This window comes from Glaciecola sp. XM2 (assembly GCF_018595715.1).
Classification (GTDB): Bacteria; Pseudomonadota; Gammaproteobacteria; order Enterobacterales; family Alteromonadaceae; genus Glaciecola.
The window spans coordinates 402,898-513,849 of record NZ_JAHEOJ010000014.1; the positions used below are offsets into that span (position 1 = coordinate 402,898).

Here is a 110,952-nt window from a genome sequence, read left to right on the forward strand (position 1 = left end):
ATGTCATAAGCAATGTCCAGGTTGCCAATGCGGATAGCTTCATCAAATTTGTCTTTATTGACAGCAAAGGCATCGATATCAGAGGCCATAAAAAAGTGTTTACTGTTGTCTAAAGCATCTAAATACCGCTGAAACATTTTTTCAGACAAGGCATCATCAATTTTGACTTTCTTGTAATGCGCTCGGGTAAATAAGTCAGATATTCTTTTGGCAGCGATAGAGTGCTGCTTCTCTTGATTTAGCTCAGGTAAAGTAAAGACTTCGCTAGTAGGTTCAGCCTGTAAAGCCCCTATGCAAAGTAATGCAGAAACTGCTAAAACACTGACTCGTACTGAAAATTGCTTCATCTGACTTCTCTGCATCTATATTACCTTTTTAAAACGCCTATTCGATAAGTGCACGTAACTGTTGTTGTTGCACTTTGACCGTCATACCTGAATTAAGTTGCACAAACACACCGTCTTTACCGACCTCTGTCACCGTTGCGGGCATGGGCTGTTTGCCGACTTTCACCGATACTTTCAAGCCTACTTTTAACCCATCTTCAGTCAATGGAGCAACCTGCATCTTAGTTTGCGCCGGTGCGTTTGGTTTACGTTGTGTGTTTGAACGCTTGTTTGATGTGCTATCAATGCTTTTGCCACGAGATGCTTTTCGCGCTTGCGGCTTGCGGGCGGGCTTTTGCTGCTCTCGTTTTTCAGCTGCTTTTGCTTTGCTTTCTTTGAGCTGCTCTTGGGCATGCTGTGCATGTTCAGCTTCGACTATATCGCCAAGCTCGCCAAATAAGTCAACGCGCTGATTACCCTCTTTAACTGATGATAGGTACTTCCATCCACTTGTATAATGGCGCAAAGACATTCTCAGAAGGCGTTTACTAAAGTTTTCACTTTCGCCCAGTTCAGTTGCAAGATCTTGGAATATGCCTATTTTAAGGGGTTTTACTTCCCCGTTGAGGACGAAGCACTTAGGAAATCGCTCAGCCAAATACGCCAAGGCCTCTTTTACGTTCGTCAATTTTTGTTGTTCCATCAATTAGTCTTTTATCGCTGTGTTATCGCCATCTAAGTTGGCATTATTCCAAGTATTGAACAGATGATCCACCCAATCGAGCAAATCGTCAACCTCAATATCACCTAAATGCTGGTCTCGATGCCAGTACTCCCATGTATCTGAAAGCAATTTCTCTAACTTATCTGTTTCAATATCCTCGTCTGCACGGTCATACACCATGTGCAAAATTTCATTGAGTTGATCACTCGCAAGACTAGGGTCATCGTGCCAGTCATCCATATCTTCAGGTGTACTGAGCACCATATGAATATCAACGACGTGCTTCAAGATACACTGCTCAGTTGCATCACATGATAATGCTCAACAAAACATGCAACGAGTTGTTCTAAGCCTTTTTGATCGTCTTCATCAAAACGACTAAAAATTGGGCTATCGATATCTAACACCCCTATTAACTCATCATTTATCACGATTGGAATAACGATTTCTGAGTTAGAGGCTGCGTCACAAGCAATGTGACCGGCAAAATCATGCACGTCATCTACGCGTTGAGTCGTTCTTGATAGTGCGGCCGTCCCACACACTCCTTTGCCCATGGCAATTCGAATACAGGCTACTTGCCCTTGAAAGGGGCCTAATACCAACTCCCCCTCTTTATATAAATAAAAACCTGCCCAGTTGACGTTGGCTAATTGATTAAACAGCAAGGCACTTAAGTTTGCCATGTTTGCAATTAAATCCTTTTCCCCATGAATAATGGAGCCTGCCTGCTGGACGAGGGTATGATAGAGCGCTTGTTTGTCGGTCATATTGTGTTTACTTAAATAACTCTTGCTTAACGTTTAGTGTGGCTGACTGTAAAAAGTTCAAAGACGACTTCTACTTGAGTGCGTATCGTATTTTCACCGGGCAACGAGGGCGAACCATCAGAAGCGGTGGCCATTAGCATGCGTCCTCGGCTTTCAAACATATGTTCAGGCGGGTTGGTCCCATCGCTCATAAACATAACATGCCCTACTTCCATATCCATTACCTTGGCCATCTCTTTTGCTTTTTCACGTGCATCTTTGAGGGCTTCATTAGTCAGTTCGCGCTTGATTTTTTCAATATTGGTATTAATCAGTTCAAGCTGACTAATTTGCTGAGGCTTGAGCGCAGATACCTGTTCAATCAGAGCGTCAAAAGCATCAATGTCGTGATGCGTGAAATACACCGTACGACGATAAACAAAGCCCCGTTGGGTGCGTTGTTGCTCTTTATTTTCAAACCATGGATACACCGTGACATCCATCGAGCGAATGTTTTCTTCTTTTACACTCAATGCAAGTAACATCTTGGTTGCATCTAGTACATCGTCGTCAACCTTTTGCTTAATACCGACTAAATCTTCACCGCGACGCTCGAATGTGAAATGCATCTTAAATGCATCTGGGGTCACTTGATGCGTTGCTTCGCCTGTCACGGCGATGGTTCTCACAGCCTGCGCTGATGCTGTATTGGCTATTACTAAAAGCGCAATAAAGCCTACTAATTTTATATGAAACATCATGTTCCCCTATTTTTTAAACACGCTAATAAGGCTTCGCATATCGGGTTTAGTTTAAATATAATTCAATATCTCACTAAATTCATCTATAACGCCCACTGGCTGATGCTCTAAAAGCGATTCTGATGAGTGCACGCCGTAAGAGACACCTAAACGGGGCATGCCGATATTTTGCGCCATCTGCATGTCGTAAACCGTATCGCCCACCATCAACACCGACTCAGGTGGTACCTGCCACGCATCAATTAACTGTATCAACATGTCAGAGGAAGGTTTTGATTCTGCCTCATCTGCACATCTCGATGCTGAAAAGTAATGTTTGGTGTCGCTGTGAGACCAGGCCCTTTCCAGTCCGCGTCTCGCTTTACCGGTGGCCACCCCAAGCACATGTGATTCCTTGAGACTGTTGAGAGTGTCAATAGCCCCGTCAAATAATGGACTGGGTGTTTGATCTTGCTCTATAAAAATTTGTTTGTAGTGAGAAGCCACGACTTCAGCGCGCTCTAAGTCAATAGCAAACAGTTGAGCAATTGCGGGACGTAAGCTGATCCCAATAATGTGCTCTACCGCCTCACTACTTGGCACAGGTAAACCCGTCTTAATAGCGGCGAGTTGCATACATGAGACAATTTTTGCCGCAGAATCCATGACTGTGCCATCCCAGTCGAAAATAATATGGCTATAGCGCATCAAAACGTTCCTCTATTAACATGCTTAACTTGTCGTCATAAGGAGCAAAAAACGATACCTGCTCTTCCGTTCTCGGATGAATAAAGCGTATTTTTGATGCGTGAAGAAACAATCGTTTGCAACCGAGTCCTTTAATACGTTTATCAAACTCAGGGTCGCCATACTTAGGATCGCAGGCAATTGGATGCCCCGCATGTAAACAGTGCACCCGAATTTGATGAGTGCGGCCAGTAATTGGCTTGGCCTCTACTAAGGTACTGTGAGTATAGGTTTGAAGCACACGATAGTGGGTTTCGCTAGGTTTACCTTCATCGCTTACCTGCACCATGCGCTCTCCACTTTGAAGGGTGTTTTTATACAGTGGCGCTTTTACCTTTCCTCGGTTTTTTGGCCAAGTGCCGCTCACCAATGCGTGGTAAATTTTATCGACTTGATTATTGCGTAACTGTTCGTGCAAATGACGAAGGGCTGAGCGCTTCTTTGCAATCAGCAAACAGCCTGAAGTGTCCCTATCTAAACGATGCACCAGCTCGAGAAAAGGCGCGTTAGGACGTAAAATACGCAAACCTTCAATCACACCGTAATGCAAACCACTGCCGCCATGCACTGCTACGCCAGAGGGCTTGTTAAGCACAATGAGTCGTTCGTCCTCATACAATATCGCGGATTCTAAGTATGCGACTTGCTGCGCAGAGACATCTACCGCCGCTGGCGCTTCAAGGCGCACAGGTGGAATACGAATCTCATCGTTAGCTTGTAGTTTGTACTCGGGCTTAACCCGCTTTTTATTCACGCGAATTTCACCTTTTCGCAAAATCCGGTAAATTTTGCTTTTAGGCACACCTTTTAGCACTCGCATGAGATAATTGTCGATGCGCTGATGTTGCTCATCTTCTTCTATGCGAACAAATTGCACTTTATCGTAGGAAGTTGTCATAAGACCTTGCAATACTTGTAAATTTTCTCGACATTTCGATATCTAGCGTTAAGTTTCTGTGATAGTATCACGTCTTGTGTGATTTGGTTGCTCGATATGTGGGCAAACGCCCTAAGACCAAGTGAAAAGACTTGGCGCAATCAAATAGCAAATTCGCTGAATTATTAAAGACGCGAGTACATTGCACATAATTTTTTTTAGATGTTTAAATGATGGTTATCGCACAAGCGAAGCATTACAGCTAGTCATTTAAGCCAATACCATGACGTCATACTTGACCGAATAGCAAACAGATTTACCTCCGGGGTATTAGAAGTTACCGCTGGAGAAGATAAAACGAAATGAATCATTGTCACTCACAAAACAAAATGTTTTGTACAATTTGATGCCGTATTTAGCACAATCGCGAGATTCTGCTGTGTATTTGTTTGCTGCTAGGTCTGGTAAATAACAGAGCTAGACAATATGAAACGTATGTTAATCAACGCTACTCAGCAAGAAGAGTTGCGTGTTGCCTTAGTAGATGGCCAAAAACTCTACGACCTCGATATAGAAAGTCCCGGACACGAACAAAAGAAAGCAAATATCTACAAGGGCACCATCACTCGCGTTGAGCCCAGCCTAGAAGCCGCCTTTGTTGATTATGGCGCTGACCGCCACGGTTTCCTTCCTCTTAAAGAAATTGCTAAAACCTACTTCCCCAAAGGCTACAAGTTTGAAGGTCGCCCGAATATTAAAGAAGTTATTCGTGAAGGCACAGAAGTTATCGTGCAAATCGATAAAGAAGAGCGCGGCCAAAAAGGCGCAGCCCTCACCACCTTCATCTCGTTAGCGGGAAGCTACCTCGTACTTATGCCAAACAACCCTAGAGCCGGCGGTATTTCGCGTCGCATAGAGGGTGATGAGCGCACCGATTTAAAATCCGCCATGAGTGAGCTAGAAGTGCCAAACGGCATGGGCCTCATTGTACGAACCGCTGGTGTTGGTAAATCAGCGGCAGAATTAAAGTGGGACTTAAGCGTTCTACTTCATTACTGGGAAAAAATCTCAGAAGCGGCTGAATCTAAGCCCGCCCCCTTCCTTATTCACCAAGAAAGTAATGTGATTGTCAGAGCAATACGTGACTATTTGCGCCGTGACATTGGTGAAATACTTATCGATAGCCCTGCCATATACGAGCAGGCTTTGCAGCATATCGAAGTTGTCAGACCAGACTTTGTAAGCCGCGTTAAACAGTATCAAGGCAGTGTACCGCTGTTTTCGCATTACCAAATCGAAAGCCAGATTGAGTCTGCGTTTCAACGTGAAGTGCGTCTACCCTCTGGTGGCTCAATTGTGATTGACCCTACAGAAGCGCTTATTTCTATTGATATTAACTCCGCTCGTGCAACTAAAGGCGGTGATATTGAAGAAACCGCCTTTAATACGAATTTAGAAGCGGCAGACGAAATAGCCAGACAGTTACGCTTGCGTGATGCCGGTGGTTTGGTCGTTATCGATTTTATCGATATGACCCCAGTTAAGCACCAGCGTGAAGTTGAAAACCGCATGAAAGCAGCGGTAGAAAGCGACAGAGCCCGCATTCAGCTTGGCAAAATCTCTCGCTTTGGTTTACTTGAAATGTCGCGTCAACGTTTGCGCCCTTCGTTAGGCGAATCTGCACATAACGTTTGTCCTCGTTGTGATGGTCACGGCACGATACGTGGTAATGAATCCCTAGCACTTTCGGTACTGCGTATCATTGAAGAAGAGTGCATAAAAGACAATACCGGGCAAATCGAAGCACAGCTTCCTGTCGCGGTAGCCACTTACTTGCTCAATGAAAAGCGCAGCGACATCGCCGCTTTAGAGGTGAATCATAAAGTTAACTTATTGATTATTCCTAATCCAAACTTAGACACTCCTCGCTATCAAATTCTTCGCAGAAAGAGCGCAGAAATTGTGAACGATATCAGTTATAACGTTGAACTGGTAAAAGAGCCAGAAAGCGCTGCCGACACCAAATCAACACAAACCGTTAAGCGTGAAGAGCCTGTTCTTCAAGGTATGAGTGCACCTTCACAAGCGCCTGCCGCTGCACCCGCTCCCGCTTCAACTGAAACGGTAAAACAGCCAGGACTCGTCAGTAAACTCGGCAAATGGTTATCTGGCTTATTTGCTACAGAGCCTACTCCGCCACCGAAGAAAACGCATCCTCAGCGCAAACGTTCGTCTTCGCGTAACAATAAGCGTCGTACCGGCGGTCCTCGTAATAGACAAGATCGCAATGAAAATGCTGAAGCCGATGGCAAAAATACAGATGCAAATGCAGATAGAGGCGAGCGCAATAAACCGCGCAATAAACGTGGCGGTCAAAACAGAAACGCCGACAAGCGTGACAAAGCCAATGTCGAGAACGTAGAAAAGACGCAGCAAGAGACTCAGGCAAAACCAGAGTCAGCTGACGCACCTAAAAAAGAAGCGCGCAAAAAAGCGCCTACTCAACGTCGCAGTCGTCGACCAGCAAGACAAAGTGTTAGGGTTTCAGATGACGCCAAAGCCAGTGAAGTTGCAGAGCAAGGCGCGGTTGTAGCACCAGTCGCTCCGGTCAGCACTCCTGAAGTCGCGCCTGAGGCAGCTATTGAAAAGGCACCTGCAGTCGCAGCAGACGTCAATACACAGCCAAGCGACGTAGCTCCTATTGAAGCAAAAGCAGTTGAGCCTGTAGCCGATGCCAAAGCAGATCAAGCGCCGGTTGAAGCGCCATCAAATACTGAAGAGCCTGCAAGTGTTGAAGCTAGCGCTGAAGCACCTGAAGTTACCAAGCCAAAGCGCGGCCGTCCTAGACGCTCAACTAAAGCAGCAAAAGCTGAAGTTGCAGCAGACAAAGACAGTGCAGCAACAGCAGAATCAGAGCCTAAGCAACCGGAGCTTGCGTTTGACGCCCACGACACGCCATCTGACGTGGCAGCTCAGGCTGAAACAATAGCGACTGAACCGACGGATAATAAACCGGTTGAAAGTGAACCGGTGGAAAGTAAACCCGCTGAAGCACAATCAGCACAAACAACTGAAAGTGCATCATCAGCCTCTTCGGTAATGCGAGCGTCTAGTCAAACGATTAAAGCGCCGCTAGCACGCTTCTCTCATCCGATGGCGAATCCAAAATCCGTGGATATGCCTGAGCCTCGCACATATTCAGCAATGAGTGACGACGCTCGCGGAAAATTTGCGACAGCCGGAACCCCCGCTGTTATATCGAATGCATCGTCTAAATCAAGTGCGCCGAGTGCAACCCCACCAAGCAGTTAATAGTGCCTTGGTGCGGTGTGCATCGCAGTGAAACAAAAAACGCCAGTATGATACTGGCGTTTTTTTAGTTTATGGTCCCTGAAAGCTGAACGCTTGGATCACCACATGAGATCATCAGGAATATCATAATCTGCATACCAATCGTCATCGGCATCTGCTTGCGCTCTGTTTTCTGAGGCTGTGTTAGCAATATAAATAACGGCTTGTGGCATTCTCGTTTGAATTTTATCGGCAACCGGCAACGGCACTAGCTCATATTCGTTGTCTTGATAAGACACAATAGCAAGTTTGGCAGCAGTGACATCTTTGTGGGTCCGCTCACTGACATACAAGCGTTTAACCTTGTTATTGTCGGTAAAATTGAGCACCACATCCCCATTATTTTTTGGCTGCGCATTCACCTTGATAAGGTTAATCACTTGCGCTTTGATCTCTTTTTGCTGCTTGAGTTCGCGTTGCTGCGCTGCTAACTCACGATCTTTTTGCTGCTTAGCTATCCTTGCTTGCTCAGCTGCAGTTTTAGCGGCATCTTCAATCACGGCCTTTTTATTTTGCTGTTTGGCTTTTACTTGTTTATGACGCTCTTTTTTGGCCTTTTGTGCCTGCTTTTTGTCGGCCAAGCCAGCTTTGAGTAATTGATCTTGTAATGAACTCATAAAATACCGTTACTTTTTCTTTGCCTTCGCTTTAGGTTTAGACTTTGGCTTACGTTTATCGTCCGCTACCCATTTACCCGTATCGTACCAAGCCGACCAACCCGTGGCTTTTTTGTCTTTATCTTCCGACATAACATACTGTTGCTTGGTTTTTCGACTGTATCTCACTACCGTTGGATTTCCGTCTGGATCGGTATCTGGAGCATCAGCAAGGTAATAAAACTTAGGTGAAATTCTATCTCTAAATTGCTTTAACTCTTTAACTAACGGTGCTCTTGTCTCGCGCGACTTTGGAAATGTCGAAGCGGCAAGGAAAATACCAGAAGCGCCATCTCTTAAAACAAAGTGAGCGTCAGAGTTTTCACACACAAGTTCGGGTAAAAACACCGGATCTTCTTTCGGTGGCGCAGCTTCGCCATTTTTAAGGAGTTTACGTGTGTTTTTACACTCTTCGTTGGTACATCCAAAGTATTTTCCAAATCTACCGTTCTTAAGCTCCATATCGCTTTGACATTTATCACACTCGATAATCGGCCCGTCGTATCCTTTCAGCTTAAACGTGCCCTTTTCAATCTCATAACCTGTGCAGCTAGGCGTATTCCCGCAAATATGTAACTTGCGATGCTCATCCACCAAGTAACTGTCCATTGCCGTCTCACAAACTGGACACCGTCTTTTTGCTCTAAGCGCTTCAGTTTCTAACTCATCTTCATCAGTGACTTTTACCACTTCATCGCCAGGCGTGAGATTCATAGTTTGCGTGCAGCGCTCTTTGGGCGGCAGGTTGTAACCGCTGCATCCAAGAAACACGCCGCTGCTCGCTGTGCGCACATTCATATGACGTGAGCACGTGGGACAGTCAATCTGAATGGGTACTGCTTGATTCGGTTGCATGCCCCCATCGTCTTCGCTTAATTCCGCTTTATGTAATTGTTCAGAGAATTCTTCATAAAATCCATCTAAAACACGCTTCCACTCAAGCGAGCCATGAGCAATATCATCCAAGCGCTGCTCCATTTTAGCGGTGAAGTCATAGCTGATAAGGTCTTGGAAATTTGCTACTAAACGGTCATTAACAATCTCACCCATTTTTTCGGCATAAAAACGTTTATTCTCAAGACGAACGTAGCCCCTATCTTGTATAGTGCCAATGATATTTGCGTAAGTAGATGGGCGACCAATTCCGCGCTTTTCGAGTTCTTTTACCAACGAGGCTTCATTAAAGCGAGCAATGGGTTTGGTAAAATGTTGTTTAGGCTCTAACTGTTTTAACTTAAGGACATCGCCGGTTTTTACATTGGGTAATTCACCGTCGTTATCGTCTTTGCGCTTCATTTGGCTTAGAACACTCGTCCAACCATCGAATACTAACACCCGGCCTTTTACTGTCAGTTCATAATCGCCGGCAGCCACTTTGATCGTGGTAGCGTCATATTTGGCGTTGGTCATTTGGCAGGCAACAAACTGACGCCAGATCAGCTCGTACAAGCGCTGTGCGTCTCTTTCCATCTCACCTAGACTGGCAGCCTTAATCTTGACGTTTGACGGGCGTATGGCTTCGTGAGCCTCTTGTGCGCCATCTTTGCTGCCATACTTGATCGGTGCATTGGGCAAATATTTATCGCCAAAGTCTTTGCGAATAAATTCGCGACAATTCTCAACCGCCTCACTGCTTAAATTGGTTGAGTCGGTACGCATGTAAGTAATGTGGCCCGCTTCGTATAAGCGTTGTGCCATGGTCATGGTCTTTTTCACACCAAAACCTAAGCGAGTGCTGGCTGCCTGTTGAAGCGTCGAGGTAATAAACGGTGCCGAAGGTTTACTTTGTGTCGGCTTAGAATCCCTACTCACCACTTTATAGTCTGCAGACTGCAGTTGCGCTAGGGCTTTATCGGTGTCAGCTTTATTGGTGGGTTTAAAATTTGCACCTTGATACTTTTGCACCATCATGCGTAAGTCTTGGGAGGCTTGGGTGCTTAAATCTGCGTGCACATCCCAGAACTCTTCGGGTACAAACGCTTTTATTTCACGCTCTCGCTCAACTACCAAGCGCACAGCAACAGACTGAACCCTGCCTGCGGAAAGGCCACGGGCCACTTTCTTCCACAACAAAGGTGACAGCATGAATCCTACGACTCTATCTAAGAATCGTCTTGCTTGCTGGGCATTGACGCGAGCGATGTTGACATCACTAGGATGTGAAAACGCTTCCTTTATTGCCGATTGGGTAATTTCGTTAAACACGACGCGCTGAAAGTGCTTATCTTTGCCTTTGAGAAGCTCTTGGAGGTGCCAAGCAATGGCTTCCCCTTCTCTATCCAAATCCGTCGCGAGGTAAATAGTATCGGCGTCTTTCGCCAGCTTTTTAAGTTCGTTGACGACCTTTTCTTTACCGAGTAAGACCTGATAGTGCGCTTCCCAGTTTTGTTTTGGGTCAACCCCCATGCGGTCAACGAGTTTGTTGTACTCATACTCTTTCAGGTAACGCTCTTTTTTGGCCTCAGACCAAGTATTAAGTTCTTTGGCTGGCTTTTTAGGTTCAATATTGCCAAGTGACTTAGTAGGAAGATCGCGTACATGTCCAACGCTAGATTTTACAATAAAATCCTTACCTAGATATTTATTAATCGTTTTTGCTTTTGCGGGTGACTCGACGATAACTAATGATTTAGCCATTAAATAAGAAAACCTTTTATTTTATAGCCGCTTATATGTATTTAATAACGGCTATTATGGTGTCGTGTGTTATTTCTCTTTTTTAACATATATCTACAAAGTGAATAGAAAACAAGTTGATATATATAATTATCTGCGCACATATGGGTAAAGTGTTTGTTTTTATTAATGTTTTCTTATAATCACCATTGGCAAATAAAAAATACTCCGTATAATCTTGCTCACCTGGCACCCGATTGATGCATAGATGTCGCAGTGTCATCCACTAACATATGCCACGGAGAGTACGTGATGAAGTGTGTAGAAGCAAATTTTGATGGATTGGTAGGCCCGACTCACAACTATGCCGGTTTATCGGTGGGTAACGTCGCGTCAAAGTCTAATGCTAATGCGGTCAGCAACCCAAAACAAGCCGCCCTCCAAGGACTAGCAAAAATGAAGTCTCTTGCAGATATGGGAATGCTGCAAGGCGTATTAGCACCTCAAGAAAGGCCTGATATTTATTCATTACGCCGTTTGGGTTTTACTGGTGACGATGCCAATGTTATGCGTGAAGCATACAAACAAGCACCGCATATTTTTTTAGCCTCTTCTTCTGCATCAAGCATGTGGACAGCAAACGCTGCAACCGTATCGCCTAGCGCCGATACCGCCGATAATAAAGTGCATTTCACACCCGCAAATTTAACCAATAAGTATCATCGTTCACTCGAACCTGTTACCACGGGTAACATTTTAAAAGCGGTGTTTAATGATGAACGTCATTTTGCGCACCATATGCATCTGCCTGATAACGACCATTTTGGCGATGAAGGGGCAGCCAATCATACGCGCCTTTGCCATGAATATGGTGAGCCTGGTGTCGAGTTGTTTGTATACGGCAAGCATGCTTTTGATGATAATCAGCCTAAGCCAAGCAAATTTCCTGCTCGTCAAACCATTGAAGCCAGCCAAGCGGTGGCGCGCCTACATCAATTAAACAATACGCGCACCGTGTTTGCCCAACAAAACCCTCAGGTGATTGACGATGGCGTCTTTCATAATGACGTTATTGCCGTGGGTAATCGCAATGTGTTGTTTTATCATCAAGATGCGTTTTTAGACACCGAGCGTCTAAAAACAGACGTGCTTGCAGGCCTTGATGAGCGTCCTTTTCATTTTATTGAAGTGCCCCGCGATAGCGTCTCGGTGCAAGATGCGGTTAAAAGTTATGTATTTAATACACAGCTAATCAACTTACCGAATGACGAAATGGTGATTATTGCACCGATGGAGTGTCAGCAAAATCCAGCGGTTTATAGCTATTTACAGCAACTCACCCAAGACAACAACCCCATTACAAACGTACATTACTTTGACGTTAAACAGAGCATGCAAAATGGCGGTGGACCTGCATGCTTGCGACTTAGAGTAGCCTTAAGTGAGCAAGAGCAAGGTGGGGTTAATAAAGCGTGCTGGATGAACGAACGAAGTTATACCGCGCTTCAGGCTTGGGTAAACAAACACTATCGTGATCGCATTCACGCGGATGATTTGGCTGATCCACAATTACTCATTGAATCTCGCAATGCACTTGACGAGCTCACCCAGATACTTAATTTGGGCAGTGTCTATCGTTTTCAAAAGGCATAAAAAAAACCTGCACTAGGCAGGCTTTTTATCCGTTTCTTACCTTATAGGGTGTTTGCACAATTCCCCGAAGAACCAAACGGGTTAGATGGCGGTGGTGACGTTTCTTGCGTTAAATCGTCGCTTGCGACACCTAGGCTATATTCTTGCAGCTCAGATGATTCGGTACCCGAAGATTGCCCAAAGACACCAATAACGGTTTGTACCCAGCCACCAAATTGTCTTGCATAGCGAAGTTCAATCGTGGCTTGGCCGTTAGCATCGGTGCGCGCAACGTTGTTGCTGAAGTTTACCGTTGCAATGTTACCTGGAGTCAGTTGCCCATCTCCATTGGTATCTTCACCGGCATCTAGACGACCGTTACCGTTAGTATCTTCGTTTTGACATACCGCGGTAGTAATCGCTACGTATACACGTGCTGTTGCATCCCACTGCCAAAATCCTTTTCTATACGCATCCACTAATGGCGGCGTCGATGATGCGGTTAACGCAGCATTGGCAATTGGTCGCCCGGCGGCATCTGTTACGAAAATAGCAAAGTCTTTTCTGTAAGACGCTTGGTCAGGTACATTAATTTCGTTACCCGTACCAATTGAGATGTCGAATGCTCTATCCCCCACCGTCAAGCTCGTGATAGCCGTTACGCCGTCACTTTCTGCTTCAATGGTGACACCATCTTCTGAACTCACTGCGTTAGAGCTATAAACAGTCGATGCAATACCGTTACTATCGGTGGTAGCGGTGTTTGGCGAAATACTGCCGCCGGTTGAATCAGCGAATAATCTGAAGTTCACCGTTTTACCTTTTACTAGGTTACCAACAGCATCACGTACTACTGCGGTTACGGTTGCGGTTTGTCCTTCTGGACCGATTAAATCAGGTGTCGCATCAACGAAAATACTGTCTACATCAGATGCCACAAACTCCAATGAAGCGCGCGCTGTTACTTGGTTTCCGCTTCCGTCAGTACCGATAGCTGAAATTGACGCTGGACCAGCAAAGGCAGAGTTAATGACAACGGTGGCCAAACCTTGGGCGTTAGTTGTCGCTACGTTTCCACCACCAGGAGCGGTAACGGTGCCGCGGGATGTGGTTACTTGAACGCTACCATTTGCAAAGGGCTGGTTGTTTTTAAACCAACGTAAGGTTAGCGTTTGATTGGTGTTTAGGGCTAGGCCTTCTGTCGGCAAGTTTGTGAAACTAAAATCATCTTGTTGGATGTTCACCGAAAAGCTCGCACTCGCATTAAGAGCTGTCGCAGTAATAGTCGCAGTACCTGATTGAGTAGCGGTAAAGTTAACCGTCACCTGACCATTGGCATTGGTTACTGGCGCGCTTTGATCTAGGGTACCAATATCGGTGGTCAAGGTAAGCGCTTGACCCGCAATCCCTTGGCCATCTGAATCTGATAAAACAAAGGTGATAGGTGCGGAGTCATTCAGAATGACAGAAGATGCACCGTTAATGTTCACTTCCGTTCCTACTACGCGCACCGTTATCGATTCTGATAATTGACCTGAAGTCGCCGTGATCATGATCTCACGGTTTTCTTGATTGTTTTGTGTTGTTAGTAACGCTCTAGAAGTGCCGTCTGCGCCAGAAACTGAATTGACAACAGTAATCGAGGCGTTTTGATCTGCAGAAAATGTTACCGGAACATCGGCTAGCAAAATATTTTGTTCGCTTTTAACCACTGCAATCAGTTCGATTTCATCAGAGCCGCTAGAGGCAAGTTGAATCGAGCTGGCAAACAATTCAAGCGAGAAAGGAGATTGTTGTGAAGCACCCGACGATTCAAACCCAGCGGAAATCACAGGGCCATCAACGACGCTCGCCGTTACACGACCGCTGCCACTTAATTCACCTACAAGCATTTCGATTTCTGCAACGCCGCTAGCATCTGTAAGTGCAGTACCGGTGTCGTTGCTAAAAACTACAAGGTTTGCGGTACTAAGCGTAAAACTGACCACTTCGCCCACCACTGGAGAGCCGCCTGAATCAGTGAGAGTCGCTCGTACCGTTAAAGGACCACCCTCGGTCACTTGATTCGATACCGTACCGTCTGCACCTACAAGCTCAATCGCTAAGACTTGTGAGGTTGTCGTAGGTGGCGTGGTCGGTGTGGTCGGTGTATTCGTGCCGCCATCAGTGCGCTCAAGCGAGCCTCCACCGCCGCAAGCGGCAAGAAGCCATGTAAATGTTAATAGCCAAAATATCCGGGATACTTGTTTCATGTTGCTACCTTGTATTCATTAAATTGACTCAGTGGCGCCTATGAGCCCTGACAGTCGCGATTAAAAATCGGTTTAGTATTTGCTTTAACCTTGCTAATCTTCTGTCCCATGGACAAATAATTAGAACTAAAAGGTCGTCTCATGTCGCAAGACAATAAAAAAACGCATCTAACCTTAAAAATCTTTATCGGCATGATCGCCGGAATCGTTATAGGTGCTTTTCTACAAATGTCATTTGATGATAGCGGAGATCGCGTTTTCAATATATTTGGAATGGCGTTTTCTACGTATGGATTTTTCGTTGATGGTATATTTACCATAGGCGGAACGATTTTCATCAACAGCCTTAAAATGCTCGTGGTGCCCTTGGTATTCGTGTCTTTGGTGTGTGGTGTAAGCAGTTTATCTGACCCCTCAAAGCTCGGTCGCCTTGGTGGAAAGTCTGTCGGATTATACGTAATGACCACCTGCATCGCAGTCACATTTGCGTTAATAATGGCGCTATTAATTAAACCGGGCGAAGGCTTTATTATTGAAACCACCGCAGAATTTAGCGCAAATCAGGCGCCGAGTTTGGCGCAAGTCATTATCGATATGTTCCCATCTAACCCTATAAATGCGATGGCCGAAGGCAACATGTTGCAAATCATTGTGTTTGCCGTGCTCTTTGGTATTGCAATGGCAAAATGCGGTGAAGTGGGCTTAAAAGTACAAAAAGCATTCGAGATGGTTAACGACGTCATCATGAAGATTGTGCTGATTATCATGGAGCTTGCGCCTTACGGTGTTTTCTTCTTAATGGCAAAACTCGCAGCCACAACAGATCTCGCCGCGTTTGGAAGCATTTTAAGTTATTTCCTCTTAGTATTTTTCTTGCTCATTGCACACGCGTTAATCGTTTATCCAACGCTACTGGTGGTGCTAGCTCGACTCAATCCTTTGCGTTTATTGGTAAAAATGAAAGACACCGCTATTTTTGCCTTTAGCTCATCGAGCAGTAGTGCAACCTTGCCTATCACCTTATCAACCGCTCAGCGCAAATTAGGCGTTGATCGTTCTGTCGCATCTTTCACTATCCCGCTAGGCGCCACCATCAATATGGATGGCACAGCAATCATGCAAGGTGTGGCAACAGTTTTTATTGCACAAGTATATGGCGTTGACTTATCGACCACCGATTTACTCATGGTAGTACTGACCGCAACGCTGGCATCGATTGGCACCGCTGGTGTCCCAGGCGTTGGTTTGATTATGCTAGCGATGGTACTGCAACAGGTGAATCTGCCGGTGGAAGGAATCGCTTTGATTATTGGTATAGATCGTCTACTTGATATGACGCGTACCGTGGTCAATGTAACTGGAGATTGCACGGTGGCGACGATTGTCGCAAAATCTGAGGGCGTGTTGGATATTGATACTTACAACGCCGACCCATTCTCTGATGAAATGAAAGCGGCATCGGCATTTGATGATCCTACAGCTAAATCTGACAGTTCTGCCTAGTGCAAATGCGCGGCGGGCATAACGCTCGCCGCTTTATTAGCAGGATATAAGGTGGCTAATACGGTGATAATTAAGGCAACACAATAGGTGATAACAACGTCGGATAATTGCAGTTGTGAAGGAATGGCGCTGGTAAAGTATACGCCAGCATCAAACAACTGGATGCCCGTTACTGCCTCAATCGCGTTAATCATATCTGGTAGATATGCCCCCAACAAACACCCAATGACACTGCCAATCGTTGCTCCAACAAGACCGCTATGCAAACCCTTTAACACAAAAATCTGACGTATTTGTGAGGCAGTTGCCCCCATAGTTTTGAGGATGGCGATTTCCCTGCTCTTTTCTTTTACCGACATCACCAACGACGACACAATATTAAAGCTCGCGACACTGATCACCAGTATAAGCACGATATAGACAACCGTGCGCACTAGCTGTATGTCTTGATACAAATGCCCATGGGTACGCATCCAATCTGACATTAACACCGCTTGATTAAAGCTCCAACCATAGCCTTGTATGGTTTGACGAGCTAAAAACGGATCAAACAAATGGATTTCAATATGCGTTGTGCCAAATTGTAAATCTAACAGTGCCGATAAGGTATCGCTTGACGTGATCCCAATAAAATTATCAATTTCCCCACCTAGATTAACCTCCCCGACAATGGTCAGCCATTGACTCACCGAAGTTTGAAAGCTTAGGTCTTGGGTGACTTTGGGCAGCATCAGTTGAATGCTATCACCGACTTGGGCATCTAAAGTCTCCATTAATGTTTTACCCAGCACGATGCCGTTTGGAGTATCAGATATCAACGCATAGTCAAAACTGTTAGCAAATTTGTGCGTGAAATAGTCTTCATCTGCACCAAGCAGCTCCACAGACTTAATCTGACGGCCTTTTTGTAGTAGTCCTGAAGCTTTATTGAGCATAAACACATGTTCAATGCGAGGGTCTTGTTTTAGAGCATTTATAAAGACTGGATCTTCGGCAATACCTACCCCTGATGCTGTGATTAACTCACCATGTGGTACCACGTTTAACAGATTGTCTCTTAACTCTTTCTCAAAACCATTCATGACCGAAAGTAAGAGGATCAGTACAGCACAGCCTAAACTTATGCCGAAGGTAGAAGACTTAGATACAAACGCTATGTAGCCATCTTGCTGTTTAGAACGCCTGAATCGACTGGCTACCATGGTATTGAAGGTATTAAACATTATGGATTTTGTATCTCAAGCTGGCCACGGTTAAGCACTAAAGTGCGCCCTAGCTTGCTCGCTAGCGACTGATCGTGGGTAACAATAATAAAAGCGGTGCTTAGGGTTTTGTTGATGTCTTTTATGAGTTCAAATATATGCTTTGAATTTTCGTCATCTAGGTTCCCTGTTGGCTCATCGGCCATGATCACCTTAGGCGAATTGACCAGTGCTCGGGCAATCGCTACGCGCTGACGCTCACCGCCAGACATTTGTGAAGGCTTATGATTGATACGGTGTGACAGGCCCACTTTATCCAATAAAGAAGCCGCTTTTGCTAGCGCCGACGCTTTATCGACACCCGCAATTAATAGGGGCATCGCCACATTTTCTTGTGCGGAAAACTCAGGTAATAAATGATGAAATTGATATACGAAGCCAAGGTGCTTATTGCGAAACTCAGCTTGTTTTTTCGCATTTAAAGACGTTAAGCTTTCTTCACGAAAAAACACCTCGCCAGAATCGGCAGAGTCTAAGGTGCCTAGTATGTGTAGCAAAGTGCTTTTGCCAGAACCAGAGCTGCCGAGTATTGCTAAGGTCTCACCCTCCTGCAACTCAAGACTGACATTTTGCAAAATGTTTATTTGAGATTCAGCCTCATGATAAGACTTAACGATAGCCTGACAGCGTAGAACGGGCGAAGACATAACCAACCTAAGATAACGATAACTAGGGGTAGTTTACACTTAAGAGATTGAATACCCAATCAAAAGATCAGGAAGAAATGGCGGAGTGGACGGGACTCGAACCCGCGACCCCCGGCGTGACAGGCCGGTATTCTAACCAACTGAACTACCACTCCACATGGTAGGTTTTACATAAGATGGCGGAGTGGACGGGACTCGAACCCGCGACCCCCGGCGTGACAGGCCGGTATTCTAACCAACTGAACTACCACTCCGCATAATATGCTTTGTGTTTAAATGGCGGAGTGGACGGGACTCGAACCCGCGACCCCCGGCGTGACAGGCCGGTATTCTAACCAACTGAACTACCACTCCGCATCTTAAACACTGCACTTGATAGTGACAAATAATGTTCACCAACCTCAAGCGCGGCGCAGATAATACGGTGCACACATGTGATAGTCAACTGCTTTTTTACAAGATTGTGTGGCTTGTTCAATTAACCAACAATTCTCAAATTATGCATTGCCTGTTGGCGAATCGACTGCGCTTGTTTTTTTCTTAAAGGATATTTTGCCAAGCAATCCACCCATTTTCTTAAGCAAATGATTACCTGGACGGCGGCGGCGATCGAATATCAACAAAATGACAATAACACCAATGAACAGCAGAGCACCGTTGATTGCCAATACCATTATAATCAGCTCTTTTTGTGCTTGCTCTTTGGCGGCTAACTCAGCGAGCCGTGCAGCTTCTTCAGCCGCTTTTTGCTGGGCTAATATTTCTTCTGGCGTTAATTCAACGACCACTTCTTCAATCACTGGCGGCTCTGTTCTAAAGCTATATTGAGGGACTTTAAGAACAATATCTCGGCCACTGAGTGTTTGCGCAAACACCGTCATGTCCACCGAATAGATCCCATAACCTGAATTGATAACTTTCAATTCTCGCTGGTAGTCACCCATTTCAGTAATAGAAACCCTTTCAACCTCGCCCTCTGGCCCGCGAAGTGCTGCCTCAAGGAGCACGCTCGATGGCACAATATATTCATTGTCTGTTTCTACAAAAATACGGTGAAAACCTTCTTCGGTGAGGTCTTCAACATGGCTGATTGTCATCGGTGTTGCCAACACCATGACTTTGTCAGTCATCAACTCTCGGCTAAAAAGTGGGGTGCGAATATTAAAAATTGGCTGCCATTCACCGTTAGCAATCTCTAAATTAAATTCCCCTGTAAATATGCCGTCCCCTGCTGATTCATCAAAGCCCATACCGTTGTCTTTAAAGCGTGCAACGGTTTTGGTACCCAATCCAAAATTCTCCAAATCAGGGATATTGGTACTGGTAAAATCAATCGATAACACTACAATATCTCTAAATTCTCTAAAATTTATTTCTTCATTTGCATTGAGTAAAACGGCTGTTTGCTTAATCGTCTCACCCGAAAACACCACCTTCGGAATGGGTTCGGCATTGAGGGTAAGGTCGGCAATCACCATGACTTTGCTTCCCTCAAGGATATTACCAAGGGCTTGCCAAGGGCCTGGCATTGGCTCGGTAAGCTCAATCATGTCGTAGGTATCAGTTTCAAACCATCTATAGCTGTCGTCAACAGCGTCGTTATCAAGATATAGCTTACTGCCGTCCGGGCGCACTAACACGATGGGCTGTGCACCAAACTCGCGAAAGAAGACTAGCGTGACCTTTTCGATATCATCGTCAATGCGAAAACGGTTATTGAGCAAAGTAATGCTGTTTTGGTACTCGTTACCAATGGGAATGATTTTATCGACAATACTGCGGTCGGTTGGTGCGTCTTGCGCTTTGGCAGCAATTATCACTATCACGCATAAAAACGCCGCCCAAAACCAATTGAGCGCGCGTAGTGGTGATTTATTCCGACGTCTGGCGCCAGAGTGCTTTGTTAGATTTTTTTTCAATGCCGTCTAAATAAAGTTCATGCTTTTGTAATTCATCGGCATCTGCACTAATAATCTTTAAGTTTGCTTGCTTATTAATCCTAATAATACTGGTATCAGCAGAGTCGTTTCCATTTTCGTCATTGTGGGCTAAGCCAAGAGCGGTCTGCCCACCTGTCATATACAGATACACGTCGGCCAAAATTTCACTGTCGAGCAGTGCGCCGTGAAAGGTTCGATGGCTATTATCGACATGATAGGCCCGACACAGGGCATCCAAACTATTCTTTTTACCCGGACGAATCTTTCTGGCAAGGTCTAGGGTGTCTAGCACCTGACAAATCTCTGCGGTAACAGGCAGGTTCATGCCCGCAAGCTTAAATTCGTGATCCATAAACCCCACGTCAAACGGTGCGTTATGAATGACTAGCTCAGCGCCTTTAATGTACTCGATAAAATCATGTGCGATTTCGGTAAACTTAGGTTTATCCACCAAAAACTCATTGGTGATGCCGTGCACATTGATGGCTTCTTGCTCAATTTCGCGAAGCGGATTGATATAAACATGATAATTATTCCCTGTGAGTTTACGGTCTATCATCTCCACACAGCCGATTTCAATGATTCTATGCCCGTCTAAGGGATTTATTCCGGTGGTTTCCGTATCGAGTACTATCTGACGCATTTAGTTTTCCTTTTTGTCGCTGGGGTAAGTATACTTCGCCACATTATTGCTGAACACCTCGAATTTTGGGAAAGCCTAAAAATAATGAAAAAAGTGATTTTGTATACCGACGGCTCATGTTTAGGTAACCCAGGCCCGGGTGGCTATGGCGCATTATTGATGTTCAACAAACATCGTAAAACACTGTCAAAGGGCTTTAAGCATACAACCAACAATCGTATGGAGCTCATGGCCCCTATCGAAGCGTTAAACGCACTAAGCGAACCTTGCTCTATCGATTTATACACCGACAGCCAATATGTAAAAAACGGCATCAATCAGTGGATATCAACGTGGAAACGCAACAACTGGCTTACATCGGCAAAAAAGCCAGTTAAAAATGTCGACTTGTGGAAGGCGCTAGACGAGGCGTGTAGCAAACACAAAATTAGATGGCACTGGGTGAAAGGTCACTCTGGACAGGCAGAAAATGAACTGGTAGATGACTTAGCACGCGAGGCGGCTACATCTGATGCTAAGGCTGAAGATGTTGGATTTGAGGAAACGCTATGAAAACTGCCATTGTTCTTCACCCGGGACGTGAAAAATCATTAAACAGGCGTCATCCATGGATATTTGAAGGTGCTGTTGCCAAACTTGTAGGGCAACCCCACAAAGGCGCGACGGTAGATGTTATTAGCGATGATGGCACATGGTTAGCAAAGGCGGCTTACTCACCTGAATCTCAAATACGCGCACGCGTATGGAGTTTTGAACAAAATGAAGTTATAGACGATGTGTTTTTCAAGCGCAAAATCCAAGAAGCGTTAAACGTTCGTCAGCAGTGGCTTGGGGCGTCTAACACTAATGCCTATCGCGTCATCGCCTCAGAGTCAGATGGGCTACCGGGGATTACCGTTGACAAATACGCCGATATCTTAGTTATGCAGTTACTTAGTGCTGGCGCGGAAAAACACAAATCCAAAATCGTAAATGCACTAAGCACAATCTTTGCTGATCACGTCATTCATGAGCGCAGCGATGTCGAAGTTAGGAGAAAGGAGGGTTTAGAACCCTTGGTACAAACCCATGTGGGCGAACTGCCGGCAAGTGTAACGATTGAAGAAAATGGCTTAAATATTGAGGTGGATTTAGTTGCGGGCCATAAAACAGGGTTTTATCTAGATCAACGCAAAAACCGGATGATTGCTGGCGCCCTTTGCAAGAACAAACGCGTCCTGAACTGCTTTAGCTACACTGGCACGTTTTCGTTATATGCACTGCAAGGTGGCGCGCAATCGGTGGTTAATGTCGATGTATCACAAAGCGCATTGGCAACCTCACAGCGCAATATTGAACTTAACTTTTCAAGCGAAGAGCAAAGCAAGGTTTCCCACATTAAAGAAGATGTGTTTGAGCTACTAAGAACATACAAAGAGCGCGGTGAAAAATTTGACGTTATTGTCATGGACCCGCCAAAATTTGTTGAAAACAAGCGGCATTTAGAGCGTGCGGCTCGCGGATATAAGGATATAAATCGCCTCGCATGTGAACTATTGTCACCACAAGGCACCTTACTCACCTTTAGTTGTTCTGGCTTGGTTAGCCAAGATTTGTTTAATAAAATTATTGCAGACGCTGCGTTAGACGCCAACACGCAGCTGAATTATTTACAAAGACTCGAACAGGACAGCGACCATATGATCGCCAGTAGTTTTCCAGAGGGAGCTTACTTAAAAGGTCTAGTGTGCATTAAGCGCAACTAGACTTATTTCATTTCGCTAATTTCAACGCCAATAAGACACGCATTGTCGCCGCTCGCATCGCATCTGACGACTTTCGCTTTTGCTTCTAATGAAGGGATTTGGTCATTGCTAGAATCGATAGTTATGTCGAGTAAAGTGCCTAGTTCAAGACTTGATAGTTCAACTTCTAATGACATACCTGTTGCGCTGATGTCTCGACATACGGCCGCAAATGGGGTGGCAGATGGATTATCTGAAAGTGAAACCTCGCATGGCGAATTTACCATCATTCTATAAAAATTTCGCTTATCATCATATCCCAACATAGTGCTACTCCTATAACTTAAAAATGTCGAGTGGTATTTATAGGGAGTTGCGCAGGCACTGTCAACTGTTTATTAACAATTGCTTTGCATTAGAACGGTACGAAAATTCATACCTTTATTCTTTGATATTTGCACAATATGATCGCGCTGAAGCTTAGCTTATTGATTTATTTAGCCTTGTGCAATTCGGTTCATGATGCGCTTTAGCGAAATCGGAAATTTAGTACCTACCTGTTGTGCAAATAAAGATACGCGAAGCTCTTCAATCATCCAGCGGATATCCTCTATATCACGCACATCCATATGTTTGTTTTTGTAATCTGTCATCAACCCATCGTAAGCATCCTGTGCTTTATCGATTTCTAACTGATTAATCCGGTCGCGATTAGGATCTACCTTAACTTTTTCTGCTCTGTACACCAACGCCCGAAGATATCTATTCCAGTCATCCAAACGCCCTACTCCCAGATCATATACAAACCCTTTAAACACCAACTGATTTACATGTCCCTGAAGGTGTTTTACTTGATTGATCATATTAAGGGGAATATTGCCCTTGGTGTGCTTATTAACCTGATTAGCAAGGGCTAGGCCAGACTCTACTTGTTTGGCAATGCTCAAAGCTTGGTCGTTGATGTGCGCCCTGACTAACTCACATATCTGTTTGAACGTAGCCTCGTCACGCACCTTAAGCGGATCGTACTGCGCTGTGACGAGCGCATCAATGCTGGCAAGGATAATGTCATCAATCAACGGCTTAATTTGACCAAAAGGATTGAAATAGAGACTTAGCTTAGCCTTGTTAGGGAGCTTTTCTTGCAAATACTTCACCGGTGATGGCACATTCTTTTTAATGAGCTCGTAAAGGCCACGCTTATGCTTAATGGCTGCTTCTACGGGGTTATCGATTAACGATACGTTGACTTGGTTTTTCTCATGCACTAAAGCAACATAGGCTTTGACTTCATAACCGGCTTGTTTTTGCGTAAACTGCTCAGGCAGCGCACCAAAATCCCATGCGTTCACATCTTTGACTTCAAGCTCTGGGGTTGCAACGGTGTCTAGACTCTGTTTCAACTCACCTTTCAACTGCATTTTTAAAGCATTAAGTGACTTACCTTGTGCTTTTATTTTGCGAGACGCATCTTCTATCACAAAATTACACTGCAAATGACTTTCAACGGCGTTGGGGTCAAAATCTTCTGGATTAACCTTTACCCCAGACATTCTAAATAGCTTCAATGATAGAGCATCAACAATGGCAACAGGCGCACCACTGCTGTCAACCATGCTGATATCGGCTAATACTGCCTTGGCATAATCTGGCGCGGGCACAAAATTACGACGCAGGCGTTTAGGTAAGGACTTAATCAAACTCGTAATCAACTCGTGGCGCATGCCTGGAACTAACCAGTCAAAACCCACCTCGTGCACTTGATTGAGCAGGGGTATGGGAATATGCACAGCAAGCCCGTCAAGGGCCTGGTTGGGCTCAAAATGGTAGCTTATCGGTAGGTGCAGATTGCCCTGATGCCACATGTCAGGATAATCATTGGCACCTACTTCAGAGGGATCTCTTTTAAGAAGCACCTCGTGATCAAACTTGAACTTATTAGCCTGAGCATGCTGATGTTTTGACCACCATTTCTTAAAGCTTGCCTCATTGTTGATATCCTGAGGCAATCTTTCATCGTAAAACAAACAAAGTGTTTCTTCATCGGCAAGCAAATCTCGACGTCTTGCCTTTTTTTCCAGTAATTCGACTTCTTGGATTTGCGCTTGATTATGGCTGAGAAAGGCATAATTAAGCTTGGTTTGACCGTTCACCAACGCTTCACGAATAAACAGTTCTCGGCTCACCACTTTATCAATATTGCTATAATTTACGAGGCGGCGCGTAACAATTGGCAAACCATAAAGCGTCATTGTCATATATGCCATGACCGCACCGCGATTCTTACTCCAATGTGGCTCTGCATAGCTGAACTTCGCTAAATCTGTACACATAGGCTCTAACCACTGCACGTCAATTTTTGCTACCTGACGGGCAAACAAGCGAGAGGTTTCTACCATTTCTGCCGCCATGATCCATTTAGGAGAGGTTTTAAAAACGTTGGAGCCTGGAAAAATCATAAATTGCGTATTGCGACTACCCAAATACTGGCGATTGTTATCTTTCATACCCAACTGCGACAATAAACCACATGCTAAGGCCGTGTGAATCCCTTGATAGTCTGCTGGGGTAGAGTTCAACGAGAGCTTAATGGCACTGAGAGACTGCTTAATTTGACTAACGATATCCTGCCATTCACGCATGCGTTGAAAGTGAATGAAATGTGTTTTACACCATTTTCTAAGCTGATTTTGAGACAGTGATTTTTGCTGAGTTTTAAACGCTTCCCACAAATTTAAAAGACTTATAAAGTCTGATGATTTATCTGCAAACTCACTATGCGCCTCATCTGCTTGCTGTTGCTTTTCTTGTGGTCGCTCACGTGGGTCTTGCACACTAAGGCCTGCGGTAATCACCAGCACTTCATAGACTGCGTCTAGCTCCCCTGCTTTTAAAAGCATGCGCGCATAGCGCGGGTCAAGCGGCAACGGCGCCATTGAACGGCCAATTTGCGTTAGGCGTAAGCGCCCTGCCTTACTTGATACTGCGCCGAGCTCCTCGAGCAGTTTGATACCATCATTGATATTTTTATCGTCGGGCGCCTGAACAAAGCCAAAGCGATGAATCTCCCCAAGGCCCAATGCCAACATTTGAATGATGACGCTAGATAAATGTGTGCGCACAATCTCAGGGTCGGTAAACTCACTACGCGACAAATAGTCATCTTCTGAATACAAGCGAATACAAATACCATCAGACACTCGCCCACAGCGACCAGCGCGCTGATTTGCCGATGCCTGAGATATTGCCTCAATCGGCAACCTTTGCACTTTGCTACGATACGAGTATCGAGATATTCTGGCGACGCCGGTATCAATGACATATTTAATACCCGGTACCGTTAACGAAGTTTCTGCAACGTTGGTAGACAAAACAATGCGGCGACCATGATGGGATGAAAATATGCGGTTTTGTTCAGAAGCCGATAGGCGTGCATAAAGCGGTACAATTTCAGTATTACGATATTGGCGCTTGCTCAATGCATCTTGTGCATCTCGTATATCACGCTCGCCGCTCAGAAAAACCAATATATCGCCTGGCTTTTCACGCATCAGTTCGTCAACCGCGTCGATTAATAGCTCACTGTCATCAAAGTCCTCTTTGCTGACGTCTTTACCATAATACTCCACCGGGTCTTTGTAACGAATTTCAACAGGATATGTTCTGCCGCTCACCTCTATGATGGGCGCATTATTGAAATGTTTAGAAAAACGCTCTGGGTCGATGGTTGCTGACGTGATAATGAGTTTTAAATCGGGGCGTTTAGGTAATAACTGTTTTAAATACCCCAACAGGAAATCAATATTCAGGCTACGCTCGTGCGCCTCGTCAATAATGATAGTGTCGTATTGATTGAGAAAACGGTCCTGCTGTATTTCGGCCAGCATAATACCGTCGGTCATCAGTTTGACCAGACTATTACTACTGACTTGGTCGCTAAACCTGACCTTAAAACCAACGGTTTGACCCAGTTCACTACCAAGTTCATCGGCAATGCGACTGGCCACACTGCGCGCAGCAAGCCTTCGTGGTTGTGTATGGCCTATGTAGCCGCTGATGCCACGACCTAACTCCAAACACATCTTTGGAATTTGCGTGGTTTTCCCCGAACCGGTTTCACCGGCAATAATGACCACTTGATGCTTGGCAATTAATGCTTTGATGTCTTCTTTTTTGTCAGCAACAGGTAATTGAGGGTACTGTATAACGGGCACAGACGCTTTGCGCTGCTCATATTCTAGTTGCGAGCGCTGAATATCGAGCAACAACGACTCAAATGCCAGCTGTCGCTTGTTATCATCGTCGATACGCTGAAGTTCTTTTTCCTTGCGCATAAACTTAAAGCGATGCTTTTGCATGCATGTGGGTAAAGCTTTTTTTAAATCAAATGACATCAGGTTCTTGGTGTTTGCAATGTAAGAATGGACAAACTAAAGCAGGATGCTGTGTGTTTGCTGTGTTGTTTATACCTTTTGAATGAGTGTGGCGATCAAAAACAAAGAGCACCTATGAATGAGTGCTCTGTAATGCAACACAAAGGTTTTTTGCATCTTGTGATTCATGTGCGACAAACGCGCTGAACGACACAAAGGTGCACAAAAGTGAGGCTGAGACAGACGTTGTTAGGCTGTGCTTCATCGCTAAATCCTTGCAAAAGTCAGTTGCTCTAAGTCGGCAGTTTTTTCACTTGGAGCGTCTTGTTTTTTCAGCGATACCATAATTCTATTTGTAATGAATGTCTAATCTCTTACAAGAAAATCAGCGTTATCTACGCGATGCTATCGCCTGCCACTTATTTAACTCGAGCTGCGGCACGACAGAAGAAAGCACCTGATGTTTAAAGTCTTCGAAATTGGTGAACTCGAAGTTAGATGACTCTGCAAGCTCGTTGTATACCAAACGTAATTTACGCATTGAAAAAAAAGGCATGGCGCCCATACCCATAGCGCCGCGTGCCGGCGAATATTGATAAGCCTGCATCAATGCTGCTTCACCAAAATTTGTCTCTTTCATAACCAAGTCTCCGTATTTACCTGAGTAAGTTTACTGCTTTTTAGCCGAAATCTTTTAGGTCAAACGCTAATAAAAAATAACTTCTTATGCTTTTTTAGTAGTTGAATTCTTGCATGGCTGACCACCAAAACGCTTGAGAAACGCGTCAAGAGATTGACACCCGTCGGGGTAGTAAAAACAATCTAAACAACCCTAAATTGTGTGCAAATTGGAATAAAACGAAATTTCATCGACTTAGCTTTTTGTGGCAGGTCGAGGCTTACCGTCCTACCGCTTGTTTTATCTGGGATAAAGCATTGCTACGCTCACTTTCAGTCGGTACACTCGTCATAGTTATCACATCCGAAAAGGAACCTTGTAGCTATGCCCGCAAGTATTCTCTGGCACGACTACGAAACTTGGGGCGTTGACCCTAAACGAGATTTCCCTGTCCAGTTTGCCGCGCTACGAACAGATTTGGATCTCAACATCATTGCTAAACCCGTTAACTATTTCTGCCAGATCCCAAATGATTACCTGCCCCATCCACAAGCATGTTTAGTCACTGGCATCACGCCTCAACAAAGTTTGCGTGACGGGCATATAGAAGCTGAGTTTGCCGCAAAGGTTATGACACAGCTCACACAACCTGAAACGTGCAGCGCCGGTTACAACAGCATTAAATTTGATGAGGAAGTCACGCGGAATATGTTTTACCGTAACTTTTTCCCCGTATATGAACGCGAATACCAAAATGGTAATAGTCGATGGGACATCATTGACCTCGTCAGAGCGGCCTACGCGTTAAGACCTGAAGGGATTGAATGGCCGCATTATGATGATGGTAAGCCCTGCTTTAAACTAGAAGAGCTCAGTCAAGCCAATGGCTTAGAGCATGAGTCTGCGCATGATGCCTTAAGTGATGTGTATGCCACTATTGCACTGGCGAAACTGATAAAAGAAAAACAACCCAAACTATATGAGTATTATTGGGGCTTAAGACAAAAGCATGAAGTAGCAAAACATATCGACATCGTAAAACAAACGCCGTTCTTGCATATTTCTGGCTATATTTCTTCACTGCAAGGATGTTGCAGTTGGTTTATGCCCATTGCTCAACATAGCAGCAACCGAAATGCGTTAATTGCAATTGACCTAAACAAAGATATTACCCCATTGACCGATATGACAATTGATGCGCTAAATGAACCAGGGGTAATTGACGAGTTTTACCAAACCAAACAAGTACCTGTCTCTCAGATTGCGACCAATAAAGTGCCGTTTGTGGCTAATGCAAAAACTTTATCGCCCGAAAACGCAACGCGACTCGGGATTGATAGAGAACGGTGTTTATCAAACTATGACTTGCTAAAGCAAGTGCCTGATTTAACGCAAAAGTGCCGATTATTTGCCGAGCGCAGTTTACAGGTTTCTGAGTCTCCCGACATCGACGCGCAACTCTATACTAGAGCTTTCCCTTCGCCTGCCGATAGCCAATGGATGAAAGGCGTAATTGAATGCGCGCCACAAGCATTGAGCGGGTTTTATGGCAAGACCGACAACCCACTTTTGGCCAAGCAACTATTTCGCTATATTGGTCGTAATTATCCGTCTATGATGGATGAAGCAGAGCTTGTGAAGTGGCAGGCGCACCGGCGTGAAAGGTTTATGTATGGTAGTGACAACAAATATTTGTCCCTTGAGACCTTTCAACAACAGATACAAACATTGGCGGTACAGCATCAACAAGATGTGCAAAAGCTTAGACTTCTTAAACAGTTAGAGGCCTATGCTAGCCAAATGTAGAACGATAACTGAGGCAGTATATAGAGCGTTATGAAAGGTATTGTGTTTAATTTAGACTCACAGTCACAGCAGCTTCGTATGGAAGTTGACCCGCTGTTATGTGACACCGATCTTACTATTGAGCAAATCTCTCATCACATTGACGCCAGTGAGTTTAAAGACGTTGCGGTAAGTAAAACCGCTATAAACGCCGTCATCAGTGCCATTGCCCAAGCGAAAGCAGATGGGAATATGGACACAATTGATATGCTCATCAGTGAGTCTGACACGTCCCCCATTGAGGTCGAAATAGACAAAGATTTGATGTCAGCGTCCATTTCCGTTGTGCTGACTGAAGATGTGCACTTACCTACTTTTGCAGAGGTCGTCGCCATCCTTGCTGAACATAAAATCACCCGTGGGATCAGTAAAAAGCGAATTCAGAACATACTCAATACCGCCAAAGAAAATGACCCCGGCAAAAAATATACTGAAGTTGTTGCCATTGGCTTACCACCGCGAGCGGGCAAACCCTCTCGCATACTGCCTTTAGTTCCCAACGCCTTAGATCGTGTTTTACAGCCCCAACAAATTGATGGACAAAAGGTAGATATGAGAAATCTTGGCGACATCTTATGCGTGGATGCAAACCAAGAGATTGCAAAACGATTGCCCCCTACCGATGGTCGCCCCGGGTATACGGTCACTAACAAAACCCTCAACCCAATGAAAGGTGAATGGGTAGCGATTAAACTCGGTGAAAATACCCACATTTCGCCCAACGACGAAAATTCTATTTTAGCCTCACTCTCAGGGCAGCCAAAGTTCCAAGACGATAAGATGTCGGTAGACGACACGTTTATAAGTAAAGGTGTGAATGTTAAAACCGGGAACGTTGATTATAAAGGCGCGGTGATTGTTAACGGTGACGTCACAGAGAATATGCGTATCATCGCCACCGGCGATGTAACCATTAATGGCTTTGTAGAGTCTGCCTATATCAAATCCGGCGGCGACATCATTGTGACACAAGGCGCAACGGGGAAAATGAACGACGAAGACTGTCGTTTGAGCGCAAAAGGAAGCATCTTCCTTCAGCACGGCCAAGGGCTAGACATCACCGTAGAACAGACCCTCAACGTAAAGCGTCAACTCGCGTACTCAAGAGTAAATTGCAAAGGCGACATCGTTATAGGCGACCTAGAGCAACCCATGGGTAATATCTTCGCTAGTAAAATAGTGTGCGCGGGCACAGTTAAAGCGGGTAGCGTTGGCGCAGTATCGGGCAGCTCTTTAGAGTTCGATTTTTCTGAAGGCTTTAATTTGTTGAATGAACACCTTGAAATTGTCACCGATTTACTCGACTCGTTAGCGTCTGTTAATGCTGACCATGAAATAAAACTCAGTAAGCTAAACCAGAAAAAAATTCCTGAAGCGCTCAAACGCAAAATGGCAAAGCTTGATACTACAATTGATAAAGAAAGAAATATTTTGAATTATCTGCGTAAGCTTGAGGGTGATTTAGACAGCGCAAAAACTGAGTATGAAAAAAATATACGTGTGGTTGCAAATAAAGAGCTATTTCCAGGGGTAGTGGTAAAGCTTAATAAACGTACCTATAAAGCGAGCAAGGAAACGCTCAAATCTCGCATTGTATTTAATAATGGTGACTGGGAATATCAACCGATTATTGAGCGTAAATAGGCCCGACGTATATCGAGCCTAAGGCAATATGCATGTTGCTAGAGCACTTCTACTGCCAATGCAGTAGCTTCACCACCGCCAATACACAGTGCGGCAACCCCTTTACTCAGTCCACGTTGACGAAGAGCGTGAAGCAAGGTAACCACAATACGCGCACCTGATGCACCAATTGGGTGTCCGAGCGCGCAAGCGCCGCCTTTCACATTCACTTTATCTGCATCTAAATTAAGCTTGTTAACCGCCAGCATAGTGACCATGGCAAACGCTTCGTTTATTTCAAACAAATCCACATCGTCGGCTGACCAGCCAGCTTTATCCAAAACTTTTTCAATGGCACCTACAGGAGCGACGGTAAACTCTTCAGGTTTCATCGCGTTAGTAGCATGCGCAACCACTCGTGCTAGTGGCTTAAGTCCGGCTTCTAACGCTTTACCTTCTGACATAAGAAGCAGTGCTGCCGCGCCATCTGAAATAGAACTCGAATTGGCCGCCGTCACCGTGCCGTCTTTTTTAAATGCAGGACGCAAACCTGGGATTTTATCAATACGGGCATTACCAGGTCCTTCATCGGTATCGACAATAATATCGCCTTTACGAGTACTGACCATCACCGGCGTAATTTCGTCAACGAACATGCCCTCGGCAATAGCATTTTGTGCCTTGGTCAAAGATGCAATAGCAAATTCGTCCATTTGTTCGCGGGTAATATGTTCTTCGTCGGCAGTATCTTGCGCAAAACAGCCCATTGCTTTTGAATCGTAGGCGTTTTCTAAGCCATCGAGCATCATATGGTCAAAGGTTTGACCGTGGCCCATACGATAGCCCTCGCGTGCTTTACTTAACAAGTAGGGCGCGCGAGACATAGATTCCATACCACCCGCTACTACTGCGCTTGCGCTACCAGCCTTAATCAAATCATGCGCGAGCATGATTGCCTTCATACCAGAACCACATACCTTATTGATAGTAGTCGCGCCTACCGACAACGGTAAATCTGCACCTAAGGTTGCTTGGCGCGCAGGCGCTTGCCCTAACCCAGCCGGTAGTACACAACCCATGATCACTTCATCGATAGTGGCTTTATCTACATCACTTATTGCCGCTTTTATCGCGCTTACACCTAGCACTGGCGACGCCACTGAAGATAGCGCTCCCATAAAGCCGCCCATTGGGGTTCTTTTGGCGGCAACGATTACGACTGATTCATTCATTTTACATTCCTATTATCTAAGCATATTCATGACAACATCTTTGTCAGTTTAACCTGAATTGTTTTATCAATATAAATGAAGATAGGTTTGAGATCCTCATCTTGTTTATGCGCATTTTATTTTCACATTACGTTTACGTTAACTTGACTTTACGTAAACGTAAAGTGCATTATTGCATTTAATGGGTCAATCAGTAGCAAGCGTATGTTAAACAAGCCAGATTCTAAAACTCAGACGTACTCCATAGGTGAATTATCAAAGTATTTTGATATCACCGCACGCTCTATTCGTTTTTACGAAGAGCAAAATTTATTGGAGCCTGTCCGCAACGGTCAAACGCGTATCTATCATGCAAAAGATAAAGTGCGTCTAAAGCTTATTTTACGCGGCAAACGTTTAGGCTTTTCGCTTGCAGAAATACGCACCCTGTTTGAACTTTACGATGTTAACCCAAATTCCGCAGCGCAGTTACAAACGATGCTGCAGTTAACGGAACAAAAGCGCGCTGTGCTTGAACAACAACTTAACGACATTCAAATGTTAATGAATGAGTTAGATGATGTTGAAGCACGGTGTAAAGAAGAACTTAACGACTTAACAAGAGGTGTTGCATGATCAACGCGCCCTACCCGACGCTTAATTTTGGCCTTGGCGAAGATATCGATATGCTTCGTGAACATGTGTATAACTTCGCGCAAAACGAAATTGCGCCCCTTGCCGAAAAAGCAGATGAAGCAAACAGTTTCCCAAATGAACTATGGCCGAAACTTGGCGATATGGGATTGCTTGGTGTTACCGTCAGTGAAGAGTTTGGCGGCTCTAACATGGGTTACTTAGCCCATACCGTAGCAATGGAAGAAATTAGTCGCGCTAGCGCAGGTATTGGCTTAAGTTACGGCGCACACTCAAATCTTTGTGTGAACCAGTTGGCTAAAAATGGTAATCAAGCTCAAAAAGAACGTTACCTGCCTAAGTTAGTTTCAGGTGAACACATTGGTGCACTTGCAATGTCTGAGCCTAACGCCGGTTCAGACGTGGTAAGCATGAAACTGCGTGCCGACAAACACGGCGACAAATACGTGCTCAATGGCAATAAAATGTGGATCACCAACGGCCCTGATGCCCACGTATTTATCATTTATGCCAAGACCGATGTAAACGCTGGCTCTAAAGGGATCACTGCCTTTATCGTTGAAAAAGACACCCCTGGATTCAGTCAGGCGCAAAAGCTAGATAAGCTTGGTATGCGTTCATCAAATACCTGCGAATTAGTATTTGAAGACTGTGAAATCCCCAGTGAGAATATTGTTGGGCGTGAAGGCGGCGGCGTACAGGTGCTGATGAGCGGTCTTGATTACGAGCGTTTGGTGCTCTCTGGCGGGCCATTAGGCATTATGCAAGCGGCGATGGACGCAGTTGTTCCTTACATCCACGACAGAACACAGTTTGGTAAATCTATCGGTGAATTTCAGCTTGTACAAGGCAAGGTTGCCGACATGTACACACAAATGAATGCCGCACGCGCGTACGTGTATGCCGTTGCTCGCTCATGTGATCGCGGAGAAACAACACGCAAAGATGCCGCTGGTGCGATTTTGTATTCAGCTGAGCTTGCAACCAAGATGGCGTTAGATGCGATACAGCTGCTCGGTGGCAACGGATATATCAATGAATACCCCACCGGCAGATTATTGCGCGATGCAAAGCTATATGAGATAGGTGCGGGCACGTCAGAAATTCGCCGTATGCTCATTGGCCGAGAATTGTTTAACGAATCTAAATAGACACACTAGGGCTACTGAGCACTGACTCATCAGTCGGCGTTGAGTACCATTTGGTCATGAATTTCATCACAAGCAGTCTGGCTCATTGCGAACTGCCTGTGAACATCATTACCACGTTATAGCAACAACGACGCGATATCGCTGAAAAGTTATCGCAAGGCGTAATGTTTGACTATATTGGTGGGTAATATTGTTTATTTTCAACTCATTTTGGAGTCATTGTGCCGGTCATAAAGAGCTCAATCAATCCTAACAGCGAAGACTTTGCGCAAAATAAAGCGCACATGCAATCGCAAGTCGACGACCTTTATCAATTAGTGGAAAAGCTAATGCTCGGCGGCGGACAAGCCAGTCGTGATAGGCACACTTCCCGTGGTAAGTTGCTTCCTAGAGAGCGCATCGAAACCTTGCTCGACCCTAACACGGCGTTTTTAGAGCTAGGTCAACTAGCAGCCCACGAGGTTTACGAAGACTACGTGCCGTGTGCAGGTGTGGTAGCCGGTATTGGTCAAGTAGGCGGTACGCTGTGCATGATTGTGGCAAATGATGCCACCGTTAAAGGCGGAACGTATTACCCACTGACGGTCAAAAAGCATCTGCGGGCGCAAACCATTGCCGAGCAAAACCACCTTCCTTGCGTGTACTTGGTCGATTCAGGTGGGGCAAACTTACCTCGACAAGATGAGGTGTTCCCCGATAAAGAGCATTTTGGTCGCATATTTTTTAATCAGGCCAACATGTCGGCAAAAAATATTCCTCAAATTGCCGTGGTCATGGGTTCTTGCACAGCAGGCGGTGCATATGTACCCGCGATGGCCGACGAATCGATTATTGTAAAAGAGCAAGGCACTATATTTTTAGGGGGCCCACCGTTGGTCCAAGCCGCTACGGGTGAAATTGTCACAGCCGAAGAACTCGGTGGCGGTGACGTGCACTGCCGCACATCTGGCGTAGTTGACCATTTAGCCAAAAACGATACCCATGCCTTACAAATAGCAAAAGACGCTGTTGCCAGACTCAATAGAAAAAGCACTGACAATGTAAAGCGTAAAACACCTCAGCCGCCGCTGTACGATGAGCGCGAAATCTATGGCGTAATACCCAAAGATAGCCGCCAACCGTATGACGTTCGTGAGGTCATTGCACGCGTTGTAGATGGCAGTGAATTTGACGAATTTAAAAAGCTGTATGGTGAAACCTTAGTGTGTGGCTTTGCCCATATTGACGGCTATCCTGTTGGTATATTGGCAAACAACGGCATTTTGTTTTCTGAATCAGCTCAAAAAGGCGCGCACTTTATAGAGCTTTGCTGCCAACGCAAAATTCCATTGGTATTTTTACAAAACATTACAGGCTTTATGGTCGGTAAGCAGTATGAAGCTGGCGGTATTGCCAAACATGGCGCAAAAATGGTAACCGCGGTTGCCTGTGCCAAGGTACCCAAAATTACCGTTCTCATTGGTGGTAGTTTTGGTGCAGGGAACTACGGTATGTGCGGGCGTGCATACGACCCGCGCTTTTTGTTCATGTGGCCTAACGCTAGAATTTCGGTAATGGGCGGTGAGCAAGCTGCCGGTGTACTTGTACAAGTTAAAAAGTCCCAAGCTGAGCGCGCAGGCGAGACATTTACCGACGAGCAGGCCAATACTATTAAGCAACCCGTGGTTGATACTTACGAGAAGCAAGGTCACCCCTACTACGCCTCTGCACGCCTGTGGGATGATGGCGTAATTGATCCTGCAGACACACGTAAGGTCTTATCACTTAGCCTTGCTGCAGCCCTTAACGCACCTATTGAAGATACGCAGTTTGGCGTATTTAGAATGTAAATCGTGATTTAACGACGGATACTAATAAAAGATATGCACAACGTAGAATTAGAGATTGATAAGCAGGGAGTTGCCCGCGTAACCCTTAATCGTCCAGACGTACATAATGCGTTTGATGAAAATACCATCGCGCAATTAATCGAAATTTTTGACAGTGTCGATCAAAATGACGATGTACGCGTGATGATCTTGCAAGCAAAAGGTAAATCGTTTAGCGCCGGTGCGGATTTAAACTGGATGCAAAAAATGGCGACTTATGCGTACGAGCAAAACAAGCAAGACGCAGGTGAGTTAGCCAAAATGCTGAACAAGCTATACTCCCTTAGCAAGCCAACTATTGCTCGCGTGCAAGGGGCCGCTTTTGGCGGCGCTGTGGGCTTGGTAGCCTGCTGTGATATGGCCATTGGCTCGCGCTTGAGTAAATTTTGCTTAAGTGAAGTCAAGTTGGGCCTCATTCCAGCGACCATCTCACCTTATGTTATTCAAGCGATTGGTTTAAGAGAAGCAAAGCGCTTGTTTATGACCGCTGAAGTGATTTCCTCTCGACGAGCACGACGTCTTGGCTTGCTTAACGAAACGGTCAGCGAAGAAGACCTCGATACCACCATCGACACCATCATTAAAGCATTGCTGAAAAATGGACCGACTGCAGTAAGCCAAGCAAAGGCATTGGCGTCTTATGTGAGCACAAGGCCCATAGACACCGAGTTAATTGACTACACCACCGAACAAATTGCACAAATTCGCGTGTCACAAGAGGGCCAAGAAGGATTAAACGCCTTTTTAAATAAACGCAAACCCAATTGGATAGCTGATAATGATTAATAAAATCTTAATTGCCAATCGTGGTGAAATAGCCTGCCGCGTGATCCGCACTGCGAAAAAAATGGGAATACGCACCGTCGCGGTCTACTCCGAAGCAGATGCACACTCACAGCATGTTAAAATGGCAGATGAGGGCGTGCTACTTGGCCCAGCGCCAGCAAGTGATAGTTATCTCAAAGCTGATCTCATTTTAGAATTAGCCAAGAGTCTTAATGTAGACGCCATCCACCCGGGCTATGGCTTTTTGTCTGAGAATGCTGAATTTTCAAAGGCGTGCGCCGACAACAATATTGCGTTCATCGGCCCAAGTCCAGACGCCATAAGCGCAATGGGCTCAAAGTCTGCTGCTAAATCTATCATGGAAAAGGCCGGCGTGCCGCTTGTTCCTGGCTATCATGGCGACAATCAAGACCCTGAATTTTTGCATCAACAGGCTCGCGACATGGGCTATCCGGTATTGCTAAAAGCAGCAGCAGGCGGCGGTGGTAAGGGAATGCGTCAAGTATGGAGTGATGATGAGTTCCACGCTGCTCTAAACGCTGCAAAACGCGAAGCTCAAGCAAGTTTTGGTGATCAACACATGTTGATAGAAAAGTACCTCACCGAGCCTCGTCACGTTGAAATTCAAGTGTTTTGCGACAATCACGGTAATGGGGTTTATTTGTTTGAACGAGACTGCAGCGTTCAGCGTCGTCACCAAAAAATCATTGAAGAAGCGCCGGCGCCGAATATGCCACAAAGCATTCGCGAGCAAATGGGTGAGTCTGCGCTAAAAGCGGCGCACGCGATATCCTACAGCGGAGCTGGAACCGTTGAGTTTTTATTTGACAGTGACGGGCAATTTTACTTCATGGAAATGAATACTCGCCTGCAGGTAGAACACCCAGTCACGGAAATGATTACGGGCGAGGACCTTGTCGCATGGCAAATTCAAGTGGCTAATAACTTGCCACTGCCCAAGCAACAACACGAACTGACCTTAAGCGGTCATGCGTTTGAAGCCCGCGTGTACGCAGAAGACCCAGACAATGACTTTTTGCCTGCCACTGGTACCTTACATTACTTAAACCCGCCAACGGGCGAAGATATCCGTGTGGATACCGGCGTAGTGCAAGGTGATGAAGTATCCATCTACTATGACCCGATGATTGCCAAACTGATTGTACACGGCAATGACCGTCAACAAGCTTTAGCAAAGCTGGTGAGTGCACTTCACGATTACCATATTGTTGGGGTGACCACGAATATTGACTACCTGTTACGCGTCGCCCAAAGCGAGCCTTTTATTCAAGCGCAATTAACCACGGATTTTGTAGACCGTCATAATGACCTCCTCGCTGCGAGCAATATTCAAACCTCGGCTTCGCATCAGGCACTCATTGCGTTTATCATGTTACAAAGCAATCAATCAACACCGGCTAACGCTACGGCGTTCTCAGACCTAAGCGGGTTTCGGGTAAATCATCCGCAGCAAACACAAGTTAGCTTTGCCATAGGCGAGCAGGAATTCAACCTAAATGCACAGCGTGTTGGTCCTAATGCATGGTCTATAAAAATAGGCGATGAGCAACATGTGTGTAAAGGTAGTCTTAACGATTCAAGCGCCAGCGTTCAAGTGAATATGCACAACATACACAGCCGCTATGTTTTTGCTGAAAACGAACTCAATATCTTTACTGGCAGTGGGCTTATCAAAGTCACGCTACCAATACATGATTTTGACGATGATGAACATGCCCAGACCGCCGGTGCCATTGCTGCGCCGATGAACGGAACGGTCGTCGATATTTTAGTGCACAGCGGTCAAACAGTTGCCAAAGGCGATGCCATTGCCATTGTCGAGGCAATGAAAATGGAACACAGCCTCAAAGCCCCGTTTGATGCCACGGTTGTAGAATGTTTCTTCAAAGCAGGTGACAGAGTAGACGGTGGTGCTACCCTTCTTGAACTTGCTCCTCTAGAAAGTGAGTAAATGCTATGAGCTTTATATTAGACGTACCCAGCACCGCGAGTATAGTGGAAGTTGGGCCTAGAGACGGTCTGCAAAATGAAAAAACGCCACTGACCGTAGAGGATAAAGTCGCGTTGATTGATGCCTTATCCAGTACGGGGCTTAAGCGAATTGAAGCCGGTAGTTTTGTATCACCTCAATGGGTGCCGCAAATGGCGAATTCTGATCAAGTACTTGATCAAATAACCCGCAAAAACGATGTTATCTACAGTGCGCTTACGCCAAACATGCGCGGTTTTGAAGGCGCGTTAGCCGCTAATGCAAACGAAGTGGCTATATTTGGCGCGGCATCTGAGTCTTTTTCACAAAAGAACATCAATTGCAGTATCGATGAGAGTTTGCAGCGCTTTACTCCTGTTATCGAAGCCGCAAAAGCAGCGGGTATTAAGGTGCGAGGATATGTTTCATGCGTATTAGGCTGTCCGTATGAGGGCGAAATTGCGCCACAGGCAGTGCTTGACGTGAGCGAAACCCTCTTATCGATGGGCTGTTACGAAATATCCATAGGCGACACCATCGGCGTGGGAACACCCAAAAAGACCGCACAGTTATTAAACTTGTTGCTTAGCAGAATTTCTGCCCAGCGCATTGCGATGCACATGCACGACACCTATGGACAAGCCCTTGCCAACGTTCTGGTTGGGTTGCAAAATGGCATTAGTAGTTTTGACAGCTCAGTTGCTGGTCTTGGCGGTTGCCCATACGCAAAAGGTGCATCGGGCAATTTAGCGAGCGAAGACTTAATCTACATGCTTGCAAATATGGATATTGATACCGGCGTTGATTTTCAAAAGCTCGTACACATTGGCAATGATATCAGCGCAAAACTGCAGCGTGCCAATGCGAGTAAAAGTGGAACGGCCCTATCCAACTAGGGTTGTAATAGCTATAGGTAGCTTTATTCTAAAAAAATGATTTGCTTCGATATCACTAACGAAGCAAATTACTCATGAGCGCGCTAACAAAATACGCTGTATCTCAACACTCTATGTATTTTGCGCTAACAGTAAGACAGTCACCAGTATCCTCACTACAAATCTGCCCCAAACCATCAACTATCCTACAACCAGACAGGTTAACCCAAACACCTGCTGGCGCAATCAGAGTTCCACCGTTGGAAGCGTCCACACCAACGACGTCGACAAGGTCTCCATCACCACCTTGCCCGCCAACTACTTCAATAAGCGCTAATAATTCCGATGCTTTATTTCATCTTGTGCGTTGTTGTATCGTTTTTCAAAGAATTCGAAAAAGCCAATGAAAACGCATCTAGTTTTTAGATTTGTATCTCATTAGTTAATACCTCCAGTCAATAGCATCAGTCTTACTTTTCTTTCTTAAGCAAAAATGACCCTAGCGCACCCGCGGTCATTGCCAGTAACATAAGGCTCAGACTCAACTGAGACGAATACGCGCTTATCAACGAATACATACTTCCTAAGACTATTATTGCCCCGCCCACGATGGTATTAGCGCTCGCAACAAACTCGGTGCGATGCTGCTCAGTGGCAATGTCCACGCCATATATCTTACGACCAGTACGAACGCCTTCGTGGCCAATACTTAAGATAAAATATAAAGCAGCAATAAAGCCAATGTTGGTATCAAACGACGATAGGTAGGCAGGCGTGAAAAGTAATGTAAGGCCAGCGAAAGTAGCAACACTGACGCCAATACGCATGCACCAAAGCGCACTTACATCAGCTAGCCAACCCCATAAATATGAAGACACAAAACTCGCTAGGGCTTGCGCAACAATAAAGTATGCTAGCGCACCTGCTAGGTTACCGTCGTAAGATAAAATAAATAGCGGCGCGACTAGCGCGGTGTGGGCCAAAAGGCTTCTGACCAAGACAAACTTTACCAACACCTTGTCGATATAGAGGCCTTTTTGTACCTGACGCTCAGAAGTATCCACTTCTGTTTTAACAGGGCGCATCAAATACATGCATAAAAGCTTACTCAACAAAGCAACACTGGCGACGATGATCAACTGATTCGCATTAATTTTGCTATCGCCCACAAAAGCAATCAGCGCCACGCCTATGCTAATCAAGCTCGACAAGGTTGAAGCACCACCAATTAAACGCCCCCTGTTGCCTTTATCAATATGCTTACCTTGGATATCCTTCATCGTCAAAGACGAGAGCGCTCTAGAGAGGCTCATACACACTAAGCCAAACAAAATCCCCACGCCTGCTGATGTGCCCTCAAGGCTTAATCCACAGGCAACCATGGTAATACCGCCAATAAATTGCACAAACATGCTTAATTGCCAGGCTCTGTCACGTCGGGTGTGATTGCGCAAGACATAGGCATATGCCATTTGTGGTAACAAAGCACCTGACTCTCTTATGGGCACCAATAGCTGCGACATCCACCCTGGTGCACCTGCAGATGTCAGTAATACCGGAAGCGTGGTTTTTGCAGACAACAATACATCACTTAATTTATTGGCAATTAATATCACGCCAAGACGTGTACTTATCTTCATGACACAAGGCTAATCTGAGAGAATTTAATTAAAGAGAATATGTCGAAGCTATATAAATAGTAATAGATAAACGTTAGGATCCTTATTGAATATCGATAATATTTCTATGCGCAAACCCATAAAAGGATCGAAATGAGCATATTTGCCGAGTATTTAGCCGACCCAAACATTGAAAAAGGCCTTATCAGTATTGGCTTGATAATAGGCGTTGGGCTCATAAAATCCTTGCTCAGGCGCACCATTATAAATAGAAGTAAGCGCAAAAAGCTGGGCTATCGTTCTACCGTTAACACTATGCGCAATACACTCAACATTAGTTTAGTGTTTATTTTAGTGTTGCTGTGGGCCACTGAAATCCAGTCCTTTGCGTTTTCTATTGCCGCTTTTATGTTCGCCATTGTGTTTGCGACCAAAGAGTATCTGCAATGTTACTTAGGCTATTTTTATTACGTCAGTGCTCGTCCATTTCGCATTGGTGACTGGATTCAAATTAATGAAGGCGTCGGTGAAGTGATCGCAGCCGACTGGACGAAACTTACTTTGTTAGAAGTTGATCTTCATTCTAATAGCTATACCGGCAAACACTTATTTATTCCTAACCATCAAATACTGTTAAAACCCGTTCGCAACCTCAACTTTTTGCGTCGCTACACCTTAAGTAGCTTTACGTTGACCTGTGAGCCCACAATTGATGTCTTCCCGGTGGTTGAAGAGCTTAGAAAGGAAGCTATTGAGTTTTGCAAGGATTTCATCGATGTCGCAGAGCGCTACAAAGGCGTAATTGAGAAACGACTGGATGTTGAATTTATCCCAACGGAGCCGCATTTTTCAGTGGATACAAACCAGTTTGCGAAAGTGTGCATTGCTGTTGATATTTTTTGTCCAATTGAGCAAAGCATTGAACTGCGTCAGCAGATCACCAAAGCATTTTTCAAAATTTGGCACGAAAAAGTCTCTCAAACGCCATCGATTGACCGCAGACGGGTCGAGAGAACTGAGGTACTAAGCTAATTCAAAGCAAAGAATTTGCTAACAGCAGATATTATAAAATCATTCCCCACTCTTTTAATGTGTCATTAATCGTATGGGCAACAAGCTTAGGATGCTCAAGCGGGAACATGTGAGCCCCCTGCCCAACCTCTTTATGCTGTATGGTGGGGTTTGCTTTGAGAAATCGATTTCTAAGTCTTGGTACACAAACATCGGTATACCGCGCGGTGATTAGGCTTGCAGGGCACTCTAGCTGTCCATAATAGTCAGGGAGATTATGTGGAATAGTGCGAAAGATATTCGCTTCAATATCGCGCTGGAAAATAAGTCTGCGCTCGTTCTCCTTTAGGTGCGTCACGCTGTCGATATAATCCTCAATACAGCGCTTATCCATGTTTTTAAACAAGGCTCTAGCAGAGAAGTAAGCCACTAAATCCTCGTCTTTGTGCCATCGCTCCTTTCTGATGCTGGTCTTTTTAGCCGGGGTGACTTTATTGATGAGGGTGTTTTTTTTCGCAAAACGAAATACATGTCGTGCTAACCCAGTAATCAAGGGGGGATCTAACATGATTAAACCACAAAACAAATCAGGTCTTTTACAGCAAGCAATATACGAAATCACACCACCAAAAGAATGACCAATGGCAACCACTGGCCCCTTACTTGCGCTCTCTACATAATCAATGAGCTCAGCAACCGGGTTATGCCAGTTGTCATCAATAGGGTATTTAGGGTTGTGTGAAAACTTATCTAGTGCGAACACATCCACACTATCGTGCAAATAAGAGAATAATTGACGATAACTACCCGACGGGAAGCCATTTGCATGGGCAAAATGTACAACTAATTTGCTGTCAGACATTATGATTGCTCCTGCTGCTGAAGCTCAGATGGCGCACAGCCGTACCAACGCTTAAAGGCACGCCGAAAATTTGCACTGTCTGAATAGCCAAGAAGGCCAGCCACTTTATTCACGGGGTAACCATAAGCGAGTAAATACTCCCGTGCTTTTTTCGCTTGAAATTGTTCGACCACATCTTTGAAACTCGTATTTTCTTTATTTAATTCACGATGCAGCGTACGCGGACTGACATGAAGTGCATTGGCCACCGTTTGCAGATTTGGGTATTCACTGCTGTTCGCCATAATAATTTGCCTAACGCGGCCAGCGACGCTCATGTTCTGAGATAACTGCTGCTTTTCGAGCTCACATATTTGACGAGCTTGAGCAAGACTTGTTGGATCAGTATCTTCTATCGGATAATCTGCCCACTTTAGATCAAACGCCAAACCACTAAACCCATGGTTGAACTCAATCTTAGCTGGCGAAAAGATTTGATATTTATGGTGATGTTCAGGCTCATCAAAATCGAAGAACAAGCGTTTAAGCTGAATGTATGGGTGGCGTTGTTTTAACGATAAAAATAAATTCAACATCGCCATACTCACCGCCTCAATCATAAAACGGTGTAATTCATCCTGCCAATGTGCGTCGTTTGCCAGCACCACCAGCTCATTTTCTTCTTCGTACACTGAGATTTCGATAAACGGAATCCGAATAACTAAATATGACTGCACAAATTTAATCATTTGACGTATGTTTTTGCAGTTCAAAATGCCAAGGCCAAAGGCGCCGTGATGCGCAATATGCAAACGCTGCCCCACCAATAACCCAAGATGCTGCAACTCGGTCTTACGCAACACCTCCCTCACCAATGCGTCAAATTGCTCGGTGCTAATATTCGCCCCGGGCTGTAATAGCTTGTTTTTATTCAGGTTGTGCTCTTTGAGCCAACCATCTAGAGGCACAGAGTGATCGTTTAGCACAGAAAATAAATGGCCAAAATAAAAAACGGGGATTTGCTTAACTGACATACAACTGCTTAGCGGCAAAAATGATAATTGTTCAACACAGTATGTTAAAAAATACGATTTGGCAATAAATGACTGTTAGTTGTCATTTTCTGCACTCACTCCCTTGGATACTTGATGTCATTCTAAGCTCATCAAAACAGGAGTTGTAAAAATGTTTCACTACTTAAAGTTTTTTCATTATTTTCTCACCATCATTATCGGTTGTGTTTGCCTCTTATTTGCCGGGCACTTTATCTGGCTAGGGTTTCTCACCTTTGTTGGGATTTATGTGCTTGGGGATGCATTTTTAGGCGACGATTTGACAACACCAACGCTTAAACACACAAAAATATTAGACCTGCTGTTATATAGTGCACTACCAGTGTCCATATTGATATTCACTATCTGCATGTGGCTAGTCACCCCATTCGAATGGTACGGCATTGCGCAGTTATCAAGCCTCGTTGGCTATGACTTTATCGCCGCAAAAGAAGCGACCACGTGGTGGCAACTAGTTATCGCTGTATTGTTTTGTGGTTTCTTACTCAGTGGCGCTGGCACGGTAGTTGGGCACGAACTGGTCCACCGTCTATACAGCAAAACAGCAGTAACCACTGGTCGTTGGCTGATGTCAATGAGCTTTGACGCTAACTTCTCTATTGAGCATGTATTTAACCACCATGCAAAAGTAGCAACCGCTGACGACCCAGTGACCGCACCTCGTGGCAGACATGTCTACTCGCACATCGTTAGAGCTATCATAGGCACCAATCAATCTGCCTGGGCGATAGAGAAAAAGCGGTTGAGCCGCAAAAACCTGCCTATTATCAGTATTCACAATCAATATCTACGTGGGTGGTTGATGTCAGTCATGTGGATGTTAATTGCGGTGGCGATTGCCAGTTGGCAAGGATTAATTTTCTTTATCGCGATTGGCATTGCCGCTAAGGTGATATTAGAAATTGTAAACTACATGGAGCACTATGGACTTGTTCGTGACCCCAAACAAAGGGTCGAGCCCAAGCATTCATGGAATTCAAATCGTAAAATAAGCTGTTGGGCTATGTTTAACCTTCCCCGCCATAGCCATCACCATGCGCAAGGTGCAGTGCCCTTTAATAAGCTTCAACCGATGGAGGATGCTCCAGTGATGATCAGTGGCTATATCTCTACCATTGCTGTGGTATTGATACCGCCGCTATGGTTTAAGTTAATGCAGCCTAAACTGGAGCACTGGGACGCTCACTTTGCCAATGAACAGGAGCTTGAGATCTTAAGACAGCAAGCCCAAAATCAGCCTCGCAACATCATTCAAGCGCTTATCTACTAACAACTACCGCGCGCTAACGTCTTTACTGACGTTAGCGCCCCCCCTCCGCTTACATAAAATTAATTTGCAATCCCAAGGACTAATGCGCGACAATCAACTCATCGTACCTCTTGTTTAGATGGTTTTATGGATATAGATGCTTTACTGAGCCTTGCGGCTACTCACCGAGATTACAACGATATAGAAGTCACCATCCCTAAAGAATGGTCTCAGGGAAGAACGGTATACGGTGGCTTATCTGCCGCAATGCTATATGCATCTACCAAACATTATGTAGAGCCTGATAGATTACTTAGATCCATGACGACCAACTTTGTTGGACCATTAATGTCACAAACACCTTTTAGCATCACTGTTGAGATGGTGCGAGAGGGTAAAAACGTCTCTCAGCTTCAAGCTCGCGCTGTGCAGGACGGAAAAAATGCAGTAGTGGTGCAAATGTGCTTTGCAAAAGCCAGAGTGTCTAAGTCTGGGGTAGTGAACAACGAGCAACATATGCTAGACGCACCCAAAAAAGGAAACTTCATTCCTCAGGTGCCTAAAATCACGCCTAAATTTTTAAAACATTTTCAGTTAGAAGTGCAAAGCGGTGGTCTTCCCTTCACGGGTAAGAAAGATGCTAAATACTATGGATGGATGCGCTTTAAAAAGCCACCTGCTGAGATTACCGACGCGCACATTGTATCGCTTATCGATGCATGGCCACCTACATTACTACAGCAATTGCGCTGGCCAGCACCTGCGAGTACGGTTTCTTGGAATTTGGAATTTATTCACCCGCACCGCGAACTGTTGCCAACGGATTGGTTTGCATACAAGGCGGATACACGACAAGCAGCCGATGGGTATGGTCATACCGAGGCAACGATTTGGGATGCGCATGGCGAAGTCATTGCTTTGTCTCGCCAAACAGTTGCGGTGTTTGATTAAAACGACCGCCCCTCATCAATTTTGTCCAGAGGCTAAGCTGCCTCTGTCGACTGCTTGTCGAACAACTTTAGCGTGTCGTGGCACTCCTCTGTCACCGTATCAAACATATTAAACAATGCCTCTGCAGTAATATCTAAGCTTTGATAAAGAAAGCTAGGCACATGTCGTTCAATGTTGTAATAATCTGGATACGTTAAAACGAGGGACAACTCATACGCGAGCTGCATAATTTGACTTTCCATAGTAACAGATGGCGCATCGTCATGATGCTGCATAGCGACTGTTGAAACGATAGAATCTGGGAGTAACCATCTTTGCAGCAAAGATGCGGATATTTCTGCAAACGTAAAGCCAAGGGCTTCTTGTTGACTTTGTTTAGGCTTAACGGATGTGCCAAAGCGCTCACAATCTCGCACAAGATTAGGTGTCACACGCAGCACCGCCAAAAGCCCAACGTTGTTGAGCAATCCACTGGTTACCACACGATGAACATCTCGCTCACCACACATTCTTGCAATATGCTTACCCATGAACGCACAGGCTAGGCTCTGCATCCAATATTTTTCTACATCAATGGACTGAGACTGTTCTTTATTCAGCATGTTAGCGACGCTGAATACGAGGGCGTAATCATAAACTGCGCGAACGCCGATGACTTGTATGGCCCTATCAATGGTTTCAATTTTGCGCGAAAAGCGATAAATAGAACTGTTTGCAAGTTTGAGTATTTGCGCGGTTAGACCTGGATCTAACATCACAATGCTGGAAATATCTTGCACGCTAGCTTTACCTGAATCAGACAGGCGCTTGATTTGAGTTGCGGTCTCTGGGATGGCAAACAACTCAGCTGCTTTTTGTGAGTACTCTAATGCGTTCATAAAAGCCTTTTTATGTGACAAGAAAGTACCAAGTACTTTCTTTAATTACGATTGTGCAGAAATTCTGCTACCGCCGCTTTAAACTGCTCTGCAGACAAACGTTTCCCTTGTTCTGCGTCATGTATCAAAGCAAGCATCCATTCATTTGCAGGCGCCGAAATGTCCAACTGGTGTGCCTTATCCACGACCTTGCCGTTAATGAAGTCCACTTCAGTCTTGCGCCCTTGATCAAGATCCCACCACATAGACAGCTTCACTTTAGGGTCGACCGCAATCATTTTTTGCGCGACTAAAGCAAAGATACTATTAGGCAGTCTTAATACCTTTGGTATCCACTTATTCGGCAAATTTGCGATTTTCGGTAGTTTTATTTTCTGTTTTGTCGTCACCAGCAGCAGTTCATCCATCAACAGGCTAATGAATTGGCGGTATAGGCGCGTTTGTAACATTTCTTTGACCGGTATGTCGGCCATGGCATTAACCGCATTACTTAAATTTAGCTGCATTTTTGCCCATTGCAAGGCGGTCATATGGTAGGTGATGCTTACGGGTAATAAGTCGCTATTTAATTGTCTAGCTAACCACTTCGTTGTTTCTTCAGCGCTGGCCACTACCTCTAAGGTCATATTCCCTTGGGAGCCACGATGAAACGTTCCCTTACCATCATTGACGACATTAAAAGGGACCATTGCTCTTATCACCTGATTGTGGGGGAAAGCATTTTCAACTACGTTATGATTACCTACGCCATTTTGGCAACAAATAATCAGCGTATTTTTCGTTACCAAGTCTCGAATATCAGACATCGCCTCGTTCAACGCGGTGCATTTAACCGTAATCCATAATACATCTGCCTTAAGCGCCTTGGCGTGCGCCTGTTGCACGTCAAACAGCTCGGGTATGGGAGAAACACTTTGCTTATGACCTAAATAATCAGCCAGTTCAAAATGCGTATTAAGTTGCTTTAAAAAAGTAGGCCGGCCAATGAGGCTAACCTTTTGTTGCGCTAGCACTAGATTCCCACCAACATAGCAACCAATGAGGCCTGCCCCAAAGACAATGTGATGTGCATTATGATGTGGTAAGGTAGCGCTCAAGAGTATTCTCCTGTTATAAGCCCCGCAGCATTGCTGCCGTTGATAGTTGAAATAAAACATCCCATGAGCACACCCCCTGTTATTCTTGTTATTGGATTTGTCTGGCCTGAGATCACTGCGACCGCGGCCAGTCAAAACATTATAAGCTATATGAAGACATTAACAGCCGCTCAATACCCTGTGCATTTTGCGAGTGCCGCTAGCGCGAGCGATTTAACAACCGATCTTAACCAATGGGCAGTGCAAACCCATGCCATTGAGTTAAATAATGATAGTTTTGACCGCTGGATAACGCAACTGCAACCCGACATTGTCATTTTCGACCGATTTCTGACAGAAGAACAGTTTGGATGGCGAGTCGCTCGTGCGTTACCCGATGCGCTGCGAGTACTTGACTGCGAAGACCTTCATTTTTTAAGGCAAGCGCGTCATCGTTACTATAAAGCCAGTGGATATCAACCTAAACATGCACAGTATCTCAGCTCAGAATTCATTATAGCCCCAGAGCAATCAAGCTATCTGCACAATGAGATAACGGCACGAGAATTAGCGAGTATCTATCGCTGTGACTTAACCCTTACGTTATCGTCTTTTGAAGCGCAGTTATTGACGTCACATTTTGCCGTAAGGCCACAGCAAGTCAGGTGCATTCCTTTTATTGTAGATGATACGCCTTTATTACAGCCAAGCGAGCGTGAGGGTTTCGTGAGCATAGGAAACTTTCGTCACGCGCCCAATATAGATGCGGTGAATATTTTAATTCACCATATTTGGCCGAAAATTCGAAAACAGCTCCCTGATGCTAACTGCTATGTGTATGGCGCGTATATGCCCCCTAAAATAAAAGCTCAGCATCAGCCTCAAAATGGATTACACATGCAAGGCTATGCTGAAAATCACATCAACGTGTTATCCCATGCTTGCGTGTTACTAGCGCCTTTGCAGTTTGGTGCCGGTGTTAAAGGCAAACTTGTCGATGCCTTGCGCTGCTCTCTACCTAGCGTCACTACCCCCATCGGGGTTGAAGGCATAGACCATGAAACGTGGCCTGGCGCGGTGACCGATAATGAAGAAAGTTTTGTCAAGGCAGCGGTTGATTTTTATCAGTCACAAGGGCCGACGATTGACGACTGTGAAGCGATTATTACGCGCAACTTCGACTCTGCGCGTAACGCTCAAAAGTTATTGGATGGACTAAGCGATGCGTTTGAGAATAGATCCAAGCATCGCACTGAAAACTTTATGCAGCAAATGGTGATGCACCACAGCTTACAGAGTCATAAATATATGAGTCAATGGATTGCCGCAAAAAACGCGAATATCAACAAAGAATAAGCTTAACCGATGGCCTGTATGCGCTGAATCAGTGCTTTCATGCCATCCTTGCGCCCTTCGCTAAAGTAACTACTTAAGCCTAAGTCTGCTAAATACGCCTCAAAGTCAAACTCGTTCGCCTGTATCGGCACTGCAAGACCTAGGTTTTGATGATGCTTGAGCAACAGTACCGTCATTAAGCCACGCACAACCTTGCTGTCAGAATATCCGCGAAGGTGTCCATCGTTATGCCTAGGCTGTTTATCTAGCCACACGCTCGCTTCACAGCCCTCAACACGATTGAGATCGTGTCTTTGAGCCTCACAAAGTAGTGGTAATTGCTTGGAGAGCAATAACAGCTGACGATGAGTTTCAGCCCATGATGTAGCGCCAAAAAGCGCCTGTTCCCAAGCACCATGCGGTTCTTCTATAGGCGCAGATTGCTCTGAGGCCACTTGATGCTCGAAGGTGCTACCTTCAGGCGTTATAATCTCATTGACTGCATCAACAAACCGCTCAAGCTCTGAGGCCGTGTTATAACACCCAATAGACACTCGCAAACACGCATCAATGCCCAAGCTATCCAATAATGGCATCGCGCAATGCTGGCCGAAGCGAAGCGCAAAGCCTTTTTGATACAGCATGAGCGCTGCACTGTGGTTATCGAGACTATCAAAACGGAAACTTAACACCGATATGCTGTTATCAATATTGCCATAAACCGTTATACCATCGATGTTCGCCATCTTGTGGGATAGCCACGTATATAATGCATGCTCGTGCGCGACGATCTGCTCTAATTGATGACCGAAGTATTGGGCCGCCGAGAAAAGCCCAATTGCACCCATAATATTAGGTGTACCGGCTTCAAACTTCAGCGGCGGTGCTTCGGTGGTATAACTTTCATAAGTGACATGATTCACCATTTCACCGCCTAGCTTAGTCGCCTCTAGCTTTTCAAGATGCTCATACTTACCCCACATCACGCCAATGCCCGTCGGGCCATACATTTTATGCCCACTGAACACATAAAAATCACAGCCTAGCTTTTGCACATCAACTTGCATATGCGCGATGGCTTGTGTCCCATCGATGACCGAAAGCGCACTAACCTCTCGCGCTTTGCGACAAATCGCGTCAATGGGGTAGATATTGCCCAAAACATTAGAGGCATGAGCGCAGGCAATAAGCGCAACGTCATCATTGATGATACTGAGCCATTCGGTGAGTGTTTCCTCTGTAAAACGACCATTAGGGCCAAGCTCAAGGATGCGAATCGATAGGTTTAGACGAGCCGCTAGTTTTTGCCAGGGCAAGATATTGGCATGATGCTCACTTGCGCAGAGCAACAATACATTGCCCGATAGCATGCTCGGCTGTATGCCGTTAGCAATCATGTTGAGACTTTCTGTTGCGCCAGAGGTAAACACCACTTCATCACTGACCTTAGCATGTATTAATTTAGCGATGGATGCACGGCTTTGCTCAAAGAGCCCCGTCGCCTCATTAGCAAGAGGGTAAGCCGAACGGTGTACGCTTGCATTTTGGTCGCGAGCAAAGGTGTTTACGGTATCAATAACCGCCCCTAAGCGCTGCGTTGTCGCAGCACTATCTAAATATGTGATGCTTTGTGAGTGAAAAAACGGAAAGTCGTCTCGAAACATATTCGCTATATATTCATATCTACTAAAATTCGCAAACATTATAGCTTATCGCAGTGGGTGAACACATGACTTGCCACGAATTTCAAAAAACTTTGTATGTGTCGCCACTATGTAAATATCAATTTGTTATACTCATGCCAATAGTCATCGAGGAATCTTTGAAAGGGATGAAGGGTTGAGCGCATTACAAATCATCAGCGTGGTCTTGTATGTAGGTATTGTAGCCTATGTGATCAGTAAAACACCGTTAAAACAAATGCTACAAGATAAGGGATTTCAACATCGCTTGTTTGGCTCGATGACATGTGTTTTTGTATTGTGGCTATTTCGGGTCAGCATCTACGATGGCTTAGTCATGCACTTTTTGTGGCTCACAGCCCTTACCTTAGTGCTTGGCTTTAGGTGGGCAATCATTGCCGCCACGGTTGTATTGATAGGCAGTACCATTATAGGACAAGAACCCTTAGCGATGTTTGGTGTCAATGGCCTATTAGGAGTGCTGTTGCCAGTCGCGTTTACCTATATGGTGTTTATGCTGACCTTTCATAAGCTTCCCCGCCATCTGTTCACTTATATCTTTCTGTGCGCTTTCTTTCCCGGTGCCATCACAATGGCCTTAAAAATGCTGAGCTTAAGTGCTTATTTTTACGCTGACGGAATGTACGCTTGGAATGTAATTGAATACAACTATGCGCAAATGACCATATTAATGATGTTTCCTGAGGCCTTCTTTAACGGCATGACCATGACGTGTTTGATAGTTTATAAACCAGAGCTGGTATATACCTTTGAGGATAAGTTTTATCTTGACGGGAAGTAGTATGAGCGCCTGCGAATGCAAGCGCTCACGCGCTAAGGCTTAGTTGTCGTCTAACAAAATATCGAAAATATCAGATAGTTCTTGCTTGCCCTGACGCAGCTCATCAAGACTCAAACCTGATAGCTCGTGGGGAAAAACTAACCAATCGCTGCTTTCATGAACAAAATAATCAGGAATCAACGTTGTTTTATTGTTAGCAGGTTTATACCAAGGCGTTGCGATACGTATATCTTGTGGCGTGTTTAATCTCATTAACGAATGCACTTGATTGATTAAGGCCTCTACGCTGCGGCCCGAGTCAAATACATCGTCTACAATTAAAAGCTTGTCATTGGCGTTGGCATTTTCAATCAAGTAGTGCAAACCATGTACTTTGATTTCTTTAGACTGCTGATTGATCCCATAGTAGGAGGATGTGCGCACCGCAATATGATCAGTAGGCGCATTCTTGTATTCAAAAAATTCTTGTACCGCAATGCCTATTGGAGCACCACCACGCCAAATCCCCACAATAAAGTCGGGGCGAAAGCCGTCTTTAAAAGCCATAGAAGCTACGCGAAATGAGTCGCGAAGCAGGTCTGCGGAATTGATGAATACTTTATTCACGAGAATATCTACTACCTGTTAGTTACCAATACTTTGGCGCAAAGTATAACGGTTATTCACTTCTGAGGCTATCGGCAGGCTTAATTGAAGCCGCTTTAAATGCTGGATAGAGCGATACGAGCGCACAAACGGCGACGCTGCTGATGGAAATAATCGCAATTTGATGCCACTGCACATCCACAGGCAATCCCGCACCATTCTCACCAAACGCCAAACCGGTATTAAACCAAGACAAGACCGTGTTGAGTTGATACGCGCACAATAAACCCAGTACAACGCCAGCACCCACCCCTTTTAAGCCATTAAAAACCCCATTGAGTAGGAATATTCTTAAAATATCGATGCGCAATAAACCTTGGGTTTGCAAAATCGCTATATCAGAGCGCTTCTCAGAAACCACCATTACCAATGCAGACACCACATTAAAGGCGGCAACGGCAATCACCAACAGTAGCATAAGCACCATCATGTTCTTTTCCATTTTTACCGCATCAAACAAGGCCCCTTGTCGCTCTCGCCAAGTTCTAAAAGCATAGTCATTTGCCTCTAAATATTCCGCGAAAGGCGCAAACTCAAAAGCATCCTTTAAGTACAATCGTGTGTCTGAGATTTGTTCAGGTTTGCTGCGTAATAGACGTGCCACATCGTCAATATGCATCAGAATAACTTTATCATCCATTTCAGAATTAACGCTAAAGATACCCGCTATGGTAACTAATCGCTGACTCGGCACTTTACCTAAAGGCGTATATACGCTCAGCTCTGTACTAATTACGCGTAACCTTTGCCCGATGCGTACATTTAATTGGCTAGCAAGAATTTGACTTATCACTGCGTTATAACTGCCCGAAGAAAGCGACATGTAGTCGCCCTGCACCATATTTTGGGAAATGATCGACTGCGACTGCTCTTGAGCAGCATCAACACCTTGCAATATCAGCCCTTTGAGCTTACTGCGCGACTGCACCACGACCTCACGCTCAGTATAAGGTACTTGCACTATGGTTTGTGATTGAAGATTATCTGGGAGTGAGACACCCTGGTTTTGCTCCACCACAATGTGCGGCAAGATGCCTAAAATACGTGTTTTCAGCTGGCCTTCTAGTCCATTCATGACCGATAGCACAATAATAAGCGCAGCAATACCCAAAGCGATCCCAATCACGGAAAAGCGATTAATAAACGCAACGAAGCTTTGATGACCCCCAGCGCGGGAATAACGCCAAGCAATAAACTGAGAAACAGACATAAATAATGATAAAATCCTTTAACTGCGCTAAGTTTACTATCAATTGACTTACTTTGTGTGAGAAAATTACGATTGATATGTGGGTATCCATGCAAGTCGACATAAGAACAATAACTCCTAACGAGATACAACATGAATGCATTGACAGACAAACTTGAACAATTTAACGCGTTTTACTTAATTGCCCATCCATTAAGAGTCAACGTTGAACCTGCAAGTGATGAACAAATCGCTCAATCTCTTGATCAGTTCGAAGAGTCGATGCCCTACGCATTTAGGATTTCATCGGAAATGTCAGAAATCGAAGCCCAAGCTCTGCGCCCCTTTCGCAATATGGGGGAGAAGTTTGACGAACTTGTGAACTATTTACAGCTGCAAGCCCGTAAAATGGACCTGATGATGTCATATATCTTGTTGCAACAAGATACCCCAGAACTTCGACGCACGGCCATTAAATTTGGAGGCGGAGGTGTTGTACTGCCGAGTCAAACCGACGTTGAGCTTGGTAGTCACGTGATACTAAAGCTATTTTTAGAAACAGAAGCCGCCGCCATTTACTGTATGGCTCAAGCGGTAGAATCACAGACTATGGAAGACGGATTTGCGATAAGTTATGCCTATACCCATATTCGCGAGCAAGACCAAGAGTTACTGGTTCGTGCCAGTCTGCATCTGCAAACCGCTCAGCTAAGAAAGAGTCAATCAAACTAATTTCATAATGTGAGAACCCCTTAATACATGTCTTTATTTGAACCGCGTCTTGCCAAAACAAGGCGAGACGATGCTAATGTTGTTGATCATATTCGTTGGAGTAATCTGCATGGCGCAAGCAAAAGCCTTGCGTTAGCCCAAGCGGCAGTGGACCATACAGGTCCGCTGGTGATTGTCACTCCCGACACTTCTCATGCCATCCAGCTGGAAAAAGAAATTCGTTTTTTCAGCCATGGCCAAGATCTTGAAATACACTTGTTCCCAGATTGGGAGACGCTGCCCTATGACGCATTTTCGCCCCATCAAGATATCGTCTCAAAACGTCTAGAAACGCTATATTTGTTAAGTAAAAAGCGCGCGGGTGTGTTCCTTATTCCTATAAATACATTTTTGCAACGCCAAGCGCCGGTAGAATATGTTGGCCAACATTTACTGTATTTGAATAAGGGGCAACAGCTCGACCCTAGTGAGTTTCGCCGCACGCTCGAAAAAGCCGGCTATCTGCATGTTTCGCAAGTAATGTCGCACAGTGAGTTTAGTGTACGTGGCAGTATCATTGACTTGTTTCCAATGGGCAGCGAACAGCCTTTTAGAATTGACTTGTTTGATGACGAAATTGATTCAATTCGTTTCTTTGAAACCTCTACTCAGCGCAGTCTTGAAGAAATCGATGCTATTCGCCTGTTACCCGCACGCGAATTTCCAACAGATAAAGAGGCGATCACCCTTTTTAGAACGCAGTTTTTAGAGCGTTTTGAAAATGCGAATAATGCTGACCAAGAGTCGGTGTTTTATCAAGTTAGTCGAGGCACCATGCCTGGCGGGGTTGAATACTACTTTCCGCTGTTTTTCGAAAAAACCGCAACCATCTTCGATTATTTGCATAACGATACCTTGTTTGTCATCGATGAACATCTTAGCGAAGCGAGTGATAAATTTTGGCGCGATTTACATAATCGATATGAGCAATATCAGTTTAACTTAGCGCGTCCTCTGTTATCTCCACAAACCCTTTATCAAAGTACTGCCGAAATCCTCAGCGCCCTTAAAGCATGGCCAAGGATGACGTTAAGCAGCAAAACGGGTTCTCCTAGCAAAGGCTTTGCAGACTTCAAATGCGCTGAAATAGAGAATGTTGGCATCGATACCCGCGCAACCAATCCTTATCAAGCGATTCAAGCAGAAGTAAAAAAAGCGCAAAGTAGTAACACACCCGTATTGTTTATTGCTGAATCAACAGGCCACAAAGAAGCGTTACTCGACATCCTCGCAAAGGCCAAAATCAAGCCTAAATCAGTCACGCAATTCGACCCAAGCGCACTTAAGCAAGCGGGCGTATCTTTGATGATAGGCTCGTTAGAAGATAGCTTTATTTGCAGTGACAAAGCCTCTGCCTTAGTTGTGGTTACCGAAAAGCAATTACTTGGACACAAACAAGCGCGCCGCAAGCTCGTGAAACGAGGGCAATCTGTTGATGAAAGCGCCATCATACGCAACTTAGCAGAGCTGTCTGAAGGCTCGCCGGTTGTTCACTATGAGCACGGTGTTGGGCGTTTTTTAGGTCTGCAAACCTTAGACGCCGGTGCAGTAACCACCGAATATCTGTGTATCGAATACGCGAAAAGCGCAAAATTATACGTCCCGGTATCATCGCTTCACCTAATCAGCCGCTACAGCGGAGGTGAGGCCGAACATGCACCGCTGCATAACTTAGGCAATGACACATGGAGCAAGGCTAAGAAAAAGGCCGCTGAAAAAGTACGTGACGTGGCAGCGCAGCTGTTAGATATTTACGCCAAACGCGCCGCCAAACCAGGCTTTGCTTACCCAATCGATTGGCAAGAGTACAAGACCTTTGCCGACAGCTTTGGGCATACTGAAACTGACGACCAAGCACGAGCAATCAACGCGGTCATTCAAGACATGGGCTCACCTAATGCCATGGACCGATTAGTCTGTGGTGACGTTGGCTTTGGTAAAACAGAAGTAGCAATGCGGGCGGCATACATAGCAGCCGCACATGGTAAGCAAGTCGCCATTTTAGTGCCCACGACCCTGCTCGCACAGCAACACTATGAAAACTTTAAAAATCGTTTTTCACAATTCCCGTTTACCATTGAGGTAATGTCGCGGTTTGTCAGCGCAAAAGACCAAAAGCTTACCGCTCAAAGAATTGAAAACGGCACAGCAGATATTATCGTCGGCACACATAAACTCCTCCAGAGCGACATCAAGTTTAAAGATTTAGGTCTGGTGATTATTGATGAGGAGCATCGCTTCGGGGTACGGCAAAAAGAAAAGTTCAAAGCCCTTAGAGCAGATGTCGATATTTTAACGCTTACCGCCACGCCCATTCCTAGAACCTTGAATATGGCGATGAGCGGTATGCGCGATCTGTCGATAATAGCCACTGCCCCTGCCAAGCGATTACCGGTGAAGACCTTTGTGCAAAGGCATCACGACGATATCATTCGCGAAGCAATTATGCGGGAAATTTTACGCGGTGGTCAGGTGTACTACTTACACAATGAAGTCAAAACCATTGAGAAAACCGCCGCCGAAATAGAAGAGTTTGTTCCCGAAGCACGCATAGCCATTGGCCACGGTCAAATGCGCGAGCGCGAGCTAGAAGCGGTAATGAATGACTTTTACCATCAACGTTACAACGTACTGGTGTGCTCAACTATTATCGAAACGGGTATTGATGTCGCCAGTGCCAATACTATTATCATCAATCGTGCTGACCATTTAGGTATGGCGCAGCTACATCAGCTTCGGGGTCGGGTTGGACGATCACATCATCAAGCCTATGCATACTTACTTACGCCACACCCTAAGCGTATGACTAAAGATTCTGTTAAGCGTTTAGAGGCCATCGCATCGCTTGAAGATTTAGGTGCGGGCTTTGCCCTAGCAACGCATGATCTCGAAATAAGAGGGGCGGGTGAACTGCTCGGTGACGACCAGTCAGGGCAAATTAATGCCGTCGGCTTTACCTTGTACATGGAAATGCTCGAACGCGCCGTAGAAGCACTCAAAGAAGGCAAGGAAGTGAGCCTAACCGAAGCGCTTGAACAACAAACAGAAATTGAACTGCGTATCCCTGCCCTGATACCCGATGACTATATCGCCGACGTCAATACACGCCTGTCACTTTATAAAAAGTTGGCTGGCTGCAAGAACGATGACGACATTGACGACTTCCAAATAGAACTCATCGACCGTTTTGGTTTGTTACCAGACCCGGCTAAGCATTTGGTCAAACAAGCGCATTTAAAACTGACTGCACAAACCCTAGGGATCAGTAAAATAGAGTTTAGTGAAACCGGCGGTGTGATTGAGTTTACTCAAGAAACCAAGGTTGACCCAGGTTATCTGATTGGCTTAATACAGTCTAAACCAAAGCAGTATAAGTTTGATGGTCCACAACGCTTACGCGTGATTCATAAAACTACTGCTAACGCACAGCGCATAGAATTGGTACACTCACTGTTAGAGAATTTTGTAAAGGAAAGCAATGCTTAAGCTATCGATTGCCTCTGCTAAATTGACCGCTGCCATAGTATTAGTGGCAAGCTTTATAACTCATGGCCCTGCGTTTGCTCAACAAGAGAGTGAATGGTGGTTTGATGTTGAGTTTATTGCCTTTAAGCGCGATTTACCGGCTAACCAGCCTGAAGATTTTACCCAAGCGAACTATGAATTTTCTGCCAGCCAAGCATATGATTTATTTACATTGGCGCTGTTAAAGCAAAGTAACCCGCTGTTTCGGATGACCGCCAACCTCCCTAAATGTTCGCCTATTGAGCAACCGCCCGTATTACAGGCGGGTATTGACTTAACGGAATATCAACTTCCTCCCTTGCCTGCAAGCGCTGATGAAGCACTTACGATAGCAGCAGAGCCGCTGTTAAGTGTGCAACAAGCACAAGAACTTGAACTCTTTATCAATCAATATGCGATTTGGGACAACTATGTATTTGCTGGGCCTATCGACGTATTTTGCATCGATCACGTTGAATATAACGATATATATAAAACACCCACAAATTTATTTGCCAGCTACGATTACGCGGCGGATTATCATGGGTTATTGTCTATTGAAGAGCGCTACTTAAGTGACTATGCAAAAAGTCTATTTAGACAGCGAGGCATACAAGGCCTGCTCTATACCACATGGCGTCAACCGGTGGTATTTGGTGAACAAAACGCCGAATTTTACAGGGTTTTTGCAGGCGAGAAGTTTCAAAGTGAAACACTGTCCCCTGAAGAGAGCCAAGCGCTCAATGTGGTCGATGAAACAGCGTCATCAGAACTTGAGCAAAGCGACCAAACCATTGAAAAGCTAAAGGCTATGCGAGATGCGATAGCAGCTAGACAATTACTGCCTGTGAATAACGATGAACAAACTGAAACACAGCCCGACGCCATCGATGAATTAGATAATGTATGGGAGCTTGATGGCATCTTTAAGGTCTACCTAGAATATGTAAATCGTGTGCCATACCTGCATATTGACAGTGAATTTAAACATTATCGACTCTCTTTAGATACCCAAGGCGAACAGCAAATTCAAAGCTTTCCATTGAAGCAACGTCGACGCATCATTAGTAAGCAAGTGCATTACTTTGACCACCCTGCTTTCGGCATCATTATTCGTCTTGAGCGTTTTGAAAGACCTGCAGAGCCAGCAGATCAAGAAATCATCCTAGAGGCAGATGAATGAAAATTTATACCAAGCAAGGTGACACAGGCAAAACTCAGGTTTACGCCCAAGACGTCATGAAACTCGATAAAGATGACGCATTACTTGAATGCTATGGCACGCTGGATGAATTAAATGCTAACTTAGGCGTGGCTCACGCACTCATCACAGTGCATGCTGACTCAGCAGACTTATCAGCCTATGCAGCACAGCTTCAAAACATTCAGCAACGCTTGTTTTCTATTGGCTTTGCGATTTCAAACAACGAAGCACTCAACATACAAATGGTCGAAGATTTAGAAAGCAGTATTGACCAAATGCAGGGGCAGCTACCTACCCAAACCAAGTTCATCCTGCCAGGGGGGCATTTAGTCGCCGCGCAGTTGCATGTCGCTAGAACCGTTGCAAGACGCGCAGAGCGTCGATGCGTGAGCCTTTCAAAGCTTTACGATGTCAATCCTCTTGTCATTACCTATGTAAACCGTCTATCAGACTATTTGTTTGTATTAGCCCGCTACTGCAATCAAGGATTTAAGCACCCCGATATTGAGATCTAACGTATGAAAATTATAAAAATAATAATCGTGACCACCCTCGTGCTCATTTCGTTAGCAGCGTTAAGTTTGTACCTCTTCCTTAATAGCCACTTACCGGATTTAGACGGTGAAAGAAGCTCATCGTTTGTCTACTCACAAGCAACACTGGCAAGAGATGCATTAGGTAGTGCTATCGTCCACGCACAAACACAACACGAGGCGGCATACTTGCTCGGCTTTGCCCATGCCCAAGATAGACTCTTTCAGATGGATTTGCTGCGCCGTAATTCGGCTGGTGAATTGTCGGAGCTTGTCGGTGAACGCGCCATTTCAACCGACGAACGAGCACGTTTCTTTCAGTTTAGAAAGCGAGCAGAAAAGATATTTGAAAACTTACCTAGCGATCACAAACGTCTACTCACTTACTACACTAATGGTGTGAACACTTTTATTGAAGAGCACGGCGCAAATGGTTTTGAATACACCTTATTAGGCGCACAGGTTACCCCTTGGCGCGAGGAAGATTCATTATTAGTCAACTATTCTATGTATATGGATTTACAGCGTGCACAAGTGGACCGCGACTTTGAAAACACCGCCATTAAAAAGCTGTTTGGTCAAAGCATGCTCGACTTCTTGTATCAAAACAGCACGTATCAAGCCGCCATTGACGAAAGCTTTTTGCCATTGGAAGATGTAGCCATTCCTTCTCTTGACGTCTTGTGGTCACCCGAGCGTCAAAGCGATGCGTCAGCGTTGACCGCAAAAACATTCTGGCAACCTGAGATTAAAGAGCCGCAAGATATTGGCAGTAATAACTGGGCGGTGTCCGGTAATCTTACCGATTCAACAAGTGCGATGATGAGCAGTGATATGCACCTTAGCCTTGGAGTACCGGCAATTTGGTATCGTGCACAGCTCAACTACAAGCAAGATGAACAAGACATAGCCATTACCGGCGTCTCACTACCTGGCACACCATTGGTGGTTGCGGGCACTAATGGCCATATCGCCTGGGGCTTTACCAATTCTAATGTGGATAATGTAGATTGGATACGCCTTGCTCAAGACACTCCTACACACACCGTCGAGGAGACCATTGCTCTGCCAAACGGCGAAACGCATGTGTACACCTTTGAAATGAGTGAACTAGGGCCTGTTCGCGAGCTAGCAGGTGAAAAGTACGCGCTGAAATGGGTTGCCTTAGAAGCCTACGGTGCCAACATGCAATCGGCAGAAATGGCTGGCGTGACGAATGTGCAACAAGCGCTTGAACTTGCAAAAAGTATTGCCATTCCTGTTCAAAACATGGTGGTCGCAGACGCTCAAGGTAATATCGCATGGCAGTTAACCGGCGCAATTACGGCGCGCACGACGCCTAGCCTTAGCGCCATCGATGAAACCGACGTCGATACGGCGATGTGGGCACAGCAAGAAAGTGCGCCTGCATTCGTGCTTAACCCTGATAATGACCGCGTATGGAGTGCAAATGCACGGGTGGTTAGTGCCGACGATTTCCCTCGATATGGTGACGGAGGTTATGCCCTTGGTGCCCGACAAGAACAAATCGTAGATGCCCTATTTGCACAAAATCAGTTTGATGAAAAAGCATTTAACGATTTACAGTTAGATAATAAAGCCCTGTTCTTATCTCGCTGGCATACCCTACTAACGGACGCCTTACAAAACGATCCGCAAAAATACGCCACTGACCTAGAGCACCTAAACAATTGGCAAGCGTGTGCCTGTGCTGAATCAATTGGCTACACTTTGGTCAGGCGTTTTCGCTCACAAGTGATTAATCAATTAATGGCCCCGGTAGATGAGCAGCTGGCAACCTTCGACATGAATTTACGTCAAGGCTTAAGAGGCATTGAACCGGGGATTTGGCAATTGTTACTAGAACAGCCAGCCCACTGGCTACCTCAAGGATATACCGACTACCCTTCGTTTTTGATGGGCGCGTACGATGATACCCTTAGCACCTTAATTGAACGTCATGATGCAAATCCACGCACGTTAGAAGGACTTCAATGGGGCAAAGTCAACGCGCTACAAATTACCCATCCATTTGCGAGTTCTTTGGGGCCGTTAGCTTCATTTGTCAATATGCCCGTTGTCGCGGGTTATGGCGATAGTTTTATGCCAGCGGTGCAAGGAAGCGGTTTTGGTGCTTCCCAGCGCTTAATTGTTCGCCCCGGGAATTTGGATAAGGCTGTCCTGACCGTGCCTGGAGGGCAATCCATGCATCCAATGTCAGCGTTTTTTGAAGCGGGCTTTAGTGAGTACGCCAACGGTGAGTTAACGCCTTTGCTGCCGCAAGCGATACAACACACTATCGTGTTTAACCCTGCCAAATAAATGCGTATCTACTGAGACTGCATGACCTGTTGCCACTGCTGCTTAGCATTGGCAACGGCGGTTTGCTCATCTAGACCGGCGCTTTTGAGCTCATTGGCAATACTTGAAATAAGGGTATCGCGTTTTTCGACCAAGTCGCGAGACGCTTGGTGCATGTTTTCAAACGCCGGATACTTCGCATATACTGCGTCCACATCTGAAAAAGCAAAGAACGCTTGCTCAAAGTCTCGTTGATAATTAGTCTTCATGCCTTGAAATTCAAGAAAAACTAAGCCTTGTTCCCCCTTTATTAACTTGCGCTCTGAGGCAAGTAAATCAACCTCATCGGCGGCAACGAGCAGACGTGATTGCCAGTCTTTTAATGCGACGGTATCGCCGTTAGCACTCGCATCTGCAAGGGCGTTTTTAACATCCTCAGCACTTAAAAGCTCAGACAAAGACAGTAACGGTTGAGGTTCAATAATGTTTACTGCCTCAGAGGCGGTCGATGGCTGCTCATCTACTTGATCGCCTTCATTGGGCGTACAAGCAATAATAAAAATGCAAAAAGCGCTTGTCAAAAACAAGCGCTTTTTATGGTGATTAACAGTGTACATCAAAACCTTTACTTCGTTGGCGGCACGTTCTCAACGCGACTTTTAAGTTTCTGACCCGGTCTAAAGGTCACTACGCGACGCGCCTTAATGGGAATATCTTCGCCGGTTTTAGGATTACGTCCTGGCCGCTCATTTTTAGTGCGTAAATCAAAATTACCAAAGCCAGACAACTTAACCTGCTCTCCTGCCTCAAGGCACTCTTTGATCTCTTCAAAAAAGAGTTCAACGAGGTCTTTCGCATCTTTCTTGTTAATGCCTAATTTTTCGAACAAATGTTCAGCCATATCCGCTTTGGTTAATGCCATTTGATTAGTCTCTTAATGTTGCACCAAATTGATCTTGTAAATGAGTAATTACTGTATCGACAGATTTTTGTATTTCTACATCTTCCAGAGTCTTTTCAGTGCTTTGTAGCCAAACTGAAATTGCCAAGCTCTTATATCCAGGTTCAATACCCTGCCCTTGGTATATATCAAACAAGTTTAAGTCAACTAATTCAGATATTCCAATTTTTTCAATACTTTTTAATAGTTTACCTGTTTGGACCGACTCTTTTACACTAATTGCGACGTCTCTACGATTAATCGGATATTTCGAAATTACCCCTGCAAGCGGCAATATCCGTGCATTTAGTGCGGTTATTTGCACCTCAAATCCAAAGACCTTACCCGATAAACCCAAAGCCTTTTGATGCTTAGGATGAATCGCTCCAATTGAGCCAATTACACTGCCATTTGATAAAATCGCAGCACTTTGGCCAGGATGATACGCATCTTGAGCAAAGGTAGCGTCGTCATCAAGCTCGTTAAACGGCACAAACTCAAACATGTCAGATTGACCATTTATCGCAATTAATTGCTCACACATCGCTTTGGCATCAAAAAAGTCCAGCGGCCTGTTGGCAATGCCCCAATGCTCATCGTGAGAGTTACCGCATAGCACTCCACCAATCATTGGCACTTGCAATACACCGGTCTTTTCTTGTTGACTTGGAGTGAATATTAAACCGCTTTCAAACAATTTTATATTAGACTGTTGTCGCTTCTGATTATAAGAAAGCGCACTTAACAAACCCGGTAACAAACTCACGCGCATGACCGACATATCGCTAGAAATGGGGTGCGGTAATGCAAGCCCTTCTAGATTAGGAAATAACAGCGTCTGCTTTTTAGGATCAACAAACGAATAGGTAATCGCTTCGAGATAACCTTGCTCCATTAACACCGTTTTCAATTGGCGCGTCGATACTTCACTTTCTGGGTGAGCATTGATTTGCAAATGCGCTAACGGTGCTTTGTTTTCGATGTTGTTGTAGCCATATATTCTCGCTACTTCTTCAATTAAGTCTTCTTCAATGGCAATATCAAAACGGTAGGATGGTGCTTCTACAGTATATGTCGTCTGTGTGGCATCTACCTGCATACCCAAACGCGTTAGCATGTCGCTCACACGCACCGAATCAATTTCTTTGCCCAGTACTCGTGTAATACGAGGGTGACGTAGGGTAATCTTATTTCGTACAGGTAAATGCTCTTGAGAGACCGCTTCAACGACAGGACCGGCTTTACCCCCTACAATGTCTAGCAGTAAGGCGGTAGCACGTTCCATCGCAGCATGCTGTAAAGCAGGGTCAACTCCACGCTCATAGCGATGCGATGCGTCTGTGTGCAGCGCATATTGTCTCGACTTACCCAAGATATCATCAGGGTTAAAAAAAGCGGCTTCTAAAAAGATGTTTTTAGAGTCGGGCGTAACGCCTGAATGAAGACCACCAAAAATGCCTGCAAGCGCAAGTGCATTTTTCTCATCTGCAATGACAAGGGTATCTGTATTGATCGTTATGTCATTGCCATCGAGCAAGGTGATTTGCTCACCGCTCTTAGCAAAACGTACTGTGATATCGCCGTTTAAAGTATCGTTGTCAAAGGCATGCATCGGATGCCCCATCTCAAGTAATACAAAATTAGTGACGTCAACCACAGGGTCGATGCTTCTTACGCCGCTACGACGTAATTTTTCTTTCAGCCACAGCGGGCTTTGTGCATTAACATTAACGCCTTCAATGACCCGGCCTAAATAACGTGGACACGCATCTGGCGCATCAAGGTTGATACCTCTAACGCTATCAATCGTCGGTGAAGTCGATTCAATCACCGGCTCGCATACGTCTAGCTGGTTAAGTACCCCTAGCTCACGGGCAACACCCTTTAATCCTAGGCAGTCAGCACGGTTTGGCGTTAAATCAATTTCAATGGTGTGATCGTCTAATTGCAGATATTCACGAATATCTTGACCCACTGGCGCGTCTTGCGGCAACTCTAGAATACCGGAATGGTCTTCGCCCATACCAAGCTCAGAAAAGCTACACAGCATACCAAACGATGGTTGCCCGCGTAGTTTTGCTTTTTTGATTTTAAAATCACCGGGTAATACCGCGCCGACCTTTGCCACGGCAACTTTTAGGCCTTGACGACAGTTTGGTGCGCCGCAGACAATGTCGAGCAGCTCATCTTCACCCACATTGACCTTAGTCACTTGTAACTTATCGGCGTCGGGATGCTGTGTGCAAGTCACTACCTCGCCAACCACCACACCTGAAAACGCGCCCGCAACCGGCTCAACGCCATCTACCTCAAGCCCGGCCATGCTGAGCTGCTCGCAAAGTGCATTTGTATCTAAAGCTGGGTTAACCCACTCTCTTAACCAAGATTCACTGAATTTCATGTTTAACTCTAATTAATTAAATTGCTTGAGGAAACGAATATCGTTCTCGAAAAAGGCACGTAGGTCATTTACGCCATAGCGGAGCATCGTAAGACGCTCAACGCCCATACCAAAGGCAAAGCCAGTATAGGTTTCTGGGTCGATGTTTACGGCCCTCAGCACATTAGGGTGAACCATGCCACAGCCAAGCACCTCAAGCCATTGACCATTTTTGCCCATCACATCCACTTCAGCAGAAGGCTCTGTGAACGGAAAATAAGAAGGACGGAAACGGACTTTTAAATCTTCCTCAAAAAAGTGATGTAAAAAGTCATGTAGCACCCCTTTAAGCTCTGCAAAACTCACATCAGTATCGACCATCAACCCTTCGACTTGGTGGAACATCGGCGTGTGGGTCTGATCGTAGTCATTACGGTATACGCGGCCAGGCGAGATAATACGAAGGGGCGGCTTTTGAGCTTCCATCGTGCGAATTTGCACGCCTGATGTCTGCGTACGAAGCATCACATCGGGATTAAAATAAAAGGTATCGTGGTCGGCGCGAGCGGGATGGTTTTTTGGAATATTTAACGCATCGAAGTTATGAAAACCATCTTCCACTTCTGGACCAGTTTTGACAGAAAAGCCAATATCTGCAAAATACTGCTCAATGCGCGCAATCGTGCGACTCACTGGATGCAGAGTCCCTGCGGGTAAACGGCGACCAGGTAGGGTTACGTCCACCGACTCTTCTGCTAATTTAGCGTTTAGCTCAGCTTCTTTAAGACCTTGGATTTTACCGTTGATCAGACCTTGAATTTGCTGTTTCACCTGGTTAATTTTTTGCCCAGCTGCAGGACGCTCTTCTGCAGATAACTGCCCTAAGCCCTTCATCAAGTCGGTTACTTTACCCTTTTTTCCCATAAACTCTACGCGCACAGCGTCAAGTTCTGCTGGAGTATTCGCAGCGGCGACGGCATTTTCCGCTTCGCTTATTATGGCGTCTAAGTCCATCCTGTCCTCTTATTCTTGGCCCGTTTACGGCTCAATTAATCATCGTTAATGCTTATAAAGCGCGCATTTTACATGGTTTTAAATGGTTTTTGGTGACAAATTTCTCGATGTACTTGAATTTCTGCTTTTTTCTTTTAAATCTACCTGTTTTTTGGCCCATTTAGCGAAGTATTTAGAGCATTAACCCCGACTCTCGGTGAATCGGGTTTTCAATCGCATCCGTTAGCACTTTGGTGTTTGGAGATACGATGCTTAAAAAACGTTTTGCTCGGGTAATTGCCGTATACGTAAGCTCTTTGGTGACCACCGCGTTGACTTTATCGGGTAAGATTAAACAAGCGTGCTCAAATTCCGAGCCTTGGGACTTATGCACGGTCATTGCAAATACCGTTTCTAACGACTGCAAGCGGCTCACAGAGAACCAACGCACACTTGTATCATCTTTGTCGCTTGGAAACGCCACCCTGGGCACAAACGCAGGTCCGGTGCTAGTTTGTACCCAGCGCTTTATTACTATTCCCACATCGCCGTTTTTTAAGCCCAAATTGTAGTCGTTGCGGGTCATTAAAACGGGGCGTCCCTGATAAAAGCTTCCCTCCTGCTTGAGGGTGTCTTTATCAATCAACGCACTTTCAATGAGTTGATTGATGGCTTGCACCCCATATGGTCCCTGACGCATGGCACAAAGGACCTGAAAACGCTCAAAGCAGGTGAGCACTTGTTTAGCAAAATCATTCCATTGTTGCTCTGGCGTATCCTCATCAAAGCGGCCTTGCGCGCTTTTAAGTAACGACAAGTAAGCGCTGTACCCAACAGGGCTTGGATGCGGTCCATGTTGCTCAGCGGCGTCTATGGAGCCATCTTTGATAAACCGCTCGACAGTGCCGCTTTTCGCATGCTCGATAATCGCTTGTGATGAAATGTCATCAATCAACCATATCGCATCGGCTAAGGTATTGTCTTTAAACCGCTTTAAAAGCGCATGATCTGGTTTGCCATGATTAACCATTTGGGCTAATTGCCCAATGCCGCTGTTGGCATCAAACCTAAAGCTATGCGTTAGCATCGCAACATTTTGCGCCAGTACAGGCACCTCCTCTTGCCCACTTGCCCCAGCAAGCTCGATGCCCGTTACGCTATGCAACCATGCGCGGGTGGCTTGATTGTATTGCGCATCGTCCGCATCTTTCGCTAGTTGACCTAGTACCGCACCGGCGTCAACCGAAGCAAGCTGATCTTTGTCCCCTAGTAAGATCAAGCGGGTTTGATGCTTAAGCGCTTGCACCACCGAGGCCATCAAACTCACGTCGACCATCGATGCCTCGTCAATCACCAAAACGTCTATGATTAACGGATTGCGTTGGTTATGAACAAATTGTCGGGTATTAGGTCGACTGCCAAGTAGCCGATGTAGCGTCGTAACCTCACTAGGAATGTCGTGTTCGGTCACATTACCGGGTAACTCGTTGTACGGTAGCTTCGCCACAGAGTCTCTGATTGACTGACTTAAACGCGCAGCGGCTTTACCGGTGGGTGCTCCAAGCGCAATACGCAATTTCTCGCCGTTCGTTTCGCTCGCGATACTCTGCAATGCCGCCAGCAAACGCAGTACGGTTGAGGTTTTGCCGGTACCTGGGCCACCCGTTACGATTGCAAAGCGGCTGCGAGCACCAATTGCACAGGCGAGCATTTGCGAGCTCGACAGTGACATATCATCATCTTTAAACAACACTTCAAGGGCTTGCCTTAAAAGGGTGGATGCTCTATCACTTGCATCAGTGAAGGCCATTAACGGGGCTACGCGTAACGTAACAGCCTGAGCAATTCGCTCCTCGTACTGATAAAATCGCAATAAGTAAAGGCGCTGCCCTTTTAATGCAAGTGGCGCTGTATCCTGACCACTAACGGTGACGGTTTTACATTGACTAAGCGCTGAAATACAAGCCTCAACGTGGGTCTGCGAGAGAATGGATGCGAGGCTGACAAGTGTTTTAGGCGCATTATCTGGAATCGGCAGGTAATCATCGGGCGCACTGAATACTTTACCTAAATCAATGCACACGTGACCATCACTTAAATGCAATGAACACACCGCGGCCATGAGCACCGTGAACGGGTCAACATCAAAGCCGCGTTCTTGCCCTATTGCACAAAGGCCCTTAGCAAATGCGAAGTCAACGGCTCTAATTGCGCCGGCCTTTCGCCACTCACTCAGTAACGCAATTGTACTTTGTGCGTCTGATAAATATGCGTGTGTCATACCACATCCTCAGCGGTCAAAGACATAGCGCGACTTGTGAAAATCTCGTCAATCGCTTCAATAACCTCTAACGAAGGCTTAGTAGTAAACACGCCCTGGGTTTCACTCGCATACCCGCGCAAGAAATAGTAGACACAGCCGCCAACATGTTGCTCGTAATCATAATCAGGCAAGCGCTGCTTCAATAGTCGGTGCAAGGCAACAAGATATATCACAAACTGCAGGTCGTAACGGTGCGCTAGTATCGCAAGTTCCATGTTCTCCAGGGTATATGCGCTATCATCATCACCTAGATGATTAGACTTATAATCGAGCACATAATACTGTCCGTTTGCTTCAAAGGTTAAATCAATAAAGCCTTTAAAAATTCCCGACATGATTGTCTGGGCGGCATCATTGCGTCGACCAAAGCCGTCAACTGTAGCTCTCGGCGCACCTTTAAGGGTCTTGTTACGCACAATTTGGTCAATTTTGTGTAGGTCGGCTTTATGGGTACTAAACCAAAACTCCATTTCAGCAATCACCAAAGTAAGCTCACTTAAACACCCTTTTGCTGGGGCTTCATCGGCATGTGTAGCGAGCGTAAAGGGCTGGGTAATGACGCCCATCATCCACTCAAACACAATATCGTTGTATTGTTGCCAACCGGCACTTTCAATTTGAGCAGAAACGTGGTCTTTTAACAGGTGTGGCGAACTTGCCACCTTGCTAAAGCCCGTCTTACAGGCCCATTCAAGAATATTATGCAAAAACGTGCCCGGCATCGCGCCGCGGTGAAAGGTATGCACATTAAGCACGTCTTGCGCTAGCGTATGTGCTAATGTGGGCGGCGCATTTACATCTGTTAGTTCAGCATTATCTTGCAGTTGTTCTTGTACTCGTGGGTCAATATTGGTTGACTCGTTGTGCGTTTCATTTGCTGATGCATTGCTTAAATGTGTGGTCGCGTGATCGTATTGAATACTCGAATAACTATAGGTATTCCACATTTGCTCTACTTTTCTGGTGCTCGTGCGAGCATGCCCTATCTCAGACCGCGTCGGCGCGCGATAGCTGGCATCACTTGGTTGCGGTAGTGGGCATACGTCAATACTGGCAGGGGCGCCTTGCACAAGCGACTGAAGCGCCTTAGATGGGTCATCGCTGTGTGCTGAGGCATTAAGCAAATAAGCCAACCCACTTTTTTGCCATTCAGTATTATTCGCGCACCCTACCCACGTCATATATTTCGCGCGGGTTAATGCAACATACAACTTTCTGATATCTTCTTGCGCGAGCTCTTCTTGCAAGGCTTGTTTTGCCTCGCTAGGGTCAAAAGATACCTTAAGCTCACCCTCTTTATGGTAAGTAAAGAAATTTTGATGTTTTGGCACGTTAGACGCGGCACTGGCGTAAGGCAAAAATACTAAGGGATACTGTAAGCCTTTAGATTTGTGTACGGTGACGATTTTAATCAAGTCGTTATCGCTTTCTAAACGAGGCTTATTAAAGTCAACCTCATCTTGTTCTGGCGCATATAAGGCTTGCTCAAAATACGATAACAAACTCTCAATACCATCAAGGGTAATACTCGCTTGCTGCAGCACCTCGCCTATATGCAATAGGTCAGTGATAATTCTCTCACCATCACGTTGCGACAATAGCTGCGAGTGTACGTTGAAATCTAACATTAGTTTGCGCAGCGCCGGCAGCACGCCGTTGTATGTCCATATTATGCGATACGCTGAAAAGCGCTGAACCATTTGATCTATAAGGGTTTCGTCGTTAAGCATCTGCTGCAGTTCAACAACGCTTCTATTAATGCTCTGCGTCCCTAGTGCTCTGCGAATAAGCGACACCTGACTGGGTTGTGCCATGGCTTTTAACCAATACAATATTTCCTTAGCCACTGGCGTGGACAATACGCTACCTCGCGTCGATAAATATACTGAGTTGAGGTTTTTGGCCATCAGAGCTTGCTTAACCGCAGCGGCTTCATTTTTGTTGTTTACCAATACTGCAATATCTCGCGGTGATACGGTGCGCCTCTGCTCTGGCCTTTGTGCGTCGCAAAAATATGTCTGCCCGTCGAGAGCACCTTGTAACAGTTCAGCAATTTGAGTGGCGCAGGCATTGGCCATATCGTTGCGCCACTGCTGCGCATTATGAGGGGCAAGTTTGCCATTATCTTTATAATTGACATGCTCCCAAAAAACCAGACTTGTCTCGCGCTTGCCTTCAATAACAAAACGACTCGACAAGCCATTGGCATTCACAGGATAAAAAGGAATGGGGTTACTCTGACCATCGCTGAACCTAAATGCGCCTTTTTCAAGGGCATCGCCGCATTCAAATAAATAGTTTACCGCCTCGACCATCTGCGCAGTCGACCGGTAATTTGTGGCAAGGGTGTATTTTGCGTCACCTACTGCGTTGGCCGCCTTCAGGTAGGTATAAATATCTCCGCCTCTAAAGCTGTAAATCGCTTGTTTGGGATCGCCAATCATCAACAAACTTGTTTGATAATCAGCGTCTTGCCGTAGATAAATTTTGTCAAAAATACCAAATTGAACTTGGTCTGTATCTTGAAATTCATCAATCAACGCGACTGGGAACTGCCTGGCGATAGTATTAGCAAGCGTTTGATTTATACTCTGCCCCTCACCGTCGCCCTTAGATAATGCATCATGTAAATAAGACAGCAAACCATCAAAACTCAATTCTCCTCGACCTTGTTCATACGCCAACACCGACTTAGCGATGCTCTGTGCGGCATGTTCATAAAGCACATGTGGGGTTTGCCTCTCGAGTGCTTGCAGTTTAAATAGCTTGTCCATTTGCGCACAAATACCCAACTCGTTTACCTTGCCGTCTAGCAAAGCAGCAAAGTGATGTGTTTGTAGCTTTCTTAAACCACTAGGCGCGTCGGAGTCGTTAAATCGAGGAGGATACACCTCATTAAATACATCCCACTGTCGCAATAGCGATAGGGCCAGCGCAAACGGCTTAGCAATGGTGGTTTTGTTGAGTTTAAGCGTAACTGCGGTCTGCGTAACAAAGTCTTCTAGTTCATCAAGTAATACTGACCAGTTTTGCTGCAAAACATCATCTCTGAGCGCACAAAACTCGTCAATATGCGCCCATCGATTAACGCTTTGAGGCATATTCTTTACGTGCGTTAGACTATTGGCGATATTTGCGACTAGGCGCCCAGGCGAACCAAACGCATTAACGCTCTGACGCAAACGTTCTCCACTAAGAGGATAAACATGCTCACGCCAATAGTCTTTTGCGGCCATTTCCAACACCGGTTGTCGATTGGTCTCAAGTTGAAGCTTGAACAAGCTCCCGCTATCAAAGGCATGCTCAGATAACATACGATTACACCAAGCATGAATGGTTAAAATAGCAGCTTCATCCATTAACTCTAGGGCATCTAAAAGACGCTTGCGGCAACCTGAGTATTCTTGTGCTGTATAACTTTGCTTGAGCGTTTCTAAGAGGCTAACATCTTCACCCGCTGGAATTTGCGGCTCAGGTGCGAATACTTCTGCGGCCAGGCTTAAATTTAGTCGAATGCGATCAACAAGCTCTTTGGTAGCAGCGTCGGTAAAGGTCACCACCAAAATTTGCTTGGGCAGCAGCCCTTGAGACAATACGCTGTCGGACTTTGTGCCGTGACCAAGCACTAACCGTACATACAAAAATGCAATGGTGTAGGTTTTACCGGTTCCAGCACTCGCTTCAATCAACGCATTTTGCGAAAGCGCAAAGGTTAAAGGATTAAGGGCGTTGGGAGATATGTTGTTCATTGTCCTATCGATAGCTCCTTACAGGCTTCCACCATAGGCAAATACAACGCACGAGCAGCACAAGAAAACGCTTCATCCTCTACAAAGCTTACTATATCGATATCTTGACCAAATGCGCGCGTGTAATAACCGTTATCAAACTCCAGTGAGCGTTCAAACGCATCCACCGCATGAGTAATATTTACAGCCTCTGGCTTTGCTCGAATCGCCGAGGCAAGTTCACACCCAGCGGCACTTTCAAGCTTTAGAGGCTCGGTCATACCTAATTGCCAGTACTTTAGAATATCTGTCAGCAACGCCTTGGCATCAATGGCTGATAGCGGGCTAAACTCATATCCAAAATCTCGTTCTTTGGCCAAGATCTCAGTCGTAAATGGCTGAGCGCTTAAATGACCGATAACGTGCTCTAACCAATGCTGCAACAATGCGTCAAAGCGTGTAACAAGGTTTTTATGTCGCTTTTTACTGGTTTTAGAATACGCCACGACAACACGCCGAACATCCTCACCATCTTGCCAAAAACCGCCTAAACTATCTTCTATAACAATCTGATTGCCACCTTCAAGGTCGAAGGTTTCATTGATATCTATTCGCCAATCGTCAAGCGCGTTAAGCAGCTGAATGCGGTTAAGGTATCGCTGACCAAGAGCAAACATATCGTGTTTAAGAGTTTGGCTGAGTACTTCGGTAGTTGAGGCTAAGCCCAACTCCCCTGACTGCGCAAGGGTATGCAAGGTATGATTAACGTGCTCGATTAACTGGGTTTGTGTCTGGCTGTTTAATATCGCCTGCTCGATTAATCGACTATCAACAGCATACCGATGTAAATTATCTAGCTCAAAGGTTTCATCATCGCCAGCCGGGCGATCATCGTCATCAAACCGAATTTGTAAAGCCCAGTGAAAAAATGCTTCTACTGGCTTTTTCATAAAGCTTGTAATATTTTGAATGGTCAGCGCCCCTTCTGGCGGCACAAACATGACCGACTCTAGACGCTGCGGGCAGAGCTCAGGTGCATTTTGGTGTACTTTCACACTCGTGTCGCGCCATTCATGAGCAAATGTAAACCACTTATCTCGAACTTGCGGAAAGTATCGCTCGCTAAAAGCTTGTAAAGGATGAACCGAGCGCAGCATATCGCTCAGTGAGGCGCTCCGTATCCTATCTTGAGAGTCGTTAGGGCAAGGCGTCCAAAACTTATCGATATAAGTGAGCAACTGCGAAACCAATGTTGATGGAGGGCGCACGGAGTCATCTTTAATACTTCGACCTACCCAACTCACGTAAAGCGCCTCTCTGGCAGCCAACAAGGCTTCCAAAAACAAGTAACGGTCATCTTCGCGAATAGAGCGGTCTCCTGGGCGATAGTCATTAGCCATTAAATCAAAATCGACGGGCTTATTGCTTCTTGGAAACGCACCATCGTTCATGCCCAGCAGGTATACTCGCTTAAAGGGTATTGCGCGCATTGGCATAAGCGTCGCAAAGTTCACCTTCCCCATTAAAAAGCGGTGATTTAGGGTGCCTGCATCTAAGCCTGCCAACACCCACTCTTTTACAGTGTTAACGGGCAATAAAACATCGGTAGCATGTGCTAAGTTGATGTTACTGACTAATTTATCCAATTGACGGTTGATTTGCGCCATTACCGCCACGGTTGTAATGTCGTCGCTTGCAAAGAAGGTATCAATCAAGTCTCTTACCAGGGTTTGCCATTGTACTGCCGTATGCGCGTGATCAAGGCTTGATTTTAAATCTGCCAACGCATCTAAAAACTCTGCTAAATTGCCAATTAAACTGGCCTCCAGCCCCCCTACTTCTGCATAAGGAAGGTGTCCTTGCCAACTACCGCTATCGCCCATGCTGTAGCCGAGTAACATCGCTCGCAAGCCTGCCTGCCAAGTATTCACGCTGCTTGCCTGCATGGGCACAAATTCAGTGCGCTGGTTTGCATCCAATCCCCAACGTATGTTTGCGCCTTGTACCCAATGCTTGATGACATCTAAGTCTTGCAAGCTAAAACCAAACGTTTCGCCAATCGCAGGAAGCTCTAACAAAGACATTAATTCGCTATAAGTAAAACGACTGTCCGTTAACGATAGCAGTGCCTCAAAGGCAATCACGTTAGGGTCTACATGTCGCAAGCCTTGGTCTGAAATAGTAAAGGGGATCGCACGCTTATCGGTCGCATCAAATAAGCCAAATACGGCATTAATATGCGGCGCATACTTATTGATATCCGGCGTCATCACCAAGATATCACTCGGTAGTAATGAGGGGTCTTGATTAAATGCATCGAGCAGTTGGTCGTGCAACACTTCGAGTTCTCGTTGCTCGCTGTGCACCTCATGAAACACAATAGATGTATCGTCATCGATGTTCACGGTGCGCTGCTTTGCAATTAGCTCAGCAATAGGTGTTAAGTGGAAGATATCGTTTTGAAGTTGATGCAATAATGTTGCGCCATAAGGGCTGTCTTCATCCCCGTATGGATAAAACACATCTTGGCGCTGAATAGGTATATGAGCGTTTGTATTGCCCTGCGTGCCGTCAAACTGCTCTAAAAGGCGAATATAATCACGCCCCTGCTTGCCTAAGGTTGCCAATATAGGGTTGGCATGATTGTGCATTTCATCCAGAGGGATATTAGCAAAGTATTCATGCTGATTAGCGCGTTGCTTGTGCGCATTTATCGCAATCAGATCACGGTGGCTGACAATATCACCCCAATAATACTGACACGGGTTTGCCACACAAAATACCACCTGCGTGAACTTACTGACCAATTGCAAGGCCTCAAGAATTTGTTTTGGCATTGCGCTTACGCCAAATACAAAAATACGCTTGGGAAGAAGCTCTGCATGCATAGGTTCGCTTGCCACCTTCGCCGCCTGCATAAATAGACTGTGAACGCTCGACCTGCTGGTGCTCGCTAGGTCGTGGCCTACGTCATCTAGTATGGCCCTCCAAAACTGCGCCTGCCAAACGTTCTCAGCATCAAGCGACTTAGACACACCATTGATATTAATACTGTCGATTTGTTGCTGCCAATTGGCCAGCCAGTCCGCTCTATACACCTGATATTGGTCAAACAGCAATGCCAAGCGTTCAGCAAGCTGAAAGCGCCTGATTTCAGGGTTACTGCCATCAAGAAACGTCTTTAATACCTTAAACTCAGATTGCTTTGGAAGCGTTTCTAAGAGTCGGTAGATTCGCCAAAGCAAAGGGTCTTTATCGAGTGGGGATTGATCTGGCACTTCGTCGGTAGGTAAAAAGGCCCGATAGACACGCCATATAAAGGTAGAGGGCAACGAAAAATCCATGCCCGCAGCAATGCCAAGACCGCCTTCATCAATACTTTGTGCTAAACCTAGTTTTAACCATTGAGCAATACCATTGCTCTGCACTAAACACATATCGTTTTGCAACGGAGCAAGGGGATCGGTTTTGCAGATCGTCACCACAATCGCCCGCAAATCTTCGAGGCGATTGGCGTGGTAAGAATAAAATCCAGACTTTGGTGGCGCAGACGACATCATGTATCAAAGCTCTTATTACGGCGACTTGGTGATGAGGTTACCTATTGATTGATGCTACGTTTTAATATGTTTTAGGCACCTTTTAATCATATCATCATATGCTTTTCACAGACGTTTTAACAGCCTCAAATGAATGAAATTTAAGGGCTTAGCGAGGGCATGCTAATACGCGCATACTTCCTGCACAGGACGCGACTTAAGGGTAGGTTTTATCAGCGGGATCAAAAAAGCGAGCATCCTGCTCGCTTTTTCAAAAAGAACTTAAGCTATGGTTAATAATTTACGCTAATGCGCCTTTTGCTGCGTCCACTAATGCAGTGAAAGCTGCTTTGTCGTGTACTGCAATGTCTGCAAGGATTTTGCGATCGATTTCAACAGACGCTTTTTTCAAACCGTTGATGAAACGTGAATAGCTCATTCCATTTTGACGTGCAGCAGCGTTAATACGTGCAATCCATAACTGACGGAATTGACGCTTACGCTGACGACGGTCGCGATAGGCATATTGACCTGCTTTCGTTACCGCTTGTACCGCTACGCGATACACACGGCTACGAGCACCGTAGTAACCTTTAGCTTGTTTTAATACTTTTTTATGACGTGCGCGTGCTACGACGCCGCGTTTTACTCTAGCCATTGTTCAGTCTCCTAAAAGTTATACGTATGGCAACATACGTTGGATAAGCGCGGTATCACTATCGTGAACCAATTTCTTACCACGTAGATGGCGTTTACGTTTAGTGCTTTTCTTGGTCAAAATATGACGCAAGTGAGACTGTTTGCTTTTAAAGCGGCCTGAAGCTGTTTTACGAAAACGCTTCGCTGCTCCGCTATTGGATTTCATTTTAGGCATTGCTAAAACTCCGCATTGTTGTTTGCCAGTGCCACATTAATATAGGCAAGGCGTTAAAATATGCAGCAAGGTGTTTTAAGTTGTGCAGACTTAAAAACTTTAGACCATTACTACTTCTTAATTGGGGCGAGCACCATGATCATCTGTCTGCCTTCCACTCTATGAGGGAAAGACTCGCAGTTGGCAATATCTTCTAAATCCGCTTTAACACGTTTTAGCAATTCAATGCCGATCTCTTGGTGCGCCATTTCACGTCCGCGGAAACGGATTGTGACTTTGGCTTTATCACCACCTTCTAGAAAGCGACGCAGGTTGCGCAGTTTTACCTGGTAATCGCCTTCATCAGTGCCAGGGCGAAATTTAATCTCCTTGACCTGAATTTGCTTTTGTTTCTTCTTCTGTTCTTTCTGAGCTTTGCTCTTCTCAAATATGAACTTACCATAGTCCATAATTTTACAGACAGGAGGAGCCGCGTTAGGGCTTACTTCAACTAAATCTACTCCAGCAGCTTCCGCTTGTTGCAATGCTTCAGCTATAGATACTACACCGGCTTGAGAGCCATCTGCAGCAACTAATCGTACTTCGTTAACCGTAATTTCTTCGTTAATCCGGGCTTTGTCGCCCTGAGATTTGTTAGCAGCGCCTTTAATTTGGTATTCCTCCAAGAACATTAAAATATGTCGTGCTCACTCTTAAATAATACTAAAGAGCAACACGAATCGCGGTATTATACCTATTCTGCAACACAGTGCTATTGAATTTTTTTAGATTTAATATCTTCCAATACATGCTGTGTAAAATCTTCAATACTCATCACGCCTAAATCGACCCCTTTTCGGGTACGAACGGCCACCTGACCTGACTCTTTTTCTTTATCGCCCACTACCAGTAAATAAGGTACTTTTCTTAGGGTGTGTTCGCGAATTTTAAAGCCAATTTTTTCGTTTCTCACATCTTGCTTAACTCGCACGCCTGCGGCTTTTAGATGCTTAACAACCTCCGCTACATAGGGCGCTTGGCTGTCTGTGATATTCGCTACGACTACCTGCATAGGTGCAAGCCATGTTGGGAAGGCACCTGCGTATTCTTCGGTTAAAATACCAATGAAACGCTCGAGTGAACCTAAAATCGCACGGTGAATCATCACTGGCACCTGACGCTCACCGTCTTCATCTACATAGGTAGAGCCTAAGCGCCCTGGCATAGAAAAGTCTAGTTGAACAGTACCGCACTGCCATGCTCGGTCTAAGCAATCGTGTAGCGTAAATTCAATTTTTGGTCCATAAAACGCGCCTTCACCTGGCAAATAGTCAAATTCAATATCGCTCGCGGTTAACGCATCAGCCAAGGCTTTTTCTGACTTGTCCCAAATTTCATCTGAGCCTACTCGTTTTTCTGGACGCGTAGACAGTTTCACAGCAATTTTTTCAAAGCCAAAGGTCGCATAAGTGTCATATACCATTTTGATACAATCGCTGACTTCATCCAAAATTTGCGCTTCCGTACAAAATATATGCGCATCATCTTGCGTAAACCCGCGCACACGCATCAAACCGTGCAAAGCACCGGAAGGCTCGTTTCGGTGACAGCAACCAAACTCCGCCATCTTTAACGGTAAATCACGATAAGACTTAAGCCCCTGATTAAATATCTGCACGTGCCCAGGACAGTTCATGGGTTTAATTGCATATTCACGTTTTTCAGACTCTGTGGTGAACATGTTTTGGCCATACTTATCCCAGTGGCCCGATTTTTCCCAAAGTGTGCGGTCCATCATTAACGGGCCTTTCACTTCATCGTAATCATATTCGTGTAGTTTGCCGCGAATAAATTGCTCTAGCTCGGTGTAGATAGTCCAGCCATCGTTATGCCAAAACACCATGCCTGGCGCTTCTTCTTGCCAATGGAATAGGTCTAAGGTTTTGCCAATTTTACGGTGATCGCGCTTTTCGGCTTCTTCTAGGCGATTAAGATAGGCTTTTAACTGCTTTTTATCGCCCCATGCGGTGCCATAAATACGTTGCAACATTTTATTGTCTGAATCACCACGCCAGTATGCGCCAGCGACCTTCATCAATTTAAAGTGATGACAAAAACGCATGTTGGGTACGTGCGGCCCGCGGCACATATCGATATATTCTTCATGATGATATAAGCCAGGTTTATCGTCTTTGGCAATATTCTCATCGAGAATTTGCATTTTGTAGGCTTCATCGCGCGCTTCAAACGTATCTCTGGCCTCCTGCCAGCTAACAGTCTTTTTAACAACGTCATAGTTGGTCTTCGCCAACTCAAGCATGCGCTTTTCTATCTTATCAAGTTCTTCTTGGTTGATTGGCTGATCGAGATCTACATCGTAATAAAAGCCGTTGTCGATAGTCGGGCCAATGGCCATTTTCACATCTGGATAGAGCTGTTTAATCGCGTGCCCAATCAAATGGGCACAACTATGACGAATGATTTCTAATCCCTCTTCGTCTCTCACCGTGATAATTTGTAAACTAGCGTCGTCGGTGATCATATCTACCGCATCGCTAAGTTCGCCGTTGATTTTTCCAGCGATGGTGGCTTTAGCTAAACCAGGGCCAATGTCGTTGGCAACATCTAAAATGCTAACAGGCTTATCGAATGAGCGTTGACTTCCGTCAGGGAGAGTAATTACAGGCATGTTGTTCCTTTATTCAGTGGTGACACAAACCAAGCGCCACTTGATATTTTTTTGGATAAATTGCGTATGAAAAGACACATAGCTTTAATTTAGGCGCAAAGTATACCGATATGCTACGACTTCATGCAAACCATAAGCGTCATGTTTGTGCTTTTTTGTTGGGTATTTTCGTTTCTTTCTGTAGTTTTGCGGATCAAAGTGACGAAATCTGGGTGAATGTAACCGATACTCAAAACGGACAAGAGGTTACTGCCAGTACTAAAGTGAGTTTTACGCCTCTCGATTTTCTTGCATTAGTGACCGGCGCTCCAGCAGACTGCAGCTGGATTGAACACTGTGAGTCGGTTAAAGTGTATGAAGGACTGGGCAGTCATAATCAACTTGTAGAAACGGTGATAGACGCGCCTTGGCCGTTTAAAGACCGAGTGATGCTAGTTTACTCTCAATTACACTATGATGAAGCTCATAACACCTTGACCATCACCCTTAACGATGCACCAACACAGAACTATCCCATCAGCGAGCGCTTCGTGAGAATGTCGGATGTGCATGGCAAGTGGACATTGCAACAAAGCAATAAGGATGAACCTGCTGAGTATACCCTAAGCTATGTCGGGCGCGGCTGTGCCAATGGCAACATCCCAAAATGGCTAGCACGTAGTTACCTACAATCATCCACCCTACAAACGTTTAAGAACCTTAAAAATCATTTCAAGGCGCGGGCTAATCCCCTATGAGCAAGTATTTAATTTTCATTGCTGCACTGCTACTGATCAGTGGATGCAGCAAACATCACCAAGTAAAAAGCGACCTACAAGCATTAAGTGACCGACTCGAAAGCTTTACTCAATTGCCTGTGCAACGCAACGAGGTAAGCGTGGTATTGAACCCGCCAGAGAAAACCACGCTCGCGTTTGACGTACAGGGAGTGCAAATAAAACTGCGCGATTTTTACGCAATCGATGACTGCCCTTTAAGTCAATTTATTGCCGAGCGAAACACCGCGTTAGGCAAAACCCAGCTGCCATCAACGCGTTTTATATACGAGCACCGATTATTAAGTGTGCTCGAGGACTGCATGATGCAATTGCAAAATGAGCACCCAATGTATGCGCAAATGCAGCAGTGGCTTACACAAAAGCGTACTAACCTGCCTTTAGTGTGGGCCAATATGATCACCCAGTCGCAAGAGACCTATTTAGCGCTTTCTACCGCGAGCGATTATATCTCGGGTGAAAGCTCTGATTCGCTACAAAGCACTAAGTTTGCGCTTATGTACTTAATAGATGTTTTACAAATCGAGACCATTGACCCGGCGACTCTAGAGCTGCACTTAAAAGCCCTACTAGATAGCCGATTGCCAGCAAGGATGTGGCGTACTCAGCAGTTAATACATTACGAACTTATCCCGATGTCGGCTTTGCTAAGAACCTATATCGAACAAGCCGATTGCAGCTCGCGCCAGCAAAAAGATGATATCAAAATCATGCGGAATATTTTTACGCTGATGTTTGCAGACAAGCTTCAACCATTAGCTAGCCAACTTAATCATTATCAATATCAGCTAAACCCAAGCTTTGAACAGCTTGCCAATCATCCCGAATTGCCTGATACATTAAAAGCATATATTAGCAGCCAATACCTCGACTCTGCGGCACGTTATAAAGCCACGATGCAAGAACATATTCAGTTATGGCAGCAGGTATTTAAGCTTTGCGAATAAGCCCATAAACGCATACACGATGGCGAGAATTTGTTGTATTCTTGATGACAACCGCAAATTGAAAAAGCAACTATGTATCAAATACCGATTTTAAATTTACAGCATCAAGTCAGTGAAGCCGAGTGGCAAACGCGCGTCGAACTTGCCGCAGCCTATAGACTTATGGTTATGCATAATTGGGACGACCTGATTTATACGCATATTTCTGCGCGCATTCCTGGCACCGAAGATTTACTCATCAACGCGTTTGGCTTAGCCTTTGAAGAGGTAACTGCGTCTAACCTAGTGAAAATTGATGTTAAGGGCAACATTATCCAATCGGACTGCCCTTTTGATATCAACCCTGCCGGTTTTACTATTCATAGCGCAGTGCATATCGCACGCCCTGAAGCTCAATGTGCCATTCATCTGCATCACCCCGATGCTATTGCCGTTGCTAGCACCGAACAAGGCCTGCGCCCGTATAGTCAATATGCCGCGTTTGCACTGGCAAGTATGAGCTATCACGAGTATGAAGGGCTTGCAGTCGACCATGATGAAATAAAGCGTCTTCAAGACGACCTTGGCAAGGCCAATTTCATGTTACTGCGCAACCACGGCGCATTGACCATGGGTGACACCATCGGTGATGCTTTCATGCACATGTATGACTTACTGCGGGCATGTGAAATCCAAGTCAAGATGCAACAATCTCATGATGAGCTAATCTTAGTCAATCAAAGCGTGGTGGATGGCATAAAAGCGCAAGCAAATGTTGTGCACACCGGGCTAACTGGGGGGCAAAAAGCTTGGCCCGCCATGATGCGTCGCGTTAAGCGCATATATCCAGACTTTGATAATTAATTTCCCAATACATAACAAAAGAAGATAAATGAAAATTACTCACGTTGAAATATTCGATATACATTGCCCTGAAAGACCCCCTTGGAATCCTATTTTCGTACGCATCCACACGGATGAGGGAATTCATGGCGTAGGCGAAGCGGGTCTTGCTTACGATTGGGGCCACAGCGCCGCTGCGGCAATGATAAAAGAGATTGCAGAAGCAGTTTTAATTGGCTTTGATCCATTCAAAACAGAATTGCTGTGGTCTCGCATGTTACGGGAAAGCTTTTGGGGACTCGGCGGTGGGCCAGTTTTGTATTCGGCGATGAGTGCCATTGATACCGCGCTTTGGGACATCAAAGGTAAAGCGCTCAATGTGCCTGTTTATCAATTACTCGGCGGTAAAACTAACGACAACCTGCGCACTTACGCCAGTCAACTGCAGTTTGACTGGAGTCAAGATTGCGTAAAAATGCTCACCCCCGACGACTATGCGCGCTCTGCTGCTAAAGCCATGGCCGAAGGTTATGACGCAGTAAAAGTTGACCCTATCGTATATGACGAAAATGGTGATTCTAGCTTTGACCGGACCAAGCTGTTTACCCCTAAGCAGATGAAGCTCTTTGGAGATAGACTGCGCGCTATTCGAAAAGAAGTTGGCGACGAGGTTGATATTATTTTTGAAGCGCATTCATTAATGGGCTGCGCGTCGGCCATTCAAATGGGTAAGGTGATTGAAGAGGTGGGTTGCATGATGTTTGAAGAGCCTGTCAATTACTTGAACTCAGCGGTACACAAAAAAGTATCTGACCGCGTTAACGTGCCCATTGCAGGCGGCGAGCGCTTATATCATCGATGGGACGTGCGCCCTTATTTTGAAGACCAAAGTATCGACATCTTACAGCCTGACGTGGGCTTATGTGGCGGGTTTACAGAAGCAAAAAAAGTATGTGACTACGCTGATGTATACGATATAAGAATACAGGCCCACGTTTGCGGTGGCCCCGTTGCCACAGCGGCAGCACTTCAACTAGAAGCGGCTATTCCTAACTTTTTAATACATGAGCATCATACCTATGCCATCAAGCACTGGAACCGGGAGCTCTGCGTTCAGGATTATCAACCGGAAAATGGCATATTTAAAGTGCCTGACTTACCCGGTATTGGCATTGAACTAAACGACGAAATTGTGAAGCGCTCACCGAATGTGACGGTACGATAAGCTAATTAGCGCAGCACTCAAGCTGAACAGTCACCCTTCAGCCAAACAATAAAAAGCCCGTTCAAACAATTGTTCGAACGGGCTTTTTGCTATGCCAATACTAGATACTAGCTATCGGTCGCTTCAACCTTGTTACCACGGCGACCGAATAACCCACCCATATCCGCTTTGTAGCGTCTAAAATAGGCCTTCATGTCTTCAAGAATCAAGTAGTTCACCGGCACGATAAACAAGGTGATCAATGTTGCAAACAAGATCCCAAAGCCTAGGCTAATCGCCATAGGGATTAAGAACTGCGCTTGCGTAGACTTTTCAAACAACAGCGGAATAAGACCCGCAAACGTGGTTAATGATGTTAATAAGACAGGCCTAAACCGGCGTCCACCTGTATTGTAAACCGCCTCTTTTAAACTCACGCCAAGCTTACGCTGTTGATTCGTATAATCTACCAGCACCAGTGAGTCATTCACCACAACACCCGATAGTGCGAGCATACCCATAAAGCTGAGAAGGGTTAAATCCATTCCCATGATCCAGTGCCCGATTACCGCGCCTACCAAACCAAATGGAATAACCGACATCACGATAATCGGTTGTGAATAGGATTTAAATGGGATTGCCAATAGGATATAAATCAATATCGCAAGCGCCCCAGCACCTACGATTAAGCCTTGCGACGACTCAGCTTGGTCTCTGGCTTCACCTGCCATTTCAAAATTAGTACCTGGATATGCACTCACTTCTTGACTGAGCCATTCACCGACTTCTTCAAGCACCAGTGTAAGATCACCCGCTTGTTTATCAAAGTCCGCATTCACCGACAGCGTGCGCTGACGGTCTACACGTAAGATACTATCTGGACTGAGTCCAGGGAAGACATTTGCAACCTGCCATAGGGGCACTTCTTGATTAGGCCCAACCCTGATCATCATCTGTTCGAGGGTCTCAATCGATTGACGCGCCTCTAGTGGATAGCGCACCATTACCCTAACCTCTTCGCGCCCGCGCTGAACTCGCTGCACTTCAAAGCCAAACACAGATTGACGGACTTGACTTGCCACTTGATTCAAACTTAAGCCAAGCAATCTGGCTTCTGGTTTAAGTTCAAGTTGCAGCTCTTCTTTACCGTCAGACAGTGAGTCTTCAATATCAGACACGGCAGCATATTGGGCTAACTGTGATTTAAGTTTTTCACCAAGCTCGTTGAGTGAGTTGGTATCACGGCCCTTCAATTCAATACTAATGGGTGAACCACCCCAACCGCCTATTTCAGCACGATAATTTAGCTGTTCTGCGCCCGCCACTTGACCAACACGCTCACGCCACTCATTTACAACCTCACGAGTCGACACATCGACGGTACGAATCTCGGGGGGGATCATGTCGATTTGTACGCGACCGGTGGTGGAGTTTCTACCGCCACTAATAGAATAGATGTTTCTAATGACCGACTCACCGGTATCTGCATCGCGATATTCTTCTTGCAAATCTTTGGCATGCTTTGTCATGGCCTGCACAATTCTATCGGTGCTTTCAAATGCCGTTCCAGCTGGCATCACCAAAGTAGCCGTTGCTACTTCACTTTGAACACGTGGAAAAAATACAAACTTAGTATGACCCGCTGCAATCGTACCGATGACAAGCACAAAGGCAACAAACATGAGTGTCCAGGTTGCGTAACGCCAGCGCATCGCTTGAGCAAGCATTGGTTGATAGACTTTCTCTATCATCACTTCAAGAGAGTTGGCGATTTTTTGCTGCACTCTAGACAATACATTAGGCTTTTTATCGGTGCGCGCTTTTACATGCTTTAAGTGAGCAGGCAAAATAAATTTAGACTCGATTAGCGAGAACAACAGCACCGGAATAATAACGTAGGGTATCGCGGCATACCAACTACCGCGCCCCGTCTGAAACGCAAGAGGTAAAAACGCAGCGGCGGTTGTTAAGATACCAAAGGTAACTGGAACCGCGACCTCTTGCGTACCTTTTATAGCGGCGTCTAAGGAGTTTTCGCCCCGCTGCAAATGCGAGTACACGTTTTCGCCGGTCACAATGGCGTCGTCCACCACTATCCCTAGCACTAGAATAAACGCAAATAGACTCATCAAGTTCAAGCTTACATCAAACAGCGGCATGAACAAAAATGCCCCCATGAAGCTCATTGGAATACCCAAACATACCCAAAATGCAACAGATGGTCTTAAAAACAGGGCCAGCAAGATCATCACGAGTAAAAGCCCCTGCCAAGCACTTTTAGACAAGGTATCTAAGCGGGCTTTAATGGATTCACTGTTATCACGCCAAAAGTCAATGCTCAGCCCTTGAGGCATTTGCGTGCTCTTAAACGCAATATAGTCTCGCACAGCGGTGGTCACATCGATTATGCTTTCATCACCACTGCGGAATACTTCAACTTCGATAGCAGGCACACCATTAAACCGAGTACGCAACGGCGTTTCTTCAAACTCATCTTTAATGCTAGCGATATCAGCAAGCGTGATCATCGTGCCGTCTTGGGTGGTGATAATCGGTATTTCACCAAATTCATTTGCCCGATAGGCCTGACCACGACTACGAATAAAAATATCACCGCCTTCGGTTTTTAAGTTACCGGCGGAAACATCGGTTGAGTTTTGACGAAGAACGGTAGCGACATCTTGTAAAGTGAGGTCATACTTTCTCAATGCCCACTCAGGAATTTCAATCGATATCTCAAACGGTAGTACGTTATTGACTTCGACTTGTGAGATTTCAGGTAGTGCGGCAACCTCATCACGCACGTCATCTGCAAAGCGGCGAAGCGTAATACTGTCGTAGTTACCATAAATCATGATCCCAATGGCATCGCGACGCCATTGTGGCACTTGTATTAATAAGTTTTCAGCATCTACTGGGAAGTTGTTAACGCCGTCCACTCGAATTTTGATTTCATCGAGCATGTTGCGTACATCATAACCTTCAGCCACTTCAACGGTAACTGACGCACTGCCTTCTTGACTGCGAGAAGTGATTTGACGAATCCCTTCAAGGTCTTGAATGGCCTCTTCAATCTTGATGGTTATACCCTCTTCGGTCTCTTGTGGAGACGCGCCAGGCAGTACCATCGAAACCTGAACATTGCGTTGTTCAAATTCAGGAAATAAATCAATAGGGATTTTTGTCAGTGCGACATAAATCCCAGATATCATGATCACAAATAATAAGATATTTGCGGCTACATCGTTTTTAGCAAACCAAGCAATCATGGCAAATCTCCTTATTGTGCCGAGCCGCTAGCGTCACTCGAAACGCTCGCCGCTGCTGCACTGCCGCCTTCAGTGTTGCTGATTAAACGCTGCGATTCGGTATTATCTTCCTCTTCAGAAATTAGCGGTTTTACACGCGTACCGTCTGGCAGGTTGGCTGTTGGCGTTAAAATAAGCTTATCGGTTGGTTTTAGACTCACTCTTGCGCCATCGATAGGGCTATTGTTTTGGGTGTAGAACTGACCTGAAGGTTGCTCAGTCGCACTTACCACGACTGAGTTTGCGTCGGTCCAAAGAGGTGTTATTTGGCGTTTTTTCAAAAACCCTTCATCTGCAACGCTGACTTTGTTGTCTTGCGATACTGCGCGACGTGGAATGACAAACACATCGCTCAGTGTATTGCCTTCTACCTTTGCCCGAAGAAATTGTCCAACTCGTATTGCTGGACGCTCAGAAGTATTCATAAATGGGTCATCAAGTTGCGCGACCAAATAGAGCATGCGGGTTGCGGGGTCAAAGGCACCTTCGCTGCGTACAATTTTACCCGTCCACTCATAGGTCGTACTGCCAAGTTCACCTATTAAACTCACGCGTGGCAGTGCGTCTATATTCAATTGTTCTTCGTCGATGTTTAAATGGGCGAGATCACCGATTTTTACAGGCAAACGCACTTCTACCGCTTCGGTGCTGTAAATTTCAGCAATGCTTTGGGATGGCGATACTACCTGCCCTACATCGACCATTTGCGTGAGCACTCTGCCGTCAAAAGGCGCGCGTATTTGTGTACGTTCAAGATTGAGCTGTGCTCTTGCTAATCTTGCTTCAGCAGCTTTTAACTCTGCCAGCGCAGCGGCAACCTGTGGTTTTCTTAATGCTAACAACCGTGCGGCATCACTCGCTGGTCGTTTATTCCATTGTTGCTCAGCAATCTCAGCTTCGGCGACTTCTTGTAGATATCTAAATTCAGCATCGGCGGCGGCAGCGGCAGCAATTTCCACCTCAACCTTGAGATCTCTATCGTCCAGTTGAACTAACACTTCGTTAGCTTTGAACGACTTACCTGCGCGAATGTTGTCAGAAACTCGCAATACGCGTCCATTTACATCAGACACCAGCGCTGTTTGCGTAAGAGGCTGGGCCGTACCATATGAATCAATCCACACGGGAAAGTCAGTCACTTGCAAATCGGCAATATCAACAGCAACAGACGGCGCTTCTCTGCTACCGCCCCAACGCTGCGCTTCAGGCTTACTGCCAAACATAGCCATTAACAGACCCACCATCAGCACTAAGATTAAGAGAGTAACGATAGTGTGGGCTATCCAATTGACTTTTTTATTATATTTAGCAGAAGGTTGCACTGCATCGCTCATTGGTTTCTCCAATTTTTGCTTGCTATTTTGTGGTGTGGCAAGCGTTATCAATAATTAACTCGACAACGGCGAACACGTCGCTGATTTACCTTACCTTACTTAAGGTAAGTAAACCTTGGCCACACATCACAAAAGTATTTGATTCAACCATCTATACGAACACAAGGCGAAAGAGAGTCAAAATAATTTAGGGCGCATCATACAGCGAAAAAACACCCGCCTTTCATGAAATCTTGTTAATGAAGGCTGAGTCGTTTATCTACGTTACCACGCTGTACTGCTGCTATGCGTGTATTGCCAAATCGTTGTTACATCTTGTTACATAAATTGCGTGTTTATCAGCATCTAGCACCTTGGTGATACGCAACTATTTATGTTTGCAAAATACGTAAGCAAACTATTTTAATTGCTCCAAATGCAGCATTACGCACGTTTGCAATTTTTGTTTGCCATACGTTGCCATCGTTGCAAAATCATCAATAGCGATGGGTATATGCTGAAAATCAATCGGGTTATCGGCGTGTTCAATGTCTGGATCGTGAATATACAGGCACTGATCATCGATATGCGTAATCGCGACCCAATGTGGAATCTTTTTATCATCAAACTGATAGGTTGATATCAAACAAATTATAGCCCATCCATCATTAAGTGCCGATTTTAATGCGTTAATATCCAGTTCTTGATATCGAATATTGATGCCTTCACTCTTAGCCTTAGCGCAAAACTGCTTGTGCACAACTTCCAACAACGCCTTTTTGTGTTGACTGCGCACGCCATCTATAAACGGCGTTTGCTTAGTATTGAGATAGACCTTAGCAGTCATCCCGTAACGTTTTGCCGCCAAGGCCAAACCAATTGGATGACTTCCTCCATGCCCAGACGTCATATATATACTGGTAGCGACTCTCCAAATGTCGAGCTCGGTTTGTTGATTAAGTGTAATGGCCGCATCGAGTGAAGCACCCGCCATCATGAGGGAAGCGCAGCCACAGGTGAACTCGGTTGTTTGTTGATACCAAGGATAATATGACAGTCCTGCCTGACTCTGACGCTGCTTAATCGCTTTTTGCATGCGCAACGCATCCGTTTTGTTTTCGTAATAGGCTTTGTATAAACCAAATTGACGATAACCAATACGGTTATAAAGGGCGATGGCATGCTCGTTATCCACCGCAACTTCAAGGCGCATAAACAATGAGCCCATTGCAACTGCCTGTGCCTCACAAGTAAGCAACAATTGCTGTCCCACTCCCTTCCCTCTTGCAGCCTGAGCAATGGCGATAGAATATAAGCGCGCGCTACGTGACCCTTTTCGCAGAATGACTAAGGCATATCCTAATAATGTATCGGAGTCTTGTGCCACCAAAAATATCGCATTTGTGGCACTTACCCAGTGTGCAAAACGCCTTTTGCTTAATCTGTCATATTCAAAGCAGGCGCATTCGAGGGAAAACAACTGAGCCACGTCTGACGCTTGTGCACTTCGAACAATAAACGGTTGCGTCATATTAATTTAAAGTCTCGATAAAAACCGCGCAAACAAAGCCTCTCATACCATTATCTTCCTCTCGCTTCTAGGCGATTAGCAAACTCTTGCATGATGATCATATATAGCTCTTTGCCTAAATATAAGTCTTCAACTTTAGACTCCAAACTAGGATTGTCATTCACCTCAATCACGTATACCTGATTGTTGCTTTGCTTTACATCCACACCATATAAACCACGTCCAACTATCGCGCTGGCTTTCACCGCTGCATCTAGCACGGCTTTTGGCACTTCAAAGGTAGGCAGGGTTTCAAACGCACCCGAGAAATGTGTTTTTGAACTATGGTTATAAATTTGCCAATGATTGCGCGCCATGAAATAACGACACGCATAAATAGCCCTGCCGTTTAACACGCCAATGCGCCAGTCAAACTCAGTCGCAACAAATTCCTGAATTAATACCAATGCTGATTGCGACAACATCTCGGTGAGCTTTTCAGACAACTGCTGCTCGTCATCAACTTTATAGACACCAATTGAGAAGGAGCTTTCTGGCAATTTTAACACCATAGGAAAACCAAACTGCTCTATGAGTCTTTCTCTTGAGGCCGCATCGTTAATCGAAACAAACGCACTTTTAGGGGCTGGCACTTTATGATAGGTAAATGCATCTTGCAAAAAGACCTTGTTACAACAGCGCAGTATCGATGTTGCATCATCAATTACAATCAAACCTTCCTGCTCGGCTTTTCGTGAAGCATGGTAGGTGTGGTGATCAATTGCTGTGGTCTCGCGAATGAACAAAGCGTCATATTGCGAGATTAAGCCTATTTGATTGGGTGTAATCAAATCAGCGTGAATCCCCACTTGTTTGGCAGCCTTAACAAAGTGTTTTAGGGCTTTGCTATCACTTGGAGGCGTTTTTTCATCGGGGTTATGTAAAATCGCCATGTCCCAACGCGCACGCTTTTTAGGTGAAGACTTACGCCATGTACTGCTTAAAAACTGTTCTAACTTTTCAAACAAAACGGTGCGCTGTTCATCTTGCAACGATGCAAGGCCCTGCAGTTGCACGTCTACCGAAGTCACGTTTTTTTGCACTCGCACCTTAAGCGCCAAAATCGGCACCGGATAGCGCTCAAATACATATCGAGCAATACGACTAAACTCATTACTTTGCGTTTGCCCAAAAAATGCTAAGACGGGGTCACCCCCAGTTTTTTGTAGCCATGCCGACGCACTACCGCTTAAATGTTGTGGAAGGGTCAACTGATACCCATCTGCGCCTTGACCATCACTTTTAATAATTAAATCATTAATGGCATTAACACTGGGCAGTACTTTATGCTGTCGAGCCTCTGCTAACAAAGAGCAATAATACCCCTTACTTAGGTAGAGGTCGGTGGCGCACAAATTAATCACACGCGTCTTCGGCTCACCCTTTTTCGGATAGTCTGATAAATACTGGTTAAAGTGAATAATGGGAATGCTAATATTGGGCAGCGCATCGGTAATGATGTCTGGTGTATCAACCACAACGAGCGTGTGGATCATGAGCTTTTACCTTAGGTAAAAATAGTGTTGTAAGTGAGCGAAATATAATCACTTTTACACTTTGTGCAAGTTATTTTTTGGGGTAAATGCAAAAATTATTTTGAACGGATTCTCAGACCTTTATAAAATAAAAATGCCAGCGATAAAGCTGGCATTTTATTGAAGTATTTCAAATGCTTAATTTCTTTTAGAGCGCTGCTTCCAACGTCGGTAAGACCTCAAACAAATCACCCACTAAACCATAGTCGGCCACTTGGAAAATTGGAGCTTCTTCATCCTTGTTGATAGCAACAATGACTTTAGAGTCTTTCATGCCTGCAAGATGTTGAATAGCGCCTGAAATGCCTACTGCGATATACAAGTCAGGAGCAACGATTTTACCGGTTTGACCTACTTGCATATCATTTGGTACAAAGCCAGCATCTACGGCAGCACGAGATGCACCAATACCGGCACCTAATTTGTCAGCAATGCCGTCTAACAGCGCGAAGTTTTCGCCATTTTGCATGCCACGTCCACCCGAAATGATAACGGTGGCTGCGGTTAGCTCTGGACGCTCAGATTCGGTCAGCTCAGCCGATACAAAGCTTGATTTTTCTGAGGTCTTCACGACATCGATTGTTTCAACCGACGCACTACCATCATTACCAACAGCATCAAAAGATGATGCGCGAATGGTCGCTACTTTTACGCTGTCAGCGCTTTGTACTGTTGCAATCGCGTTACCCGCATAAATTGGGCGAACGAAAGTGTCAGCAGATTCAACCGCAATAACGTCTGATATTTGCGCAACATCTAACATGGCAGCAACGCGGGGCATAAAGTTTTTACCCGTTGTGGTGGCTGCTGCAAAAATGTGCGTGTAACCACCCGCCAACTCAACCACTAGCTCTGCGATATTTTCAGGCATTTGATGCGCATACGCTGCATTTTCGGCAACTATCACTTTGCTAACACCCGCAAGCTTAGATGCTGCCTCTACCACCGCGGTGCACTGGTCGCCAGCGACTAACACGGTGATATCACCGCCAACGGCTTGAGCCGCTGTAATCATTTTATTGGTTTCAGGTTTTAGCACTTCATTATCGTGCTCTGCATATACGAGGACTGTCATGAGATCACCTTCGCTTCGTTTTTAAGTTTATCCACAAGCTCTTCAACGCTTGCCACTTTAACACCGCCCTGTCTTTGCGGTGGCGGCGTGACTTTAACTACTGTCACATTTGATGATAATTCCACGCCCATATCGGCAGCAGACTGCACATCGATTGGCTTACGCTTCGCTTTCATAATATTAGGAAGAGAGGCATAACGCGGCTCGTTTAAGCGCAGGTCGGTTGTTACAACCGCAGGCAGGCTTAACTCAACGGTTTGCAATCCACCGTCTACTTCGCGCGTGACTGACACTTTACCGTCGGCTACGTTGACTTCAGATGCAAACGTGCCTTGAGGCATGCCCGTAAGCGCCGCTAGCATTTGGCCGGTTTGGTTGTTATCTGAATCAATCGCCTGTTTGCCTAAAATCACCAAGTCAGGAGATTCTGCTTCAACCACCTTTTGCAGTAGCTTTGCTACCTGAAGCGACTCAAGCGATACACCTGCATCGGTCTCAATGTGAATACCACGGTCTGCACCTAATGCAAGACCTGTGCGAATTTGCTCTTGGCAGGCTTTGTCGCCAATCGAAACGACTACAATTTCAGTTGCCACGCCTTTTTCTTTTAGGCGAATCGCTTCTTCAACTGCAATTTCGCAAAATGGGTTTATCGCCATTTTTACGTTATTTAGGTCAACCCCAGAATTATCAGGCTTAACACGCACTTTAACGTTGTAGTCAATTGCGCGTTTTACCGGCACTAATACCTTCATACATTCCCCTAGTGAATTGGTTTACTTGGTATATGGAACTCGTTTGTACAGCGAATCGTGCTGTACAATTTTGCATCATTTGCTTCGCATCAACGCAGCTTACACATAACTATTAACTTAATTAAGTTGAGTATAGCGGCTAATAGCTCATAGTGTACGTATATGAACCACATATGGTGACGGTTTATGTGAACGCAAGTTCACATCTGCTTTGCGAAAACACCATGTAATTGAGTAATGCGCAATTTATATAGAGTTGACGTAAACGTCAACCTGCATTACCTTTCGTACAAAATAAGATTTTACAACGTTTTGGCTCGTTAGAATATTCGTTTGGCGAATACCTAACTATAAATGGTCAGCGTTTGCTTGGAGATAGAAATGGAAAGAGAAGTAATGGAGTTTGATGTTGTAGTAGTAGGCGCCGGACCTTCTGGACTCTCAACAGCAATCAAACTAAAGCAACTTGCTAACGACAATAATACCGAACTAAATGTGTGCGTACTTGAAAAAGGCTCGGAAGTGGGTGCGCATATTTTATCAGGCGCGGTGTTTGAGCCACGAGCGCTTGAAGAACTCTTTCCCAACTATAAAGAGCTTGGTGCACCAATGGGCACAGAGGTCACAGAAGATCATATCTATCTGCTTAATAGCGAAACGTCTGCGACCAAGCTCCCAAATTTAATGACCCCAAAAACCATGCACAACGACGGCAACTATATTCTCAGTATGGCGAATATGTGCAGATGGTTAGGTGAACAAGCTGAAAGTCTCGGCGTTGAAATCTACCCCGGCTTTACCGGCTCAGAAATCCATTATGATGAAGCCGGAAACGTCGCGGGAATTATTACCGGTAGCTTGGGAGTCGCTGAAGACGGCTCTGAAAAAGACGGGTTTGTGCCTGGCATGTTATTAACGGCCAAGTATACGATTTTTGCAGAAGGCTGCCGTGGTCATTTAGGCAAGCAACTTATAAGCAAGTTTGGTTTAGATAAAGACGTATCTCCACAGCATTATGCCATTGGCTTTAAAGAAATATGGGATATTCCTGCTGAGCAACATCAACAAGGGCTAGTGGTCCACACAGCAGGTTGGCCCCTCGATAAAGCCACCGGCGGTAGTTATTTATATCACGCCGAAAATAACCAAGTGTTTGTAGGGCTGATTGTAGATTTAAACTACGACAATCCACATCTATCACCTTTTGATGAGTTTCAACGCTTAAAGCATCACCCCGTCATCGCTAATACCTTAAAAGGCGGCACGCGAGTTACCTATGGCGCTCGCGCTATTGCTAAAGGTGGCTTCCAGTCCCTACCAAAAATGACGTTCCCTGGTGGATTAATGGTAGGTTGTAATGCTGGCACCTTAAACTTCTCCAAAATTAAAGGTAACCATACGGCAATGAAGTCAGGGCTATTGGCGGCTGAAGCGCTTTATGGCCTATTGCAAGATGAGCAAGCCATCAAAGATCCAATAGAATACACAGAGTTATTCAAAAATTCTTGGTTGTACGATGAGCTTTACCGTTCGCGTAACTTTGGTGCAGCCATCCATAAGTTCGGCAATTTCATGGGCGGTGCATACAATACCCTCGACCAAAATTTCTTTGGGGGCAAATTACCGTTTACAATTAGCGACTCCACGCCTGATCACCAAACCTTAAAGCCAGCCAGTGAAATGCCGTCTATCGAATACGGCAAGCCCGATGGCGTGTTGAGCTTTGATAAACTCTCATCGGTGTATTTATCAAATACCAATCATGAAGAAGACCAGCCGTGTCATCTACAGTTAAAAGACCCAAGCATTCCTATTCAAGTGAACCTTGCTAAATTTGACGAACCTGCGCAAAGATACTGCCCTGCTGGGGTGTACGAAGTGGTTGAGAATGATGACGGCGAGAAGAAGTTTCAAATCAATGCGCAAAACTGCGTTCACTGTAAAACCTGTGATATCAAAGAGCCTCAACAGAATATCGTTTGGGTGGTACCAGAAGGCGGTGGTGGTCCAAACTACCCGAACATGTAGTTTATACTAAGATTAACCGGCCCAGTTCTGCTGGGCTTTTTTATAAGGTTTGTTATGTCTCACGGTTTGTATTTCCAGACACATGGTGATCGCGCTAGCCCGCTGCCCGCGCTTGTGCTTATTCATGGTCTATTTGGTAACTCCGATAACTTGTCGGTCATTCGCAGGCACTTTGAAAATGACCGATACGTAGTCAGCATTGACCTGCCTGATCATGGCAAGTCACAACGCTCTGAAACATTTAGTTTCGATGGAGCGGTACAAAAAATCGTAGCGCTTCTAAAAGAGTTAAACATACCAAAATACGTACTGGTTGGTCACTCCTTGGGCGGCAAAATGTCGATGCTCGTTGCCCATCAACGACCCGAGTTAATTTCGCAGCTGGTGGTCATGGATATCGCTCCGATTCCTTACCCTGCTCGCCATCATGCGGTGTTTAATGGCTTAAACAGTATCGATTTAGCCTCTTTGAACTCACGTAATGAAGCCAAACAAGCGCTATCTGAACATTTAGAAGACCCCGGCACGCAAGCTTTTTTACTCAAAAGTCTTTATCAAGACGAGAACGGAAACTGGGCATGGCGCTTTAACTTGCCCCTTATTGTGCGCGATTACGATGCGTTAAGCGATTGGCAGCACATTCCAGAGTGTTTTAACGGGCCAACTTTGTTTATCAAAGGGGCAGAATCGGACTACATTCAAAGCGCTCATCAATCGGTGATAATGGAGCAGTTTCCCCAGGCATCAGCCAAAGTTGTGCAAGCAGGTCATTGGCTTCACGCACAAAAACCACAAGTTGTTAACGCCTTGATTACAAAGTTTTTACGTGTTGAGTAAAACAGACAGCTTATCGCGTAAAATGTACCTGGATTGTTCATTTTTTCGTTGATTTCATGGTAACATCGCGCCAGTTTAAATTTGGCGTGCCTCGACAATTCTCATAGATTTATGAGGGTTATCGACACATAGCAAGTAACATAGTTTTAGGTGAAAAATGTCGCCCGAACTTTTTAAAACAGTAGAGTCAATCGCCTTAAATATCACCCTAGTGGTGCTATTTGCGCTGATGTTTTTTGCTGTACATGACGTACTGAAAAAGAATGATGTACCCAAAACAGGCCGTTTTGTGGCCTATGGCGTACTAGGGTTAGGTGCGGCAGGTTTTGTCGCCAAAGGCATTATCGAAGTATTTTGGACCTTACAAGGTATCTGAAAGCCAACAGATGTGGAGTATGTATAAATGGCAAGTGTAGGCCTATTTTTTGGTAGCGATACCGGTAATACCGAGCACATCGCAAAGATGATTCAAAAAGAATTAGGTAAAAACCTAATTGATGTAAAAGACATTGCAAAGAGTAGCAAAGAAGAAATTGCTGAGTTTGATTTGCTTATGTTCGGAATACCAACATGGTATTACGGCGAAGCGCAATGTGATTGGGACGACTTCTTCCCCGAACTCGAAGAAATAGACTTTGAAGATAAGCTTGTCGCTATTTTCGGATGCGGCGACCAAGAAGATTACGCCGAATACTTTTTAGACGCCATGGGCATGATCAGAGATATCGTTGAACCAAAAGGTGCTATCTTGATTGGTCAATGGCCAACTGAGGGTTATGACTTTGAAGCATCCAAGGGCATGGCGGACGATGACCACTTTGTAGGGCTTGGTATCGACGAAGACCGTCAACCTGAGCTTACCGAAGAACGCGTAAAAGCATGGTGTGCACAAATTAAAGAAGAAATGTGCCTAGCAGAGCTAGAATAAGGAGTCATCTAGATGGCGATAAACGCAACACTTGTGGGCCAGCTTTTGTTTGGCCTCGCCATCATTATGGCAATGGTCGGTTTTTTTTTAGGCCGTAAAAAGACCAATCACCCCATCGCAGCAACAATTTTGGGTTTTATGTCGGGTTTCTTTCCCCCGTTTGCTTTTATATTCGTGCTGGTACTTATCTTAAGAAAAAATATAGAAAAGCCCGCCTAAGCAATAAATCAATAAATCAATAAACGGTCTGCTGAATCGCTGACCGTTATTATATCAGTTTTACTCTGTTGCTAGTCCAATCCCTGCCCCCATAGGTAGCCCACATTTGATGGTATTACACAATTGATTGTAAGGTTGCGATCAATAAAGTTTTAATGCTAGTTTAGTGTGTGTCAAAACAACAACAACGAGACAACACCATGCGAAATAAGCTAGCCATCTTATTAGGTGCCAGCGTGCTATTTAGTCAAATCGCACATGCAAGCCTCCTAATGAAACCCACCTATCATCCAGATTTAGACTATAAAGCCCCCATACTCGAGGGTAACTATACCGACGCTGTCACGCACCCAGACGACATCCTTGGTTTTGAAGTAGGCTTTCGCGTTGCCACCCCTGCCAAAATTACCGAGGCAGTGGAAACTTGGAAAGGACAAAGTGACCGATTAAAGGTTGTAGAATATGCAAGAAGCCATGAAAACCGCCCGTTGTTCGCGATTTTTATTTCTACTCCAGAGAACTTAGCCAAATTAGATGATATTCAGCAAGACCTAAGTGCCCTAGCCGACCCACGCAGCACCAGTGATGCGCAAGCAGAGCAAATCATCGAGCGACTTCCAGCAATTGCATGGATGGCCTACTCTATTCACGGTAATGAGACCTCAGGTGCCGACGCCGCCCTTGCTGCAATTTATCATCTAGCTGCAGATCAAAGCCAAGCAACGACAGACTTACTAGACGATATGATAGTGGTCATTGACCCACTCATGAATCCAGATGGACGGGATCGCTTTGCTAAGTCCTTAGAACAATATCGCGGCACAGCGCCGAATGTAGACGATCAAGCTCTGTTGCATCGTGGTGATTGGCCATATGGCAGAACCAACCATTATTATTTTGATTTAAACCGCGACTTTTTCTATTTAACACAACCCGAAACGAAGGGGCGTGTTGCTTTAATTAACAAATGGCGCCCACAGTTGATGATCGACGGTCATGAAATGGGCCCACAAGATACCTATTTGATGGGTCCTCCCCGCCAGCCGATTAATGCACATATTGCCTCCAGCGTACAAAAATGGGCGGTAACCTTTGCCCAAGACCAAGGCGCAGCGTTTGATGACAAAGGCTGGCGCTACTACACTGGCGAATGGTTTGAAAACTGGTATCCAGGTTATTCAAGTTATGCACAGCATCGTGGCACTATGCATATTCTGTATGAGCAATCACGCATGGCCGAAGACGGTGTTAAGCGCCCAGAAGGCACTATTCAAACCTACAAAGAATCGGTACATCATCAGTATATAAGCACCATTGCCAACCTTGAATCCCTCGATAAATATTCAGACGAGATGTATCAAGATTATTGGCAAGATAGAAAAATGGTGTTGTCGAACAAAAGCCCTTATGCCAATAAAACCTACGTGGTATTAGCAAATGAAAATGCATCACGCACACATTTACTCGCTGAAAAGCTCTTAGCGCAAGACATAGAAGTAAAAGTTGCTACGCAAGCCATTGAGGTAGACGACGCGGTTAATCACCTGGGTCAAACTCTTGATGAAACCACTATTGAAGCCGGCAGTTTGATCATCAATAACCGTCAGCCAGAAGCTCGCTTAATCTCTGCGATTATGGAGTTTGAGGCGGCCTTAAAACCAGAAGTGCTGCAAAAAGAGCGCGCTAGAGTCCTGCGAGAAGGTCGCTCTATTATGTATGATACATCGGCATGGAATCTCACCATGATGTATGGTCTTGAAGCGTTAACCGTGCCCGATGAAATCACCCGTAATGTAAGTGATTATGCGCCACCTAGCCCAACACAAAATACTATTGATAAAGAGGCAATAGCATGGTTTGTTGACGGCGTGGATGACGGCTCAGTGGCATTTGCAGCGCGCTTGATGGAGCAAGGCGTATATGTAAGAGTGATTGACAAGGCAGCGCAATTTAACGACGTTACGCTCAATCGTGGTTCGGTAGCGGTTACCATTACCGACAACCTTAACAACGAGCAGTTACACACCCTTATAAAGCAAACTGCCGATGAGCTAAACTTACGCGTACAAAGCGCAACCACTGGTTTAGGAAATGGCGAACTGCCCGACTGGGGCGGCGATCACTTTGTATTACTGCAACAGCCGCAAATTGCCATTGCTACGCAAGCAGGCACAAATCAAAATGACGCTGGCACAGTATGGTGGTCAATTGATTCAAATCTAGGAATACGCCATAGTCATGTAGATGCGTCGAGCCTAGCGTCAGCTGATTTACGTCGTTACAACACGATTGTAATGCCTCAACGACGCAGCTTAAGTGAAGCGAATCAAAAAGCCTTAATGACGTGGGTGAAGCAAGGCGGCACCTTGATCACGCATGAAGGCGCAAGTGCCATGATGAGTAAAGCTGACGATTTCTCCTCAGTAAAACTCGTTGACGATATTTTTGAAGACGCCCATGACTTTGACATAGCCCTGCAGCGCAGGCTACTGGCCCAGAAGGACTACAACGTCACCGATGCCCTTAACGCTTCATTGTTGAGCACAACGGTTAGCTACCCTTGGGATGATAAGCCAGATCCACTTGATAAAGACGAGCTAGAAAAGCGTAACGATTGGCAAAAACTCTTTATGCCTGCAGGCGCTATGGTGGCAGGTCACGCTGACCAAAAACACTGGTTAACCTTTGGAGTCAACGAGCGGTTACCGCTATTGTACCGTGATCAAGATGTATTGGTGGTGCCACAAGGCGCAGAATCTGTAGTATCGGTGGGTATATACCAAGCCAACCCAGACGCGACTTATGAAGAGGCCGTTGGTTGGTACTCCATTCCAAACGGACAAGAAGTGCACGTTCGCATGAGCGGCCTAGTTTGGCCTGAAGCCTCACAACGCATTGCCAACTCTAGTTACCTAACCCGCGAATCTATTGGTAAAGGCCAGTTGATAATGTTCTCGGGGCAACCTAACTTCAGAGGAGCCTCCAGAGGCACAAATCGACTTTTGCTTAACGCGATTGTTTATGGTGCAGGCTTTGGCACGCGACCAAACATAAACCTATAACTACAAAAGGCTGGTAAGGTATTCCCTTCCAGCCTTTTTCTTTTGTTGTACAAGCTCTATTTTTCGTATTTAAGCTCAAGCATTCTTATATCCAAACGTCATTTTCAGCAGTCCGTGCATCAGTAGCATTGTCGCCAGTATTGATAACACCTCGAGGTTCAATGAGCAGAATTTTTACTTCACCATCAGCGACAGGCTTGTGCTCAACGCCTTGACGAACAACATACATCTCACCACTTTGTAGGTCTACGTGACCATCTCTAAACTCAATTTTGAGGCGTCCATCTAGCACGATAAAGGTTTCGTCGGTGTCTTGATGTGCGTGCCACTCAAACTCACCTTCAATCTTCGCTACCTTTATTTGGTAATCATTCATCTCGGCAATGACCTTGGGTGACCACTGCTCACTAAATAGGCTGAGTTTCTCTTCAAAATTTATTGCTTTGTAACTCAATATATTGTCCTTCATATTGAACCCTACAATCCACTCTATCACTCTCGCTCGAAACTATACATCATCATGTTTTAATGCTTTAACTAACCAATTATCATTGTTATAAAGTTCTGACCTTGAGCGCTCAACAACCAAACAAACACGCCAAGATTAACAACCACCGTCCCCCAATACGCCTTTTTAAACTCTTGCTTACTAGACTTATGTTTTAGTGCGTTTTGGGCATAAAATGCACCTGGCCAGCCACCTAGCAAGCTAACTAAATGAAGGTTAGCTTCTGGGGTACGCCAACTGCCATCTTGTGCGGCCGACTTATCAAAATAATAAAGCAAAAACGCTACAACGCTTGCTCCCGCATACCAATACAAAACCTCGATTGGCAACTTATTTGAAACAGTCATTAAAAGTAAAAAAACACAGAACAAAATACACACAAAAGAGCCAAAGCTACGATTTTTGGGCGGCGACGCTTTTTTTAATTTGCGATCGATTGATAAGGTTACATTTATGGCTTTAAATTTTCCCTTAGCATCTTTGACCTGCTCGTACACGATTAGGTCTCCGTCTACAGGTCTTCTTGAGCGTTTTTGAAACGCTTTGATATGAACAAAGGCGCGGTCCCCGCCTCCATTAGGTTCGACGAATCCAAAGCCTTTATCGTCGTGCCAATTCGTTAACTTTCCCTTAAGTTTCAATTGGCTAGCCTTAACACTTCCGTCTGATTCATTGATTAATTTCCATCTCTTAACACATTCCAATCGATCCCAAAGCAAATCACTGAGGATAACAAGCCCGCAATCAACAGCCAAACCGCTAGATCACTATTGCTATTGTATTTTGCCGCGACTGAGCGATAACTTTTGACCAAGCGACCGTTGCTTATCACTTGGTATACCGGGTGAAAGTCCTCAAACTCCCATATTGCCGAATCGGAATCATTTGGGTCGTAAGCAATCGTTAGCGCAGCGCCGTCCTTATTAAGCGCTTCTTTTACGATACTCAATGAGCCGCCGACCGAATGATACACAAACATTTGGTCATGCTCGTTAAGCTTGAACCTTAAAGTATTCTTGCGTTTACCTATTTCTTCAAACCACTCTAACGTACCCGTTTTCTCTTCCAAGACATCGTAGCTCGGAATGCCGTTAACGCCGAAAACGAGTGCCAACATCAACAACGTAAAACTCAGTGACACCCATGAATTTTTGCTCAAATGTTTTGTCTTCATAAATCGGTTCTACCGTAAACTAATCGCGATAAATTTCTCAAAAGAAATAGAACGATGGACCTTCTCCCTATAAATGTAGCGCGTTACCGTAGAGAATCACCCAAATGCACCAAGAAAGAACAACGACAAAACAATAATGACAATTAGGCCCGTGGCGGCGCACCAAAAGCCCGAACGGCCTTTTTCGCCAAAATAGATAATGTCGGTCGTTTTGGGATAACGACCAAATGAGAAAAGTTTACAAATGGGCCAACCCAGCCAATAACAAATCGTCCAAAAAAATATCTCAGCAAGAATGTACCCAATAACCCTAAGAAAGCCTCTAAATATCTCGCCAAGAATATCTTCCATAATTTACTACTCCTTATGAGTCTAAGATACCAAAAAGTGAGTCATTGCTGCTGATGCTCACGCTAGGCTTCACTTTGAGCTTAATGCTCATTTGCTTTGTTTATTGATGCGCCTAATAATATACCTAGCGCAGCCCACATTTATAGCTGTTAAAAACACTAACAGTGGTACGACAATACTTAAATTAAACGAGGCCCCATACATCACCCCAACACAGAAAAAACAAAGGGCACATAAAACAAATGCGCCTATGATTGACATCTTCAAGTCTGATTCATCTCTGTCTTTTTCAATTTTCTTTATTACTTTACTCATACATCCTACTTGTTCAATACAAAAACAACAATTGGTTACCACTTAAGTATTTGCTGAGAATAGCGTTGTGACGACCAAAAACAGATTTTCTTAGTCTTCTAATACGTGTTAAAACGCTTCTACTCGTTAGGGTTTACAACCTGTACACGCTTACCAGATTCGGGCCAATCCACAACGACGTGATATAGTACCCATTTGTCCATCTCTTTATACGCCCGCACATACACATCGGCTTCACCTTTAGGGCCGGAAACTGAATATTGCAAAGAAGCTTCACCACTTGCACCTGATGTTTGTATGGAGCCGAAAATCAAAAAGCCGGCCTCAATTGGCTCACCAATGACTTCGATTACTTCTTTATTTTCAGAGACCGCTATCATCGATTGGTCAAACGCCTCTCCTTTCAACAAGCTGCCAACAAACACAGCGAATAATGGCACGACAAGAAGCAAGATTGCACTAGCATTACGCCACTTTTTTTGGGTTGCCTTAAAGTGCTCCACATCTCTCCATGCTCTATTTTTCCATGCCCATTCATTGCCTTTTAGACCCAGTAAAACGAGCATCACAATATTGACTAAAGGTACAAATACCAACAAAGCTATGTAGGTACTGTTGCCAATTCCCCAAATCCAATTTAGAAAAAACGCCCCCCAATTCCAACCTTTGATTTCGGGTGGCACTACCGAGTCCTTTCCTAGTCCTGATACATATTGTTGCTGTTGATTCATTTGTTTAATTTTCTCCAATCCATGATTAAATTACTTGTGGGTGTTTGCAAAGCCGTTTAATAGCTGTCGTCTTGCTTTATTTTGATTGTGGTGGCAGCGCCAAGCCTTAAGTCATTCGTTAAAAACCTTACTTCAATAGTAAGGTTCAAAGGTGCCTGCTCGCTTGGATGATGGTCTAGCCACCCAAAGGTGAACGAGTAGAACCCTTCGTCTGTTTCAGGTGTGGTATCAATAATCGGAATGTTGGGGAAAATCTGATCAGGCATTTCACCATCTATCACCTGAATATAGACACCAAACTCATCGAGGTTGTATGTTGACGAGCTCGGTAACTTGACTAAGATAGTCAAATCTCCAGTGTCGCCACAAGAGGTTTTTCCGTTGTAACTTGCTCGGTTTATTGCCATCTGGCTAACAACCGGCAGAGGGACTGCTTCCCAATAATCACCACTTGCATTTTCATCCAGTTGCTTGGGGCCTGGATGCTGCTCCCATCGCTCTAACGTAGGTTGAAACACATAAGAACCAAAATACGAGCACGCTTGAGCCGGAAAACTAATGACACCCACTATGAATGCACAAATTATATACTTCATTCTGCCTATCCTTGATAACTAAAAGCCCTTATTGCCGCCTAAGAAAATAACCCATTAATGGGAAACAGTTGCGCAGCATACAGGACCACAAATTAATGTTCGTTACCTTCATAGGGTCACATCAATCAATTGTTTGGGGTAGTTATGCACAAATGGCAAATGCCCTTAACGCAAACCCTACAGCGCACGCACCCTCTTAATAATGCTACCCGTGGAATATATGATGTCGTCACTTGGGCAAGAATATTTAGGCGTCACCAATTTGCAGGGTTGATTGGGTTTATCAAAACAGAAATCAAATCGAGTTTGCGTCTTTACCGGCTCTGCTAGGATGCTTTTAGGTAACTCTGACCAATTCCAGTTATTTATTACATCTCTTGCGGCTTTAGAAAAATACTTATTTGTGGAGGCTACCACCGTTATGTCTTTCACTTCATTTTGAGGCGTGATGACATACTCAATAGTCGCACAGCCTTCGAGTCTTTCGAATACCGCCTCTCTGGGATACCTGGCAGGAAACCGATTGAGTTGACTCCATTTTGAAGATTGCATTTCGTCTTGAGTAACGCTTAAGTGCGAGTACTCTTTCTCTGGATGTGTTGATGCACAGCCACTCATCAAAATAAATGCGGCCATAATGCCAATAGTATTTTGCATAACAAAAACTTCCTTTTAATTTTAATGCTGAGCTCATTAGCGCTTTTGCATCGCCCGGCTTTAAATCGATTATTATGTGACTTTGGGGCTGCGAACTTTCCGGTAACGCATAGCAAACACGGTAAGGAGGCCGCATATAATACCGGTGCTAATTGCACCATTGAAGCCTAACGAAACTACCAGCGGTCGCAACACAAATAGATGAACGAAAAACACCGGTATCAATGCGATAGCAAATACTTTCCATTTCATAAATGATTCAAAGGGCGCGCTACAGTGCGGGCATTCCTTGTTTTTCCCCCACTTGTTAGCCGTTTTAGAGAAAAAGCCTATTTTCTTTTCACATGTTGGACATTTAAAGAACTGCTCATTTGGTTCGTAATCATCATTTAGCGGCTCTTCAGAATGGCTCTGTGCAGGTTGTCGTGAGCTTAATTCACTTTCAATTTTCTCTACTCGTTCTGGGTAGGCTTGTTTGTCTATGTTAGCTAGAGCGTCTTGTAACTCAGCAATAGAATACTCTGAATAATTCGGTTCCATTCGTTTACTTCTCCTTAATTTCTAATCACCAACCAGATGGCGGATATCAAATTCTTTTTACTTTGAGTTTTGTTATTTTGAAACGCCAAACACCTCATCAAAGCTCTGGCCTTCTTTCATCTTCTCAAGATTTGCGTAGAACTGAGTTTTATCAACTGAATCGACCGCTAATCTTGCAGCACGGTAATTGTTGAATGCATTTTCATTATAGAATTGATGACCGTAAAACAGTTTTTTAACCGCATCAACTTCTGTTTCATCCATCAAGATATTTTCAGGTAAAAAGGGCTCTCTTAAATCAACCAATAATGAAACGCCCTCTTCAAACCAGCGAGGCATTTTTAACATTTGCGTTAACCACCCAAGCCGCGCATATACCTCAGCGTGCACCAACTCGTGAGCAACCACGTCTACATTTTGACCTTTAGGGCCTATTACCAAGCAATTATTGAAAGGGCTAAAGTGGGAGCTTGCGGTTTCAGATGCAAAAAAGTTAGCGGATTGTTCTTTATTCAAGGTTAGTATCATAATAGGCGTAGCTGTCATGTCCCCAAATGTAGTAGACACTCTGTTAGTCGCATCCTCTATAAATGCTAACTCTTGTATATTTCGTGAATCATCCTTAGCAATGAACACGTTTGGTTTTATCTGCTCGTATCCAAGTGGACCGGCAATTTCACAAGCAATTGCCCCTTTAAAAACGTAAAGCGGTGTTCCTAGCAAAATAAAACCCAAGGCTATGTAAAAAAGCGATGATTTTTTCATGTTCCCTCCGTCAAACGACCGCATAAGACAAGCTCTTCAGCCATACACCGTTCCCATAAATACACTGTCACGTCTGTGCCGCTTGAAGTGAGACCTGCTTGCTACCGCCCGCTACCCATTGTGTGCCTAACTCAGTAAAACCAAACTTATCGTGAAATGCACCAGATGCCAAATTTGGAGGAACAATGTTGTATTCGCAAGTAACCGTTTTTATAGCGTTAGCGCGAGCAAATTCAAACAAATCGTTGTAAAGACAACTACCAATCCCAAGACCAAAAAACTGAAGTGGTCAACCTTTTTCAGACAACCCAGTTAAGCAACTTTTCCCCATGATCCAGTATTGTTCTCCAGTTGCTTTATTGTATCTCTAACGCCCATATAAGGGGGAGTAACGCATGGGCTAAAATCCGAGCGAAGCGGCAGAGCCCATGCATTACTGTCCCAGCGAGCCTGCGAGCGACTTAATGTGATTGTTAGCGCCCGATCTATTTTTTCGCATTCCAATCTTTAAGGATTTTCTTTTGGCTTACCATGCTGAAAACCCATTCACGACCTTGTTTTTCCTTTTTGAAGAGTTTCATATCTACAAGGCCATTTAGTGCAGAAGATGCAGTATTATAGGAACATCCTAAGTTTTCTTTTACATTCGACGCCGTAAAAAACTGAGCAACACCGCTCCGTGCTACTTGGAATATTTTCTGCTGTTTATCCGATAATTTTTTATATAAACCAGATTTCCATAGCCAAACATTAAACTCTTCAGCTTCTTTTAGAGTCCGTTGGTAAGAATCCTTAAACTTGTTTATCGCTCTATTAATTATTGAGCATTGATAATCAATGAAATAAGTCAAATCCATTTCGTCTGATTCTGTATAAAGATAACTTTTCCCGTATTGAACAGGTGCATTTTTCAATAGCAGACTTATAGTGATGTATCTAAATGCAGAAAAATCATTTTTAAACATATACCAATAGAAAAGAGCCCTTGCAACTCGCCCATTTCCATCTCTAAATGGATGCTCAAAACCGATCAGGAAATGAATTATGATTGCCTTTACCAATGGATGGAAGTAGTCACGATTATCTGTATCGTGATGACATTTATTTACCCAACTACAGACTTTTTTCAAACGAGCTTTCAGGTTTTCTGCTAAAGGCGGCTGATGAACAATATTACCCTCAGCATCAACAACCTTCACATCGTCAGTTTTCCGAAACACACCGGGTGTGTAGTTGTCATCGTCTATCCCATCGACGCCTATTTGATGTAAGTCCCTAATAAAATCAGGTGTTAGATCTTTTTCTCTATTCTCCCATGCGAAATTCATCATCTTGAAATTACCGATGATCATTTTTTCATCTAAGCTTCTAGGCTTTCGCTTCCTTTTCAATAAGTCTTTTGCAACTTCAGTAGTAGTAGCAGCCCCTTCGAGTTGACTGCTGCTTATTGCTTCATCTTCGACCAAATCATTTAATAAGTATTCGAGGTGCTTTTCTTCACCGATTTTTGAACACATCCACTCGAGAGAAGCGCTTGTTGTATTCCTGTCTGTTTCACTTATGGCTTTTTGAATATTGGGAGTAAGAAAAAAACGCCCCACTTCATTAGAATCACCAAGAGGAAGAATTCTTTTTAATTGTCTCAATCTAGCAGTTTTCACAATTGACCATGCTAAATCTTTATCTAAATCTTTGGCAAATCTATAACGAAGCTGGTCATAGTGAAGGTACCTTCCTTTATTATCGGTAGGAGATAAAAGTTCGATATATTCTTTCAGGTGCTCACTGTGCTTCTCCAGAGCGAGCTGCAAGGGGTTACTGATAAGTTCTTTTGGTGGAGAAGCAATCATAGTAATCTCAAAATTGTGAATAATTGAGATAAGAGTATATTAAAAACTAGGTTTTGTCTCAAAAAAGTTAAAAGTTGAGGTAAGGGAGCTAACGCCAAGTTTAAGGGCATTATAAGTGGAGATTGTTTTGGGGTATAGTGGAACAAAGTGACACCCCAAAACAAACGGAGCTTACAACGTCCGACAACAGCCACTTGTTAGAGCTACCCAAGGGACAGCCCAATGCGACAGTTATCGGCAATCATGCCGCCGCACTGAATTTGTGAACCATCATCAGCTTTCAGCAACAAATCATCGGTGCCGCCAATTATCTGGTAGGCCCCGACCCGCATATTGATTTTTTCAACAACGATTCCAGAATCAGACGAGGCTCTGAGTCGTAAGGAGATGCTGCCCGGGGCATCTCGCACGATTAGCTCCCCACCTTTTGCTTCAAAATCCCAGTTACCAGAGTACGCTCGCCATTCATTGTCTGTAATTTGAAGACTTATCTCCCCGTGGCTATTGAAGAACGTACCGCTAAATCTTACTGGGCCACCTTCCTCTTCACTTGGTTCGATTTTCACGACGCGGTACCCGTGGATTTCTAGCGGTATCGGGGCATTAGTTATTGACGCACCGCCGAGAACGAAATTAGGTTGTTTAGAGCCAAGGTCAAAGAATTCGTGAGCGTAGTTTCTTTTCTGGCTAATTGGCTGCGCTTTTGCTTCCTTGACTCGCTCTTTAGAAACAAAGCCCCTCGTCACTTTTGCGTGGCATTGGGGACAGAGCAGCACAATACCGTCAGGAGAATGCTCTTTTGCATCAACGAAAACAGGATCTACGTGCTCATACTCAACGATAGCGGCACCGCATAGGACGCAGCCATATCCGCAAGCTTGTCGCACTTCTCTTTTGATGCCTTCCGGAATTGTCCGGCTCAACCCGTACCGGTTATCCATAGGTCTCCTGCCGCTCTAACGCTCGCCTAAACGGCGAGCAACTTGTTGCGAGTCCAGCGGCCAAAGGCCGCGATGTTTAAGGCGCTTGTTATGTAACACTTATCTCGAGCCTTTCATTATGTTTTGATTTAATTGCTCAAATTCTTGCATCAGTTTGTCACAGTCTTCTTTTTTAGCTTGGCAGAGGGCAGACATTTGAATGTATATCTTTTGGTTTTTCTCAACAACTTTGCGCTTTATTGCGGCTGGGTGAGCTGGATGCGAATCAGGAGTGAATGACCACAAAACCAAGTTTGACTCCTCTTTATCCTCAATTATTGTCCAGCCGCCCTGGATACTTAGATTTGTGCCCTCTTTATTTTTGAGTGCATTTAGCGCGAGCTCCACTGTTTTATATCCAATCGAGCTACTCTCAGAAGCGAAAGCGGAAAAAGCAATTGAAATGCTCAAGAACGCTAAAGGTATAATTTTCACTGAACTCTCCGTGTTACATAACGCCGCTTTAAGCGGTGAGCAATAGTTGGCTAAAATGTGAAGCGAAGCGGAACCGAGCCAACTGTTACGAATCCGACTTTAAAGCCTTGTTATGAGCCGCTTGCTACTGACTCTTTGACATAAGCTAGCCACTTATCATCTTCAGCTTTAATGATCTCATTTGAATGAGCATGCCCCCACGACTCACGAAAAACCAAGTAAACTTCTCCAAGTTCATAAGTAAATGCAATATTACAAATACCACCTTTTGAAATTGGTGATCTTCTTACTAATGGGGCGTTTGACCAAAAAGACGGCTCAGTATGGCGATTAAAATCAGTACTAATATGTTTCACAGATTTTGGTATTCTGGAACGTCGCCAAAAGAACTCTTTTTCACTATCCCCTTTTATATTTTCGACCACTTCAAACACAACAACTTCATCAGTAACTTTAATAGCTTGAGCTAAAACTATCGTCGCCGTCTGCTCAATTAGTTGAGAGTGAGTTAAACCGTAACCAGGAGGTGGCGCAGGACAAGCATTAACTCCTAGGCTTAATAGTGTCAAAAATATCAATGTATATAGCGAAATTTTCATAGGCTCATAGACATTATGACTCCCTTCAAAAGTGCTAGTCTCCGCATTTTCGTGGGTTAGCTACAATAGCCAGTGCCATAAATAATTGTCGATTAAACATTATATAAATTTGGAGACTAGCATGAATAAACATAGCATAATTTTTATTGGATTGGATACTCATAAAGAATTTCACGAAGTGGCGTATTGCGAAGATGGTAGAGGGAAAGCACCGGTTCATATGGGACGCATAGCCTCTTCAAAAGTAAGCGTGAAAAAGCTTGTGCGTCAGTTTGAATCCAAATACCCAAACGCAACTCTGCACTTTGTTTACGAAGCAGGCCCTTGTGGCTATTGGATTTATCGGTTTATCACCAGCTTAGGTCATTGTTGTTATGTGGTAGCGCCGTCACTCATTCCTAAAAAGCCTGGTGATAAAATAAAGACCGATAGACGCGATGCACTTAAGCTCGTGAAATTACTAAAATCTGAAGATCTATCCCCCATCTATGTCCCCGAGCCGGAAGATGAGGCTGTACGTGATTTATCTCGTGGCCGTGAAACAGCCATGAAAGATTTAAAGGATGCAAAGTACCAATTAAAGGCACTTTTGCTGCGAAACAATATTCACTACGACGGAGTGGCTAACTGGTCTAAGAAACACCTTCGTTGGCTCACTGAAATGGTACTGCCGCATCCTGCACAGCACATCGTGTTACAAGAATACATTCAAACCATCACTGAACGAATACAGCGCTTAGAGCGACTCGATAATGAACTTGAACATCAAGTACGTCAGTGGCGCTATTATCCTGTGGTCAAGGCGATTCAATCTATGCGAGGAGTAAGACTATTGGTTGCTGTTGGTGTAGTGGCTGAGCTGGGTGATTTAACCCGCTTTGACCACCCAAGAAAGCTAATGAGTTATTTAGGTCTGGTGCCCTCAGAACATTCCTCTGGTGGTAAACGCCGTATTGGGGCCATTACCAAAACAGGTAATGGCCGTGCACGACGATTACTTATCGAAGGCGCTCATAGTTACCGATTCGCCGCTAATATCTCTACCGAGTTACAAAAGCGACAAGAGTGCTTACCCAAAGATATTTTGGACATTGCTTGGAAGGCGCAACTACGATTGTGCAAGCGCTATCAACGCATGAGTAAGCAGGGCAAACACTACAATTTAATCATTGCAGCGATTGCCAGGGAGATGGCGGCTTACATATGGGCGATTACCAAAGAAGTGGTACTCACACCGGTCAATCCAAAATTGCGCACTAGTAGAGTGCCAGCATGATAAAGAGTTTTAAGCTAGCGCATTTAGATCAGGCCGCGGATGTGGTGCAACCTCCGAGGGTGTTAGGAAGGCAATAAACAACACGTTTTTGACCCACGAACATAGAGTGATGAGAAGGCACTGCGGCGGAAAAAGTAAGGTCAGCTCTGCTTATTGAAAAATAAGTAACCTACGGATACCAGCATGTAAACCGACGACAATACTGCCTCATCTGATGCGTTAGCTTAATTTTTAAATATCTTATGGACCGAAAGAATGTCACAGGATTGTTTTGTCAAACTTGACAAAGGGAGTCATACCAAC

The 110,952-nt window shown here is 45.0% G+C and carries 90 protein-coding genes and 3 tRNA genes (1 of these 93 only partly in view); 34 read left to right on the forward strand and 59 right to left on the reverse strand.

Features of this window, described 5'->3' with window-relative positions:
* The 7 genes in view from prc to rluC are tightly spaced (at most 51 nt apart) and all read right to left on the reverse strand, a layout consistent with a single transcriptional unit that may run on beyond the window.
* Positions 1–347 carry the beginning of a carboxy terminal-processing peptidase gene (prc, locus tag KJ365_RS02300; RefSeq protein WP_214449988.1) on the reverse strand. It extends 1,705 nt beyond the left edge of the window, so the window shows 347 of its 2,052 coding nt (coding positions 1–347); its start codon is at positions 345–347; its stop codon lies off the left edge, out of view.
* A 37-nt stretch (positions 348–384) separates the two neighbouring features.
* The gene (proQ, locus tag KJ365_RS02305; protein ID WP_214449989.1) at positions 385–1,032 is read right to left on the reverse strand and encodes an RNA chaperone ProQ; all 648 of its coding nucleotides are present in this window, start codon (positions 1,030–1,032) and stop codon (positions 385–387) included.
* Positions 1,033–1,338 carry a hypothetical protein gene (locus tag KJ365_RS02310; RefSeq protein WP_214449990.1) on the reverse strand — a complete coding sequence of 102 codons (306 nt, stop codon included), beginning with the start codon at positions 1,336–1,338 and terminating at the stop codon, positions 1,033–1,035.
* Positions 1,335–1,820: a free L-methionine (R)-S-oxide reductase MsrC gene (gene msrC, locus KJ365_RS02315; RefSeq protein ID WP_214449991.1), complete on the reverse strand. Its 486-nt coding sequence runs from the start codon at positions 1,818–1,820 to the stop codon at positions 1,335–1,337. The genes KJ365_RS02310 and msrC overlap by 4 nt, the downstream gene beginning before the upstream one ends.
* Positions 1,821–1,846: 26 nt before the next feature.
* On the reverse strand, positions 1,847–2,560 hold the full coding sequence (locus KJ365_RS02320; RefSeq protein WP_214449992.1) for an SIMPL domain-containing protein: 714 nt from the start codon (positions 2,558–2,560) through the stop codon (positions 1,847–1,849).
* A gap of 51 nt (positions 2,561–2,611) precedes the next feature.
* Complete coding sequence (locus KJ365_RS02325) at positions 2,612–3,247, reverse strand: HAD family hydrolase (RefSeq protein ID WP_214449993.1); 636 nt, start codon at positions 3,245–3,247, stop codon at positions 2,612–2,614.
* Complete coding sequence (rluC, locus tag KJ365_RS02330) at positions 3,237–4,184, reverse strand: 23S rRNA pseudouridine(955/2504/2580) synthase RluC (protein WP_214449994.1); 948 nt, start codon at positions 4,182–4,184, stop codon at positions 3,237–3,239. The genes KJ365_RS02325 and rluC overlap by 11 nt, the downstream gene beginning before the upstream one ends.
* Positions 4,185–4,649: 465 nt before the next feature.
* Here rluC and rne point away from each other — a divergent pair, with 465 nt between their 5' ends.
* The gene (gene rne / locus KJ365_RS02335) at positions 4,650–7,475 is read left to right on the forward strand and encodes a ribonuclease E (protein WP_214449995.1); all 2,826 of its coding nucleotides are present in this window, start codon (positions 4,650–4,652) and stop codon (positions 7,473–7,475) included.
* 98 nt (positions 7,476–7,573) lie between these two features.
* Here rne and KJ365_RS02340 read toward each other — a convergent pair whose 3' ends face one another.
* The gene (locus KJ365_RS02340; protein WP_214449996.1) at positions 7,574–8,131 is read right to left on the reverse strand and encodes a DUF2058 domain-containing protein; all 558 of its coding nucleotides are present in this window, start codon (positions 8,129–8,131) and stop codon (positions 7,574–7,576) included.
* A 9-nt stretch (positions 8,132–8,140) separates the two neighbouring features.
* Positions 8,141–10,807, reverse strand: coding sequence for a type I DNA topoisomerase (gene topA, locus KJ365_RS02345; RefSeq protein ID WP_214449997.1), 2,667 nt, complete (start codon positions 10,805–10,807; stop codon positions 8,141–8,143).
* 291 nt (positions 10,808–11,098) lie between these two features.
* On the opposite strand from topA, the gene astB reads away from it, so the two are divergent.
* The gene (gene astB, locus KJ365_RS02350; RefSeq protein WP_214449998.1) at positions 11,099–12,439 is read left to right on the forward strand and encodes an N-succinylarginine dihydrolase; all 1,341 of its coding nucleotides are present in this window, start codon (positions 11,099–11,101) and stop codon (positions 12,437–12,439) included.
* Positions 12,440–12,480: 41 nt separating this feature from the next.
* Here the strand turns inward: astB and KJ365_RS02355 are convergent, their stop codons facing one another.
* On the reverse strand, positions 12,481–14,670 hold the full coding sequence (locus KJ365_RS02355; protein ID WP_214449999.1) for an Ig-like domain-containing protein: 2,190 nt from the start codon (positions 14,668–14,670) through the stop codon (positions 12,481–12,483).
* Between the two features lie 141 nt (positions 14,671–14,811).
* Between KJ365_RS02355 and KJ365_RS02360 the strand changes: the two genes are divergently transcribed.
* Complete coding sequence (locus KJ365_RS02360) at positions 14,812–16,173, forward strand: dicarboxylate/amino acid:cation symporter (RefSeq protein ID WP_214450000.1); 1,362 nt, start codon at positions 14,812–14,814, stop codon at positions 16,171–16,173.
* Here KJ365_RS02360 and KJ365_RS02365 read toward each other — a convergent pair.
* From KJ365_RS02365 to dnaQ, 7 genes are all read right to left on the reverse strand, one after another.
* Positions 16,170–17,396 carry an FtsX-like permease family protein gene (locus KJ365_RS02365; protein WP_214450001.1) on the reverse strand — a complete coding sequence of 409 codons (1,227 nt, stop codon included), beginning with the start codon at positions 17,394–17,396 and terminating at the stop codon, positions 16,170–16,172. The two genes, KJ365_RS02360 and KJ365_RS02365, sit on opposite strands and share 4 nt — an antisense overlap.
* Complete coding sequence (lolD, locus tag KJ365_RS02370; RefSeq protein ID WP_214450002.1) at positions 17,396–18,082, reverse strand: lipoprotein-releasing ABC transporter ATP-binding protein LolD; 687 nt, start codon at positions 18,080–18,082, stop codon at positions 17,396–17,398. The genes KJ365_RS02365 and lolD overlap by 1 nt, the downstream gene beginning before the upstream one ends.
* A gap of 78 nt (positions 18,083–18,160) precedes the next feature.
* Positions 18,161–18,237, reverse strand: a tRNA-Asp gene (locus tag KJ365_RS02375).
* A gap of 22 nt (positions 18,238–18,259) precedes the next feature.
* Positions 18,260–18,336, reverse strand: a tRNA-Asp gene (locus KJ365_RS02380).
* A gap of 23 nt (positions 18,337–18,359) precedes the next feature.
* Positions 18,360–18,436 (reverse strand) — tRNA-Asp (locus tag KJ365_RS02385).
* Between the two features lie 143 nt (positions 18,437–18,579).
* Positions 18,580–19,908: a TIGR03503 family protein gene (locus KJ365_RS02390; protein ID WP_214450003.1), complete on the reverse strand. Its 1,329-nt coding sequence runs from the start codon at positions 19,906–19,908 to the stop codon at positions 18,580–18,582.
* Positions 19,909–19,954: 46 nt separating this feature from the next.
* Positions 19,955–20,665 carry a DNA polymerase III subunit epsilon gene (gene dnaQ / locus KJ365_RS02395; protein ID WP_214450004.1) on the reverse strand — a complete coding sequence of 237 codons (711 nt, stop codon included), beginning with the start codon at positions 20,663–20,665 and terminating at the stop codon, positions 19,955–19,957.
* Between the two features lie 84 nt (positions 20,666–20,749).
* On the opposite strand from dnaQ, the gene rnhA reads away from it, so the two are divergent.
* Positions 20,750–21,217 (forward strand): ribonuclease HI, encoded by a 468-nt coding sequence (gene rnhA / locus KJ365_RS02400; protein ID WP_214450005.1) that lies wholly within the window; start codon positions 20,750–20,752, stop codon positions 21,215–21,217.
* Positions 21,214–22,410: a class I SAM-dependent rRNA methyltransferase gene (locus KJ365_RS02405; RefSeq protein ID WP_214450006.1), complete on the forward strand. Its 1,197-nt coding sequence runs from the start codon at positions 21,214–21,216 to the stop codon at positions 22,408–22,410. The genes rnhA and KJ365_RS02405 overlap by 4 nt, the downstream gene beginning before the upstream one ends.
* A gap of 2 nt (positions 22,411–22,412) precedes the next feature.
* On the opposite strand, the gene KJ365_RS02410 is transcribed toward KJ365_RS02405, so the two are convergent.
* From KJ365_RS02410 to KJ365_RS02420, 3 genes are all read right to left on the reverse strand, one after another.
* Positions 22,413–22,715, reverse strand: a complete 303-nt coding sequence (locus KJ365_RS02410) for a PilZ domain-containing protein (RefSeq protein ID WP_214450007.1) — start codon at positions 22,713–22,715, stop codon at positions 22,413–22,415.
* Positions 22,716–22,886: 171 nt separating this feature from the next.
* A complete protein-coding gene (hrpA, locus tag KJ365_RS02415; RefSeq protein WP_214450008.1) occupies positions 22,887–26,783 on the reverse strand; it encodes an ATP-dependent RNA helicase HrpA in 3,897 nt (1,298 codons plus the stop codon).
* A 370-nt stretch (positions 26,784–27,153) separates the two neighbouring features.
* Positions 27,154–27,402 carry a hypothetical protein gene (locus tag KJ365_RS02420; RefSeq protein WP_214450009.1) on the reverse strand — a complete coding sequence of 83 codons (249 nt, stop codon included), beginning with the start codon at positions 27,400–27,402 and terminating at the stop codon, positions 27,154–27,156.
* A 363-nt stretch (positions 27,403–27,765) separates the two neighbouring features.
* Between KJ365_RS02420 and sbcB the strand changes: the two genes are divergently transcribed.
* Both sbcB and KJ365_RS02430 read left to right on the forward strand, forming a co-directional pair.
* Complete coding sequence (gene sbcB / locus KJ365_RS02425; protein WP_214450010.1) at positions 27,766–29,187, forward strand: exodeoxyribonuclease I; 1,422 nt, start codon at positions 27,766–27,768, stop codon at positions 29,185–29,187.
* A gap of 30 nt (positions 29,188–29,217) precedes the next feature.
* Positions 29,218–30,870, forward strand: a complete 1,653-nt coding sequence (locus KJ365_RS02430) for a flagellar assembly protein A (protein WP_214450011.1) — start codon at positions 29,218–29,220, stop codon at positions 30,868–30,870.
* 38 nt (positions 30,871–30,908) lie between these two features.
* Here KJ365_RS02430 and KJ365_RS02435 read toward each other — a convergent pair whose 3' ends face one another.
* Positions 30,909–32,081: a thiolase family protein gene (locus KJ365_RS02435; RefSeq protein WP_214450012.1), complete on the reverse strand. Its 1,173-nt coding sequence runs from the start codon at positions 32,079–32,081 to the stop codon at positions 30,909–30,911.
* Between the two features lie 204 nt (positions 32,082–32,285).
* Between KJ365_RS02435 and KJ365_RS02440 the strand changes: the two genes are divergently transcribed.
* The 6 genes from KJ365_RS02440 to KJ365_RS02465 all read left to right on the forward strand — a co-directional run bounded on the left by KJ365_RS02440 (position 32,286) and on the right by KJ365_RS02465 (position 39,405).
* Entirely contained in the window at positions 32,286–32,696 is a 411-nt protein-coding gene (locus KJ365_RS02440) for a MerR family transcriptional regulator (RefSeq protein ID WP_214450013.1), read from the forward strand.
* The gene (locus tag KJ365_RS02445) at positions 32,696–33,865 is read left to right on the forward strand and encodes an isovaleryl-CoA dehydrogenase (RefSeq protein WP_352109302.1); all 1,170 of its coding nucleotides are present in this window, start codon (positions 32,696–32,698) and stop codon (positions 33,863–33,865) included. Before KJ365_RS02440 ends, KJ365_RS02445 begins: the two co-directional genes overlap by 1 nt.
* 221 nt (positions 33,866–34,086) lie before the next feature.
* Positions 34,087–35,694, forward strand: a complete 1,608-nt coding sequence (locus KJ365_RS02450) for a carboxyl transferase domain-containing protein (RefSeq protein WP_214450015.1) — start codon at positions 34,087–34,089, stop codon at positions 35,692–35,694.
* A 33-nt stretch (positions 35,695–35,727) separates the two neighbouring features.
* Positions 35,728–36,519 (forward strand): enoyl-CoA hydratase/isomerase family protein, encoded by a 792-nt coding sequence (locus tag KJ365_RS02455; RefSeq protein WP_214450016.1) that lies wholly within the window; start codon positions 35,728–35,730, stop codon positions 36,517–36,519.
* The gene (locus KJ365_RS02460) at positions 36,512–38,491 is read left to right on the forward strand and encodes an acetyl/propionyl/methylcrotonyl-CoA carboxylase subunit alpha (RefSeq protein WP_214450017.1); all 1,980 of its coding nucleotides are present in this window, start codon (positions 36,512–36,514) and stop codon (positions 38,489–38,491) included. Before KJ365_RS02455 ends, KJ365_RS02460 begins: the two co-directional genes overlap by 8 nt.
* Before the next feature lie 5 nt (positions 38,492–38,496).
* On the forward strand, positions 38,497–39,405 hold the full coding sequence (locus KJ365_RS02465) for a hydroxymethylglutaryl-CoA lyase (RefSeq protein ID WP_214450018.1): 909 nt from the start codon (positions 38,497–38,499) through the stop codon (positions 39,403–39,405).
* Positions 39,406–39,854: 449 nt separating this feature from the next.
* On the opposite strand, the gene KJ365_RS02470 is transcribed toward KJ365_RS02465, so the two are convergent.
* Complete coding sequence (locus KJ365_RS02470; RefSeq protein WP_214450019.1) at positions 39,855–41,024, reverse strand: MFS transporter; 1,170 nt, start codon at positions 41,022–41,024, stop codon at positions 39,855–39,857.
* 132 nt (positions 41,025–41,156) lie between these two features.
* Here KJ365_RS02470 and KJ365_RS02475 point away from each other — a divergent pair, with 132 nt between their 5' ends.
* Complete coding sequence (locus tag KJ365_RS02475; RefSeq protein ID WP_214450020.1) at positions 41,157–42,035, forward strand: mechanosensitive ion channel family protein; 879 nt, start codon at positions 41,157–41,159, stop codon at positions 42,033–42,035.
* A gap of 31 nt (positions 42,036–42,066) precedes the next feature.
* Here KJ365_RS02475 and KJ365_RS02480 read toward each other — a convergent pair whose 3' ends face one another.
* Entirely contained in the window at positions 42,067–42,876 is an 810-nt protein-coding gene (locus tag KJ365_RS02480) for an alpha/beta fold hydrolase (RefSeq protein WP_250883974.1), read from the reverse strand.
* A complete protein-coding gene (locus tag KJ365_RS02485; RefSeq protein WP_214450021.1) occupies positions 42,876–43,889 on the reverse strand; it encodes an AraC family transcriptional regulator in 1,014 nt (337 codons plus the stop codon). Before KJ365_RS02485 ends, KJ365_RS02480 begins: the two co-directional genes overlap by 1 nt.
* A gap of 151 nt (positions 43,890–44,040) precedes the next feature.
* Between KJ365_RS02485 and KJ365_RS02490 the strand changes: the two genes are divergently transcribed.
* Together KJ365_RS02490 and KJ365_RS02495 are read left to right on the forward strand one after the other, a co-directional pair.
* Positions 44,041–45,198, forward strand: a complete 1,158-nt coding sequence (locus KJ365_RS02490) for an alkane 1-monooxygenase (protein ID WP_214450022.1) — start codon at positions 44,041–44,043, stop codon at positions 45,196–45,198.
* A 126-nt stretch (positions 45,199–45,324) separates the two neighbouring features.
* On the forward strand, positions 45,325–46,128 hold the full coding sequence (locus KJ365_RS02495; RefSeq protein ID WP_214450023.1) for an acyl-CoA thioesterase: 804 nt from the start codon (positions 45,325–45,327) through the stop codon (positions 46,126–46,128).
* A gap of 32 nt (positions 46,129–46,160) precedes the next feature.
* On the opposite strand, the gene KJ365_RS02500 is transcribed toward KJ365_RS02495, so the two are convergent.
* A complete protein-coding gene (locus KJ365_RS02500) occupies positions 46,161–47,006 on the reverse strand; it encodes an HDOD domain-containing protein (RefSeq protein ID WP_214450024.1) in 846 nt (281 codons plus the stop codon).
* Positions 47,007–47,047: 41 nt separating this feature from the next.
* The gene (locus KJ365_RS02505; RefSeq protein WP_214450025.1) at positions 47,048–48,103 is read right to left on the reverse strand and encodes a 2-dehydropantoate 2-reductase; all 1,056 of its coding nucleotides are present in this window, start codon (positions 48,101–48,103) and stop codon (positions 47,048–47,050) included.
* 63 nt (positions 48,104–48,166) lie between these two features.
* Here KJ365_RS02505 and KJ365_RS02510 point away from each other — a divergent pair, with 63 nt between their 5' ends.
* Complete coding sequence (locus tag KJ365_RS02510) at positions 48,167–49,438, forward strand: glycosyltransferase (protein ID WP_214450026.1); 1,272 nt, start codon at positions 48,167–48,169, stop codon at positions 49,436–49,438.
* 2 nt (positions 49,439–49,440) lie between these two features.
* Here KJ365_RS02510 and KJ365_RS02515 read toward each other — a convergent pair whose 3' ends face one another.
* Complete coding sequence (locus tag KJ365_RS02515) at positions 49,441–51,081, reverse strand: aminotransferase class V-fold PLP-dependent enzyme (protein WP_214450027.1); 1,641 nt, start codon at positions 51,079–51,081, stop codon at positions 49,441–49,443.
* A gap of 175 nt (positions 51,082–51,256) precedes the next feature.
* Here KJ365_RS02515 and KJ365_RS02520 point away from each other — a divergent pair, with 175 nt between their 5' ends.
* A complete protein-coding gene (locus KJ365_RS02520; protein WP_214450028.1) occupies positions 51,257–51,901 on the forward strand; it encodes an energy-coupling factor ABC transporter permease in 645 nt (214 codons plus the stop codon).
* A 39-nt stretch (positions 51,902–51,940) separates the two neighbouring features.
* On the opposite strand, the gene KJ365_RS02525 is transcribed toward KJ365_RS02520, so the two are convergent.
* Positions 51,941–52,507 carry a phosphoribosyltransferase gene (locus KJ365_RS02525; protein ID WP_214450029.1) on the reverse strand — a complete coding sequence of 189 codons (567 nt, stop codon included), beginning with the start codon at positions 52,505–52,507 and terminating at the stop codon, positions 51,941–51,943.
* Between the two features lie 52 nt (positions 52,508–52,559).
* On the reverse strand, positions 52,560–53,756 hold the full coding sequence (locus KJ365_RS02530; RefSeq protein ID WP_214450030.1) for a lipoprotein-releasing ABC transporter permease subunit: 1,197 nt from the start codon (positions 53,754–53,756) through the stop codon (positions 52,560–52,562).
* Positions 53,757–53,888: 132 nt separating this feature from the next.
* On the opposite strand from KJ365_RS02530, the gene KJ365_RS02535 reads away from it, so the two are divergent.
* From KJ365_RS02535 to KJ365_RS02555, 5 genes are read left to right on the forward strand one after another with little or no spacing between them, the layout of a single operon-like run.
* Positions 53,889–54,467, forward strand: coding sequence for a PilZ domain-containing protein (locus tag KJ365_RS02535; protein WP_214450031.1), 579 nt, complete (start codon positions 53,889–53,891; stop codon positions 54,465–54,467).
* Positions 54,468–54,494: 27 nt separating this feature from the next.
* Positions 54,495–57,992, forward strand: a complete 3,498-nt coding sequence (mfd, locus tag KJ365_RS02540) for a transcription-repair coupling factor (RefSeq protein WP_214450032.1) — start codon at positions 54,495–54,497, stop codon at positions 57,990–57,992.
* Complete coding sequence (locus tag KJ365_RS02545; RefSeq protein ID WP_214450033.1) at positions 57,985–59,193, forward strand: CsiV family protein; 1,209 nt, start codon at positions 57,985–57,987, stop codon at positions 59,191–59,193. The genes mfd and KJ365_RS02545 overlap by 8 nt, the downstream gene beginning before the upstream one ends.
* Positions 59,190–59,729, forward strand: coding sequence for a cob(I)yrinic acid a,c-diamide adenosyltransferase (locus KJ365_RS02550; RefSeq protein WP_214450034.1), 540 nt, complete (start codon positions 59,190–59,192; stop codon positions 59,727–59,729). The genes KJ365_RS02545 and KJ365_RS02550 overlap by 4 nt, the downstream gene beginning before the upstream one ends.
* A 3-nt stretch (positions 59,730–59,732) precedes the next feature.
* Positions 59,733–62,069 (forward strand): penicillin acylase family protein, encoded by a 2,337-nt coding sequence (locus KJ365_RS02555; RefSeq protein ID WP_214450035.1) that lies wholly within the window; start codon positions 59,733–59,735, stop codon positions 62,067–62,069.
* 8 nt (positions 62,070–62,077) lie between these two features.
* Here the strand turns inward: KJ365_RS02555 and KJ365_RS02560 are convergent, their stop codons facing one another.
* From KJ365_RS02560 to thrS, 11 genes are all read right to left on the reverse strand, one after another.
* Positions 62,078–62,668 carry a hypothetical protein gene (locus KJ365_RS02560; RefSeq protein WP_214450036.1) on the reverse strand — a complete coding sequence of 197 codons (591 nt, stop codon included), beginning with the start codon at positions 62,666–62,668 and terminating at the stop codon, positions 62,078–62,080.
* 5 nt (positions 62,669–62,673) lie between these two features.
* Complete coding sequence (locus tag KJ365_RS02565) at positions 62,674–62,970, reverse strand: integration host factor subunit alpha (protein ID WP_214450037.1); 297 nt, start codon at positions 62,968–62,970, stop codon at positions 62,674–62,676.
* 4 nt (positions 62,971–62,974) lie between these two features.
* Positions 62,975–65,389 (reverse strand): phenylalanine--tRNA ligase subunit beta, encoded by a 2,415-nt coding sequence (gene pheT / locus KJ365_RS02570; protein WP_214450038.1) that lies wholly within the window; start codon positions 65,387–65,389, stop codon positions 62,975–62,977.
* 12 nt (positions 65,390–65,401) lie between these two features.
* On the reverse strand, positions 65,402–66,382 hold the full coding sequence (gene pheS, locus KJ365_RS02575; RefSeq protein WP_214450039.1) for a phenylalanine--tRNA ligase subunit alpha: 981 nt from the start codon (positions 66,380–66,382) through the stop codon (positions 65,402–65,404).
* Positions 66,383–66,554: 172 nt separating this feature from the next.
* Positions 66,555–68,642, reverse strand: coding sequence for an exodeoxyribonuclease V subunit alpha (gene recD / locus KJ365_RS02580; protein ID WP_214450040.1), 2,088 nt, complete (start codon positions 68,640–68,642; stop codon positions 66,555–66,557).
* Positions 68,639–72,433 (reverse strand): exodeoxyribonuclease V subunit beta, encoded by a 3,795-nt coding sequence (gene recB, locus KJ365_RS02585; RefSeq protein WP_214450041.1) that lies wholly within the window; start codon positions 72,431–72,433, stop codon positions 68,639–68,641. The genes recD and recB overlap by 4 nt, the downstream gene beginning before the upstream one ends.
* A complete protein-coding gene (recC, locus tag KJ365_RS02590) occupies positions 72,430–75,972 on the reverse strand; it encodes an exodeoxyribonuclease V subunit gamma (RefSeq protein ID WP_214450042.1) in 3,543 nt (1,180 codons plus the stop codon). The genes recB and recC overlap by 4 nt, the downstream gene beginning before the upstream one ends.
* Positions 75,973–76,252: 280 nt before the next feature.
* Positions 76,253–76,609, reverse strand: a complete 357-nt coding sequence (gene rplT / locus KJ365_RS02595; RefSeq protein WP_214450043.1) for a 50S ribosomal protein L20 — start codon at positions 76,607–76,609, stop codon at positions 76,253–76,255.
* 18 nt (positions 76,610–76,627) lie between these two features.
* Complete coding sequence (gene rpmI, locus KJ365_RS02600) at positions 76,628–76,825, reverse strand: 50S ribosomal protein L35 (RefSeq protein ID WP_214450044.1); 198 nt, start codon at positions 76,823–76,825, stop codon at positions 76,628–76,630.
* A 110-nt stretch (positions 76,826–76,935) separates the two neighbouring features.
* Entirely contained in the window at positions 76,936–77,496 is a 561-nt protein-coding gene (gene infC, locus KJ365_RS02605) for a translation initiation factor IF-3 (RefSeq protein WP_214450045.1), read from the reverse strand.
* An 80-nt stretch (positions 77,497–77,576) separates the two neighbouring features.
* Entirely contained in the window at positions 77,577–79,493 is a 1,917-nt protein-coding gene (gene thrS, locus KJ365_RS02610; RefSeq protein ID WP_214450046.1) for a threonine--tRNA ligase, read from the reverse strand.
* 110 nt (positions 79,494–79,603) lie between these two features.
* Between thrS and KJ365_RS02615 the strand changes: the two genes are divergently transcribed.
* The 4 genes from KJ365_RS02615 (at position 79,604) to KJ365_RS02630 (ending at position 83,263) form a co-directional block, all read left to right on the forward strand.
* A complete protein-coding gene (locus tag KJ365_RS02615) occupies positions 79,604–80,230 on the forward strand; it encodes an SRPBCC family protein (protein ID WP_214450047.1) in 627 nt (208 codons plus the stop codon).
* Positions 80,227–81,216, forward strand: coding sequence for a DUF3080 family protein (locus KJ365_RS02620; protein WP_214450048.1), 990 nt, complete (start codon positions 80,227–80,229; stop codon positions 81,214–81,216). The genes KJ365_RS02615 and KJ365_RS02620 overlap by 4 nt, the downstream gene beginning before the upstream one ends.
* A 72-nt stretch (positions 81,217–81,288) precedes the next feature.
* A complete protein-coding gene (locus KJ365_RS02625; protein WP_214450049.1) occupies positions 81,289–82,059 on the forward strand; it encodes a class II aldolase/adducin family protein in 771 nt (256 codons plus the stop codon).
* A 28-nt stretch (positions 82,060–82,087) separates the two neighbouring features.
* Positions 82,088–83,263, forward strand: a complete 1,176-nt coding sequence (locus KJ365_RS02630; RefSeq protein WP_214450050.1) for a mandelate racemase/muconate lactonizing enzyme family protein — start codon at positions 82,088–82,090, stop codon at positions 83,261–83,263.
* Positions 83,264–83,370: 107 nt separating this feature from the next.
* Here the strand turns inward: KJ365_RS02630 and KJ365_RS02635 are convergent, their stop codons facing one another.
* The 6 genes from KJ365_RS02635 to KJ365_RS02660 form a co-directional block, all read right to left on the reverse strand.
* The gene (locus tag KJ365_RS02635) at positions 83,371–86,511 is read right to left on the reverse strand and encodes an efflux RND transporter permease subunit (RefSeq protein WP_214450051.1); all 3,141 of its coding nucleotides are present in this window, start codon (positions 86,509–86,511) and stop codon (positions 83,371–83,373) included.
* A gap of 11 nt (positions 86,512–86,522) precedes the next feature.
* Positions 86,523–87,884: an efflux RND transporter periplasmic adaptor subunit gene (locus KJ365_RS02640; protein ID WP_214450052.1), complete on the reverse strand. Its 1,362-nt coding sequence runs from the start codon at positions 87,882–87,884 to the stop codon at positions 86,523–86,525.
* A gap of 397 nt (positions 87,885–88,281) precedes the next feature.
* Entirely contained in the window at positions 88,282–89,394 is a 1,113-nt protein-coding gene (locus KJ365_RS02645) for a GNAT family N-acetyltransferase/peptidase C39 family protein (protein WP_214450053.1), read from the reverse strand.
* A 50-nt stretch (positions 89,395–89,444) separates the two neighbouring features.
* The gene (locus tag KJ365_RS02650) at positions 89,445–90,929 is read right to left on the reverse strand and encodes a RimK family ATP-grasp domain-containing protein (RefSeq protein WP_214450054.1); all 1,485 of its coding nucleotides are present in this window, start codon (positions 90,927–90,929) and stop codon (positions 89,445–89,447) included.
* 187 nt (positions 90,930–91,116) lie between these two features.
* Positions 91,117–92,043: an electron transfer flavoprotein subunit alpha/FixB family protein gene (locus KJ365_RS02655; RefSeq protein ID WP_214450055.1), complete on the reverse strand. Its 927-nt coding sequence runs from the start codon at positions 92,041–92,043 to the stop codon at positions 91,117–91,119.
* The gene (locus KJ365_RS02660) at positions 92,040–92,798 is read right to left on the reverse strand and encodes an electron transfer flavoprotein subunit beta/FixA family protein (RefSeq protein WP_214450056.1); all 759 of its coding nucleotides are present in this window, start codon (positions 92,796–92,798) and stop codon (positions 92,040–92,042) included. Before KJ365_RS02660 ends, KJ365_RS02655 begins: the two co-directional genes overlap by 4 nt.
* 381 nt (positions 92,799–93,179) lie before the next feature.
* Here KJ365_RS02660 and KJ365_RS02665 point away from each other — a divergent pair, with 381 nt between their 5' ends.
* From KJ365_RS02665 to KJ365_RS02690, 6 genes are all read left to right on the forward strand, one after another.
* Positions 93,180–94,826, forward strand: a complete 1,647-nt coding sequence (locus KJ365_RS02665; RefSeq protein WP_214450057.1) for an electron transfer flavoprotein-ubiquinone oxidoreductase — start codon at positions 93,180–93,182, stop codon at positions 94,824–94,826.
* Positions 94,827–94,880: 54 nt separating this feature from the next.
* Positions 94,881–95,663 (forward strand): alpha/beta fold hydrolase, encoded by a 783-nt coding sequence (locus tag KJ365_RS02670; protein WP_214450058.1) that lies wholly within the window; start codon positions 94,881–94,883, stop codon positions 95,661–95,663.
* Positions 95,664–95,820: 157 nt separating this feature from the next.
* Positions 95,821–96,039 (forward strand): DUF2788 domain-containing protein, encoded by a 219-nt coding sequence (locus KJ365_RS02675; protein WP_214450059.1) that lies wholly within the window; start codon positions 95,821–95,823, stop codon positions 96,037–96,039.
* 27 nt (positions 96,040–96,066) lie between these two features.
* Complete coding sequence (gene fldA / locus KJ365_RS02680) at positions 96,067–96,591, forward strand: flavodoxin FldA (RefSeq protein WP_214450060.1); 525 nt, start codon at positions 96,067–96,069, stop codon at positions 96,589–96,591.
* Positions 96,592–96,603: 12 nt separating this feature from the next.
* Positions 96,604–96,810 carry a hypothetical protein gene (locus tag KJ365_RS02685; RefSeq protein WP_214450061.1) on the forward strand — a complete coding sequence of 69 codons (207 nt, stop codon included), beginning with the start codon at positions 96,604–96,606 and terminating at the stop codon, positions 96,808–96,810.
* Positions 96,811–97,010: 200 nt separating this feature from the next.
* Positions 97,011–99,872, forward strand: a complete 2,862-nt coding sequence (locus tag KJ365_RS02690) for a M14 family metallopeptidase (protein WP_214450062.1) — start codon at positions 97,011–97,013, stop codon at positions 99,870–99,872.
* An 85-nt stretch (positions 99,873–99,957) separates the two neighbouring features.
* Here the strand turns inward: KJ365_RS02690 and KJ365_RS02695 are convergent, their stop codons facing one another.
* From KJ365_RS02695 to KJ365_RS02760, 13 genes are all read right to left on the reverse strand, one after another.
* On the reverse strand, positions 99,958–100,341 hold the full coding sequence (locus tag KJ365_RS02695; RefSeq protein ID WP_502793476.1) for a cupin domain-containing protein: 384 nt from the start codon (positions 100,339–100,341) through the stop codon (positions 99,958–99,960).
* Between the two features lie 68 nt (positions 100,342–100,409).
* Positions 100,410–101,021, reverse strand: a complete 612-nt coding sequence (locus KJ365_RS02700; RefSeq protein WP_214450063.1) for a DUF1294 domain-containing protein — start codon at positions 101,019–101,021, stop codon at positions 100,410–100,412.
* Positions 101,022–101,056: 35 nt separating this feature from the next.
* On the reverse strand, positions 101,057–101,554 hold the full coding sequence (locus KJ365_RS02705) for a hypothetical protein (RefSeq protein ID WP_214450064.1): 498 nt from the start codon (positions 101,552–101,554) through the stop codon (positions 101,057–101,059).
* 96 nt (positions 101,555–101,650) lie between these two features.
* On the reverse strand, positions 101,651–101,905 hold the full coding sequence (locus KJ365_RS02710; protein ID WP_214450065.1) for a hypothetical protein: 255 nt from the start codon (positions 101,903–101,905) through the stop codon (positions 101,651–101,653).
* A 434-nt stretch (positions 101,906–102,339) separates the two neighbouring features.
* Positions 102,340–102,951 (reverse strand): cytochrome c oxidase assembly factor Coa1 family protein, encoded by a 612-nt coding sequence (locus tag KJ365_RS02715; protein ID WP_214450066.1) that lies wholly within the window; start codon positions 102,949–102,951, stop codon positions 102,340–102,342.
* 56 nt (positions 102,952–103,007) lie between these two features.
* Positions 103,008–103,547: a hypothetical protein gene (locus KJ365_RS02720; protein WP_214450067.1), complete on the reverse strand. Its 540-nt coding sequence runs from the start codon at positions 103,545–103,547 to the stop codon at positions 103,008–103,010.
* A 177-nt stretch (positions 103,548–103,724) separates the two neighbouring features.
* A complete protein-coding gene (locus KJ365_RS02725) occupies positions 103,725–104,204 on the reverse strand; it encodes an energy transducer TonB (RefSeq protein WP_214450068.1) in 480 nt (159 codons plus the stop codon).
* A 72-nt stretch (positions 104,205–104,276) separates the two neighbouring features.
* Positions 104,277–104,744, reverse strand: coding sequence for a hypothetical protein (locus KJ365_RS02730; RefSeq protein WP_214450069.1), 468 nt, complete (start codon positions 104,742–104,744; stop codon positions 104,277–104,279).
* A gap of 72 nt (positions 104,745–104,816) precedes the next feature.
* Positions 104,817–105,509 carry a hypothetical protein gene (locus tag KJ365_RS02735; RefSeq protein ID WP_214450070.1) on the reverse strand — a complete coding sequence of 231 codons (693 nt, stop codon included), beginning with the start codon at positions 105,507–105,509 and terminating at the stop codon, positions 104,817–104,819.
* A gap of 485 nt (positions 105,510–105,994) precedes the next feature.
* Positions 105,995–107,359 (reverse strand): Fic family protein, encoded by a 1,365-nt coding sequence (locus KJ365_RS02745; protein WP_214450072.1) that lies wholly within the window; start codon positions 107,357–107,359, stop codon positions 105,995–105,997.
* Between the two features lie 203 nt (positions 107,360–107,562).
* Positions 107,563–108,246 carry an HNH endonuclease signature motif containing protein gene (locus KJ365_RS02750; RefSeq protein ID WP_214450073.1) on the reverse strand — a complete coding sequence of 228 codons (684 nt, stop codon included), beginning with the start codon at positions 108,244–108,246 and terminating at the stop codon, positions 107,563–107,565.
* Between the two features lie 153 nt (positions 108,247–108,399).
* Positions 108,400–108,774, reverse strand: a complete 375-nt coding sequence (locus tag KJ365_RS02755) for a molecular chaperone DnaJ (protein ID WP_214450074.1) — start codon at positions 108,772–108,774, stop codon at positions 108,400–108,402.
* Between the two features lie 110 nt (positions 108,775–108,884).
* Positions 108,885–109,373, reverse strand: a complete 489-nt coding sequence (locus KJ365_RS02760; protein ID WP_214450075.1) for a hypothetical protein — start codon at positions 109,371–109,373, stop codon at positions 108,885–108,887.
* Positions 109,374–109,494: 121 nt separating this feature from the next.
* On the opposite strand from KJ365_RS02760, the gene KJ365_RS02765 reads away from it, so the two are divergent.
* On the forward strand, positions 109,495–110,649 hold the full coding sequence (locus tag KJ365_RS02765) for an IS110 family RNA-guided transposase (protein WP_214449579.1): 1,155 nt from the start codon (positions 109,495–109,497) through the stop codon (positions 110,647–110,649).
* The last annotated feature ends 303 nt before the right edge of the window (positions 110,650–110,952 follow it).

Coding starts and splice junctions, on each gene's coding strand:
- KJ365_RS02320 (WP_214449992.1), bottom strand. CDS start 2,560: ATGATGTTTCATATAAAATTAGTAGGCTTTATTGCGCTTTTAGTAATA.
- KJ365_RS02435 (WP_214450012.1), bottom strand. CDS start 32,081: ATGAATGAATCAGTCGTAATCGTTGCCGCCAAAAGAACCCCAATGGGC.
- KJ365_RS02720 (WP_214450067.1), bottom strand. CDS start 103,547: ATGAAGTATATAATTTGTGCATTCATAGTGGGTGTCATTAGTTTTCCG.
- KJ365_RS02510 (WP_214450026.1), top strand. CDS start 48,167: ATGAGCACACCCCCTGTTATTCTTGTTATTGGATTTGTCTGGCCTGAG.
- pheT (WP_214450038.1), bottom strand. CDS start 65,389: ATGAAATTCAGTGAATCTTGGTTAAGAGAGTGGGTTAACCCAGCTTTA.
- KJ365_RS02550 (WP_214450034.1), top strand. CDS start 59,190: ATGAAAATTTATACCAAGCAAGGTGACACAGGCAAAACTCAGGTTTAC.
- KJ365_RS02545 (WP_214450033.1), top strand. CDS start 57,985: ATGCTTAAGCTATCGATTGCCTCTGCTAAATTGACCGCTGCCATAGTA.
- KJ365_RS02410 (WP_214450007.1), bottom strand. CDS start 22,715: ATGTTGGGATATGATGATAAGCGAAATTTTTATAGAATGATGGTAAAT.
- KJ365_RS02515 (WP_214450027.1), bottom strand. CDS start 51,081: ATGTTTCGAGACGACTTTCCGTTTTTTCACTCACAAAGCATCACATAT.
- infC (WP_214450045.1), bottom strand. CDS start 77,496: ATGTTCTTGGAGGAATACCAAATTAAAGGCGCTGCTAACAAATCTCAG.
- KJ365_RS02480 (WP_250883974.1), bottom strand. CDS start 42,876: ATGTCTGACAGCAAATTAGTTGTACATTTTGCCCATGCAAATGGCTTC.
- KJ365_RS02760 (WP_214450075.1), bottom strand. CDS start 109,373: ATGAAAATTTCGCTATATACATTGATATTTTTGACACTATTAAGCCTA.
- KJ365_RS02655 (WP_214450055.1), bottom strand. CDS start 92,043: ATGACAGTCCTCGTATATGCAGAGCACGATAATGAAGTGCTAAAACCT.
- thrS (WP_214450046.1), bottom strand. CDS start 79,493: ATGCCTGTAATTACTCTCCCTGACGGAAGTCAACGCTCATTCGATAAG.
- KJ365_RS02360 (WP_214450000.1), top strand. CDS start 14,812: ATGTCGCAAGACAATAAAAAAACGCATCTAACCTTAAAAATCTTTATC.
- KJ365_RS02555 (WP_214450035.1), top strand. CDS start 59,733: ATGAAAATTATAAAAATAATAATCGTGACCACCCTCGTGCTCATTTCG.
- KJ365_RS02710 (WP_214450065.1), bottom strand. CDS start 101,905: ATGGAAGATATTCTTGGCGAGATATTTAGAGGCTTTCTTAGGGTTATT.
- KJ365_RS02645 (WP_214450053.1), bottom strand. CDS start 89,394: ATGACGCAACCGTTTATTGTTCGAAGTGCACAAGCGTCAGACGTGGCT.
- KJ365_RS02405 (WP_214450006.1), top strand. CDS start 21,214: ATGAAAACTGCCATTGTTCTTCACCCGGGACGTGAAAAATCATTAAAC.
- KJ365_RS02455 (WP_214450016.1), top strand. CDS start 35,728: ATGCACAACGTAGAATTAGAGATTGATAAGCAGGGAGTTGCCCGCGTA.
- KJ365_RS02695 (WP_502793476.1), bottom strand. CDS start 100,341: ATGAAGGACAATATATTGAGTTACAAAGCAATAAATTTTGAAGAGAAA.
- topA (WP_214449997.1), bottom strand. CDS start 10,807: ATGGCTAAATCATTAGTTATCGTCGAGTCACCCGCAAAAGCAAAAACG.
- KJ365_RS02495 (WP_214450023.1), top strand. CDS start 45,325: ATGGATATAGATGCTTTACTGAGCCTTGCGGCTACTCACCGAGATTAC.
- rplT (WP_214450043.1), bottom strand. CDS start 76,609: ATGGCTAGAGTAAAACGCGGCGTCGTAGCACGCGCACGTCATAAAAAA.
- KJ365_RS02635 (WP_214450051.1), bottom strand. CDS start 86,511: ATGATTGCTTGGTTTGCTAAAAACGATGTAGCCGCAAATATCTTATTA.
- astB (WP_214449998.1), top strand. CDS start 11,099: ATGAAGTGTGTAGAAGCAAATTTTGATGGATTGGTAGGCCCGACTCAC.
- KJ365_RS02630 (WP_214450050.1), top strand. CDS start 82,088: ATGAAAATTACTCACGTTGAAATATTCGATATACATTGCCCTGAAAGA.
- sbcB (WP_214450010.1), top strand. CDS start 27,766: ATGCCCGCAAGTATTCTCTGGCACGACTACGAAACTTGGGGCGTTGAC.
- KJ365_RS02565 (WP_214450037.1), bottom strand. CDS start 62,970: ATGGCATTAACCAAAGCGGATATGGCTGAACATTTGTTCGAAAAATTA.
- KJ365_RS02765 (WP_214449579.1), top strand. CDS start 109,495: ATGAATAAACATAGCATAATTTTTATTGGATTGGATACTCATAAAGAA.
- KJ365_RS02490 (WP_214450022.1), top strand. CDS start 44,041: ATGTTTCACTACTTAAAGTTTTTTCATTATTTTCTCACCATCATTATC.
- KJ365_RS02440 (WP_214450013.1), top strand. CDS start 32,286: ATGTTAAACAAGCCAGATTCTAAAACTCAGACGTACTCCATAGGTGAA.
- KJ365_RS02500 (WP_214450024.1), bottom strand. CDS start 47,006: ATGAACGCATTAGAGTACTCACAAAAAGCAGCTGAGTTGTTTGCCATC.
- rluC (WP_214449994.1), bottom strand. CDS start 4,184: ATGACAACTTCCTACGATAAAGTGCAATTTGTTCGCATAGAAGAAGAT.
- recB (WP_214450041.1), bottom strand. CDS start 72,433: ATGAACAACATATCTCCCAACGCCCTTAATCCTTTAACCTTTGCGCTT.
- KJ365_RS02665 (WP_214450057.1), top strand. CDS start 93,180: ATGGAAAGAGAAGTAATGGAGTTTGATGTTGTAGTAGTAGGCGCCGGA.
- KJ365_RS02530 (WP_214450030.1), bottom strand. CDS start 53,756: ATGTCTGTTTCTCAGTTTATTGCTTGGCGTTATTCCCGCGCTGGGGGT.
- KJ365_RS02615 (WP_214450047.1), top strand. CDS start 79,604: ATGCTACGACTTCATGCAAACCATAAGCGTCATGTTTGTGCTTTTTTG.
- KJ365_RS02460 (WP_214450017.1), top strand. CDS start 36,512: ATGATTAATAAAATCTTAATTGCCAATCGTGGTGAAATAGCCTGCCGC.
- KJ365_RS02535 (WP_214450031.1), top strand. CDS start 53,889: ATGAATGCATTGACAGACAAACTTGAACAATTTAACGCGTTTTACTTA.
- KJ365_RS02725 (WP_214450068.1), bottom strand. CDS start 104,204: ATGCAAAATACTATTGGCATTATGGCCGCATTTATTTTGATGAGTGGC.
- KJ365_RS02690 (WP_214450062.1), top strand. CDS start 97,011: ATGCGAAATAAGCTAGCCATCTTATTAGGTGCCAGCGTGCTATTTAGT.
- dnaQ (WP_214450004.1), bottom strand. CDS start 20,665: ATGCGTCAGATAGTACTCGATACGGAAACCACCGGAATAAATCCCTTA.
- msrC (WP_214449991.1), bottom strand. CDS start 1,820: ATGACCGACAAACAAGCGCTCTATCATACCCTCGTCCAGCAGGCAGGC.
- KJ365_RS02730 (WP_214450069.1), bottom strand. CDS start 104,744: ATGGAACCGAATTATTCAGAGTATTCTATTGCTGAGTTACAAGACGCT.
- KJ365_RS02640 (WP_214450052.1), bottom strand. CDS start 87,884: ATGAGCGATGCAGTGCAACCTTCTGCTAAATATAATAAAAAAGTCAAT.
- KJ365_RS02325 (WP_214449993.1), bottom strand. CDS start 3,247: ATGCGCTATAGCCATATTATTTTCGACTGGGATGGCACAGTCATGGAT.
- recC (WP_214450042.1), bottom strand. CDS start 75,972: ATGATGTCGTCTGCGCCACCAAAGTCTGGATTTTATTCTTACCACGCC.
- KJ365_RS02485 (WP_214450021.1), bottom strand. CDS start 43,889: ATGTCAGTTAAGCAAATCCCCGTTTTTTATTTTGGCCATTTATTTTCT.
- KJ365_RS02430 (WP_214450011.1), top strand. CDS start 29,218: ATGAAAGGTATTGTGTTTAATTTAGACTCACAGTCACAGCAGCTTCGT.
- lolD (WP_214450002.1), bottom strand. CDS start 18,082: ATGTCTTCGCCCGTTCTACGCTGTCAGGCTATCGTTAAGTCTTATCAT.
- fldA (WP_214450060.1), top strand. CDS start 96,067: ATGGCAAGTGTAGGCCTATTTTTTGGTAGCGATACCGGTAATACCGAG.
- KJ365_RS02670 (WP_214450058.1), top strand. CDS start 94,881: ATGTCTCACGGTTTGTATTTCCAGACACATGGTGATCGCGCTAGCCCG.
- KJ365_RS02705 (WP_214450064.1), bottom strand. CDS start 101,554: ATGAAGACAAAACATTTGAGCAAAAATTCATGGGTGTCACTGAGTTTT.
- KJ365_RS02365 (WP_214450001.1), bottom strand. CDS start 17,396: ATGTTTAATACCTTCAATACCATGGTAGCCAGTCGATTCAGGCGTTCT.
- KJ365_RS02355 (WP_214449999.1), bottom strand. CDS start 14,670: ATGAAACAAGTATCCCGGATATTTTGGCTATTAACATTTACATGGCTT.
- KJ365_RS02475 (WP_214450020.1), top strand. CDS start 41,157: ATGAGCATATTTGCCGAGTATTTAGCCGACCCAAACATTGAAAAAGGC.
- KJ365_RS02420 (WP_214450009.1), bottom strand. CDS start 27,402: ATGAAAGAGACAAATTTTGGTGAAGCAGCATTGATGCAGGCTTATCAA.
- recD (WP_214450040.1), bottom strand. CDS start 68,642: ATGACACACGCATATTTATCAGACGCACAAAGTACAATTGCGTTACTG.
- rne (WP_214449995.1), top strand. CDS start 4,650: ATGAAACGTATGTTAATCAACGCTACTCAGCAAGAAGAGTTGCGTGTT.
- KJ365_RS02715 (WP_214450066.1), bottom strand. CDS start 102,951: ATGAATCAACAGCAACAATATGTATCAGGACTAGGAAAGGACTCGGTA.
- KJ365_RS02465 (WP_214450018.1), top strand. CDS start 38,497: ATGAGCTTTATATTAGACGTACCCAGCACCGCGAGTATAGTGGAAGTT.
- KJ365_RS02625 (WP_214450049.1), top strand. CDS start 81,289: ATGTATCAAATACCGATTTTAAATTTACAGCATCAAGTCAGTGAAGCC.
- mfd (WP_214450032.1), top strand. CDS start 54,495: ATGTCTTTATTTGAACCGCGTCTTGCCAAAACAAGGCGAGACGATGCT.
- pheS (WP_214450039.1), bottom strand. CDS start 66,382: ATGGACTTAGACGCCATAATAAGCGAAGCGGAAAATGCCGTCGCCGCT.
- KJ365_RS02745 (WP_214450072.1), bottom strand. CDS start 107,359: ATGATTGCTTCTCCACCAAAAGAACTTATCAGTAACCCCTTGCAGCTC.
- KJ365_RS02735 (WP_214450070.1), bottom strand. CDS start 105,509: ATGAAAAAATCATCGCTTTTTTACATAGCCTTGGGTTTTATTTTGCTA.
- KJ365_RS02340 (WP_214449996.1), bottom strand. CDS start 8,131: ATGAGTTCATTACAAGATCAATTACTCAAAGCTGGCTTGGCCGACAAA.
- rpmI (WP_214450044.1), bottom strand. CDS start 76,825: ATGCCTAAAATGAAATCCAATAGCGGAGCAGCGAAGCGTTTTCGTAAA.
- KJ365_RS02650 (WP_214450054.1), bottom strand. CDS start 90,929: ATGATCCACACGCTCGTTGTGGTTGATACACCAGACATCATTACCGAT.
- KJ365_RS02660 (WP_214450056.1), bottom strand. CDS start 92,798: ATGAAGGTATTAGTGCCGGTAAAACGCGCAATTGACTACAACGTTAAA.
- KJ365_RS02620 (WP_214450048.1), top strand. CDS start 80,227: ATGAGCAAGTATTTAATTTTCATTGCTGCACTGCTACTGATCAGTGGA.
- hrpA (WP_214450008.1), bottom strand. CDS start 26,783: ATGTCATTTGATTTAAAAAAAGCTTTACCCACATGCATGCAAAAGCAT.
- KJ365_RS02470 (WP_214450019.1), bottom strand. CDS start 41,024: ATGAAGATAAGTACACGTCTTGGCGTGATATTAATTGCCAATAAATTA.
- rnhA (WP_214450005.1), top strand. CDS start 20,750: ATGAAAAAAGTGATTTTGTATACCGACGGCTCATGTTTAGGTAACCCA.
- KJ365_RS02685 (WP_214450061.1), top strand. CDS start 96,604: ATGGCGATAAACGCAACACTTGTGGGCCAGCTTTTGTTTGGCCTCGCC.
- KJ365_RS02675 (WP_214450059.1), top strand. CDS start 95,821: ATGTCGCCCGAACTTTTTAAAACAGTAGAGTCAATCGCCTTAAATATC.